Raw genomic sequence first — 112308 nt, 5'->3', positions numbered from 1 at the left:
AATCCGGATGTGGTGTTCCAGTTCCAGCCCGGCGGGCTCGGCATCGCCTTCCTGCGCCAGTACCAGCAGGCCGGCCTTCTCGGCAGCATTCCGATGGTGATCGCCGAACCGTCCATGGATCACGCGATCCTGAAGGCGGTGGGCGATGCCGCCGAGGGGCTCAATGTTTCCGGCGCCTGGAATGTCGATCTCGACAACGACACCAACCGCGCTTTCGTGGCCAGCTTCGAGGAAGCCTATGGACGGGCGCCGACCATGTATGCGGCGCAAGGCTATGACACTGCGCTGGCCATCGCCTCGGCTCTCAAAGAGACCGGCGGCGACGTGGACGACACGGAGGCCTTCCGCGCGGCGATGCTGGCAACAGAATTCCAAAGCACTCGCGGCAGCTTCAGCTTCGGCACGAACCAGCATCCGGTGCAGGACTGGTACGCCATGCAGGTGGTGCGCGACGATGCCGGGAAGCTGGCGCTGAAGACGCGCAAGCAGCTCATGGCCGCCCATGGCGACCCGTTCGCCGCCGATTGCGACCTTTGAGGACCTCGGGGCGATGAAGGTCATCCGGCGGCATATTGCGGACTGCGGCATGGATCTGGACCGTCTGGAGATCGGTAAGGTGCGGGTGACCTGCCTGCCGGATCTGGCGGATGTCGCCTGGCCGGCGGCGGCGATCTTCGGCGGCATGACACAGGCGGATCTGGTGGCGGCCGAAGCGGTGTCTCCGGCGGGCACGGTGGATGCCGCCGCCGGCACCGTCCGGCTCAGCTTCAACTGCTATGTGGTCGAGACCCCGACCTTCACCGCCCTGATCGACGGCGGGATTGGCAATGGCAAGAACCGGCCCGACCGGCCGGCCTGGCATATGCGCGAAACGCCCTTCTTGCAGGCGCTGGCCGCCATCGGTATCGCACCGGAAGACGTCGACATCGTCATCAACACCCACCTTCATGCCGATCATGTCGGCTGGAACACGGTGCGCGATGGCGAGGTCTGGCGTCCCACCTTTCCCAACGCCCGCTATGTGGTCGCGGCGCGTGAACTGGCGCACTGGACAGCCGTTCACGCGCAAACGCCGGACGGCGACACCCTGCACGGGGCGTTTGCCGACAGCGTGCTGCCGATCGTCGAAACCGTCGGGTTCGAGGAGGTCGCGCCGGATGCGGACGTCGCGCCGGGCCTGCGTCTGCGCCCGGCGCCGGGGCATTGCCCGGGCATGGTCGTGGTCGCGCTCGACACCGGCGCGGGCGACATCCTGTTCCTCGCCGACGCGGTACACCACCCGCTGCAACTGGCCGATGAGCGCGTCGTCAGCAACTTTTGCGAGGACCCGGATCTGGCCCGCGAGACCCGGCGTGCCCTGCTCGCCGAGGCCGCCAGCGGCGACACCATTCTCGCGCCTTACCACTTTCCCGCGCCTGTCTTCGGTCGGCTGAAGGCGGATGCGGGCGGTTTCCGGTTCGAGCCACTGGAAATCGCGCAAGAAGCATAGCCGGCACAGCAAAAGACGCCGCGAAACGGCGCCAACCGGATCCTCCGTCCGGCTTCCCCATCGGGAGCTTCCGGCGGACCGGTCTTTCAGAAGGGATGAGCCTGCGGCGACCGACCCACACCCGGTGGCAAGCCGCTGCATTGCATTGGAGGAGAGGACACATGAGTTTCAAAGGGTCTGTGCTGGCACTCGCGGCCACCGCGCTGGTGGCGCTGCCGGCTTCCGCCGAACCTGTGAAGATCGGCATGATCACCACCTTGTCCGGTCCCGCCGGCTATCTCGGCCAGGACATTCGCGATGGCTTCAAGCTGGCGATGGAGATGGAAGGGGGCACCCTTGGTGGGGTGCCGGCCGAACTGATCGTCGAGGATGACGGGCTGAAGCCCGGCAACGGCCGCCAGATCGCCGAACGCCTGATTACCAACGAGGGCGTCAAGCTGTTCACCGGCATCGTCTTTTCCAATGTGGCCGGCGCCACCGTGCCGGACATCGTCGATTCCGGTGGGTTTTATCTGAGCCCGAACGCAGGCCCCTCGAACCTGGCCGGCAAGGGCTGCCACGAGAACTATTTCGTCGTCTCCTGGCAGAACGATTCCCTGCATGAGAGCGCGGGCCAGAACGCCACCAACCTTGGCTACAAATCCGCCTTCGTGCTGGCGCCGAACTATCAGGCGGGCAAGGACGCGATTGCCGGCTTCAAGCGCTATTTCAAGGGCGATATCGTCGGCGAGATCTACACCAGCCTCGACCAGACCGACTTTGCCGCCGAAATGGCGCAGATCCGCGCCGCCAAGCCGGAGGCGGTGTTCCAGTTCCACCCCGGCGGGCTCGGCATCGCCTTCCTGCGCCAGTATCAGCAGGCCGGCCTCTCTGAGACGGTGCCGATGGTGGTGGCCGCGCCGTCGATGGATGGGGTGACGCTGGCCGCCGTCGGCGATGCGGCGCTCGGGCTGAATGTTTCCAGCCACTGGAACTCGGATTTCGACAATCCGGCCAATGCGGCATTCATGAAAGCCTGGACCGCCGCCTATGACCGCCCGGCGACCTACTATGCCAGCCAGGGCTACGACACCGCGCTGGCGATGGCCTCGGCGCTGAAGGCGACCGGTGGCAGCCTCGATGATCCGGCGGCGTTCCGCGAGGCGCTGCGCAAGGCCGATTTCGCGTCCGTGCGCGGCAAGTTCGCCTTCGGCCCGAACCAGCATCCGGTGCAGAACTGGTACGCGCTCAAGGTCGAAAAGGGCGCGGATGGCAAACCGGAGCTCAAGACCGTCGGCCAGGTGTTCGAGGATCGCGGCGACACCTACGCCGCCGAGTGCAAGATGTAAGCCGGCAAAAGGCCCCATCCGACATGCAGGGGGCGGCGCAAGCGCCGTCTCCCTTTCTGACACCGCTTTCGGGACCCATCGGTGATGACGCTTTTTCTCGAACAACTGCTGAATGGAATGCAGCTTGGCGTGACCTTGTTCCTGCTCGCCGCCGGGCTGACGCTGATCTTTGGCATCATGGGCGTCATCAACCTCGCCCATGGGTCGATCTACATGATCGGCGCCTATGCCGGCACCTATGTTGCGGCGACCACCGGCTCGTTCCTGCTCGGCATTCCCGCAGGCCTTGCCGCCGCCGCCCTTACCGGTATTGCGGTGGAGTTTCTGGTGGTGCGCCAACTCTATGACCGCGATCACCTCGATCAGGTGCTGGCGACCTTCGGCCTGATCCTGATCTTCAATCAGGCGATCACCATGATCTTTGGCCGCCAGCCCCTGTTCGTGGGCCTGCCGGACGCGCTCAGCGGCTCGGTCGAGCTGTTGCCGGGCCTGTTCTACCCGCTCTACCGGTTGGCGATCATCGCCGTCGGGCTGCTGGTGGCCGCCGGCCTCTACCTGCTAATCAACCGCACACGGGTGGGCATGCTGGTCAGGGCCGGCTCCACCAACCGAGAGATGGTGCGGGCGCTCGGTGTCGACATCCGCCTGCTCTACACCGCCGTCTTCGCCCTTGGCGCCCTGCTCGCCGGGCTTGCCGGCTACATGGCCGGCCCGATCCTCGCGGTGCAGGTGGGCATGGGCGAGCAGATCCTGATCACTACCTTCGTGGTGGTCGTCATCGGCGGCGTCGGCTCGGTCAAGGGCGCCTTCTACGCCAGCCTCCTGCTCGGGGTCACCGACACCGCCTTGCGGGCCTATCTGCCCGGCCTTCTGCGCCAGGTGATGGTCGGCCCGGAAGCCGATGCGCTCGGCGCGGGCATCTCCTCCATGGGGATCTACCTGCTGATGGCGATCGTCCTGCTGATCCGGCCCAAGGGGCTCTTTGCGGGAAACACTTAAGGCGCCTCTTCGAAACGGCGAACCGTTCCAACTCGCGGCACTGGTCAAGAACATGAGAACCCCCATCACCACATATCTTTCGCTGGCGGTGCTGCTGGTCCTGCTCGTCGCGCTGCCGACGCTGGCGGATCTGGCGAACTATCCGGCCTTCACCTCGGTGGCGACGCGCGTGCTGATCTATGGCATTGCCGCCGCCAGCCTCAACTTCGTGCTTGGCTTCGGCGGAATGGTCAGCTTCGGCCACGCGGCCTTCTTCGGCATCGGCGGCTATGTCGTCGGCATTCTGTACCAGCACTATTCGCTGGGCGAGCCGCTGTTCGGGGTCTTTCCCGGCTCCAACCAGTTGCTGGTCACCGTGCCGCTGGCGGTGCTGGTGAGCGGCGCGATGGCAGCTCTGATCGGCGCCTTGTCCCTGCGCACCGGCGGTGTGCAGTTCATCATGATCACCCTGGCCTTCGCGCAGATGCTGTTCTTCCTGTTCGTGTCGTTGAAGACCTATGGCGGCGACGATGGTCTGATCATCCGCAGGGCGAATGAGCTTGGCGGGCTGAACCTGCGCGACCGCCCCACCATGTATTACCTCTGCCTGACGATTGCCGTCTCGTTCCTCTTCCTCCTGTGGCGGATCGTCAATTCCCGCTTCGGCAATGTGCTGATCGGCCTCAGGCAGAGCGAACGGCGCATGGCCGCGCTCGGCCTGTCCGCCTATCGCTACAAGCTGGCGGCCTTCGTCATCTCCGGCATGGGCTGCGGTCTGGCCGGGGCGCTGATGGCCAATTTCATGCGCTATGTCAGCCCGGACATGATGCACTGGACCAAATCCGGCGAGCTGATGGTGATGGTGATCCTCGGCGGTGTCGGCACCCTGTTCGGGCCGTTCATCGGCGCCGGTGCCTTCATCATGCTGGAATCGCTGCTCGCCGCCTGGACCGAAAACTGGCAGCTCGGCCTCGGCTTCATCCTGTTGCTGCTGGTGCTTTACACCAATGGCGGGCTCCAGGCCCTGTTCTCCCGCCTGTTCCGGAGGGACGCATGACCCGGCCGATCCTCAATGTCACCGGCCTTGCCAAGCGCTTTGGCGGGTTGGTGGCCACCGACAATGTCAGCATCGACGTCCGCCCGGGCGAAATTCACGCCCTGATCGGGCCGAATGGCGCCGGCAAGACCACCTTGATCAGCCAGTTGCTTGGCGAGTTGCCCCATGATGCGGGCAGCATCGAACTGGAGGGCCGCGAGATCGGCAACCTGTCGACCGCCCGGCGGGTGCATCTTGGCCTCGCCCGGACCTTTCAGGTGACCTGTCTGCTGCCGGACTACACGGTGCTCGACAACGTGGCCATCGCCATCCAGCTGCGTCAGGGCCACAGCTTCCGCTTCTGGGGGAATGTGCGCAAGGACAACGCCTTGCGGAAGAAGGCGCGCGGCTTCCTGCGCGATGCCGGGCTCGACGACCGGGCGGAGGTGGTCACCGCCAACCTCTCCCATGGCGAGCAGAAGCAGCTTGAGTTGGCCGTGGCGCTGGCGACGGAGCCCCGGGTCTTGTTGCTGGATGAGCCGATGGCCGGGCTCGGCCATGTGGAGAGCGAACAGATGATCGCCATGCTGCGCGGCTGCAAGGAGCGCGTCAGCATGATCCTGGTCGAGCATGACATGGACGCGGTGTTCGCGCTGGCCGACCGGGTGTCGGTGCTGGTCTACGGGCGGATCATCGCCACCGGCACCGTGGAGGAAATCCGCGAGAACGCCGAGGTGCGCACGGCCTATCTGGGCGAGGGAGAGGACCTATGCTGAGCGTTTCCCGTCTGCAATCCGCCTATGGCCGGAGCCAGGTCCTGTTCGATGTCGAGCTTGAGGTCGGCGATGGCGAGGTGGTCACCCTGCTCGGCCGCAACGGCATGGGCAAGACCACGACCGTCCGCTCGATCATGGGCCTGTTGAAGCCGATGGACGGTGACATCCGCTTTGGCGGGCGCGAGGTGGCGGGCGCCACCCCGGAATCCATTGCCCGGCTTGGCGTCGGTCTGGTGCCGGAGGGCCGGCAGACCTTTGCCACCTTGACCGTGCGCGAGAACCTGGTGGCCACCGCGGCCAATCGGCTCGGCCGGCCGCGCCCCTGGACGCTCGACCGGGTCTATGACCTCTTCCCCCGCTTGCGCGAGCGGGCCAGGCAGACCGCCGGCACCCTGTCCGGCGGCGAGCAGCAGATGCTGGTCGTCGGCCGGGCGCTGATGACCAACCCGAAACTCCTGATCCTCGATGAGGCGACCGAGGGGCTGGCGCCGGTGATCCGCGCGGAAATCTGGGCCTGCATCGAAGCGCTCAAGGCCGAGGGACAGTCGATCCTGCTGATCGACAAGAACCTCGGCGTTCTGAAGCGCATCGCCGACCGGCACTACATCCTGGAAAAAGGGCGGACGGTCTGGTCCGGATCGAGCGACGACCTGACCCGCAACGCCGAACTGGTGCAGGGCTATGTCGGTCTCTAGTGCGGTGCTCCCTGTGCGTCGTTTGCGGCTCGGCTTCATTGGCTGGGGGGCGATTGCCGCCCGGGTCGGTGAGTTGCTCGCCGCGAGAGACCTTCCCGGTGTCGAGATTGTCGCCGTGGCGGTGCGCGATCCCGATGCCGCTCGCGCCGGACTTCCGGCGGGCGCCCGGCTGCTGCACGGGCCGGAGGATCTGGCCGGGCTCGACCTCGATCTGGTGATCGAGGCGGCGGGCCGGCCGGCGGTGGCGATCTGGGGTGAGGCGGCGCTCTGGCACGCGGGCGCCTTCGCGGTCTCCTCCACCAGCGCCTTTTGCGACGATGCGCTGTTTTCCCGGCTTTTGGCGACGGCGCGCGAGACCGGGGGGCAACTGATCGTGCCGCCCGGCGCGCTCGGCGGCATGGATGCGCTTGCCGCCGCCTCCGCTCTTGAGCTTGAGGCCGTGACCCACACCATCACCAAACCGCCGCGCGCCTGGGCCGGGACGCCGGCGGAAGCCTGCTTCGACCCGCACACCCTGGCCGAGCGCTTGGTTTTCTTTTCCGGCACCGCGCGCGAGGCGGCCGACCGCTTTCCGCAAAACGCCAATGTGGCGGTGATCTCGGCGCTGGCCGGCCTTGGCCTCGAACGCACCCGGATCGAGTTGGTCGCCGACCCCGCCGCGACGCTGAACAGCCACGCGGTCGCGGCTCATGGCGCCTTCGGGCGGCTCGACGTGCGGCTGGAAAATGAGCCGCTGCCGGACAACCCGAAATCCTCGCAGATGACGGCGCTCAGCCTGCTGCGGCTGATCGAGAACCGAACCGTGCCGCTGGTCTTCTGACCGGTTTGCTCCTCCCCAAATCTGGCCTGCCTCCGAACCAAGCCTGCCCCCAAACCAAGTCTGAAAGGATGCCGACCCCATGGAAATGGCGAACACCCGGCGCATCGATGCTTCACGTGAAACGGTCTGGGCCGCGATCCAGGATCCGGCGATGCTGGAAAAATGCATCCCCGGATGCAAGGAGGTCGAGAAGCTGTCCGATACGGAGATGACGGCGGTGGTGGTGCTCAAGGTCGGGCCGGTGAAGGCGACCTTCAAGGGCAAGGTGCAGTTCGAGAATGTTGCCGCCCCGGCCAGCCTGACCCTGGTCGGTGAAGGCACCGGCGGCATCGCCGGCCATGCCAAGGGTTCCGCCGATGTGGAGCTTGCGGAAGAGGACGGGGCAACCGTTCTGAGCTACCGGATCAAGGCACAGATCGGCGGCCGCATCGCCCAGCTTGGCGCGCGGCTGATCGATTCCACCACGCAGAAGCTCGCTGCCGAGTTCTTCAACCGGCTTGAGGCGGAATTCGCCGAGGGTGGGGACGCGGATACGGCACTGGAACCGGCGCTGAGCGCGGCCGGCTGACCCGGGTGGGATGAAGGACAGATGACCCGACTGACCCTAGAACTCAATGGCCGGACGGTCTCTGACGATGTCGAGGATCGGACCCTGCTCGTCGATTTCCTGCGCGCCCGGCAAGGGCAGACCGGAACCCATGTGGGCTGCGACACCAGCCAGTGTGGCGCCTGCGTCGTGCATGTGGATGGCATCTCGGTCAAATCCTGCAACATGCTGGCGCTGCAATGCGCCGGCCGCAAGGTGACCACCGTGGAGGGGCTGGCCCAGGACGGGGCCTTGCATCCCATGCAACAGGCCTTTCACGAGAACCACGGCCTGCAATGCGGCTTTTGCACCCCCGGCATGATCATGTCGGCCATCGACATGGTCGAGCGTCATGGCGCCGCGCTCGATGAGGCGACCGTGCGTCATGAGCTGGAGGGAAACATCTGCCGCTGCACGGGCTATGAGAACATCGTCAAGGCGATCCTTGTCGGCGCGAAGGTGATGACCGCATGAACGGCTTTGCGTATCTGACACCGGGTGATCTGGCCGAGGCGCTGGCGCTTCTGCGTCAGGGGGACGAGGCCAGCCCGCTGGCCGGCGGGCAGACCCTGGTGCCGACCATGAAACAGGGGCTGGCCGCCCCGGAGACCCTGATCGATCTGGGCGGTCTTGCCGAACTGGCGGGCCTGAGGGTGACGCCGACCCATGTGGAGGTTGGCGCCATGTGCCCCCATGCGGTGGTTGCCGCCGATCCGGAGGTTCGGGCGGCCTGCCCGGCGCTCGCCGATCTCGCCGGCATGATTGGCGATGCGCAGGTGCGCAATCGCGGCACCATCGGCGGTTCGATTGCCAACAACGATCCGGCGGCGGATTATCCGGCGGCCTGTCTGGGGCTGAATGCGGTGATCCGCACCGACCGCCGGGACATTGACGCCGATGACTTCTTCCTCAGCATGTTCGATACCGCGCTGGAACCGGGGGAGCTGATCGTCAGCGTTGCCTTTCCGCGCTGCCGCGAGGCTGCCTATCTGAAGTTCCGCAATCCGGCATCACGTTTCGCCCTGGCCGGGGTTTTCCTCGCCCGCCATGAAGATGGCGTGCGCATCGCCGTGACCGGCGCCGGAACGGATGGGGTGTTTCGCTGGAGCGAGGCGGAAGCGGCGCTCGGCCGCGAGTTCACCGCAACGGCGCTGGCCGGGCTGGCGGTGCCGGTGGAGGACATGCTGGGAGACCTCCACGCGGCGGCCGATTATCGGGCTCATCTCGTCAAGGTGCTGACAGCGCGCGCACTGGCGGCCATCAGCCAAAGAGCCTAGCGGCGGGCGAGGATGGTCCGGCCATCGCCCGCGATCAGCCGAAGCGCGCCGTCCTTGGTGATATCGAAGCGCTGCACTCCGCTCAGGATCTCCAGGAAGGCCGCCTCCTGGGTCATCAGGGCGGGGGCACAGGCCATGTTGGTGACCCCCGCCGGGCCGACGGTCAGACTTTCGCCAGTCAATTGGTAGCCGGCGTTGTAGCGGTTACAGCCGGACCGGCCGTAGAGGTGGCCGTCGGCGGTAAACTCCAGGGTGGTGTTAGAGAAGTCTATGATCCCGGCGGACCCGATATCTTCCACCGTCCACGCCGCGCCGATGATGAGATCGGCCGGGCGACCACCGCAGCCGTTCAGGGACCGGTCGCCGATCTCAAGGGTCACGCGCATCGGATAGGGCATGCCGCTCATGTCGTCATGGCAAAGCGCGTCGGTGATCGTCACGGCGAGGTCGCGGCCATCTTCGGTTCTAGTGTGATAGGCCTTTGTCTTGTCTTGGGTTTCAGGTTCGCCGATCGGCGCGGATGTGGTGTCGGAACCATAGTCGAGGCTCAGCAGGAATCGGTCTCCTGCCATCTTCAGAGACCACCCCGGCTCGTTGCCGGCCGCGGTGAAGGCCGGCAAGGCGGCCTCATCTTCCACCCGTACCAGCATCAACATGCCCAGGTCGTTTTTGCTTTTGCCCGGATCGATCGAATGGACCTCGTCCGTGGTCCAGAGCAACCGGCCATCCGGTTGGGTGATGTGGCCACGCACCGCGTAGCGCTGTCCGGGCTGAAAAGCGCTGTCGTCGACAATGAACTCGAACGGCAGCGGCACCTGGCGCCCGTCCGCCTGGTACTGGTATTCGGCCAGCACAGGTGCCGCCTGATCGGCGATGGAAATCTCGCGCAGCTCTACCTTGACCATGCTGTCAGGCGGCAGCGCCACCCGCTGGGGATAGGTGAGGGCACCGGTCACGGTCACCTCGGCGGCGGCCGCCGGCAGGGCGCCGAACAGGAGACCGGCAGTGAGGGCCGCTGACAGAAGTCCGGCAATCGAAGGGCGCATGCCTGGGGGTCCCTTGCGGTTATGGGGGTTTCAGGCCATTCATGCCTGATGGATGATCCATGCCGATGAAAAGGGACGAATTCAGGGCCTTTGCCGGCTATTTCCACCGGTGATCTGTCCCTGGCCGTTGTTTCCCGTGAGGAGGTTTTGCCCATGACCGTCAGGAGTGCCTCGGAAATCCTCGACTTCTGGTTCTCCGATGCTGTTGAACAAGCATGGTTTGCCCGTAGCGAGGCGGTCGACCGGGAGATCGCCGAGCGGTTTTCCGCCACCTATGAGGCGGCGCGTGCGGGCGAGCTCGATGGCTGGAAGGGGGCGGCGGACAGCGCCCTGGCCCTGACCATTTCTCTCGATCAGTTCCCGCGCAATCTGTTTCGTGGTTCGGCCCGTGCCTTTGAAAGCGATCCGCTGGCACTGGCCTCGGCCAAGCATGGGCTGGCGCAAGGGTATGATCAGGCGGTCGGCGACAGGCAGCGGCAGTTCTTCTACCTGCCCTTGATGCACAGCGAGGATCTTGACGACCAGACCCGGTGCGTCGCGCTTTATCGCGATCTGGGCGATGAACATGCGCTGGGCTTCGCCATTGAGCATCGGGACATCATTGCCCGGTTCGGCCGGTTCCCGCATCGCAATAAGGCGCTCGGCCGGCGCAACACCGAGGCCGAGGCGGCCTTTCTGGAACATCATTCCGGGTTCTGACGGGACGGCCCCGCTTAAGGGGCCCCGCATTGGCTGGCGTGTGCGGGCAATCCATGGTGTATGACGCGGGCCGGTAGCCGGTTCGGCCGGATGCCGAGTTGCCAATCCCTCCAGAGGTGAAAGCGTGTCGAAAAAGCGGATCATCGTCGCCATCACAGGGGCCTCCGGCCATGTCTATGCCATCCGCCTGCTGGAGATCCTGCGGGCGCTGGAGGTGGAGACCCATCTCGTCATGACCCGGGCGGCGATGGTGACGCTGGCCCATGAATCGGAGCTGAAGGTGCCGGAGGTGCAGGCCAAGGCCGATTTCGTCCATGCCAACGAGGATGTCGGCGCGGCGATTGCCAGCGGGTCGTTCCGAACCCAGGGCATGATCGTTGCCCCCTGTTCGGTCAAGACGCTGGGGGAAATCGCCTCCGGCATTGGCGGAAGCCTGGTGACGCGGGCCGCGGATGTGGCGCTGAAGGAGCGGCGCCGGCTGGTGCTGATGGTGCGCGAAACCCCGCTGCACCTCGGCCATTGCCGCAACATGGTGGCGGTGACCGAAATGGGCGCCGTGGTCATGCCGCCGGTGCCGGCCTTCTACGCGCGGCCGGCGAGCATTGACGATATCGTCGAGCATACGGTCGGGCGGGTGCTCGACCAGTTCGATATCGACAGCGGGACGCTGAAGCGCTGGAAGGACACGCCGTAGCGGGACGGGGTGCTCCCCGGCGTCAGACCTTCCCGGGCCTCATGCAGAGGGCAAGGCTCTCGCTGATCTTGTCGATCAGGGCGCGCACCCGGCGCGGCTGAACCTCCGACTGGGGATAAACGATCTGTAGGGCGGTTTCGCCGGCGGAATACTCGGAAAGCAGTTCCACCAGCGCGCCGGAGGCCAGATCGGCCTCCACGTCCCACACCGATTTGAAGGCGATGCCGTGGCCATCGCGGCACCAGTGCCGTACCAGGCCGCCGTCATTGGCGATCCGCTGGCCGCGCACCAGCACCTTCGTCATCTTGCCATCGATCCGGAACGGCCATTCCCGGTCGATGTGCTGGCCGAACCGCATAAGAATGCACTGATGGTCCGCAAGATCCGTTGGCGTTTGCGGCGTGCCATGGACCGCGAGGTAAGCAGGAGCGGCACAGACGATCCGCCGATTGGTGCCAAGCGAGCGCGCCCGCAAACTGCTGTCGGCCAGCGTTCCGTGCCGGACGGCGAAATCCAGCCCCTGCGCCACCAGGTCCACGTAGCCGTCTGTCAGGTTGAGATCGACGGTCACCTCCTGGTTTTCCGCCAGATAGGCGTCGATCACCGGGACGATGCAGCGGCGGCCAAGATCCTCCGGTGCGCTGAGGCGGACCGGACCGGACAGACGCTCCGTGCCGAGGCGAATGCGTGCATCTAGCTCTTCGGCCTCCGCCAGCAGCCGCCGGGCGCCCTGAACCAGCAGCCGTCCTTCGTCGGTCAGGTTGATCGCCCGGGTCGTGCGGGTGAGCAGCGTCGCGCCGTAGTGCCGCTCCAGCGCCGCAAGCTTTTCCGAGACCGAGGCGGGAGACAGGCCAGTCTCGCGCCCCGCGGCGGCCAGCCCCTGCTTCTCGACAATGCGCAGGAAGAGACGCAGGTGTTCAAGGTTGATCATTCGATCTTTCCGAATTGTGAATTCTGATTCTAACGAATTATCAGGAAATCCGGCAAGGATTACCTTCTTGCAGGAAAATGAAGGGGTATTGCAACACGATGCCAATGCCCTTCGCTGAAGCGGGGAACTGGCCCCAACCGGTTTGCCCGCGCTCCCTGATGCGCTTGATGGAGACTTCGCATGAAGGCAAATCTGTTTACGCCGCTGTCGCTCGGGTCGCTGACCCTGCCGAACCGCATCGTCATGGCGCCAATGACCCGGGCGCGCACGGATCAGCCGGGCAATGTGCCCAATGGGATGATGGCGGAGTATTACGCCCAGCGGGCCAGCGCCGGGTTGATCGTCACCGAGGCAACGCAGATCTCGCCCCAGGGGCAGGGCTATTCCTTCACCCCGGGCATCCACACGCCCGCGCAGGTCGCCGGCTGGAGGCGGGTGACCGATGCGGTTCATGCGGCGAGCGGGCGGATTTTTCTCCAGCTCTGGCATGTGGGCCGGATGAGCCACGGCAGTTTCCACGCCGATGGCCGGCCGGTGGCGCCTTCGGCACTGTCGCCGGAGGCCCAGGTCTGGGTGGTCGATCCGCAGACCGGACAGGGCGGCATGGTCGATTGTCCGGTGCCACGGGCACTCGCGACCGGCGAGATTGCCGGGATCGTGGAGGATTTTCGCAAAGGCGCGGCCAATGCCATGGCCGCCGGTTTCGACGGGGTCGAGATCCATGGCGCCAACGGTTACCTGATCGACCAGTTCCTGCGCCGCTCCTCCAACCATCGCGCGGATCGCTATGGCGGCGATCAGGCAAACCGCATCCGCTTCCTGATCGAGGTGGCCGAGGCGGTGGCGGCGGAAGCGGGGCCGGATCGCACGGGGCTCCGCCTGTCGCCCTTCATCACCCAGCGCAACATGGCCGATGACGAGATCATCCCGACCATGCTGAAGGCGGCGCGAGAGCTGGACCGCCTCGGTCTCGCCTACATCCATCTGTCCGAGGCGGATTGGGAGGATGCGCCGCAAATCCCGCAGGACTTCCGCCATGCGCTGCGCGCGGCCTATTCCGGGCGGATCATCGTCGCCGGAAAATATACCCGCGATCGGGGCGCGCGGATCCTTGGCGAGGGGCTCTCCGATCTCGTCGCCTATGGCCGGCCGTTCATCGCCAATCCGGATCTGGTGCGGCGTTTCCGCGAGGATCTGCCGCTGGCGGACTATGACGGCGCCACCCTGTTTGGCGGCGACGCCACCGGATATTCCACCTATCCGGCGCTTGAGGAGGTGGCGTGAGCGCCCGGCGGCTTGCCGTGGATCCTGTCCCGATGGAGGCCGGTGACCGGATCGGTACCGATCTGGTGCTGGCGGAAAACGGTCTTCAGATCTGGCATATTCGCCTCGCACCGGGGGAGACCTTGCCGGCCCATCGCCACGATCGCCCCTATTTCTGGACGGTGCTGACCGATGGCAAGGCCCGCTCGCGCTATGGCAATGGCGAGGTGCTGGATGTGGTCTACCAGGCCGGCGACACCCGGTATTTCCCGGATTTGTCGTCGAAAGCCGCTTTTGTCCATGATCTCACCAACACCGGCGATGCGGAGCTTGTCTTCGTCACCGCTGTCCTCGGCGGGCAAGCCTAGGCGGAGTTTTCGAGCGGAATGCCTCACCCGGCGCGGCGATCTGTGCCGGGTGAGGGCCTTGCGGGTCGGCTCAGGTGGGGCTGGGCGCGTCCTTGCCCAGCTCCTTGGCGTGCAGCCAATCGGCGTGGTGCGGGGCGCGCTTGGTCTTCGACCATTCCTCCAGCATGTCCCATTTCACCGCATCGAGCTTCTTCAGCATGGCCTCTTCCGCCGGATCGGGGCAGGCCAGTTCCACCCGGTGGCCATTGGGGTCGAAGAAATAGATCGAGTGGAAGATCGAATGGTCGGTGACGCCGAGCACGTCGATGCCGTTCTTCTCCAGCTTCTCCTTGAAGGCCAGCAGCGTGTCCCGGTCCTTCACCTTGAAGGCAATATGCTGCACCCATTCCGGCGTGTTCGGGTCGCGGCCCATCTCCGGCTTGGTCGGCAGCTCGAAAAAGGCAAGCACATTGCCGTTCCCCGCATCGAGGAACACATGCATGTATGGGTCCGGCTCATGGGTCGAGGGCACCTTGTCCTCGGCAATCGCCAGCACGAAATCCATGTTCAGGTTGTCGACATACCAGTTGACCGTCTCCTTCGCGTCCTTGCAGCGATAGGCGACATGGTGGATCTGCTCGATTTTCATCTGTCGTTCCTCCGTCATGTGTTCGGCAGCGCGTTTGCGGTGTTGGTCCGGCGCTTGCGGGAGGGGGCTCCTTCGCCCCTTGAGCAAATGCGCCTGTCAGCCGGGTTTCACCGCGGTCAAGGCGGCCCGCAGCACGTCGCGGTCGCCGATGTGGTTGGCCAACACCAGCACGAGCCGGGCGTTGAGCGCCTCGCTTTCCTCGCGGCTCAGCCCCTCGTGCAAGGCGAGCAGCTCGGCGTAGAACCCGTCCGGGTCCGTAAGGTTCGGTTCAAGAGTGAGCGTTTTGGGCGTTGTTGCTGTCATGATGCGCTCCTCACGCCTGTCCGGTTGCGGTTCGGACCGCCTGCGCCACGGCATCGGCATCGAAGGTGGTCCAGCGCGCGGCCACATGCTGGTCGGGCCGCATCAGGTAGACGGCGCTTTGCGCCCCGCCGAGATAGCGCGCAGCCAGCGCCCCGCTCGGGTCGTCATTGGTGGAAAGGGCAAGCCGGGTGACCGTGATGCCGCCGACATCCAGCTTGTTCGGGGCCTCTGCATCGATGGTCAGGAGCTGGAAATCGCCGCCGAGCCGGTCGAGAAGCCAGCCGTCGCCAACCGGAGCGTCGCTGGCCGGTGCGCCGGGGCGCGTGCGGGCCGGCAATTCGGCGGCGTCAGGGCCGTTCAGCGGCGAACCGTCATAGACAGCCGGCAGCGACAGGCGGCCGGAGTTGACCAGAGGCCGGGCGAAGGCATGCTGTTCGGCCAGATCGAGTACCGCATCGCGGAACACCCGGCTGGCATGGCTCTTCGGGGTGATGAAATCGGTGGAGCGCGAGGAATTGAGGATGTTCTCGTCGGCGGCGAACACCCGCTCCGCGTCATAGCTGTCGAGCAGGCTGTCCGGCGCCAGCCCGTCGAGGACGAGCTTCAGCTTCCAGATGAGATTGTCCGTGTCCTGAAAGCCGGAATTGGCGCCGCGCGCGCCGAACGGCGAGACCTGATGCGCCGCGTCGCCGGCGAAGATCACCCGGCCATGGCGGAACCGCTCCATCCGTCGACACTGGAACGTGTAGATCGACACCCATTCCAGCTCGTAGGCCGTGTCTTCGCCAAGCATCGCCTTCAGCTTCGGGGCGATCCGCGCCGGGTCCTTTTCCGCCTCCCGGTCGATGTCCCAGCCCAGTTGCAGATCGATGCGCCAGACATCGTCCGGCTGCTTGTGCAGAAGTGCCGATTGTCCCTTGTTGAAGGGCGGATCGAACCAGAACCAGCGTTCGGTCGGGAAATCCGCCTTCATCACCACATCGGCGATCAGGAAATTGTCCTCGAACACCCGGCCAAGGAAATCGAGACCGAGCATGGCGCGCGTCGGCGAGCCGGCCCCATCGCAGGCGATCAGCCAGTCCGCATTGAGGCTGTAGGGCCCCTCCGGCGTGTCGACGGTGAGGCGCACGCCTGCCGCCTCATGGTCGATGGCGGTGACCTTGTTGCCGCCGCGCAGCTCGATCGGCTTGCCCTCGGCCTCAAGCTCCCGGACCCGGTCGACCAGATACTCTTCCAGATAATACTGCTGCAGGTTGATGAAGGCCGGGCGCTTGTGCCCTCCCTCCGGCAAGAGGTTGAAGTCGTAGACCTTGCGGTCATCGAAGAACACCTTGCCCACATTCCAGACGACGCCCTTGTCGACCATGGCATCGCCGCAGCCGAGCCGGTCGAGGATTTCCAGCGGTCGCTTGGCGAAACAGATCGCCCGCGAGCCCCAGCTCACCTTGTCGTTCTCATCGAGCACGACCACCGGAACGCCGGCCTGGGCAAGGTCGATGGCGGCGGCAAGCCCGACCGGGCCGGCGCCGAGCACCACCGCCGGATGGCGGGCGGGCGTCGCCGCATCCTGATCGGCCACGCGCCGATAGGGGTAGAGCGGCGTTTCGAAAATCTTGGTCATGTCTCCTCCCGAGAGAACCTGAAGCCGGCAAGGCATCCGGCGACCTCCACCGCCGGATGCCTTCTCCCCGTCAGCCCTGCAGGGCCTCCCACATTTCCTTGTCGCGCTGGGCGGTCCAGATGCGCGGCGTGTCGATGTCGCGCGCCTCGTCATAGGCACGGGCGACATTGAACGGCAGGCAATGCTCGTAGATCGCGTAATCGGAGAATTTCGGGTCGCATTCGGCGCGGGCCGCGTCCCAGGCTTCCTTTAGCGAGCCGCCGCGCATCGCCACCTGGGCCACAGGGCGGTAGGTGGACGTGACGAAATCGCTGGTGGCGTCGAGGGCGGCGTTGACCATCTCCTTGCCGACCAGCGCGTCGCCGCGACCGGGGGCGATGGCATCCACGTCCCAGGCGCGGATTTCTTCCAGCGTGCCCGGCCAGTCGTGGAAATGGCCGTCGCCGCAGTAGCAGGCCGAGTGGTACTCGACGATATCGCCGGTGAACATCACGTTCTCGTCCGGCACGTAGATGACGATGTCGCCGGCGGTATGCGCCCGGCCCAGGAACATCAGGTCGACCCGCCGGTTGCCGAGATAGACCGACATGCGGTCGTTGAAGGTGGTGGTCGGCCAGGTGAGCGGCGGAATCTGCTCCACCGTGTCATAGCCCTGGAACAGGCGCGGGAAGCGCATGAACTCGGATTCGCGATCCTCCGCCCCGCGTTCCACCACCATGGAGCGGGCCTTCTCGCTCATGATGATGTTCGGCGCGTTGTAGGCGGCGGCACCGAGCACCCGCACCGCGTGATAGTGGGTGAGCGCCAGATGGGTGATCGGCTTGTCGGTCACCTCGCGCACCTTCTCGATCACCTTGTTGGCAAGGCGCGGGGTGGCCTGCGCCTCGATGATCATGACGCTGTCGTCACCGATGATGACACCGGTGTTCGGGTCTCCCTCGGCGGTAAAGGCCCAAAGGTCCCTGCCGATCTCGGTGAAGGAGATGTTCTTTTCGCTCATGTCGCCTTGGGAGGCGAATGCCTTGGCCATGCTGGTCTCCTGGTCGTCTCGTCTTTCGCCGGGCCGTCCGACCGCGGGCGGGGTCGTGGATGCTGCGCTATTGCCGGGCGATGGTGTCGAGTTCGGCCTTGAGCGAGCCGAATTCCTCGTTGTCTGCCTCGGTCTGGATGTCATCGATGACGCTGCGCCCGTCCTCGTCGATGATGGTGAAGCGCACCTCGCTCGGCGCCTGCACCTCGGATGCCTCGTTGAAACAGGCGGTGGCGTTGAAGCGGGCGACGATCAGGGTAGGCGCGCCCGATCCGGCGGCCTCGCCGGTCTTGCCGTCCTCGGTCCGGGCGATCGACAGATCGGTCAGCGGACATCCGTCCTGGGCATTGACGATCACGTCGTAATCGAACGGCGACGTGCCGCCCTCCATCGCCGGAAAGGCGGCGGCGGCCCGGTAACGGGCAGAGAAGTCCCGGCTGAACAGGCGGTCGAGCCGTTCCTCGGTGAACAGCTCCTGCGGTTCGGACCCGTCATCGGCCCAGTTGCCGGCGGTGATCCGCATCACCTCCGCCACCGGCGCGAGCGGATCCTCCGCGCGGACGGTTGCCGAAAGCAACGTGCCAGAAAGCAATGTACCCGAGAGCGCCAGCGCTGCGACAAGGAGCCTAGTCATGTTTTTCCACCGTCTGCTCGATGGCGCCGAAGATCGAATGGCCGTCGCGGTCCTGCATCTCGATGCGGACCGTGTCGCCAAAGCGCATGAACGGGGTCTTTGCTGTGCCGGTTTCGATGGTCTCGATCATCCGGATCTCGGCGATGCAGGAATAGCCGACGCCGCCTTCGGCGACCGGCTTGCCCGGACCGCCGTCCAGCTTGTTGGAGACCGTGCCGGAGCCGATGACGGCGCCGGCGCCGAGCGGACGGGTCTTGGCCGCATGGGCGATCAGGGTCGGGAAGTCGAAGGTCATGTCGATGCCGGCCTCGGCCCGGCCGAAGGCTTCGCCGTTGAGGTCGACGGAGAGCGGCAGCGAAAGCTTGGCGCCGTCCCAGGCATCGCCCAGCTCGTCCGGCGTGACGGCCACCGGCGAGAAGGCCGAGGAGGGCTTGGACTGGAAGAAGCCGAAGCCCTTGCCCAGCTCCGCCGGGATCAGCCCGCGCAAGGACACGTCATTGACCAGCATGACGAGACGGATCGCGGCAGCCGCCTCCTCGCGGCTGGCGCCCATCGGCACGTCGCCGGTGATGACGGCGATCTCGCCTTCCATGTCGATGCCCCAGGCTTCGTCGGCCATGCGGATCGGATCGCGCGGGGCGAGGAAGCTGTCGGAGCCGCCCTGATACATCAGCGGGTCGGTCCAGAAGCTCGGCGGCATCTCCGCGCCGCGCGCCTTGCGCACCAGTTCCACGTGATTGACATAGGCCGAGCCGTCCGCCCACTGGTAGGCGCGCGGCAGCGGCGACAGCGCGTCATGCTCGTGAAAGCGCATGGACGGCACCGCGTCATGCTCAAGGCTCTCGGCGAGGGTGGCGAGCTTTGGCGCCACCTCGTCCCAAGTGTCGAGCGCGGCCTGCAGCGTCGGCGCGATATGCGCGGCCTCGGTGCAGCGGGTCAGCGCCTTGTTGACCAGAACCAGCCGGCCATCCCGGCTGCCGTCGCGAAGTGTGGCAAGTTTCATATGATTAATCCCAATTGCCTTCGATGGTGCCGTCGAACCGTTTCTTCAGGTCGGTCCAGCACGTGAGATAATTGTCCTGCAGCGTGTCGAGCTCCGCTGCAAAGCGGGTGAGATGCTGAGGGAAGCGGGTTTCGAACATGAAGGCCATGGTGCCGGTGAGCTTTTCCGGCTTGAGATTGGCCCGGCTGGCCTTGTCGAAGCCGGCCGCGTCCGGCCCGTGCGGCAGCATCATGTTGTGCAGGCTTATGCCGCCCGGCACGAACCCTTCTTCCTTGGCATCGTACCGACCATAGATCAGCCCCATGAACTCCGACATGATGTTTCGGTGGTACCAGGGCGGGCGGAAGGAATGCTCCGCCACCATCCAGCGCTCGGGAAAGATCACGAAGTCGATGTTGGCGGTGCCGGCCTCGCCCGACGGGGCCGTGAGCACGGTGAAGATCGACGGATCCGGATGGTCGAACAGGATCGCCCCGACCGGGGAGAAGGTGGTGAGGTCGTATTTGTAGGGCGCGTAATTGCCATGCCAGGCGACCACGTCCAGCGGTGAATGCCCGAGCTCGGTGACGTGGAAGGTGCCGCACCATTTGACGATCAGCCGGCAGGGCGTTTCCTTGTCCTCGTACCAGGCGACCGGGGTCTTGAAATCGCGCGGATTGGCCAAGCAGTTGGCGCCGATCGGCCCGCGATCCGGCAGGGTGAACTTGGCACCGTAATTCTCGCAGATATAGCCGCGCGCGGGACCGTCCGGCAGCGCCACCTGGAACACCATGCCGCGCGGAATGACGCAGATCTCCTTCGGCGCCACCTCCATCGCCCCCAGCTCGGTGACAACGCGCAAGGCGCCCACCTGCGGCACGAGCAGCAATTCGGCATCGGCGTTGAAGAAGTAATCGTCTGTCATGTCCGCGTTGGCGGCATAGACATGGGTGGCCATGCCGACCTGGGTGTGAACATCGCCGGCGGTGGTGATGGTGTGGATGCCGGCCAGAAAGTCGGTCGGCGCCTCGGGCATCGGCACCGGGTCCCAGCGCAATTGCCCCAGCGCCAGCGAATGGTCGCCGACATTCGGCGCGGTCTTCCAGCCGGGCAGGTCATGGGCCGCGAACCGGCCGGAGTGTTTTACCGAAGGGCGGATGCGATACAGCCAGGAGCGCTCGTTGGTGCCGCGCGGCGCGGTGAAGGGCGAGCCGGACAATTGCTCGGCGTAGAGCCCATAGGGCGCGCGCTGCGGCGAATTCTGGCCCTGCGGCAGGGCGCCGGGCAGCGCTTCGGTCTCGAAATCGTTGCCGAAGCCCGGCATGTACTGGAGCGTCACGTCTGATCCCTCCTGAACTCAGACAGTTAATAGTTGCATTTGTAACCGTTTAGTTTGTAACTATCAACGCGCGTCTTGCGTCATCCGCCGGAGGGAGTGCCATGCCCGATATTCTGCCGCTTGAGGCTTTCCTGCCCTACCGCCTGGTGCGCGCCTCGAACGCGGTCAGCCAGCGCTTCGCCGCGGCCTACAAGATGCGCTTCGGCCTGACCCGGCCGGAATGGCGCAGCATCGCCATCCTTGGGGAAGTGGGGGAGGCGACGGCCACGGAGATTGGCCGCCGCTCGACCATGCACAAGACCAAGGTCAGCCGTGCGGTGGCGGCGCTGGAGGGGCGCGGCTGGCTGACCCGCCGCGCCGACAGCGATGACCGCCGGGTTGAGCATCTTGAGCTGACGGCGAAGGGCCGGCAGGCCTATCGGGAGCTGGTGCAGCTGGCGCGTCGGTTTCAGGAGGATCTGGTGCGGGAGATGGGGGCCGATGCGGCGGCGGCCCTCGATCAGGGGCTCACCGCCGTGGAGCGCATGCCGCCCGCCCAGCGGCGGTAAGGCCGGGCTGGCGGCGGGTTTCCGGCGCTGCCGAGAGCGCGTTAGTGCGCTTCGTCCCAGTTGTCGGCGGCGCGGGCATCCACCTGCAGCGGCACCGACAGCCGCACCGCCGGTTCGGCGGCACTTTCCATGACGTCGCGGACAAGCGAAATGGTCGCGTCGACCTCTGCTTCCGGCACCTCGAAGATCAGCTCGTCATGGACCTGCAGCAGCATCCGCGCATTGAGCTTGGAGGCGGCGAGGCGTTCGTCCATGCGGATCATCGCCCGGCGCAGGATATCCGCCGCCGATCCCTGGATCGGCGCGTTGATCGCCGCCCGCTCGTAGAAGGCGCGCATGTTCGGGTTCTTGGTGTTGACCTCCGGATAGTGCGCTCGCCGGCCGAAGATGGTGGTGACATAACCATGGGCATGCACGAAGGCCTTGGTCTCCTCCATGTAGTCGCGGATGCCCGGGAAGCGTTCGAAATAGGTCTTGATGTAATCCGACGCCTCGCCGCGCGAGATACCGAGCTGGGCCGCCAGGCCAAAGGCGGAAATGCCGTAGATGATGCCGAAGTTGATCGCCTTGGCGCGGCGGCGGACCATCGGGTCCATGCCCTCGATTGGCACGCCGAACATTTCGCTGGCGGTCATGGCGTGAATGTCGAGCCCATCGGCGAAGGCCTGCTTGAGCTGTTCGATATCCGCCATATGCGCCAGGACGCGCAACTCGATCTGGCTGTAGTCGGCGGAGAGAAGCTTGTTGCCCTTCTCGGCGATGAAAGCCTTGCGGATCTTCCGTCCCGCCTCGGTGCGCACCGGAATGTTCTGCAGATTGGGCTCGGAGGAGGACAGCCGCCCAGTGGTGGTCGCCGCCAGCGAATAGGAGGTGTGCACCCGTCCGGTCTCAGGATTGACGAAGCCGGGGAGCGCGTCCGAGTAGGTCGATTTCAGCTTGGAAAGCTGCCGCCATTCGACGATCCGCGCCGGCAGCTCGTGGCCCTCGGCGGCAAGATCGTCGAGCACCGAGGCGGAGGTCGACCAGGCGCCGGTCTTGGTCTTCTTGCCACCCGGCAGGCCCATCTTGCCGAACAGGATGTCGCCGAGCTGTTTCGGGCTGCCGACATTGAACGGCTCGCCGGCCAGCTCGTGGATCTCTGCTTCGAGACGCGCCATGCCTTGCGCGAAATCGCCCGACAGCCGCGACAGCATCTGCCGGTCGATGGCGATGCCACGGGCTTCCATCTTCGCCAGCACCGGCACCATCGGCCGCTCCAGCCGTTCGTAGACCGTGGTCATGCGCTCGGCGGCGAGCCTCGGCTTCAAGACCTGCCACAGCCGCAAGGTGACATCGGCATCCTCGGCCGCATAGGCGGCGGCGGTCTCGATTGGCACCTTGTCGAAGGTGATCATCGACTTGCCGGAGCCGGCGACCTCCTTGAAGGGGATCGGCGTGTGCCCGAGCCAGCGCTCGGACAGGGCGTCCATGCCATTGCCGCCGATGCCGGCGTCGAGCGCGTAGGAGAGCAGCATGGTGTCGTCATGCGGCCCGACCTCGATGCCGTAGCGTTGCAGCACCAGCCAGTCGTATTTGAGGTTCTGGGCAATCTTCAGGATGCCGGGGTCTTCCAGCATCGGCTTGAGCAGCGCCAGCGCCTCGGTCAGCGGGATCTGGCCTGCGATCAGGCCGCCGCCGCCGAGAAGGTCGCCGTCCCCGTCCACATGGCCGAGCGGAATGTAACAGGCGCGGCCCGGCGCGGTGGCCAGCGAGACGCCGACCAGATCGGCCTGCATGGCCTCGAGCGAGGTGGTTTCCGTGTCGACCGCCACATACCCGGTCTCCGCCGCCTCGGCGATCCAGGCGGACAGCCGGTCAGTGTCCGTCACCGTCTCGTAGCCGCTGGCATCGACCGGAGCGGCCTTCGCCGCTTCGGCGGCCGCATCCGCGACCGTCTGCGGCTGCCAGCCACCGGCTCCCCCGTCAGGGTCGGCTGCGGCGGCGGTGCCTGCCGGCGTGCGGCCATTGTCCATCTGGCGGCCCTTGGCATCCGGCTCGTGCCAGCCCTTGATGACAAGCTCCGCCGGCTCGATCGCGGCGATATCGGCGCCGGTGGTTTCGCCGACGCGCCGGGTCAGGGTGCTGAACTCCAGCGCCTTGAGGAAGGCGACGGCGCGGGCACCGTCCAGATCGGTGACCGCCAGTGCGCTGGCCGGCAGCGCGACCGGCACGTCATCCTTGAGGGTGACGAGCTGTTTGGAGATGCGGGCCTGCTCGGCGAATTCGATCAGGTTCTCGCGCCGCTTCTTTTGCTTGATCGTGTCGGCTTTCGCCAACAGCGTGTCCAGATCGCCGAACTCGTTGATCAGGAGGGCGGCGGTCTTCAGGCCGATGCCGGGCACGCCGGGCACATTGTCGACGCTGTCGCCGGCCAGCGCCTGCACCTCGATCACCTTGTCCGGGCCGACGCCGAACTTCTCGAACACCTCCGGCTCGCCGAAAATCTTGTTCTTCATGGTGTCGATCATGCCGACGCGCGGCCCGATCAGCTGCATCAGATCCTTGTCGCCGGACACGATGGTGACGCGCGCGCCATGGGCCGCCGCCGAGCGGGCATAGGTGGCGATCAGGTCGTCGGCCTCGAAGCCTTCCTGCTCGATGCTGTGCACGCAGAACGCTCGCGTCGCCTCGCGGATCAGCCCGAATTGCGGGATCAGATCCTCCGGCGGTTCCGGCCGCTGTGCCTTGTATTCGGGGTAGATCTCGCTGCGGAAGGTCTTCGAGGAATGATCGAAGATCACCGCCATGTGGGTCGGCTCGTCGCCCTCTTCCGGTGTCAGCCCCTCCTGCAACAGCTTCCACAGCATGTTGCAGAAGCCGGCGACGGCGCCGACCGGCAATCCGTCCGACTTGCGCGTCAGCGGCGGCAGCGCGTGATAGGCGCGGAAGATGAAGGTGGAGCCGTCGACCAGAATGAGATGATCGTCGGGCGAAAGGGCGGAGGCGGGATCTTGTGTCGACATGGCGCGGATCATGCCTGCGTTGACGGCCTGAGAAAACCCCGCTTGTTGCTTTCTCCGCTTATTCCGCAGCCTGCGGCTGGGTGCGGCCGGGGCCCGTGCCGGACAGGCGCGCCCAGGCGGGGCGCACGAACAGGAAGGTGCCAAGGCCGGTCCGCTGGATCAGCCACCACAGCACCAGCGGGGCGATCACCCCGGCGGCGGTGACGATCAGGGAAATCCAGCCGACATCCGGGATGATCCCGGTCTTCAGCAGGATGATGCGGGTCGCCGCCATCGGGAAGAAGAAGGCCAGATAGACGACGATGGAGTTCTCGCCGCAATGGCGCAGCGGCGCGGAAACGCCAAGCTGGGTCAGCAGCGCCGAAAAGACGATCACCGCAAGCGCGCCGGCGCCGCCGAGCGCCAGGCTGATGACCGGCCATTCGCTGTATCCGGTGAAGACGAGACCGCCGTTGACCAGCCCCCAGGCAAGCAGCCCGGCGATGGCCAGCGGCAGGTGATGCCGGGCCCAGTGCGCCAGGGCGAAGGCGCGGGCGGCGAAGACATAGCCGCAGTAGAAGAAGACGTAGCGCGAGGCGAATTCGTCGATCAGCACCGAGCCGGTGTGAATGGGGGCGATCTGCAACAGGGCGGCGGCGCCGAGCACCAGATACCAGGGCAGGCCGGCGCGGTGCAGGGCCTTGGTGATGACGAACATCACCGGCAGCATGTAGATGAACCAGAGCGTGCCAAAGGGCTGCACATAGGCCAGAAGGTACTGACCGGCGACGCCCGCCCAGCCGATTTCGCCGGCCATCATCGGCGCCTTGACGGCGAATTGGATGGTGAGCCACAGCACGTAGAAATAGGCGAAATGCACCACCTTGCGGTCAAGGTAGCTGCGCCAGGGGCGGTCGATCACCAGCCCGAGAAACAGGCCGGAAATCATGAAGAAATCCGGCATGCGGAAGGGTTTGGCGAAGGCGACGATGGCGCCCATCCAGCCGGGCTCTCCGGCGGCGATTTCCACGCCGATTGTGGAATGCATCATCACCACGAAGATGATGCAGAAGCCCTTTGCCGTATCGACCCAGTCGATCCGTCCGTTCGCCGCAGACGCCATGGTCGCTCTACCCTCGCTTCGCCCCGCAGCCTGCAAGACCGCGCGCGAAGCGTAGCGAAGGTGGAGTGTAGATCCCGTTAATCGATCAGGAAGGCGTCACTGCCCGCTTCGGTTGTCATCGCCATGCGGGCGTTCATCGGTGATCCAGGGCGAGCCGGACTGGCCATTCGTTGGGCGTTGGCCGTCGTTCGGATCGACCGAGGACCAGTCGTCGGCGTCCAGATCGACGACCCCTTCACCGCGCTGCCGCCGTACATCGGCATGGACCACGGTGACCGGTGCGTTGCGCGCGACAACGCGGGCCAGCGCCGCGCGCAGCGGCGGCACGAACAAAAGCAGGCCGATGGCATCGGTGACGAAGCCGGGGATCAGCAACAGGATGCTGGCAACGACCATCATCGCCCCCTGGACCAGATCCTCGCCGGGCACGCGCCCCGCATCCATTTCGGCGCGCATCCGTGTCAGCAGCGATACCCCTTGCAGCCGCAGCATCACCGAACCGGCGACGGCCGTGGCGATGGTCAGGAGAATGGTCCAGACCGCACCGATTTCCGAACCGACCTCGACGAAGACGGCGATTTCGATCAGCGGCAGACCGATCAGGACAAGGAGCAGGATCAGACCAATGGGCATGGGCACCGTTGCGTTGGTTGGCCGGCCCTCGCGGATGGGGCCTGTGGGCGGAGGCGCGTACAAGGGGTAGACCGCGCGCGTGATTTACGCCCCTTTAGGTAGGAAACAATTGGCCGGATTGCGAGTAAAATGCGCTTGGCCGGGCGTGAAATCGCACGGAGGGCTTGTGCTTGAGGTTGGATGTTGGTTCAAGGAGCCTTACATAAGAAAATTCAGGGAGCGTGGCGTGGACCCGCGACCGGCCCGGGCGTCGCCATGCGGCAAGCGCTCCCCTTGATGTCAACCGACCGGAAATGAAATGAGCGAAATGTTCGACGTCACCACGATCATTTTCCTGGTTCTGGCCGTCGTGATCTTCCTGAGGCTGCGCAGCGTTCTGGGCAAGCGGACAGGTCACGAGCGGCCGCCTTTCGACCCCTATTCGGCTCCGGATCGGGAGAAGGACGCCCCCGCGCGTTCCGCGCCGGTGGAAGACAACGTCATCCCGCTGCCGGGACAGGGTGGCTCGTCGACACCGGTCGCGCAGACGGCGACGCTGGAGACGGTGGCGCCGCAGGGCTCGGCCCTCAACGAGGCGCTGCGCAAGATCCTGTCGGCGGACAGCTCGTTCGAGCCGCAAAGCTTCCTGCAAGGTGCGCGCGCGGCCTATGAGATGATCGTTTCGGCCTTCGCCGCCGGCGACCGCAAGACCCTGAAGAACCTCCTGTCGAAGGATGTCTACGAAGGGTTTGTTGCCGCGATTTCCGATCGGGAGTCCCGCGGTGAGACCATCGAGTCCACCTTCGTCGGCATCGACAAGGCCGATATCGTCGAGGCGGCGATGAAGGGCAGCACCGCGCAGGTGACGGTGAAGTTCCGCAGCGAACTGATCACCGCGACCCGCGACCGGGATGGCGCCATCGTCGATGGCGACCCCAACACGGTAAGCGACGTCACCGACATCTGGACTTTTGCGCGCGATACCGGATCGCGCGATCCCAACTGGAAGCTGGTCGCGACCGAATCGGTCGAGTAAGGGCCGTGGCCCGACCGGGATCCATCGAGGGGCGGTCATCATCCGCCCCTCTTGCCGTTCTGCTGCTGATGGCCGGGATGGTCTTGGCCGGAGCCTCTCCGGCGCGAGCCGCATCCGACAAGCCCGGACAGGCAATGCCCCTTCTGCACCCCACAACATTTACCGAAATGCCCGGCTGGGCGGAGGAGGACCACCGGGCCGCGCTCGCTGGCTTCCTGCGCCATTGCGACAAGGGCTTTGTCGGCAAGACGGGCGCCTTCGGCATCGACCCCGAGGCGCTTGCCGCGCTGTGCCCCAGTGCCCGGAGGGCCTGGGCGGCGGGGGGCGCTTCGGCTGCGCGCCGGTTTTTCGAAGAGGCGTTTCTCCCGCACCGGATCGCGGCCAAAGGCTTTCTGACCGGCTATTTCGAGCCGGAATATCGCGGTGCCCGGACCAGAAGCGCCGCCTACCCCTATCCGCTCCTGCGGCGCCCGCCCGAGCTGGTGGCACTGACCGAGGCGAACCGTCCAGCCTGGGCCGACAAGGACTGGCCGTTCGCCTTGCGTGACCGTGACGGCACCCTCCGTCGCCCGCCGGATCGCGGCGCCATCATGGACGGGGCGCTCTCTGGGCACGGGCTGGAACTGGTCTGGCTCGCCGATCCGGTCGATGCGTTTTACATCCACGTGCAAGGCTCCGCCCGCATCCGGCTGGAAGGGGGCGGTGTCATGCGGGTCGGTTACGCCGGCAAGACCGGGCATCCCTATGCGCCGATCGGCCGGGTGATGATCGAGCGGGGGTTGGCCAAACCCGGCACGGTGACCATGGCGGTGCTGCGTGGCTGGCTGGCGGACAATCCCGAGGAAATCGACGCTGTGTTGCGGCGCAACCGCTCCTACATCTTCTTTCGCGAGGTGACCGAAATCTCGCCTGAGGAAGGGCCGGTCGGGGCTGCGGGCCTGCCGCTGATGGCCGGCCGCAGTCTGGCGGTGGATGCGGGGTTTCACACCTATGGCGCGCCGGTGTTCGTCTCGGCGGAGCTGCCGCTCGGGGCGGGCGGCGGGATGCGTTCGTTCCAACGGTTGATGCTGGCCGAGGACACCGGATCGGCGATCACTGGCGCGGCCCGGGGCGATGTGTTCTTCGGCTCCGGCGCGGCGGCAGGGGAAAAGGCCGGCCCGATCCAGCATGAGGCGGCGATGACGGTGCTGCTGCCGCGAGGCGCCTCGTGAGCCGGGGACGCAAGGGCACACGCCTGCCCTCTCCCGACGAGCGCAAGTTGTGGGCGCAGGTGACCGCCCATGTCACGCCGCTGCCTGGACGCCCGGTGCGGCCGGAACCTGTTGAGCCGGAGGCGCCGGAAGCCGGAGCGGCGCCAGCGGAGAAGTCCGGCCGACCAACCGCGCCCAAGACCCAGACGGCGCTGCGCCCGCCGGCCCGTCCCTCCCAGCCGCCGCTGGCGCCGATCGAGCCGCGCCAGCGCCGCAAGCTGGCCCGAGGCACCCGGTCGATCGATGCCCGCATCGACCTGCATGGCCTGACCCAGGCCGAGGCGCATGTGCGGCTGCGCGGGTTTCTGTCTCAGGCACAGGCGCGCGGTTTCACCCTGGTGCTGGTGATCACCGGCAAGGGGGCAGGCAGCATGGCTGCGGAAGGGCGCGGCATCTTGCGCCGGGTGGTGCCGCAATGGCTCGCCTTTCCCGAAATGAGGTCTCTGGTGGTCGGTTTCGAGGAGGCGCACCCCGCCCATGGCGGTGGCGGCGCCCTATATGTACGCCTGCGCAAGGCGGGCCGAGGGAGGCGCCTGTGACCCCCTTCGGCGCCAAGGTGCGGGAGCTGCGCAAGAAGCGCGGCATCACCCAGGCCGACATGGCGGCGGCGCTGGCGGTCTCCTCCGCCTACCTGTCCGCGCTGGAACATGGCCGGCGCGGCCGGCCGACCTGGTTCATGGTGCAGCGGATCATTGCCTTCTTCAATGTCATCTGGGACGAGGCGGAGGAACTGCAGCGACTTGCCGAAATGTCCGACCCGAAGATCACGATCGACACCGGCGGACTTGATCCGGAGGCGACCGAACTTGCCAATCTGCTGGCACAGAAGATCGACGGCTTGTCGAAAGAGAGCCTGGAACAGCTTCTTTACCAGGTGAAGGCGGCGGCCGCGCGCGATGGCGTGTAAGGCGGGCATGTTGCGCGCCGGACTCGACCGGATGCGGCCATGCGCGTACCCTCGCGCCCCGCTTGCACGAAAACCGGAGAGGCCGGCGCGGCCGGAAACCAGGAAAAACGCGGACCTGAACCCATGAGCAAGACAGCGGATCCGCTTGCCGGACTGATCGATTCGCAGGAGTTGCGCCGCCAGTTGACGGCCCTCACCGTGCCCTATGATGGCGACGGGTCGGATATGCGTGTGCGCGCCGAGGCGCTGTCCCTGCTGAAGGCGGCCATGCGTCAGGCGCGCGAGGTTGCCGAAAAGCGATTGTTCGAGGATGGCGGCGGCACCTTGTGCGCCCGGCGCCTGTCTCATGTGCAGGATGAGGTGATCCGCGTCATCTACGACTATGCGCTGCATCACGTCTACCGGGTGAAGAATCCGTCCGCCGCCGAACGCATGGCGGTGGTGGCTGTTGGCGGCTATGGCCGGGGCACGCTGGCGCCGGGGTCGGATGTCGATCTGTTGTTCCTGCTGCCCTATAAGCAGACCCCCTGGGGCGAGCAGGTGGTCGAATATATTCTCTACATGCTGTGGGACCTGGGGCTGAAGGTCGGTCATGCCACCCGCAACGTGGAGGAATGCCTGCGCCTGTCTCGCTCCGACATGACGATCCGCACGGCGGTGCTGGAGGCGCGCTTCATCTGGGGCGACAAGGCGCTGTTCGCCGATATGGTGCGCCGCTTCGACACGGAGGTGGTCGCCGGCTCCGGGCCGGAGTTCATCGCCGCCAAGCTGGCCGAGCGGGACGAGCGCCACCGGCGCCAGGGCACCTCGCGCTATCTGGTCGAGCCCAATGTCAAGGAAGGCAAGGGGGGCTTGCGCGACCTCAACACCCTGTTCTGGATCTCCAAGTATTTTTATCGGGTCCGGTCCGGCGCCGGCCTGATCAAGGCCGGGGTGTTCTCCCGCGCCGACTATCAGCGGTTCAAGAAGGGCGAGGACTTTCTCTGGGCGGTGCGCTGTCACCTGCATTTTCTTACCGGGCGGGCCGAGGAGCGGCTGTCCTTCGACGTGCAGCGCGAGATTGCCGTGCGGCTGGGCTATACCCAGCACCCGGGCATGAAGGACGTCGAGCGCTTCATGAAGCACTACTTCCTCGTGGCCAAGGATGTGGGCGATCTGACCCGGATCTTCTGCGCCGCGCTGGAGGAGCAGCACGCCAAGGCGCCGCAACCGCTGTCACGGCTGATCGGCCAGCTCACCGGGCGCAACCGCCGTCGCCGCCTGGTCAAGGGATTCCCCGAATTCGTCATCGACAACGGTCGGCTCAACCTGGCCTCGGAAAGCGCCTTCGAGAAGGATCCGGTCAATCTCATTCGTCTGTTTGCGCTCGCCGAGCGGCATTCGGCGATGCTGCATCCGGAGATGCTGAAGCGGGTGCGCCGCTCGCTCAAGCTGATCGGCCCGAAGATGCGCGAGGACCCGGAGGCGAACCGTCTGTTCCTTCAGGTTCTGACCTCGCGCAGCGATCCGGAAACCCTGCTGCGCAAGATGAACGAGACTGGCGTTCTGGGCCGGTTCCTGCCGGATTTCGGCAAGGTCGTGGCGATGATGCAGTTCAGCATGTATCACCACTACACCGTCGATGAGCATCTGATCCGCTCCATCGGCGTTTTGGGTGAGATCGAGCGCGGCGAGGCCGGCGACGATCATCCGCTGGCCACCGATCTGATCCGGACGATCCAGAACCGCAAGGTGCTGTTCGTCGCCATGCTCTTGCATGATATCGCCAAGGGGCGGCCGGAAGACCACTCGATCGCCGGTGCGCGCATTGCCCGGCGCCTGTGTCGGCGCCTCGGCCTCAGCGCCTCGGAGACGGATACGGTCGCCTGGCTGGTCGAGCATCACCTCGATATGAGCACCATCGCCCAGTCCCGCGATCTGTCGGACCGCAAGACCATCGAGGATTTCGCCCGCGTGGTGCAGAGCCTTGAGCGGCTGAAGCTGCTGCTGATCTTCACCGTCGCCGATATCCGCGCCGTCGGGCCGAATGTGTTCAACGGCTGGAAGGGGCAGTTGCTGCGCACGCTCTATTATGAGACGGAGCCGCTGCTGAGCGGCGGCCACAGCCAGGCGCCACACAGCCAGCGGGTAGCGGCGGCCAAGGCCGAACTGGCCGAGGCGCTGGCCTCCTGGGAACCGGAGGCGCGGGAAGCCTATCTGGAGCGCCACTATCCGGCCTACTGGCTGCGGGTGCCGCTGGAACGCAAGCTGGCCGATGCACAGATGATCCGCGAGGCGGATGCGGCGGCGACCGGGTTCGCCTCGCGCGTGGTGGCGCATGCCTTCGAGGAGGTTACCGAGATCACCGTTCTGGCGGCGGATCATCCCAAGCTGCTCTCGACCATCGCCGGCGCCTGTTTCGTTGCCGGCGCCAATATCGTCGATGCGCAGATCGACACCACCACCGACGGCTATGCGCTCGACACCATCTTCATTTCCCGGGAACTGCCGCGAGATGACGATGAGCTGCGCCGCGGCGAGCGGATCTGCACCCTGATCGAAAAGGCCCTGCGCGGCCAGGAGCGTTTGCCGGACAGCGTTGCCCGCAAGGCGGCGGCGCGCGGGCGGATGAAGGCCTTCCGCATCGAGGCGGAGGTGCTCGTGAACAATTCCTGGTCGAACCGGCACACGGTGCTGGAGGTGTCCGGGCTGGATCGCCCGGGGCTCTTGTTCGATCTGACCCGAGCGATCTCGGGGCTCAATCTCAACATCAATTCCGCCCATATCGCCACGTTCGGCGAGCGGGTGGTGGATGTCTTTTATGTGACCGATCTGACCGGTCAGAAAATTGGCAATATCGGCCGGCAGGAAGCCATTCGCACGCGGTTGTGCGAGGCCGTCGACGGCGAAGAGGGCGAGGAGCCCGGGCGCCGGCGGCCGCGCCGCACCAGCGCCGTATAGCGAGGCCACATGAGTCTGCTCCGCAATTTCGCGACCGTGGGCGGCGCGACGATGACAAGTCGCGTGCTCGGCTTCTTCCGCGATGTGATGATCGCCGCTTTCGTTGGTGCCGGACCGGTCGCCGATGCCTTCTTCGTCGCCTTTCGCCTGCCGAACCTGTTCCGCCGCTTGTTTGCCGAAGGGGCGTTCAACTCCGCCTTCGTGCCCCTGTTTGCCCGGTCGGTGGAAGAGCAGGGGGATGCCGGCGCGCGTGGGTTCGCCGCCGAGATCCTCGCCGCGCTGCTATGGACGCTTCTGGCCCTGACCGCGCTTGCCGAGGTGGCGATGCCGGCGCTCGTTTGGGTGCTGGCGCCGGGCTTTGCCTCCGATCCGGAAAAGTTCGATCTGGCGGTGCTGCTCTCGCGGATCACCTTTCCGTATCTGCTGTGCATGTCGCTGGTCGCCTTCCTCTCCGGCATTCTCAACACCTATCGGCGGTTTGCCGCCGCCGCGCTGGCGCCGGTGGTGCTGAACATCGTGATGATCATCGTCCTCAGCGGCATCTGGGCCAGCGGTCTGGAGCCGGGCACGGGCCTTGGTGCCACTCTTGCGGCGGGCGTGACCGTGGCCGGCCTTGCCCAGCTTGCGCTTGTCTATGGTGCTGTCCGGCACATGGGGTTTTCCGTGCCCCTGCGTCGCCCGCGCCTGACCCCGGCGGTCAAGCGGCTGTGGGCGCTGGGCATTCCCGGCGTGGTTGCCGGTGGCATCACCCAGATCAACATTGCCGTCGGCACCATCATCGCCTCGGCCCAGGCCGGCGCGGTTTCCTATCTCTACTATGCGGACCGGATCTACCAATTGCCGCTGGGCGTCGTCGGCATCGCCATCGGCGTGGTGCTGCTGCCGGACCTGTCGCGCACCTTGCGCTCCGGCGAGGATCAGGCGGCGAACCGGACGCTGAACCGGGCGCTGGAATTCGCCCTGGCGCTGACCCTGCCGGCCACCGTGGCGTTGATCGTCGTGCCCGAGGCCATCGTCTCCGTGCTCTATCAGCGCGGCGCCTTCGATGCGGCGGCCACCACCGCCACCACGGCGGCGCTTGTCGCCTATGCCGCCGGGCTGCCCGCCTTCGTGCTCAACAAGGTGTTCTCGCCCGGGTTCTTCGCCCGGGAAGACACGGTGACGCCGATGTGGTTTGCCGGCGTCGGCATGGCGGTCAATGTCATCGGCGCGCTGGCCCTGTCACCGTTTCTCGGCCATGTGGGCATTGCCGTTGCCACCACCCTGGCCGGCTGGGTCAACACCGGTCTGCTCGCCGGCACCTTGTGGCGGCGCGGGTATTTTCGTCTCGACCCGAACGCGCGCCGGCGCCTGCCGCTGTTGGCGCTTGCCAGCGTGCTGATGGGCGTTGGGGTCTACGCCGGCGGGATGCTGCTGGCCGGCGCACTGGCCTCGCCACTGCTGGTGATCCGCTTTGCCGCGCTGGCGGCGCTGGTCGCAAGCGGGATGATCCTGTTCGCGCTGTTCACGCAGCTGACCGGTGTGGTCGACCTGAAGAGCATCCTGTTGCGTGCCCGGCGCCGGTCCGGTGCAAGCTGAAGCGGACACGCTGCGCGGCAAGGCCGGAGCCAAGATGACGGGGCGTTCCGCGCCGTTTCTTGCCGGTCTTTCTCACCTCTGGCCAAGGTGCGATGCGGCATGATCCCAGTGTGCGATGCGGGAAATCTTGCCGCCCAGCGGTGAAAATTTGTCCAAACGATCAAATTTTGTCCATTCGTTCAAAAAACAGCTTGCCGGCCTGCCTGCCTCCATTGTGGGCGCGCCTGTTCTATGGTCAAATCCAGCCGCATCATCCAAGCGCCAGGGGGAAACACATGGCATTTCTTTCCCGTTTTGCCGTCACGCGGCGGGCCGTTCTCGGTCTGGCTGCGGCGGCCGCAGTCGCGGTCGCAGGGGCACCCGCGATCGCCAAGGACAAGCCGTTGAAGGTTGCCGCGATCTACACGGTTCCGGTCGAACAGCAGTGGGTTGGACGGATCCACACGGCGCTGAAGGCCGCCGAGGAGCGCGGCGACGTCACCTACACCTACTCCGAGAATGTCGCCAACACCGATTATGAGCGCGTGATGCGCGAATATGCGGAAGCGGGAATGGATCTGGTCATCGGCGAGGCCTTCGCCGTGGAGCGCGCCGCGCGCAAGGTCGCGGCGGAATACCCGGACACCGCCTTCCTGATGGGCTCGTCCTTCGGTCCGGCCAAGCCGAATTTCGCCGTGTTCGACAACTGGATCCATGAGCCGAGCTATCTCACCGGCATGATCGCCGGCAAGGCCACCAAGTCGAATGTCATCGGCATGATCGGCGGCTATGCCATCCCCGAGGTCAACCGGCTGATGAACGCCTTCATGGACGGGGCGAAGGCGGTCAATCCGGACGTCAAGTTCCTCGTCACCTTCATCAACTCCTGGTACGACCCGCCAAAGGCCAAGGAATCCGCCTTCGCGATGATCGAGAAGGGCGCGGACATCCTCTATGCCGAGCGCTTCGGCGTGTCCGACGCGGCCAAGGAAAAGGGCATTCTGGCCATCGGCAATGTGATCGACACCGCCGCCGATTATCCCGGCACGATCCTGTCCAGCGCCCTGTGGCACATGGAGCCGACCATCGACCGGGTGATCGAGGTGGTTTCCGGCGATGCCTTCGAGCCGATCGACTACGGCCAGTACAGCTACATGGGCCATGGCGGCGGCAGCTTCGTCGTCGATGAAAGCCTTGCCGATGCCGACGCGGTGGCCGCCGCGCGCGCCAAGGAACAGGAAATCCGCGACGGTCTGTTCCGGGTCAACGTCAACGACGGCGAACCCAAGTCGACCATGTAACCGGCGCTGCGGCCCGAGGGCCGCAGCCAGACACGTGCCTCCGCCTGCCGGCGGAGGCTGCCGTCCCGATAACCGTCATCACAAGAAGAAGCGAGGCTGCCACCCGGCGCCGGGGTCCCGGTGCAAGGTGCGGCACACCCTAAGGGAGAGGTCATGACCTCGGGTCCGGGAGAACAACCGGTGGTGCTGGCGCTGTCCGGCATTACCAAGCGCTTTGGCGCGCTGCTGGCCAACGAGGCCGTCGATCTGGAGCTGCGGCGCGGCCAAATCGTCGCGCTGCTGGGCGAGAACGGCGCCGGCAAGACCACCTTGATGAACATCCTGTTCGGCCATTACGTGGCCGATGAAGGCACCGTTTCGGTGGCCGGCGCCGATGGCCGGCTTGAGCCGATGGAGCCCGGGTCGCCGGGGGCGGCGCTGCGCTCCGGCATAGGCATGGTGCATCAGCATTTCACCCTGGCGGAAAACCTCACCGCCTTCGAGAACATCGTGCTCGGCACCGTGCCGCTGATCCGCCCCGGCCTTGCCGGACGCAACGCCCGGGCGCGTCTGGCCGAGCTGATGCGGCGCTCGGGGCTGGAGGTCGACCTGGACGTCCGGGTCTCGCGCCTCTCCGTCGGCGAGCAGCAGCGGGTGGAAATCCTCAAGGCGCTGTATCGCGATGCCCGGGTGCTGGTTCTCGACGAGCCGACCGCCGTGTTGACCCCGCAGGAATCCGACACGCTCTTCGCCACGCTGAAGTCTCTTGCTGCGCAAGGGATCGCCATTGTCTTCATCTCGCACAAGCTGGCCGAGGTGCTGGCTGCCTCCGACCGGGTGGCCGTTCTGCGACTGGGGCGCAAGGTGGCGGATTTGCCGACCGCCGAGTGCGACCGGCAGAAGCTTGCCGAACTGATGGTCGGCCATGCGGTAACGCCGAGCCGGCGCGAGCCGAAGGCGCCCGGCGCAGCTCTGCTCACCCTTGACGGGGTTTCGGCCGGTGAGGGGCGCGACAGCATCCGCGATGTTGGTTTTACCCTGCATGAGGGCGAGATCCTCGGCATCGCCGGGGTGTCGGGCAACGGTCAATCGACCCTTGCCCGGCTTCTGTCCGGCCTGCTTCCGGCCGAACGCGGCAGCCTTTTCCTGCGCGACAAGCCGGTTCATGCCCATGATGCCGGCGACATGATCCGCAGCGGCATCGCCCGCATCCCCGAGGATCGCCATCGCGATGGCGTCGTCGGCGCCATGACGGTTGCGGAAAACCTCGTCATCGAGGAGATCCGCGGGCGGCGCTACCAGCGGTTCGGCTTTCTCGACTTCTCGGCCATCGCAGCCAGAGCCCGGGAGGCGATTGCCGCCTATGACATCCGCTGCCCGGGGGGAGGGGCGGTCGCCCGGCTCCTGTCCGGCGGCAACATCCAGAAGATCGTGCTGGCCCGCACCCTCGATGCGGAGCCGGTGGTGGTGCTTGCGGCCCAGCCCTCGCGCGGGCTCGATATCGGCGCCACCGGAGACGTGCATCGCCGCCTCTTGGAGGCGCGGGCGCGCGGCGCTGGTGTCATCCTGATCTCCGAGGATCTCGATGAGCTCTTCGCCCTTTCCGACCGTATCGCCGTCATCCATCGCGGCCACCTCAGCACGCCGCATCCCAGCGAAGAGCTCGACCGGGCAAGCGTCGGGCTGATGATGGCCGGGCACCACACCGAAAGCGAGGCCGCATGATCCGCTTCGAGCCGCGCGAAAACGTCTCCTCCGCCCGCCGCGTTGGCGCGCCGGTCGCCGCCGCGCTGGTGGCCCTTCTGCTTGCCAGCCTGCCGATTGCCGCCGCCGGCGCGCCGGTGCTTGAGGCCTATCTTCTGATGGCCAGGGGCGCGTTCGGGTCGGTCTTTGCCTTTTCCGAGCTGCTGGCCCGGGCAACGCCGCTGATCCTGACCGGACTGGCCGCCGCCGTGGCGTTCCGCGCCCGGCTTTGGAATATCGGCGGAGAAGGCCAGCTTTATGCCGGGGCGCTGGCGGCGGTTGCCGTCGGCACCGGCGCGATCTCCGCGCCGCCCGCCCTGCTGATCCCGCTGGTGGTGCTCGCCGGGGCCTTTGCTGGCGGCATGATGATGCTGTTGCCGACCCTTTTGAAGGTGCGGCTCGGCGCCGATGAGGTGGTCACCACCCTGCTTCTCAACTTCGTGGTGATCCTCGCCGTGCAGATGATGCTCGAAGGGCCGATGAAGGATCCGATGGGCATGGGCTGGCCGCAGTCGGAGCCGATGCTCGACGAGGCGATGCTGCCCAAGCTGCTGGAGCGAATGCGGGTGCATTCCGGCCTGATCCTGGCGCTGGTGATGGCGGTTGCGGTTCACGTCTTCCTGAAGCGCACGGTCTGGGGCTTCGAGATCCGCGCGGTGGGCGAAAACCCGGAGGCCGCACGGCACGCGGGCATCCCGGTGACCGCCACCTTCGTCCGCGTCGGTCTGCTCAGCGGCGCGCTCGCAGGTCTCGCCGGCGTCAGCGAAGTGGCCGGCCTGAAAGGCTATTTGACGGCGGATCTGTCGCCGGGCTTCGGCTATACGGGCATTGTCGTCGCCATGCTGGCCGGCCTGTCGCCGCTCGGGGTCGTGTTCGCCGCGCTGTTCATCGCCGGCATCTTCGTCGGTGCCGATTCCATGAGCCGGGCCATTGGCGTTTCCAACTATCTCGCGGATCTGGTGGTGGCCACCTCGCTGATCTGCGTGCTGGTCTCCGGGTTGTTCGTCCGCTTCCGGATCCGCCTTGTCACCCCGAAAGCGCGAAAGGCGGATGCATGAGCGACATTCTCGAGATCCTGCTGACGGCGAATTTCTGGGCGGCGGCGCTGCGCATCGCCACGCCGCTGATCTTTGGCGTGCTCGGCGCGCTGTTGTGCGAGCGGGCCGGCGTCCTCAACCTTGGCATCGAGGGCATCTTCACCGCGGGGGCGATGGCTGGCTGGATGGCCGTCTGGCTCGGCGCCGGGCTCTGGGGCGGGGTGCTGGTGGCCGCGCTTGCCGGTGCCGCCTTCGGGCTCGTCCATGCCATCCTCACCGTGCCGCTCGGCCTGTCGCAGCATGTCTCCGGCATTGGCGTCACCCTGTTCGCCACCAGTCTGAGCTATTACACCTACCGCACCGCCTTGCCGGATGTGTCCTCGCCGCCGCGCATCGAGGCGTTCCAGCCGGTCGACATTCCCTATCTGTCGGACCTGCCATTTCTCGGCCCGGCGCTGTTTCAGCAAACACCGCTGACTTTCCTGGCGCTGGCATTCGTCGTCGTGGTCGCCTTCGTGCTCTACCGCACGCCGCTCGGCCTTGCCATTCGTGCCGTCGGCGACAACCCCTCGGCGATCGAGGCGCAGGGCCTGTCGGTGACGCTGCTGCGCATGGGAACCGTGGTCGCCGGCTCGGCGCTGATGGCGCTGGGTGGGGCGTTTCTCACCATGTCCGCCTTCGATGCGTTCTTCTTCGGCATGGTCAACGGCCGTGGCTGGATCTGCATCGCACTCACGGTCTTCGCGTCCTGGCGGCCGGGCAAGGCGCTGATCGGCGCGCTGCTCTTCGGCGCCTTCGATGCCTTCCAGGTGCGGCTGCAGACAGAGGTGGGGAGCGTCATCCCCGGTCAGGTGTTCCTGATGATGCCTTATCTATTGTCGATTGCCGCGCTGGTGGTGGTCGCCCGCAAGGCGGACTATCCAAGGGCAATGCTGAAGCCATATTTCCGCGGCCAGAGGTAAGCGATGCGCGGCGGGGAAACCCGCCGCCACGACCCTAGGTTTCATCCGCCAGCGTGGCGTCGATCTCGGCCAGGATCTCCTCGGTCATGGCGGCGGCGGCTTGAAGCCCTGCGGCTTCATCGGCGAGCGTGGCCCAGTCGAGCGGAGCGTCGCTGAGAGCCTTGACCACTGCTGCTAGCGGCGTCCCCTCGGCGCGTGCGGTCACCGCCGCCCGCTTGACCAGCGCCTGTGCGCCCGCGCGTCCCAGATGCGGCAGCAGGGCGAAGGACAGCCGTTCGGCCAGAAGCTGCCCGCCGCTTGCTTCCAGCGTCGCCGTCATGGCCTCTGGCGCCGGGCGCAGCGCGGCGATGAGCTCACCGGCGCGCAAGAGGGTCGCGCCGCTGGCGGCAAAAAGCTGCGGCAGCACCAGCCACTCTTCCATCCAGCCGGCGCCATCGCGTTCTTCCGCGTGAATGCCGTTTGTGCCGATCAGGCTTGCCAGTCCCGAGGCCGTGCGCGCCAGCGCAATCACCGCTTCCGCCGCCACCGGGTTCTGTTTCTGCGGCATGGTCGAGGAGCCGCCTGCCCCCTCAAGCCGGATCTCGCCAATCTCGGACCGACTGGCGATCAGCACATCCGCGCCGATCTTGCCGAGCGCGGTGCAAAGGGACGAAAGCACATGGGCAATGTCGCCGATGGGATGCCGGTCGGTCATCCAGGGGGCGGACGGGGCAAGACCAAGCTCGGCCGCGAGGGCATCGGCGATCTGGCGCCCGTCGCGGCCAAGGATCGAGCGGTCACCCGAGGCGCCGCCAAGCTGCACCGGCAGGCCGGCGCGCCGCAGATAGCGCAGCCGGGCAAGCGCGATGGCCAGCGGGCGGGCCCAGTTGGCGGCGCGCAGGCCGAAGCTGATCGGCGTTGACGTCTGGGTGCGGGTGCGTCCGGCCATCCCTGTGCCGGCGTGAGCGCGCGCCAGCCCGGTGAGCGCGGCGATCAGCGTTTCCAGCCGGGTTTCGTAAAGGGCAAGCAGCCGGGCACAGCGCAGCATCAGGGCGCTGTCGACAATATCCTGGGAGGTGGCGCCGAAATGCAGGTAATCCGCGCCGGGGGCGCCCAGATGGTCGCGTAGGACGGCGACAAGGGCCGGCACCGCGACCCCGGCGGAGGCCGTGCCGGTGGCAAGGTCCGCCGGGTTGGGAAGATAGGTCTTGAGCTGGCTGTCAATCGCCGCGCCGGCGGCCTCCGGGATCATGCCGCAGCGGGCCTGAGCCCGGGCCAGCGCCCGCTCCACCTCGATCATGGCGGTGAGCTCTGCTGCCGGGTCCAGAAGCGTTGCCGTCTCCGGATCGCCGAACAGGTCGCGGTAGAGCGGCGAGGTGAAGGATGTCATGGCGGCGGCTCCTGCCCGGTTGCGGGCTTCCCGGTCAGATGTCGAAGAAAACGGTTTCGTTCGCGCCCTGAAGATGGATGTCGAACCGGTAGTGTCCCGGCGCTTCCTGGGTGGCGATCAGCGTCTCGCGCGCCTCAGGCTCCAGCCGGCGCAGGTCCGGGTCTGCGACGACGCGCTCCCGGTCCTCGGGGAAGTGGATGCGGGTGTGCAGATGCAGGTTGATGCCGCGCGCGAAGATCAGCAAGGCCACATGGGCGGGCTGTCCCTCCCGGTGCGGGCCGGGCCGCACGGTCTCGAAGCGATAGCGCCCCGTGTCGAAATCGGCCAGGCAGCGGGCGAACAGGCCATTTGCGCCGACCCTTCCCGAGTTGTCCGCCTGCCAGATTTCCAGCATGGCATCGCGCAGCGGCGCGCCGGCGCCATCGAAAACGGTACCCTCGATGACGATCCGCTCGCCTTCGGCCTCGACGCGCGGCCCCGGCTGCCCGGCCAGCGGCGGCCGGCCGATGCTCTGCGGCGCCGTGCCGATATGCACATAGGGGCCGGCGGTCTGGGACGGGGTTTCCTTGAGCCTGTCGATCATCATGCGCCCTCCGGCCGGGTTTCGAAATGGGTCTGGCGCCGGCCGCGCAAGACGATGTCGAAGCGATAGGCGAGGCAGTCGAACGGCTCCTGATTGCGCATGTCGAGTCGCGCCACCAGCCGGTCGATGGCCGCCGGATCGGGGATGGTGTTGACGATCGGGCAGAGCGGGATCAGCGGATCGCCCTCGAAGTAAAGCTGGGTAACCAGCCGCTGGGCGAAGGCCTCGCCGAAGATCGACAGATGGATATGCGCCGGGCGCCAGTCGGAGCCGTTGTTCGGCCAGGGATAGGGGCCGGGCTTGATGGTGCGGAACAGATAGCGGCCCTCGCCATCGCTGACGCAGCGGCCGCAGCCGGAGAAATTCGGATCGAGCGGTGCCAGATAGCCATCCTTCACATGGGCATAGCGCCCGGCGGCATTGGCCTGCCAGATCTCGATCAGTGCGTTCGGCACCGGACGGGCGTTCTCGTCCAGCACCTGGCCGAACACATAGATGCGCTCGCCGAGGGCGTCGCCACCCTGGGCCGCATTGCGGATCAGGTCATGGTCGAGCGGGCCGAGCGCCGTGTTGCCAAGGGCCGGGCCGCTGCGCTCCAGCGCAGACTGTTCCACCGAATGCAGCGGCCGCAGCGGCGCGCGCAGCACCGTGCTCTTGTAGCCGGGCGAGAGCGGCACCGGATGTTGGCTGCGGTCGCGCCGGTAAAAATCAGCCCTTGTCATGGTCCCCACCCTTTTCGCTGTCCGTCTGGTCCGTGTCCGCCGCCATCTCGGCAAAGACCGCCTTGGCGATCTTCAGCGCCCGGTTGGCCGCCGGCACCCCGGCATAGATTGCCACATGCATCAGCGCCTCGCGCACATCCTCCGCGCTGGCGCCGGTGCGTACTGTCGCCCGGCAATGCATGGCCAGCTCCTCGTCATGGCCGAGCGCGGCAAGCAGCGCAATGGTCAGCATCGACCGCTCCCGCCGGCTGATCGCCTCGCTGGTCCAGACGCGGCCCCAGGCCCCTTCGGCGATGAGATCCTGAAACGGGGCGTCGAAGGCCGTCGTGGCCTCTTGTGCCCGCGCCACATGCGCATCGCCCAGGACGGCGCGCCGGGTGGCAAGGCCAATGTCTTTGCGGGTCATGGTCATGCGGACACCTTGCTGTCGATGAAGGCGCGGATCAGCCCGGCCATGGCCTCCGGCGCCTCGATGCAGGGCAGATGGCCGGGGCCGGAAAGCTCCTGATACACCGCGCCGGGGATCAGCCCGGCGAGCGCGCGCATCGCATCTGGCGGCGTGGCCGCGTCATCGCTGGCGCCGATGCACAAGGTGGGAGCTGTGATCCGGCTGGCGTGGGGGCGAAAATCCGCATCGCGGATCGCCGCCGCCAGCGCCGTGTACCCGTCCACCGGGGTGTGTGCCAGCATGGTGCGACACAGGGCGAGATCGTCGGGGCACTCGCGGCGAAACCGGGCGGAGAACCAGCGCTCCATGATCCCATCGGCAATCGCCGCCATACCGCCTTCGGCAATCGCCGCGATGCGCTGGGACCACAGATCGGGGGTGCCGATCCGCGCGGCGGTGTTGCTGAGGACAAGGCCGGCGACCCGCTCGGGCCGGGCGAGCGCCACGCTCTGGGCGATCAGCCCGCCGACCGACAGGCCGACGATCACGGCCCGGTCGATGTCAAAGGCATCCACCAGGGCCACCAGATCCGCGCCATGGTCCTCGATCGACAGGCTGGTACCGCCTGACGACAGGCCATGGCCGGCGGTGTCGTAGCGCAGGAGGTGCCAGTCGGAGGGCAGGGCGGCGATCACCCGATCCCAGATGCGCAGGTCCGTGCCGAGGGAATTGGAAAAGACGACAGTGGGGCAAGGTTCGTCGCCGCTGCCCGGACGCAACATTGCGTGCAGCACCCGGTTGTCGTGCCGTATCGCTCTCACCGTTTTCCCCTTGTCCTTGCCGGCCTCAGGGTCACCATGCTCATTTGAAATGGTAATGTAAAATGAGAAATATCGGCAGTTTCATAACCAAAGGAGCGTCCATGCAGGTCGACGCCGGGATCAAGCTGCGGCACTTGACCGCCTTTCTGGAAATCGCCCGGCGCCTCAGCCTGACCGAGGCGGCCGCCGCGCTGTCCGTGACCCAGCCGGCGATTTCCAGGACGCTGAAGGAGCTGGAGGAGCGCCTCGGCGTGACCTTGATGGAGCGGGGCCGGGCCGGGGTGGCGCTGACGGCGGAAGGGGAGATCTTCCGTCACTACGCCAGCTTGTCGGTGGCGGCACTGCGCCAGGGGATCGACGGGCTGGAGCAGGCAGCGATGGGCGGAGAGACGCTGATCCGCATCGGTGCCTTGCCGAGCGTGGCCGCCAGCGTGATCCCGCGGGCGGTAGCGCTTTATCTGGAGCGCGGCCAGGGAGCGACCCTCGATATCGTCACCGGGCCGAATGGACATTTGCTCGATCAGCTCCGCACCGGCGCGCTGGAGGCGGTGATCGGCCGGCTCGGCAATCCGGAGGCGATGCAGGGGCTGAGTTTCGTCCAGCTCTACTCCGAACAGGTGTCGTTGGTGGTCCGGCCCGGCCATCCGCTGCTGGCCCAGCCCGATCTCGCCCGCCTGCCGGACTACATCGTGCTGTACCCCAGCGCGGCGGCGGCGATCCGACCGCTGGTGGAACGGTTGGTGGTGGCCAATGGTATCGGCCGACTGCCGCGCCGGGTGGAGACGGTCTCCAACGCTTTCGGCCGGGCCTTCGTCCGGTCGTCCGATGCGGTCTGGATCATCTCGCAAGGGGTGGTGGCCAACGACCTGGCCGAGGGCACGCTTGCCGAGCTGCCGGTGGACACCCGTATCACCCTTGGCCCGGTCGGCCTGTCGACCCGGGCCGAAGAAGCGGGATCGCCGGACCTTTTGCGTTTCGTCGGCGCGCTGCGCGCAGCGGTCAGGAGCGCTCGGGGCGATCTGCTTGTGGATCCGGCGACTTGAGGGGGGCTGGCCTGTCTTCTCCTGCGTCCGGCTGCTGCGGCCGGGCGGGATCGCTGTCGTCGCGATAGGCTTCGAGCATGGCCATGCGCCGTTCCGCCCGCTCCGGATCGGCGTTGGTGACGCCGGCCACCAGCGCCTCGGCGATTGTCATCAGCGCGGCGGTGGAATCCCAGGGCGAGGGCACCGAGACCCGCGCCGGCAGCACATGCGTCGCCACGCTGGCGATCGGCGACAGCCAGCTGTCGGTGATCAGGATGATGGTGACGCCGCGCTCCGCCGCCGCCGTAGCGAGCCGGGCAAGGTCCGCCTGATAGCGGCGGATATCGAACACCACCAGAATGTCGCGCCGTCCCATGTCGATGAGAAAATCGCGCCAGTTGCCTTCCTGTCCGGCGATATGCGTGACACCGCGGCGCAGGATACGCAGATGCGCGCCCATGTAACGCGCCAGGGCATCGGTGAACCGCCCGCCGAGCAGAAAAAGCCCGCGCCGTTCGTCGGCCAGGAGCGCCGCCACTGCCTCCATCTCGGAGGCTGGCAGGTGGCGAAAGGTCTCGCGAATGTTGGTAAGACAGGCCTCGGCGATGGTGGAAATTCCGGCGTCGCCCGCTTTCTGGCCGCCCTTGACCCGCGCCAGTGGCGAGTTGATCTGGTCTTCCAGTTCGCTGCGCAGCCGCGCTTGCAAGGCCGGGTAGCTGGAAAAGCCGATGCGCGCGGCAAAACGCAGGATGGTGGGGGAGCTGACCCCCGCCGCCCGGGCAAACTGGGCCACCGTGCCGAGCCCGAGCACAGGATAATTGGCAAGCAACGCCAACGCCGCCCGCCGCTCGGTGGTGGTGAATTCGGACAGTCGGTTGCGGATTTCCTCCGCCAGGGACTGAGGCATCGCCCGGTTCGCTCCTGCTTCCGGAATCCATTTGACATCCCGGCAATCTGTGTATCAGATATTACAGAAGAACGGTGATGGTGCAATTCTGTAACAAAATAAACAGACGCCATCGACCGGACGCTTCGGGGGGAGAGGGATGCAGCAGCAAGCTGAAACGCGGGGGGGCGTGCCTTCGGTCGTCGTCACGGAAAACGCGGAGGGCCTCGGGCCGTTCGTGTTTCTGTGCGACCATGCCTCCAATGTCCTGCCGGCGGAATTCGGCGGGCTTGGCCTCGATGAGGCCGCGCGCCGCGCGCACATCGCCTGGGACCCGGGCGCGCTGGGCGTGTCGCGGCACCTCAGCGCTCTGTTCGATGCGCCGCTGGTCTACCCGGATCTGTCGCGGCTGGTTCTGGACTGCAACCGCGATCCCGCCGCCGCCGACCTGATCCCGGAGGTGAGCGAGACCACCGAGGTGCCCGGCAATCGCGGCCTGTCACCGGCGGATCGGCAGGCGCGCATTGATCTGGTGCACACCCCGTTTCATCGGACCATCACCGAGTTGCTGGACGCCCGCGCCGAGGCTGGACTGCCGACGGCGGTGGTGTCGATCCACAGTTTCACGCCGATCTACAAGGGGGTCTCCCGGCCCTGGCCGATCGGCATCCTGTCCGATACCGACCGGCGTCTTGCCGAGCCGATCCTGACCGCGCTTGCCGCCGATCCGGCGACGATGCCCGGCGACAATGTGCCCTATTCGCCCGCTGACGGGGTCTATTACACGGTTGGCCGCCACGGCGAAGGGCGCGGACTTCCCTGTGTGATGATCGAGATCCGCAACGACGAGGTCGCCAGCCCCGAGGCCGAAGCCCTTTGGGCGGAGCGTCTTGGCGATGCGCTGGCCTTCGCGCTGGAGAACCTGACGGCACCGGGTCAGCCGGAGGGCGGTCATGCTTGAGGTCATGCGGGTTTATGTCCGTTGGGTGGACGCGTTCAACCGCAGGCTTGGCCGGCTGATCATGTACGGCATCTTCGTGATGGCGGGGATCCTGCTCTGGTCCTCGATCTCCAAGACCTTCTTCCTGCCGTCGATCTGGACGCTGGAAGTCGCTCAGTTCGCGATGGTTTCCTATTACATTCTCGGCGGGCCCTACTCGATCCAGCTTGGCTCGAATGTGCGCATGGATCTGTTCTACGCCAGTTGGTCGCTGAAAAAGCGCGCCTGGTTCGATGCCTTCACCGTGCTGCTGCTGATGTTCTTCCTTGGCGTGCTGCTTTACGGCGGCGTCGGGTCGACCGCCTATTCGCTGGGCCATTTCGGCGATGAGCCGTTCACCTTCCTCAAGGATATCGTCGTTGCCTTCCTGACCGGCGGGCCGGACGCCGCCTCGGAGAAGCTTGGCTATATCGAACGCAGCCCGACCGCCTGGCGCCCGTATCTGTGGCCGGTCAAGCTGGTCATGATTTCGGGTTTCCTGCTGATGCTGCTGCAAGCGCTTTCCGAGCTTTTCAAGGACATCGCCCGGATCCGGGGAGAGGAAATTTGATGTCCTATGAAATGATCGCCATCTTCATGTTCGCCTCGATGATGCTGATGCTAATGACGGGGCAGCGGGTGTTCGGCGCGATTGGCGGTGTCGCCGCCATCGCCGCGCTGACCCTCTGGGGCACCGGTGGCTCGGATATTCCCTTCTCGGCGGCGATGAAGCTGATGAAGTGGTACCCGCTGCTGACGCTGCCGATGTTCATCTTCATGGGCTACGTCCTGTCGGAATCGAAGATCGCCGACGACCTCTACAAGATGTTCCACGTGTGGATGGGGCCGGTCAGCGGCGGGCTGGCCATCGGCACCATCGGGCTGATGGTGCTGGTCTCGGCGATGAACGGCCTGTCGGTTGCCGGCATGGCCATCGGCGCCACCATCGCCCTGCCGGAGCTTTTGCGCCGGGGCTATGACAAGCGCATGGTCACCGGGGTGATCCAGGCCGGCTCCTCGCTCGGCATCCTCGTGCCGCCATCGGTGGTGCTGGTGCTCTACGCGATGATCGCCCGCCAGCCGGTGGGGCAGCTCTGGCTCGCCGGCGTGGTGCCCGGCCTGATGGTGGCCGGCATGTTCATCCTGTACATCTACATCCGCTGCCGCCTACAGCCGGACCTGGGGCCGGTTCTGAGCAAGGACGAACGCACGGTGCCGATGACGGAGAAGCTGCGGTTGCTGTCGGCCGGGGTGCTGCCGATCGGCATCTTCGCGGCGATGATGGTGCCTTTCGTCAATGGCTGGACCTCGCTGGTCGAAAGCTCGGCGATCGGCGCCATGACCGCCTTCGCGGCGGCGGTGCTCAAGGGGCGCATGACCCGGGGTGTGTTCGAGACCTGCGTCCGTCAGACGCTGGCGATTTCCTGCATGTTCATGTGGATCATCCTTGCCGCCCTCGGCTTCGGCGCGGTGTTCGACGGGCTTGGCGCGGTTAAGGCGATCGAGAACCTCTTCACCGAGCAGCTCGGCCTCAACCCCTGGGTCATCCTGATCCTGATGCAGTTGTCGTTTCTCGTCATGGGCACCTTCCTCGACGATACGGCGATGCTGGTGATCGTCGCGCCGCTCTATGTGCCGCTGGTGCAGGCGCTGGGCTTCGACCTGGTCTGGTATGGCATCCTCTACACGGTCACCACCCAGATCGCCTACATGACCCCGCCCTTTGGCTACAACCTGTTCCTGATGCGGGCGATGGCGCCTCCGGAAATCACCTTGCGCGACATCTACGGCTCGATCGCGCCCTTCGTCATGGTGATGCTACTGGCTCTGGCGCTGCTCATGGTCTTTCCCGACATCGCCCTTTGGCTGCCGGATTATGTCTATGGAAAATAACCGGCGGGGCCCGCCGTGGACCCTGCCGCCCGTCTGACCACCAAAAAGACACCCCGCCAAGGGGTGCGACCTTCAAACACCTTCCACAGGGGAGTTCCCAAAATGACCAACAGACGCGATTTTCTGAAGAAAGCCGGCCTTGGCACCGTTGCCGCCGCCGGAGCCACGACGCTTGCCGCGCCCGCCGTCCTCGGTCAGGCGCCGATCAAGTGGCGCATGCAGACCTATGCCGGAACGGCGCTGGCCGAGCATGTGATCAAGCCGCATATCGATGCTTTCAACAAGGCGGCCAATGGCGAGATGGAGATCGAGCTTTTCTACGCCGACCAGCTCGTGCCGACCGGCGAGCTGTTCCGGGCCATGCAGAAGGGCACCATCGACGCGGTGCAGTCGGACGATGATTCCATGGCCTCGCCCACGGAAGTCACCGTGTTCGGCGGCTACTTCCCCTTTGCCAGCCGCTATTCGCTGGACGTGCCGGTGCTGTTCAACCAGTACGGGCTGAAGGAGATCTGGGAAGAGGAATACGCCAAGGTCGGGGTCAAGCACATCTCCGCCGGCGCCTGGGATCCGTGCCACTTCGCCACCAAGGATCCGATCCGCAGCCTAGCGGATCTGAAGGGCAAGCGGGTCTTCACCTTCCCGACCGCCGGCCGCTTCCTCAGCCAGTTCGGCGTCGTGCCGGTGACCCTGCCCTGGGAGGACATCGAGGTTGCGGTGCAGACCGGCGAGCTGGACGGCGTTGCCTGGTCGGGCATCACCGAGGACTACACCGTCGGTTGGGCGGATGTGACCAACTACTTCCTGACCAACAACATCTCCGGTGCCTGGGCCGGGTCGTTCTTCGCCAACATGGAACGCTGGAACGAGCTGCCGGATCATCTCAAGGTGATGCTGCAGCTGGCGATGGATTCCTCCCACTACTACCGCCAGTGGTGGTACTGGGGCGGCGAGGCGTCCTTGCGCGTCAACGGCACCAAGATGGAGCTGACCTCGATCCCCGATGCCGAATGGGCGACGGTGGAAGAGGCTGCGGTCAAGTTCTGGGACGAGATCGCCTCGGAATCGGAGGTCAAGGCCAAGGTGGTCGAGATCTTCAAGAAGTACAACTCGGACATGCAGAAGGCCGGCCGGCCCTATCGCTACACCTGAAGGATCTGCCGGGGGGAGCGGCACACGCTTCCCCCGTCCTCTGCGGGTCCGGGCCATTGCGCCCGGGCCTCCCGTCTCCGTTTAGCAGGCAAGTAAATCCCGATGGCTGGAAATCTGACGTTCGATGCCCTGAAGCAAGCGGTCTCCGAAGGCGAGATCGATACCGTGCTGGTCTGTCTGGTCGACATGCAGGGCCGGCTTTTGGGAAAGCGGTTCCATGCGCGGAACTTCATCGACCATTCCCACGAAGAAACCCATTGCTGCAATTATCTGCTGGCCACCGATCTGGAAATGTACACGGTGGAGGGCTATGCCGCGACCAGTTGGTCCGGCGGCTATGGCGATTATGCGATGCGCCCGGATCTGTCGACCTTGCGCCACGTGCCCTGGCTTGAGGGAACGGCAATGGTTCTGTGCGACGTGCTCGACCACCACACCCATGCCCCGGTGGTGCATTCGCCGCGCGCGGTGCTGCAGGCGCAGATCGCCCGGCTCGAGGCCATGGGCTTTTCGGCGATGATGGCGACGGAACTGGAGTTCTTCCTGTTCGAGAAGAGTTTCGATGAAATCCGCCGGTCCGGCTTCCGCGATCTGACACCGATTTCCGGCTACAACGAGGACTATCATATCTTCCAGACCACCAAGGAAGAGGAGGTCATGCGCCCGCTGCGCAACCATCTCTTTGCCGCCGGCGTCCCGATCGAGAATTCCAAGGGCGAGGCGGAAAGCGGTCAGGAAGAGCTGAACATCCGCTATTCGGCCCCGCTCGATTGCGCCGATTTCCACACCATCGCCAAGCACGCGACCAAGGAGATCGCCTGGCAGCACGGCCGGGCCGCCTCCTTCCTGCCGAAATGGCACCATCAGCGCGTCGGCTCCTCCTCCCATGTGCACCAGTCGCTCTGGACGGCGGACGGCACGAGCGCCTTCCGGGATCCGTCCGGCGCCTATGGGATGTCGGAGACCATGCGCCACTACATGGCCGGGCTGATCAAATACGCCCCCGACTACACCTATTTTCTGGCGCCTTACATCAACAGCTACAAGCGCTTCCAGAAGGGCACCTTCGCCCCGACCAAGACGGCGTGGTCGGTCGACAACCGCACCGCCGGGTTCCGGTTGTGCGGCGAGGGGACGAACGCGGTCCGGGTCGAATGCCGCATTGGCGGGTCGGACATGAACCCCTACCTTGCCCTGGCCGCGCAGCTGGCGGCGGGGATCAAGGGGATCGAGGAGAAACTGCCGCTCGATCCGCCGGCGACCGGCGATCTTTATGAGGCGCAACGGGCGCTGGAGATCCCGCAGACCCTGCGCGATGCGACCGAGACCTTGCGCGGATCGCAGATGCTGCGCGAAGCGCTTGGCGAAGAGGTGGTCGCGCATTATGTCCGCGCGGCCGAGTGGGAACAGGAGGAGTTCGACCGGGTGGTCACCGATTACGAGATCGCCCGAGGGTTCGAACGCTGCTGACGTCATGCCGGCCCCTTGAGGGCCGGCCGCACCGGGTTTTACTGCCACCAGCCGCTCTTGAGCAGACGGCTGCTTTCGAGGTTTTGACATGTCGGACACGATCAGACTGATTTCTCCGGTTGACGGGTCGCTCTATGCGGAGCGCCCGGTGGCAACCGGTGCCGAGATCGACGCGGCGGTCGCCGCCGCGCGCGAGGCCCAGGCGGACTGGGCGGCACGGCCGATCGCCGAGCGCAGCGCGGCGGTGATGGCGGCGGTGGCCGCGCTGGAGACGATGAACGACGAGATCGTTCCCGAACTGGCCTGGCAGATGGGCCGGCCGATCCGCTATGGCGGCGAAATGGGCGGCACCCGCGAACGCGCCGGCTACATGGCTGAGATCGCCGAAGAGGCGCTGCAGCCGCGCCATTACACCGACCGGCCCGGCTTCACCCGCTATGTCCGGCCGGTGCCGCTCGGCATCGTCATGGTGATCGCGCCGTGGAACTACCCGTTCATGACGGCGATCAACACTGTCGCCCCGGCGCTGATCGCCGGCAACACGGTGATCCTGAAACACGCCGCGCAGACCCTTCTGGTCGGCGAGCGGCTCGATCAGGCGTTCAAGGCCGCTGGCCTGCCGAAGGGGGTGTTCCAGAACATCGTTCTCGGCCATGCCCAGACCGAGGCGTTGCTCGCCTCCGGCCGCATCGACCACATCAACTTCACCGGATCGGTGGCCGGCGGCCGGGCGATCGAGCGGGCGGCGGCGGGCACCTTCGCCACCCTTGGGCTGGAGCTGGGCGGCAAGGATCCAGCCTATGTGCGGGCCGATGCCGATGTCGATTTCGCGGTGGAGAATCTCGCCGATGGCGCATTCTTCAATGCCGGTCAGTGCTGCTGCGGCATCGAGCGCGTCTATGTGCATGAATCGAAATACGACGCGGTGGTGGAGGGGATCGCCTCGGTGGCCCGCTCCTATGAGCTCGGCAATCCGCTCGACGAGGCGACCACGCTGGGGCCGATGGCGCAGGAACGCTTCGCCGCCTGGGTCCGCGAGCAGACCGCCGAAGCGCTGCGCAAGGGCGCGACGGCGCTGGTCGACAGCAGCGCGTTTGCCGCCGACAAGGCCGGCACCCCCTATATCGCGCCGCAGGTACTGATCGATGTCGATCACCAGATGTCGGTGATGCGCGAGGAAAGCTTCGGCCCGGTGGTTGGCATCATGAAGGTGCGCAACGACGAGGAGGCCGTGGCGCTGATGAACGACAGCCCCTATGGCCTCACCGCCTCTGTCTGGACGGCGGATGAGGAGGCGGCGATTGCCATCGGCGACCAGTTGGAAACCGGCACGGTCTTCATGAACCGCTGCGACTATCTCGATCCGGCGCTGGTCTGGACCGGGGTCAAGGACACGGGCAAGGGCGCGGCCCTGTCCGAACAGGGCTTCCTGTCGCTGACCCGGCCGAAATCCTACCACCTCAGGGTCACCACCTGACAGCTTCCCATCGCGCCGGGGCGGGGCCGTCCCGGCGTGTCGTTTCTCTCCCCCTCTAGATGGTTTTTGCCAATGAGCACGCCTCCTTCCGTCAACTGGTCCTTCCCCACCGCCATCCGCTTCGGCGCCGGCCGCATTCAGGAGTTGGGCGGCTGTGCCGCCGAGCTTGGCATGAAGCGCCCGCTGCTGGTCACCGACCCGGGCCTTGCCAAGCTGCCGATGGTCGCCGAGGCGCTGGACATCCTGCGCGCGGCCGGCCTTGAGCCGGCGGTGTTCAGCGATATCAAGCCGAACCCCACCGGCGGCAATGTGGAGGCCGGCGTTGCCGCCTTCCGCTCCGGCGGCCATGATGGCGTCATCGCCTTCGGTGGCGGCTCCGGCCTCGACGCGGGCAAGGTGATCGCCTTCATGTCCGGCCAGACCCGGCCGATGTGGGATTTCGAGGACATTGGCGACTGGTGGACCCGCGCCGATCCGGCCGGCATCGCGCCGATCATCGCCGTGCCGACCACGGCGGGCACCGGCTCGGAGGTCGGCCGCGCGGGCGTCATCACCAACGAGACCACCCACACCAAGAAGGTGATCTTCCATCCGAAGATGCTGCCGGCGGTGGTGATCTGCGATCCGGTGCTGACCGCCGGAATGCCGCGCTACTTCACGGTCGGCACCGGCATGGATGCGCTCGCCCATTGCCTTGAGGCCTATTCCTCCACCTTCTATCACCCGATGGGCGACGGCATTGCCGTGGAGGGCATGCGGCTCGTCCTGGAGAACCTGAAGCGGGTGACCGAGGTGCCGGACGATATCGTCGCCCGGGGCCACATGATGTCGGCGGCGGCGATGGGCGCGGTCGCCTTCCAGAAGGGGCTCGGCGCGATCCATGCGTTGTCCCATCCGGTGGGCGCGCTCTACGACACCCACCACGGCATGACCAACGCGGTGTTCATGCCCTATGTGATGGTGTTCAACCGTCCGGCAATCGAGACGAAGATCGACCGGCTGGCCGGCTATCTCGGCATCTCCGGCGGGTTCGATGGCGTGCTGAAGACCATCCTCGACCTCAGGGCGGAACTCGATGTTCCGCATACGCTGGCCGGGCTGAATGTCGATGCGGCCCAGCGTGAGCGCATTGCGGAAATGGCGATCGTCGATCCGACCGCCGGCGGCAATCCGCTGGAACTCACCCTCGATGGCGCGCGGGAGATCTTCGATCGGGCGCAGGAGGGGCGCCTCTAGGGCGGTTCCGTTTGCCCCGGCGGGGCGCAATGGCACGGCTTTTTAGGGCCAAATCGCGCTTCCGCCCCGCCGGGTCGATTGACAGAGGGTCGTTTCCCCCCCTACACCCTGACGGCGCGCGCATGGTGCGCCTTCAGGGATATTCAGCGGGACAGGGCCAAATGAGTGACACGCGGATCGACCGCCGCTTCGCGGCATGCAAGGCGGAGAACCGGCCGGCACTGGTGACCTTCGTGACCGCCGGCGATCCGGATCTGGCCACCGCGCAGGCGATCCTTGATGCCCTGCCGGCCGCCGGCGCCGATGTCATCGAGCTGGGCATGCCCTTTTCCGATCCGATGGCCGAGGGCGTGCCGATCCAGCTTGCCAACCAGCGGGCCCTGGCCGGCGGTCAGACCATGGAGCGGACGCTCGACATGGTGCGGGCCTTCCGCAAGCACGACAATGACACGCCGATCGTGCTGATGGGCTATTACAACCCGATCTATGTGCGCGATCCCGAGGTGTTCGTGAAAACGGCGGTCGAGGCGGGCGTCGACGGGTTGATCATCGTCGACATCCCGCCGGAGGCCGATGACGAGCTGTGCCTGCCGGCGCTGGACGCCGGTCTCAACTTCATCCGCCTGACCACGCCGACCACCGATGATGCGCGCCTGCCCACCGTGCTCGCCAATACCTCCGGTTTCGTTTATTACGTATCGGTGACCGGCATCACCGGGGCGACGATTTCCAGCCATGCGCGGGTTACCGAGGCGGTCAAGCGCATCAAGGGTCACACCTCGCTGCCGGTTGCCGTCGGTTTCGGCGTCAAGACCGCCGAGGACGCGGCGGTGATCGGCCGGGATGCGGATGGCGTCGTGGTCGGTTCGGTTCTGGTCGACGCGGTGCGGACCAGCCTTGATGATGCCGGAAAGGCGACCGATAACACGGTCGAGGCTGTGGCCCGGCTGGTGCGTGAGCTGGCATCGGGCGTGGCCCGGGCCCGGAAGGGCTGACGAAACGGATCGGTGACCGGCGCGCCTCCTGCTGCGGGCGCCGGGATACTTGCGGGATTGAAGGGCATGACGCGCCGTGACATAAGGCGCGCTCCCTGGTCAAGAAACGGACGGAAGCTGCCTTGAACTGGATCAACAACCTGGTGCGCCCGAAAATCCGCAACCTCCTGCAAAAGCGGGATGTTCCGGAAAATCTCTGGATCAAGTGCCCGGAAACCGGGGAGATGGTGTTCCACCGCGACCTGGAGGCCAACCAGTGGGTGGTGCCCAAATCCGGGGTGCATATGCGCATTCCCGGGCGCAAGCGGCTGGAACTGTTCTTCGACGATGGCGCGTTCGAGTTGGTGAAGACCCCCGAGGTCACCCAGGATCCGCTGAAGTTCCGCGATGAAAAGCGCTACACCGACCGGTTGCGCGATGCCCGCGCCAAGACCGGCCAGGAAGATGCGGTGCTGGTCGCCACCGGTGCGCTCAAGGGCATGCCGATGACCGCGGCGGTGCAGGATTTCGCCTTCATGGGCGGCTCGCTCGGCATGGCCGCCGGCGAGGCGGTGCTGGCCGGCATGGAAGCGGCGGTCGCGCGCAAGACCCCCTTCGTCATGTTCGCCGCCTCCGGCGGCGCGCGGATGCAGGAAGGCATTCTGTCCTTGATGCAGATGCCGCGCACCACCGTCGGCGTGCAGATGCTGCGCGAGGCGGGGCTGCCCTATATCGTCGTTTTGACCAATCCGACCACCGGCGGCGTCACCGCCTCCTATGCGATGCTGGGCGATGTGCATATGGCCGAGCCGGGCGCGCTGATCGGCTTTGCCGGCCCGCGTGTCATCGAGCAGACGATCCGCGAGAAGCTGCCCGAAGGGTTCCAGCGCTCCGAATATCTGCATGATCACGGCATGGTCGACATGGTGGTTCATCGCCATGACCTGCCGGAAACGGTTGCCCGGGTCTGCGCGCTGCTGATGAAGACCCCGGTCACCGCGCCGGAGCCGGCGGAGCTGGAAGACACGGAGACCGCTGCGCCGGAGACCGATGCCGAGGTGGCAACGCCGTCGTCCGAGGATGCAGCCGAAGGCAGCAAGGCGTCCTCGGCCGCCTGAGACAGGCTGGCCACGGACTGAAAGGCCGGATTTGGCCGACATGGGCTGTCGGGATCGCGACATGGCCGGATCGGCCCTTGCCTGACCCGGCAAGGGTTGGGTATTGAAATCCACCGGAAACCGGGCGGACGGCCTTTTCCCTCATCCTCATCGCGCGGCATCGAGCACTGTCACATGGACCAAGTCACCGCGATCCTCGACCGGCTGCTGGCCTTGCATCCGCGCGAAATCGACCTTTCGCTCGGCCGGCTGGAGCGGCTTCTGCGCGCGCTCGGCAATCCGGAGCAGCGCGTGCCGCCGGTGATCCATATCACCGGAACCAATGGCAAGGGCTCGACCACCGCAATCATGCGGGCGATCCTGGAGGCGGCCGGGCGCAAGGTCCATGTCTACACCTCGCCCCATCTCGTCTCCTTCAACGAACGGATCCGGCTGGCGGGAGAGCTTGTCAGCGACGAACGGCTGATCGATGCGCTGGATCGGTGCGAGCAGGCCAACGCCGGTGCCGAAATCACCTTTTTCGAGGTCACCACCGCGGCGGCGATGCTGCTGTTTTCCGAAGTGCCGGCGGATATCCTGCTTCTGGAGGTCGGGCTTGGCGGACGGCTCGACGCCACCAATGTCATCAAGGCGCCGCTCGCCAGCGTGATCACGCCGCTGTCGATGGACCATGAGCGCTATCTCGGCGCGGCCCTGACCGATATCGCCTTCGAAAAGGCCGGGATCCTGAAACCCGGTGCTCCGGCGGTGATCGCACCGCAGCCGGAGGAAGCCGCCGCTGTCATCGCCGAGGTCGCGGCCGATCGCGGCGCCGACCTGACCCTGTTCGGTCAGGATTTCACCGCCTATGAGGAACATGGCCGCTTCACCTATCAGGATGAGGCCGGCCTTCTCGATCTGCCCCGCCCCCGGCTCGCCGGCCGGCACCAGATCATCAATGCCGGCATGGCGATTGCCGCGTTGCGCCGCGCCGGCTGCCTGCCGGATGTCGCGGCCATCGAACAGGGACTTGCCTCGGTCGACTGGCCGGGGCGCCTGCAGCCGCTGACGCGCGGGCCGGTGGTCGATCTGTGCCCGGATGGGGCGGAAGTCTGGCTCGATGGCGGCCACAATCCGGGCGCCAGCACCGCCATTGCCGCCTTCATCGGCGAGCAGGAAGAGCGCGATGCGCGCCCGCTCTATCTCGTCACCGGCATGTTGAAGACCAAGGATCCGGTGGGTTTCTTTGCCCCTTACGCGGGTCTTGCCCGGCATGTGGCGACCGTGCCGCTGGTCAGCAGCGCCGTTTTCCGCGAGCCGGAGGAGTTGGTGCAGGCGGCGCGCGCGGCTGGGCTCGACGCCACGCCCTTTGCCGGTCTGGAGGCGGCACTGTCCAGCATCGTCATGGCGTCGCACGACGATCCGGAGCCGCCACGGGTGCTGATTTGCGGCTCGCTCTATCTGGTGGGCGAGGTGCTGGCGCTCAACGGCATGCGGCCGGTCTGACGCGGCACGCTGCTGGCGCCGGGCGTCAGAGCTTGCGCAGCCGCACTTCGTTGATCGCGTGGGTTTCGATCTTGCTGAGGATCAGATCGGCACGCGGGCGCGTCGGCAGGATGTTTTCGTTCAGATTGACGAGATTGATATCGGCCCAGAGCGCTTCGGCGATGGCCAGCGCCTCCTCGTCACTGGTCAGCGCGTATTTGTTGAAATAGGAGCCGGGGTCGCGGAATGCGGTCTCGCGCAGGCGCATGAAGCGGGAAATGTACCACTCGTGCAGCACCTCTTCCTCCGCGTCGATGTAGATCGAGAAGTCGAAGAAATCGGAGACAAAGGGCACGGCCTTGCCGTCGCGCGGCAGGTTCGAGGTCTGAAGGACGTTGAGCCCCTCGAGAATGAGGATGTCCGGCCGGTCGACGATCACATGCTGGCCCGGCATCACATCGTAGTAGAAGTGGGAGTAGACCGGCGCCTGGACGTTGCGCTTGCCGGCCTTCAGGTCTGACAGGAATTTCAGCAGCGCCGGTCGGTCGTAGCTTTCGGGAAAGCCCTTGCGGCGCATCAACCCTTCGGCTTCCAGCACCGCATTGGGATAGAGAAACCCGTCGGTGGTAACGAGGTCGACCTTGGGGCTGGCCGGCCAGCGGGCGAGCAGCGCCTGCAAGAGGCGGGCGGTGGTCGACTTGCCCACGGCAACCGAGCCGGCGATGCCGATGATGAACGGGTTCTTGCCGTCGTTGCTGCCAAGGAAGCGGTTGGTCGCCCGGTGCAGTTGCTGGGTCGCCTCCACATAGAAGGCGAGCAGGCGCGACAGCGGCAAAAGGATCGATTCCACCTGGGCGATGGAGACCGGATCGTTGAGGCTCTGGAGCTGGCGCACTTCCTTGCTGGTCAGCGTCATCGGCGTATCGGCGCGGAGCCGGGCCCATTCGCTTTCGCTGAAGACGCGGTAAGGTGACAGCTCTTCCTCGCTCACCTTGATCAGACTGTGTTCCATGTCGAAAGCGGCGCCCCGATGCGCGTTGCGTTTGGCCCGGTGACCCGGGCCGGATTATTCGGGCGGACGGGCGGCCTTTTCCGCCAGTCCGCTCTGGGCGGTGCGCCGGTCGAGCTCCGCCATCACCTCGTCCAGCGACACGCCGCGCGCGCGCATCAGGACCAGCAGATGATACAGCAGGTCCGCCACTTCGCCGGTCAGCCCTTCGCGGTCGTTCTCGACGGCGGCGATCGCGGTCTCCACCGCCTCCTCGCCGACCTTCTGCGCGATCTTGCCCACGCCCTTTTGCATGAGCTTGCGCGTGTAGGAGCCAGCGTCGTCGCTGGCCGCGCGCGCCGCGATAATGCGGTCGAGATCGGAAAGTGTGAAGCCGGTCATTGGTCTGATGGTCCGCCGCTGTCGGTAAGAGCCTGCATGCCCGCTAGGCGTCGAGGCGCATGGGAATGCCCGCGCGCGCCATATGCGCCTTGGTCTCGCCGATGGTATGGGTGCCGAAATGGAAGATCGAGGCGGCCAGGACGGCTGTGGCATGGCCGTCGCGGATGCCTTCGACCATGTGATCGAGGGTGCCGACGCCGCCCGACGCGATCACCGGCACGGACACCGCGTCGGCAATGGCGCGGGTCAGGGCGATGTTGAAGCCCAGCTTGGTGCCGTCCCGATCCATCGAGGTGACCAGCAGCTCGCCGGCCCCGAGTTCGACCGCTTGCCGGGCGAAGGCGATGGCGTCGATGCCCGTGGCCGTGCGACCGCCATGGGTGAATATCTCGAACCGCTCCGGCTCGCCGGGGGCGTTGACCTGCTTGGCGTCGATCGAGACGACGATGCACTGGGAGCCGAATTTTTCCGCCGCCTCGCGGATGAACTGCGGATTCTTCACGGCGGCGGTGTTGATCGACACCTTGTCCGCGCCAGCGATCAAGAGCTTGCGGATGTCCTCCACGCTGCGCACGCCGCCGCCCACGGTCAGCGGCATGAAGCAGGCTTCGGCGGTGCGCCGCACCACGTCGAAGATCGTGTCGCGGCCCTCATGGCTCGCCGTGATGTCGAGGAAGCACAATTCGTCGGCGCCGGCCGCGTCATAGGCCTTGGCCGCCTCCACCGGATCGCCGGCATCGACCAGATTGACGAAGTTCACGCCCTTGACGACGCGGCCGTCCTTGACGTCGAGGCAGGGGATGACACGGGCTTTCAGCATCTCGGCGAGGCCTTCGGTGTTTTTCGCGGGTGCAGCATAACGCCCTGTCGGGCAGGTGCAAAGCCGGGAAAGGATGAAAATGCGTTCGCGCCTTCCCGGCGGGGCGTCGCTGTCAGGCGTTGTCCTGGGGGGCGCCAAGCAGGCGGAGCGCCGCCGCCGGGTCCAGGCGCCCGTCATAGAGCGCCCGTCCGGTGATCGCCCCTTCCAGCACGGCGCAGTCGTCGGTCGCAAGCCGCTCCACATCGGCGATCGAGGCAAGGCCGCCGGAGGCGATCACCGGGATCGCCGTTGCCGCGGCGAGCTCCAGCGTTGCCTGCCAGTTGATGCCCTTGAGAATGCCGTCCCGGTCGATATCGGTGTAGATGATCGCGGCAACGCCGGCGTCCTCGAAGCGTCCGGCGAGATCGATGGCGGTCAGCTCCGCCGTTTCCGCCCAGCCTTCCACCGCGACCTTGCCGCCGCGCGCGTCGATGCCGACGGCGATCTTGCCGGGGAAGCGGGCACAGGCCGTCTTGACCAGCTCCGGATCGCGCACGGCCACCGTGCCGAGGATCACCCGGGCAATGCCCTTGTCCAGCCAGGCGGCGATCTGGTCAAGAGTGCGGATGCCGCCACCGAGCTGCACCGGATTGGTGGTCGCCGACAGGATCGCATCCACCGCCGCGCCATTGCGGCTTTCCCCGGCGAAGGCGCCGTCGAGATCGACCACATGCAGCCAGTCGAAGCCCTGGTCCTGGAAGCTGCGGGCCTGGGCGGCGGGATCGTCGTTGAAGACGGTCGCCTGGTCCATGTCGCCGAGTTTCAGGCGCACGCACTGGCCACCCTTCAGGTCGATGGCGGGAAAGAGGATCGGCATGATGGTGTTCCGGTTGGACGGCGGCGCGCTTTAGGGCGCCCAGTTGAGGAAATTGGCGATGACGGCAAGGCCCAGTGCCTGGCTCTTTTCCGGGTGGAACTGGGTGCCGACCATGGTGTCGCGGGCGACAATGGCGGTCAGCGGTCCGCCGTAATCGCTGGTGGCGATCACCTGGGACGGATCGCTGGCCTTGAGCTGATAGGAGTGGACGAAATAGGCGTGCAGCCCGTCCGGTCCGGTGTCGATGCCTGCAAGCAGCGGATGATCGTTGGTCACGTCGAGCGTGTTCCAGCCCATATGCGGGATCTTCAGGGTCGGGTCGGAGGGCGTGATCGCGGTGACATCGCCCGGGATCCAGCCGAACCCCTCGGTGGTCTCGAATTCAAGGCCTCGGCTGGCCATCAGCTGCATGCCGACGCAGATGCCGAAGAACGGACGCCCCTTCTCGGTGACCGCCTCGACCAGCGCCTCTTCCATGCCATTGACCGCCTTGAGACCGCGCCGGCAATCGGCGAAGGCGCCAACGCCGGGCAGGACGATCCGGTCCGCTGCCGCGACCACCGCCGGATCGGCGGTGACCCGCACCTTCGCCGCGACCCGATGGCCGCGCGCGGCTCGTTCGAACGCCTTTTCGGCGGAGCGCAGGTTGCCCGATCCATAGTCGATGATAGCGATCAGCATGGGTGTTCAATCCGTCTTGCGGGCCCGGTCGGCAAGGGCGTGTCTGGGTGAAAGGGAGTGGTCAGCGTCGATGCGGGCCGAAACTGAGGCCGACGACCTGTTCGCCGCCGATCCGCGGGGCGCTTGCCGGGGCAGGGCGTGCCGGCGAGGGCGGCACGGGCGAGGGCGAAACCGGAGGCCTGGCGGCGCTTCTGCCGGCCAGACCGACGAAGAAGCGCACCTCCGCCGCCTCGCGGCTTGAGCCTTCGACCATGGCGACCGGCCTCCAGCCGCGCCGTTCCAGCGTCCAGCGGCGCAGGCCATTGGCCTCCAGCGCAAACAGGAGAGCGAACAGGAACCCGGTGACGCCCGGCGCGATGCCGCCGACAAGCCGGGAGGTGGCCTCCAGCACCAGGACGATGACGAGGTAGCCGATCAGCACCAGCCACAACCGGTGCCACAGGCTCCAGATCAAGCTGAAGAACAGGGCCGGCCAGCAAAAGCCTTCCTTGACGAAAACCGCCCGTTCGAGGTCCGCTTCAAGCGGCGCCTCTGCGTGGCTGCCCGGTGGCAGCAAGACGGAATAGATCGCCATCGGTTTCCCCTTTGCCTCAGCCGCCAAGCTGCCCCTTGGTGGAGGGAACGCGCCCGCTCTGGCGCGGGTCGGGCTCGACCGCCTTGCGCAGGCAGCGGGCCACCGCCTTGAAGCAGGTCTCGGCGATGTGGTGGCAGTTGCTGCCAGTCAGGTTGGCGATATGCAGGGTGATGCCCGCATTCATCGCAAAGGCCCGGAAGAACTCCTCGAACAGCTCGGTGTCGAAGTCGCCGACCTTGTCGCGCGGGAACTCCACATCCCAGACCAGGAACGGCCGGCCGGAGACGTCGAGGGCGCAGCGGGTCAAGGCCTCGTCCATTGCCAGATGGCAATCGGCATAGCGGGCAATGCCGGTCATGTCGCCGAGCGCGCTGCGCAGGCTCTGACCAAGGGCAATGCCGACATCCTCGGCGGTGTGGTGGAAGTCGATATGGGTATCGCCCTTGGCGCGGATCGTCATGTCGATCAGCGAATGGCGCGACAACTGCTCCAGCATGTGATCGAGAAAGCCGACCCCGGTGGCGATATCGAACCGCCCGGTGCCGTCCAGCTCGACGGTGACGCTGATGTCGGTTTCCTTGGTGGCGCGCGTCGTGGTCGCGGTCCGCATGACGCTGAATTCCTTCTTGTGCTGGCCGTTGCGGCGGAACGGCCCTGCCTTGTATCAGGCTGCCGGGAACAAGGAAATACCCGCCAGCCCCGCCAATCGCATGACGGGCTCTGGTCAGCGGGCGATGGTGGGGGTATGAGGGGGCATTCCCGACCGAGACCCTGCCCCAAGGAGACCGCCCATGCAGCCGCAGGCCACGCCGCCCGCCCGCCGTTTCGCGCCGACCACCGCGCGCTCCCGCCTGATCCTCGGTCTCGACGTGCCCACGGTCGAGGAAGCGCGCGAGATCGTGCGCCAGACCGAAGGCGCGGTCGGCACCTATAAGATCGGCATGCAGTTGCAGTTCGCCGGCGGGCTCGCCTTCGCGCAGGAGCTGGCCGAGGCCGGGCACAGCGTCTTTCTCGACGTAAAGCTGCTCGACATCGACAACACGGTGGCCAAGGCGGTCGCCAATATCGCGAAGATGGGCATGCGCTTCGTCACCATCCACGCCTATCCGAAGGCCATGCGGGCAGCCGTTGGCGCGCTGGAGGAGGCCGGGGCCGATCTGTGCCTGCTCGGGGTGACGGTGCTGACCTCGATGGACCAGCCGGACCTTGCGGCGGCCGGTTACGCCGGCGGCGTTGCCGATCTGGTGCGAACGCGGGCGGCGGATGCGCGCGCGGCCCGGATGGGCGGCATCGTTTGCTCGCCGCAGGAGGTGGGCAGCCTGCGCGACCTTCTGGGGCCGGAGCTGGTGACGGTCACCCCGGGTATTCGCCCGGCCGGCAGTGACGCGGGGGACCAGAAGCGCATCATGACCCCGGCGGATGCGATCCGCGCCGGCGCCGACTATCTTGTCGTGGCCCGGCCGATCCTGACCGCGCCCGACCGGCGGGCCGCCGCCGAGGCGATTGTCGCGGATATCGAAACCGCCATCTGAGGCGATGAAGCGGGAGGGCTGTGCGTCCTCAGCCCACCCGCTCAGACCACGTTGATTTCCTGAACCGGTCGGTTGGCGGCGATCCGTTCAAAGCCCAGCTCGGAGAGGTCGAGGCTGCGATAGGCGCCATGGGCGATGTGCTCGGCGAGACCCCGGCCCACGGCGGGGGCCTGTTGCAGCCCGTGACCAGAAAACCCGGTGCACAGATAAAAGCCGGGCAGGGCATCGACCGGACCGAGAATGGCGTTGTGGTCGAACAGGTTCATGTCGTAATGCCCGGCCCAGGCCGCTCCCGGTTTGATCGCCTCGAAGGCGGGGATGCGGGTGGCGAGCGTCGGCCACAGATGCTCTTCGAAGAAACCGTGATCGACCTCGAAATCGGAGCAATCCGGATCCTCGGCTTCCGGCGGAGCGGAACCGCAGAGAAAGCCGGTGCCCTCGGGCCGCACATAGGTGCCGTTCGGGTCGATCAGCAGCGGACAGCCCGGAACCTGTTCGCGGCAGTCGAAGGTGAAGATCATCCGCTTGCGGCAATGCACCGGAATGTCGATGCCCAGATCAGCGGCAAGCCGCGTCGCGCCGCTGGCGCCGGCTGCGTTGACCAGCGTGCCGCAGGCCACGGTGGAGCCATCCTCCAGCGTCAGCCGGAAGCCTGAACCGTCCCGTTCCGCCCGGGCAACGCCCGAGCCATGATAGGGAACGCCAAGCGCGCGTGCCTTGCCGCGAAACGCCTGCATCAGCCCGTAGCCGTCGAACCAGCCCTCGCCGCTGCGTCCCCAGCAGCCGGCGGCGATGTCCTCCACATTGAGCCAGGGAAACTGCCGGGTCAGCGCATCCGGTTCGAGGAAGGCGATATCGGCGCCGAGCCGGGTCTGAAGCGCGTGGTTGCGCTCCAGGATCTCCCGCTTGTCGGCGGTGGCGAGAAACAGATACCCGCCCTCGTGCAGATCCACCGTCGGCCGGGTGTCCGCCGTGGCAAGGTGAGTGCCGATCTCGCGCAGGAAGGCGACGCCATAGAGCGAGATTTCGATGTTGATGGCGCTGGAAAACTGCTGCCGTACCGAGGCGGCGGAAAGCGCCGAGGCACAAGACTGGTAGGTCGGGTCCTTTTCCAGCACCAGAACGGAGCCGGAAAACGCCGGGTCCATCGCCAGGTGGCAGGCGATCGAGGAGCCCATTGCCGCGCCGCCGACGATGGCGACGTCTACGCTGCGGTCAGCCATGCGGGAAGAACCCCTTGGACGGCGGAAGGGGCCCGGCGGCGCGGCGCACCCGCCGCCGGGAGGGTTTTTCGGATCAGAAGAACGCCTGCAGGCCGGTCTGCGCCCGTCCGAGGATCAGCGCATGAACGTCATGGGTGCCCTCGTAGGTGTTGACCGTCTCCAGGTTCTGCGCGTGGCGCATCACATGGTACTCTTCCTGAATGCCGTTGCCGCCGTGCATGTCGCGGGCCTGACGGGCGATGTCCAGGGCCTTGCCGCAGTTGTTGCGCTTGACGATGGAAATCATCTCCGGCGCCACGCGGCCTTCGTCGAACAGCCGGCCGACCCGCAGGCTGGCCTGCAGGCCAAGGGCGATTTCCGTCTGCATGTCCGCCAGCTTCTTCTGGAAGAGCTGGGTCTGGGCCAGCGGCTTGTTGAACTGCTTGCGCTCCAGCCCGTAGTCGCGGGCCCGGTGCCAGCAATCCTCGGCGGCGCCGAGCGCACCCCAGGAAATGCCGTAGCGGGCGCGGTTGAGGCAGCCGAACGGGCCCTTCAGGCCGGAGACATTCGGCAGCAGCGCGTCTTCACCGACCTCGACGTTGTCCATGACGATCTCGCCGGTGATCGAGGCGCGCAGGCTCAGCTTGCCGCCGATCTTCGGCGCGGAGAGGCCCTTCATGCCCTTTTCCAGAACGAAGCCGCGAATGGCCCCGTCATGGGCGTCGGACTTGGCCCAGACGACGAAGACATCGGCGATCGGGGAGTTGGAGATCCACATCTTGGATCCCTTGAGCCGGTAGCCGCCGTCGATCTTTTCCGCCCGGGTGCGCATGCCGGCCGGGTCGGAACCTGCGTCCGGCTCGGTCAGGCCGAAGCAGCCGACCCATTCGCCGGAGGCGAGCTTCGGCAGGTACTTCTTGCGCTGTGCCTCGTCGCCATAGGCGTAGATCGGGTACATCACCAGCGAAGACTGCACCGAGTTCATCGACCGGTAGCCACTGTCGACCCGCTCGATTTCCCGGGCGACCAGCCCGTAGGCCACATAGGAGGTGCCGGCGCAGCCGTAGTCTTCCGGCAGGGTCACGCCGATCAGGCCGAGCTCGCCCATCTCGTTGAAGATCTCACGATCGGTGCGCTCGTTCGCATAGGCATCGAGGACGCGCGGCATCAGCTTGTCCTGGGCATAGGCGCGGGCGGTCTCCATGATCAGGATTTCGTCCTCGCTGAGCTGATCGCGCAGCAGGAACGGATCGTCCCATGCAAACTGTCCGCCACCTGCGGGGGCCGATTTTCCCTGAGCCGTCTGGGCTGCCGTCATATCGTCGTCTCCTACTGCCGCGCGCCGCCGTCCGCACCGGGCACGCCGAGTGCGCGCGGGGGGCATCGCTGAATGTGATCGGCCGGAGTGTCCGGTCTGTTCATGTCTTCGCAAAGTGATATGTTGTCCCGAGTTCATGAGCAAATGGAATAAGCTTTGAAACGCGGTTTCGTCCCCCACGCCGACAGTCTGATCGCCTTCGAATGCGCCGCGCGGCACGGCAGCTTCACCCGTGCGGCGGAAGAACTGCATCTGACGCAAGGCGCGATCTCCAAGCAGGTGCGTCATCTTGAGACCCGCCTCGGCGTCGATCTGTTCAAGCGGGTGCGCCAGCGCATCGTGTTGACCGATGCGGGGCGGCTCTATCTGCATGACGTGCGCTCGGCTCTGGAGCACCTCACCTCGGCGACCCGCCAGGTGATGTCTTTTGCCGGCAATGCGGATGTTCTCAACCTGGCGACCTTGCCGAGTTTCGGCACCCGCTGGCTGGCGCCCCGGCTGTCGCGCTTTGTTGCGCAGTATCCGACGGCGAGCTTCAATCTGGCGGTGCGGTTGCGCCCGTTCGATTTCGCCAAGGAACCGTTCGATGCGGCAATCCATTACGGCGAGCCGGTCTGGGCCGGCGCGATCGCCGAGCGCCTGTTCCACGAGGACGTGATCGCCGTGGCCTCGCCCGGGTTCCGCGACCGCTACCGGATCGACAAGCCGGCAGACCTGGCGCCGCTGATGCGGCTGCACCAGTCGACCCGGCCGCTCGCCTGGCGGCAGTGGTTCGAGGCCGCCGGGGTGGAAACCGACATGGCGTTTCAGGGGCCGCGTTTCGAACAGTTCGTGATGATGGCCCAGGCCGCCGCCCATGATCTCGGTGCCGCGCTGGTGCCGCGGTTTTTCGTCGGCGAGGAACTGGCGGACGGCCGGTTGGTCCAGCTGTTCGATACGGTCTTGCGCCTGCCCTCGGCCTATCATCTGGTTTATCCGGAGGACCGGACGCTCAGGCCGGTGGTTTCGGCGTTTCGCGACTGGTTGATTGGCGAGGTGTCGCGGGACCCGCCGTATGGTTCGGACGCATTGCGCTAGTTTATTCGTGGTATTTCACGTATCGCGCGTAAATAACATCCACATTGGCAACTTTTTCGGCTTGATGATCTGGCAAAAATGCCAGTTCCCAGGATGCGCGAATCCTGTTGCAATTGCTTTGTCTCTAATTGGGAGATGCGGCGGTCCTGGCCTTGGGGTTCCCCCTCCCTCCCCTCGGTCAGGGCCACTTCTCCGGCCAGGCGGCCAACGCGGGCCATCCGGTTCCGGCAGCGATCCCGATCCAGACCCTAGCGGCATCCTGGCGATTTCGCCCCGGTCTTTTCCGCTGCGGGCGAGGTCGCCGAGGCCAGGGTGACGCGCACTCGGGTCACCCCCCTGGACTTGAACCCCAGCTCCCGCGCGGCGCGGCGCGACACATCGATGACCCGTCCGCGAACAAACGGGCCTCGGTCGACAATGGTCAGGGTAATTTTTCGGCCATTGGCGAGGTTCTCTACGATCACTTTGGTTCCAAAGGGCAAGGTCCGGTGGGCGGCGGTGTAGGCTTCCGGGTCCGCCATGGCGCCGCTGGCGGTTCGTCCACGCAGCTCATACCAGGAGGCCTTGCCGCACTCTTCATGGGCCTGGGCCTGGGCCTGGGCCTGGGCCGGTGCGAATGCGAAAATCCCTGCGAGCAATGCGCCGATACCGGCTTTGCGAATCATTTTGATATGTCCAATATCCATGTATCCGTTTGTTTACCTTGCGGTCGGATGAAGCTCATTTATACGTAGGTCGATCAGCTCGTTTGAGCGATTATCATACTTCGTGGTGTTTGTGTGGCGCGACTCTTTCTTTGTCGTTCGTTTATTTGCAGATTTGGACAATAGGATGTCGGCTTCCCTCCCAGGTTGCGCGGTTGGCGTGTTGCCGTGAAAAGCGCAAGCCCCGCTTGGGTGGGCGTTGATAACAGACGGCTATGACCGATAACGATAACAAGGCAGTAGCCAGCGGTCCCTTGGAGCTCCACAGCGCGGTTTTCGCGGCTGCGGCGGACCCGATTTACGTCTGCACTCCGGATTTCATCGTGGCCGAGGCGAATGAGCCCTATGCGGTGGTCTGCGGGTTGACGCGGGAGGAGACGCTCGGCATTCGGCTGCCCGACCTGATCGGCGCGGCGACGTTTTCGCGGCGCAAACCGTTTCTCGACAGTGCCCTGGCCGGCCATCCGGCAACACTGCAGGACTGGGTAAACCATTCGGTGCTGGGGCGGCGTTTTTTCGACGTGAGATATCAACCGGTGCGCGATGGTTCGGGCGCGGTGGTTGGTGTCGTCGCCTTCGGGCGCGATATCACCGACCTGCAGCAGGCGGGGGATGCCTTGCGCATGCACCGGAGCGTCGTGTCGCAAATGTCGGACAGGATATCCATCATCGGCCGGGATTTCCGTTACCGGATGACGAATGAGAGCAACGCCCTGCATCATCGCACCAGCACCGGCTGTTTCGTCGGTCGGCATCTGGCCGATGTGATCGGCGAGCTGCGTTTTCACGCCGAGGTCAAGCAACGCTTCGAACGGTGTTTTCTAGGCGAGCGCATCGAATACGACAAGCAGGAGCGACGCCCGGACGGGACCATGGCCATTGTCAGCACCCGGCTGGAGCCGTTTCGCAATCAGCAAGGAGATATCGACGGCGCGGTGGTGATTTTGCGCGATGTGACCGAAACCCGCCGCATGGAAAACCGGCTGGAGCGTCTGGCGCTGGAAGACGAGCTGACGGGCACGGCGAACCGCCGGGCCTTCGAGACCTGGGTGGCGGCCCGGCTGGATGCGCTGGCCGGGCGCAGGCAGGACCTTGCCCTGGCGGCGAAACAGGGCTTCTCCATCGTGTTCATCGATCTCGATGACTTCAAGATCATCAACGATACGGTGGGGCACGGCGCTGGCGACCGGTTCCTGTGCGAGATCGCCAGTCGGCTGCGGGGACTTGAAGACGACCGGGTGCATGCCGCCCGGATTGGCGGGGACGAGTTTGGCCTCGTTATCGATGGCGCCGACCGGATCGCGGCGCGTTCGATCTGCGACAAGGTGGTGCGGGCGTTCGACGGCTTTCATTTCACATGGGAGGGCATGCGGTTCCGGGCGGGGGCCAGCGTCGGGCTGGCAAGTGTCGATCCGGACCTGGCGCGAGAGGCCGTGCCCGATGTTCGCCATGTGCTGCAATGGGCCGACCATGCCTGCATGAAGGCCAAGGCCGCCGGCGGCCGGCAAGTTTCGGAACATCGGGCCTTCGACCGGGTCGCCGCGCGGCGGCGCGACGAGATCCGCCATCTGGCGGAAATCGAACAGGCATTGGCCGAGAACGCCCTGTGCCTGCACCGGATGATTATCCGCGACGTGCACACATCCGCGCGTGAAATGCAGGAGGTTCTGATTCGGTTGCGGTCGCCGAGCGGCAGCCTGCGAGGGTCTTCGATGCTGCTGGCGACCGCCGAACGGCACGGGCTGATGCGCCGGATCGACGGCTGGACGGTCGAGCGGGTTCTGACCCGGCTGGAGGAAGATCCTGGCGAATTGCCGGTGGCGCTCAATCTGTCGGCGGAGTCCCTCGGCCATCCCGAATTCGCCCACGATCTGCTTGATCGTCTCGATGGGGCGCGGCATCTGGCCTGTCGTCTGATCGTCGAGGTTTCCGAAACCGCCGTTGCGCGGCTGACGGAGCGCGCCTGGCGCACGCTGGCGGGCTTGCGACAACTTGGATGCAGGGTGGCGCTTGATGAGTTCGGCAAGGGGTTCTCCTCCTTCAGTCTCTTGCGGGAGAACACCTTCGACATCATCAAGATCGATCGCGGCCTGACCGCCGATGTCGCCACCGATCCGGTCAAGCGGGCAGCCATTTCCGGCATCGTCGGCCTCGCCGAAGCCTTGCACCTGCCGACCATCGCCGAATATGTGGCCGATGAGGCGAGTTTCACCCCGCTTGGCGCGCTTGGCGTGCGCCTCGCCCAAGGGGATTACATCGGCAAGCCGGAGCCCTGGCCGGACGCCTGACGGTGCCGGGCAGAGCGGTTTCCGCAGGAAGATTGGCCTCAATCCGCCGTGCCGTCGGGAAAGCGCTGCATCAGCATCCGCTGTAGGCACTCCGCGCCGGCCCCGTCGCCCGCGCGCTGCCGCCCGTCGATCCGCGTCTGCCAGACGGCCTTGCGCCAACGCTTGGGAAGACCGGACAGCACCGGGTCGACATCGATGAGCGCCTGAGCCTCGGCCAGTCGGGCTTCGGCCTCCTCCCAGCGTCCGGCGGCGATCAGTGCGGTGGCGAGACACAGGGCATAGCCGGGGTTGTGGCGGGCATAAGGGTCCCTCAGGGCCTCGCCGAGCGCGTCCGGGTTGCCGAGGACGAGTCCGCTCGCAACCTCGGCGAAGCGCGCGACATCGGCGGGCGCGTCTTCCGCGATCAGTCCGCGTTCGGCGCACATGGCCTCAAGATCCCGGTCATAGCGGGTGATCAGCTTGCGAATGATGTTGAGGCTGTAAAGGTGGTCATGGGCCGCGTGCGAGGAGCGCAGCCGCAGCACGTGCAGCATCGGGTTGGCGTCCTGCCGTCCCGCCAGGGCCGTGGCGCCGGCGGCGTCGATCGGATCGAGCAGGCCGAACACCACCTGCACCGGGTGGGGCGTCGGCGCGGCGGTCAGAAGGGCGGCGAGGTCCGGGCCGGGGTCAGCGCCTTGCGGCCGGTAAAGCGCGCTTTGTGAGCCGGGGACGCCGAGACGCAGCTCGGGGCAGAAGGCATGGATCGCCCCGTCCCTACGCCGAAGGCCGGTCAGGAGCGCGCCATGGGCGCCCTTGGAGGCCCCGTGATAGACGACCCGCCGGGCTTGCGAGGCGGCGATGGCCGCTTCGATCGCGGCGTCGATTTGGTCGTCGCACTCCAGGAACCAGAGCGCGTCCGGGCAATTGAGAAACAGGCAGTCGTGCCGGGTGCGGGCGAACAGCCGCTCCAGCCCGAAGCGCCCCTCCGGCACCCGGGCCTGAGAGAAGACCACGGCGAGCACGCCGGACCCCCGTCCCGGTCGGAACCGCCAGGTCAGACCGGTCGCCGGGGCCCGGTGGACCGGTGCCCGCTCCGGTTCCGCGCCGGTCATGCCGGCTCCGAACGGTCAGATCTGCGGGCCGATCCAGAAATTCGGTTCGGTCGCCCGGCGCGGGCTGCGCGCTTCGGCGATATGCGCGGTGGTCGGGTCAAGGGCGGCGAAGGCTTCATACTGGGTCAGAAACACCCGGCCGCTCAGGTGGTCAAGGAAATCGGTGCGCTCCAGCCGGTCCATCACCGGTCCCTTGACCTCCGAGAGGTGGAAGGAGACCCCGGAATCGCTCAGCCGGCGGTTGATTTCCTCAAGGCTTTCCAGCGCCGAAGCGTCGATCTCGTTGACCGCCGTGCACATCAGCACCACATGGGCGAGCCGTGGCCGCTCGGCGACCAGCTCCAGCAGCCGGTCTTCCAGATAGCGGCTGTTGGCGAAGAACAGGCTTTCATCGACCCGCACCGACAGAACGGTCTCGCCGGTGATCACCTTGTGCCGCTTGATGTTGCGGAAATGCTCGGTGCCCGGGACGATACCGACGATGGCCATGTGCGGGCGCGAGTTGCGGTAGAGATAGAGCGCCAGCGACACGGCGACACCGGTCATGACGCCGATTTCCACGCCGAAGCCAAGGGTGACGAGGATCGTCCCGGCCATGGCGGTGAAGTCGCTGCGCGAATAGGCGAAGACCCGCTTCAGGGCGCCAAGATCGACCAGCGACAGCACCGCGACGATGATGGTCGCCGCCAGCGTCGCCTGCGGCAGGCTGGCCAGCAGCGGGGTCAGGAACAAGGTGGCGAGCGCGATGCCGACCGCGGTGTAGGCGCCGGCGGCGGGGGTTTCCGCGCCGGCATCGAAATTCACCACGGAGCGGGCGAAGCCGCCGGTCACCGGATAGCCGCCGGACACAGCGGAGGCGATGTTGGCGGCGCCGAGGCCGATCAGTTCCTGGTCCGGCGCGATACGCTGGCGCTTCTTGGCCGCCAGCGTCTGGGCCACCGACACGGATTCGACGAAGCCGATCACAGAGATCAACAGGGCCGGAACCGCGAGCTGGGCCCACAGGTCGAGGCTGAAGGGCGGCAGCGTTGGCATCGGCAGGCCGGTGGGAATATCGCCGACGAGCCGAACGCCCTTCGCGCCGAGATCGAACGCAATCGCGGCGATGGTGGTCACGGCAACCGCTGCCACCGGTCCGGCCTTGGCGAAGACATCGGCCATGCGCGGCCCCATTCCGCGCCGGATCAGCGCCGGCTTCAGGCCACTGCGCACCCAGAACAGGAAGGCGGTGGCGGGAATACCGATGGCCAGGGTGTAGGGATTGATGGCGGAGAGGTTGGCAACGAGTGCCCCGCCGATTTCCAGCAAGGTGTGCCCGCTGGCGGAAATGCCGAGCAGATGCTTCAACTGGCTGGCGGCGATCAACAGGCCGCTGGCGGTGATGAAGCCGGAAATCACCGGATGGCTGAGCAGACTGGCGAGAAAGCCGAGACGAAAAAAGCCCATGGCCAGCAGCATCAGCCCGGACAGGAAGGCGAGCGCAATGGCCGCGCCGAGATATTCCGCCGTGCCCTGGGCCGCCAGTTCGCCGACCGCCGAGGCGGTCATCAGCGAGACCACCGCCACCGGCCCGACCGCCAGCGCCCGGCTGGTGCCGAACACCGCATAGGCGACCAGCGGCAGGATCGAGGCGTAGAGCCCGATTTCCGGCGGCAGGCCGGCCAACAGGGCATAGGCCAGCGATTGCGGGATCAGCATGATCGTGACGATGATGGCCGCGATCAGGTCGTTGGTGGCGGCATCGCGGGTGTACTGCCGACCCCAGTCAAGGATCGGCAGATAGGCTTTGAGCTGCTTCATGGGAATAGGATCGCTCGTCTGGCGCTACTGGCCGGCGCCCTCGGTCAGGCGCTCCAGCACGGGCCGCATCGGCGACAGGTCATAGCCGGCGCCGGAGGCCAATTGGAGAATGGTGTCCGGGTCCCGCTCGCCAGCCTGGGTCAGGGCCCACAGGTTGATCGAGCGGGTGCCGGTGCGGCAGAAGGCGAACACCGGACCGGACGCCTCGCCAAGGACCCGGGCAAAGCCGGCGATCTGATCCGGACCGATGCCGTCGCGCCCCACCGGGATCTCCGCATAGGCGAGCCCTTCCTCGGCGGCGGCCCGGGCGATCTCGGCGCCGGCGGGCTGGTCGGCAGCCTCGCCATCCGGCCGGTTGTTGATGATCGCCACGAAGCCGGCCTCGCGGATGCGGCGGACGTCGTCCGGCTGGATCTGGTGCGACACGGTGATGGTGTCGTCGACCTTGGCACTTTGCATGTATGTCGTTCCTCAGAGTTCGTTGATCGGGACCTTCAGGAAGGTCTTGCCACTCTCGTCCTTGGGCGGGAGCTGGCCGGCGCGCATGTTGACCTGTATCGACGGGATGATCAATTTCGGCATGTCGAGCGTGGCGTCGCGCCCGGTGCGCATGGCCACGAACTCGGCCTCGGTGACGCCGTCGCGCACATGGATGTTGTGTTCGCGCTCGTCGCCGACCGTGGTCTCCCAGCGGATGTCGCGGCCGTTCGGGCCGTAGTCGTGGCACATGAACAGGCGCATGTCGCGCGGCAGGGCCAGCACCTTCTGGATCGAGCGGTAGAGTTCCGCCGCATCGCCGCCGGGGAAGTCGGCGCGCGCCGTGCCGCCGTCGGGCATGAACAGCGTGTCGCCGACAAAGGCCGCATCGCCCATCACATGGGTCATGCAGGCCGGCGTGTGACCCGGGGTGTGGATGGCAAAGCAGGTCATGCCGCCGACGGTGTAGGTGTCGCCATCGGTGAACAGCTTGTCGAACTGCGAACCGTCGCGCTGGAATTCGGTGCCTTCATTGAAGACCTTGCCGAAGGTGTCCTGAACGATGGTGATGTTCTCGCCGATGCCCAGCTTGCCGCCGAGCTTCTCCTGAAGATACGGGGCGGCGGACAGGTGGTCGGCGTGCACATGGGTCTCGATCAGCCACTCGGTGGTGAGCCCCTCCCGGGTCACATGCTCGATGATCCGGTCGGCGGAGGCATGCGACAGGCGCCCGGAGGCGTAGTCGATGTCCATCACGCTGTCGACGATGGCGCAGGCGTTGGAGCCCGGATCCTTGACCACATAGGAGATGGTGTTGGTCTGCGGATCGAAGAAGGCCGTCACCTCCGGCTTGACCGAGGTATCGACGGGAAGATTCGAGGCGGTCATGACACGCTCCTCTTGGCAGGAAATGGACGTTTTTGACTGAAGGTCAGGTTGCGTTGGCCGTGCGGCTGCGCATGGTCTCGAGCAGCTTGACGGCCAGCATGCCGGCCAGCATGGCAACGAAGAAGATGACCGGTTCGCTGCGGCCGAGCCCGAGGGCGGGAATGCCGCCGCCGGGGCAGAAGCCGGCAATGCCCCAGCCGATGCCGAACACCGCCGCGCCGCCGAGCAGACGGGCGTCGAGATCGCGCCGCGTCGGCAGGTTGAAGCCTTCGGCGAGCAGCGGATGCTTGCGGGCGAGCACCAGGCGATAGCCGATTGCGGTGACCACCAGCGCGCCGCCCATGACGAAGGCAAGGCTCGGGTCCCAGGTGCCGGCGATATCGAAGAAGTTGAGGATCTTGGCCGGGTTCGCCATGCCGGAAATCACGATGCCGGTGCCGAACAGGAGGCCGATGAGGAAGGACGTGAGAATCTTGGTCATGGGGATCAGCCTCCGATCACATGGCGCAGAAGGTAGACGGTGGCCCCGGTGGTGGCCATGAAGGTCAGCGTCGCGGCGATGGACCGGCCTGACAGGCGCGCCATGCCGCACACCCCATGTCCGGAGGTGCAGCCATTGCCAAAGGATACGCCGATGCCGACGAGCACGCCGCCAATCACGAGCATGGCCGTCGTCGGCGGCACGTCAATCGTCGGCATGGCGCCGGTGATCAGGAAAAGAACCGTCGGTGCGACGATCATGCCGACGAGAAAGGCGGCACGCCAGCTCTTCTCCGAGGCGGGGGCGGAGGAAAACAGCGTTCCGACAATGCCGCTGATACCGGCGATACGCCCCAGAAAGCCCATCAGCAGCACCACGGCCAGGCCGATCAGCATTCCGCCGAACGCAGAGGTTAGGGGAGTGAATTCGGTCATGGGTCCTCACATCTGAATGCCGATACCCGCACGCAAGCCCTTGCCTGATGGCGGCGCGGGCGCGGCCGGGATGAATTTTCTGGTTCCCAATATATGAGAATATGCTAATTTAGCAAGTATGAATATACAAGAGATGGAACATAATTCGGATCGCGCGGCCGCGCTCCTCTCCTCGATGGCCAATGCCCGGCGATTGATGATGCTGTGCCATTTGGTCGAGGGCGAGCAATCCGTCGGGGCGCTGGCCGAGCGCGTGGGGCTCAGCCAGTCGGCCCTGTCGCAGCATCTGGCGAAGATGCGCGCGCTCGGTCTCGTCACGCCCCGGCGCGAGGGGCAGACCATGTATTATCGGCTGGCCAGCCGCGAGGTGATGGCGGTGCTGGAGACCTTGCACGGGCTGTACTGTGCGCCGGAGGACAAGACGTCGGCCGCCTCCGGGCGCGATGAGCCGGCCCCGGCGTAAACTCGACCTGGCGGATATCTCAAGGCCAGCGGTTCCGGCTAATCCGGCAGCTTCCCGCCCAGCACCACCGGCGAGCCATCCTCCCGTTCGCGGATGATGACATCTGGCAGCGACAGCAACGGGTTGTCGCCGGGGTCGGGCAGGGTCTGGTCGGTGCGCGGGGTCGACAGCTCGTTCAGTGGCCGCAGGATCCGCTCGTGAATGAGCGATCCGAGGAACACCGGTTCCTCATGCCCTTCCTCCTCGATGCGATAGGCGCTGGGCCACAGACGCAGCACCCAGCGGCCCGCCCGCGCGCTTTCGATCTCGCCGACATCCTGCTTGATCAGCACCAGTTCGGCACCGTGACCGTTCTGGATGCGCGGCAGGGCGGGCAGGTCCTCCGGCGCGGTCTGGCCGGTGAGGAAGCCGGTGAAGGTGGTCAGCGACCAGCCCGGCGCGCGCACATAGCCCGCCGGTTCAAGGGCGCGGGCGAGGGCCTGCGGATCGCCGGCCCATTGCACGATCAGCGGCTCGCCGCGTTCGCCGTTCAGCTCGATCCGCTGCGCCGGCAGTTCCTGCCAGCCCGTCTTGACCCAGTCGCCCGCCGCCAGAGTGATCACCGGTGCCTGCGGTTGGTACATCATGCGGGCCCGGTCGAAATTGCGCATCACATGGGTGCCGCCGGCGGCGGTGACGGTGAGGGCCACCAGCCCGGCCAGCGCCCAGCGGCCGATCTTCTCGTTGTGGATCGAGCCGAAGACGAAGGCGAAGGCCGCGACCATCGCCGTGCCGAAGGTCAGGCCGCCGATCACATCCGACGTCCAGTGTGCGCCCAGATAGACGCGGGAGAAGGCGATGGCGCCGACCAGAACCACCGTGACGGAGAAGACGCCGGCCTTGACCAGCGGCGAGCGGTCATGGGCCACGAGAACGGCGATCAGCCCGTAGAGCACGGTATTGAGCGTGGCGTGACCGCTGGGGAAGGAGAAGGCATCGGCGCCGGTGTAGATGTCGATCGGCCGGCTGCGGTGCACGAGCAGCTTGAACAGCGGCACGAAGATGGCGGTGCCGGCAATGGCGATCAAAAATCCGGTGCCGCGCCGCCAGGCGCGCCGGGCGAACAGGTAGATCACCACGACCAGCGCGGTGATGCTGGTCACGAAGCCGTCGCCGAGCATGGTCAGGAAGGTCATGATGTCGTCGCCGACCGGCGTGCGCAGCCCGAGGAACAGGTTGCGGATTGCCGTGTCCGCCCGCTGCAACCCGTTGTCGGGCGAGATCGCCGCGGCCAGGGCCACGAACACCGGAACGCTGATCAGCAGCAACAGCGATGAGGCCAGCATGCCGGCCGAGCGCGGGTGTTTCGGGTCGAACATCCGCGCCAGCCAGAGCGAGACCCGGTCCGGCCGACGTGCGAACCAGCCCACGATCCGCTCGCGGCTGCCGGCGTAGAGCGGCAGGATGATCAGGATCACCCAGCGGGCGATCATCACCGCGACGAACAGCAGCACGAGGAAGACGCCGAGCATGGTGGCGAGCCGGCCGCTGATCTCGCCAAGGGCGCTGAAGGCGGTGCCGGCGATGAAGCCGGGGCCGAGATGGCTGATCGCCCAGGCAATGGCGGAAGTCACGTTGATGATCGTGAACCTTGTGGCGTTCATGCCGACCATGCCGGCGATGCCCGGTACGATCGCCTTCACGCCGGGCACGAAACGGCCGATGAAGACGCTCTTGCCGCCATGGCGCCGGAAGTAGTCCTCGCCCCGTTCCACCAGGGATCGGTAGCGGCTGAAAGGCCAGACCAGCTTGATTTGGTCCTTGTAGACATGGCCGATCCAGTAGGACACCGCGTCGCCGACGATGGCGCCGAAGGTGGTCCACAGGAAGATCGGCCAGGGATCCAGCTTGCCGAGCCCGACCAGGGTGCCCGCTCCCACCAGCACCACGGTGGAGGGCACGAACAGGCCGATGATGAACAGGGCCTCGCCCATGGCGATCAGGAACACCACCGCATTGGCCAGCAACGGGTTTTCGCCAATGAAGGAGACAAGCTGGTTGAGGAGATCGGTCACGGGGTGTCGCTCGAATCAGGTCGCGCGGGGACGGGTGCAACGTCCGGGCGGGGAAAGGAACAGGGTCAGATGTACGCGCTCAGCGGCAATCCGCCAATCCTTGTAACATCCGATTGCAGATGGTTTTTCCATGTCTTTTTACCTCCGATGGTCAAAGCCCGTTCGATCCACCGTCGCTTCGCGTTAGCATGATGGCGAATCTGCAGGGGAGATCGGGTGTGTTTCAAGCCGTTGCAACGCCAGAAAGCCTGTCGAAGGACGAATACAAGGCGCTGGAGCCTGCCTTGCGGACCGATCTGCTCGGGGCGCAGATCCAGTTGATCGAGGAAAAGCCGTTCTCGGTGATCATCGTCATTGCCGGTGTCGATGGTGCGGGCAAGAATGAGGCGATTGCACGGTTGCAGGAGTGGATGGATGTGCGCCATGTCATCTGCAACGCCTATGACGCGCCGAGCGAGGATGAGCGCCGCCGCCCGCCGTTGTGGCGCTACTGGCGCGATCTGCCGGCCAACGGGCAGACCTCCATTGTCGTGTCTTCCTGGTACAACGAGCCCTTGCGCGACCGGGTGCTGGAAGAGATCGACGAAGAGGAGCTGAACCGGCGGCTGACAGCCATCAACCGGTTCGAGCAATTGCTGGCCGATGAGGGGGTGCTGCTCCTCAAGTTCTGGTTCTCGCTGCCGCCGGATGTTCAGAAGGAGCGGCTGAAGCCCTTGAAGAAGAAGGCGCGCGGCCGCCGCATTCTGGCGGAATGGACCGATATTCGCCGGTCTGCCAAGGCGCAGCGGATTTTCGAACACGCGGCGCTGACGACCTCGACCGCCGCCGCACCGTGGATGGTCATCCCCTCGCAGGATCCGCAGGCCCGGGATCTGGCGCTGGGCCGCTGTGTCGAAATGGCCCTGACCAGACGGCTGACGAAGAGCTCGCCGGTCGAGGCGGGGGACGCGGCGCCCGAGGCGTCCGCCGATACGGCACCCGCGTCTTCGGAGGCGTCCTGCGGCCTGTCCGGTGCGCTTGCCTCGGTGGATCTGACCCGCAGTCTGGACAAGGATCTCTACCAGGAGGAGCTGGCGCATTGGCAGGCCGAGCTGGCGCAGCTCACCGACAAGAAGGCGTTTCGCGACATGTCGCTGGTCCTTGCCTTCGAGGGCAATGACGCGGCCGGCAAGGGTGGCGCCATTCGCCGGGTCACCCGGCCGCTCGATCCGCGCCGGTATCGGGTGCACCGCATCGCCGCGCCGGCGGAAGAAGAGCTGGCCCGCCCCTATCTGTGGCGTTTCTGGCGGCGGGTGCCGCGCCTGGGGCATACGGCGATCTTTGACCGGTCCTGGTACGGGCGCGTTCTGGTGGAACGGGTGGAAGGGTACTGCAGCGAGGCCGACTGGCGCCGGGCCTATGGTGAGATCAACGAGTTCGAGGCGGAGCTCGGCGCGGCGGATACCCTGGTGGTGAAATTCTGGCTGGCGATCAGCAAGGAAGAGCAGCTGGCCCGCTTCGAGGCGCGCAAGGAAATTCCGTACAAGCAGTTCAAGATCACCGAGGACGATTGGCGCAACCGTCTGAAATGGGACGCCTATGCGGAAGCGGCCGAGGAGATGATCGCCCGCACCTCGACGCCCCGGGCGCCGTGGAATGTCGTCGCCGCCGAGGACAAACGCCACGCCCGCGTCACCGTGCTGCGGACCTTGTGTGACGCCCTGAAGCGCGCCATGTAAGGGGCGGCGGCGATCAGACGCCGCTGTCGGTGAACCGCTTGCGAAACTGCCGTGGAGGATGGCCCACCTCCGCCGCGAACACCCGCGAGAAATAGGCCGGGTCGGCAAAGCCGAGCCGGTAGGCGACCTCGCTGACACTCATCTGCGTATAGGCAAGCAGGCGCCGGGCTTCCAGCATCTGCCGGGCACGAATGAGGCTTGACGCCGGACGCCCGCTTTCCGCCCGGCAGACCCGGGACAGATGCGGCGCGGAAACCGCCAGCCGCTCCGCATAGGCGCTGACCGGGTGCAACCTGTCGAAATGGCGCTCCAATAAGACCTGGAACCGGGCGAAAAGCTGCGCGGCTGCGGTCTCCGTGGCCGCCGTTTTGGAGCAACCTGCGCTGAGGCGCTCGAGGCTCCAGATCAGAAGGAGCGTTGCCAGTGCCGTCAGTTCGGCGGATCGGTTCGCCCGGCGTTGGCCATGCGCCTCGCTGAGCGGGAGAAGCATGTAGGGCGGCAGCGGGCCGGCGGCGCAGACCGCCGGGTGCCCAAGCAGCCGCGCGGCGTCGATCTCGGTGCGGATCGGATCGGCGAAACTCGACGGCAGGGTCACCACCGTTCCTTCCGTCTCGGCGCGGAACCGGAACCCGTGCACCGTGCCGGCCGGCACATTGATCAGGCTGTGATCGTCCAGCCGGTGCTCCGTGCCGTCGAGCCGCGCCGTTCCGCCACCCTGGCCGATCCAGAAGATCTGATGCAGCGAGGGATGCCGATGGGCGGCGATTTGCCAGTGGCGCGGGCCGCTGCGCACGGCAAGCCGTTCCACATGCAGCACATCGGGAAAGTCCGGCTGCTCCGGTTCGCCGTAAAGGCCATACTCCGGGGCCGAAGGAAATGTTCGATTCATCCAGGTCTTGGAACGAAAGCTCCATTCCTTTCTTGCCGCAAACCCCGCAAGATTGTGCCGAACAGATGCCAGGTGGACGGGGAGGGTCTCATGGGCGCGTGGTTTGTTTCGTCGGGATTGAGGCCATCTGCCATGGAGGGTAGCGCGTGATGGCCGAGCCCGCCAGCACCTCGGTTCTCATCATCGGCGGCGGCCCATCCGGGTTGCTGCTGTCGCAGCTGTTGCATCGCCAGGGGATCGACAGCGTGGTGCTGGAGCGGCGCAGCCGAGACCATGTGCTTTCGCGCATCCGGGCCGGGGTTCTGGAGCAGGGCGCGGCGGATCTGTTGCGCACGGCCGGTGTCGGCGCGCGCATGGACCGGGAAGGGCTGGTGCATGAGGGCATCGAGATCGCCGTCGGTGGCCGGCTGCATCGTCTCGATCTTGCGGCGCTGACCGGCGGCAAGACGGTGATGGTCTATGGTCAGACCGAGGTGACCGCCGATCTTTATGCCGCCCGAGACGCCATGGACGGGGTCGTCATCGACGCGGCCGAGGATGTCGCCCTGCACGGGCTGGAAACCGATGCGCCCTCCGCCTCGTTCCTGAAGGATGGGGCCCGTCAGACGATCCGCGCCGATTTCATCATCGGTTGCGATGGGTTTCACGGGGTCTCTCGCCGTTCCATTCCCGCCGACCGGCTGTCGCTGTTCGAGCTGGTCTATCCCTTCGGCTGGCTTGGGCTTCTCGCCGATGTCCCGCCGGCGGCGGATGAGCTGGTCTACGCCAGCCATCCCGATGGCTTTTCCTTATGTTCGATGCGCTCGCCCACCCGCAGCCGCTACTATCTGCAATGCCCCCTCGATGAAAAGGTTGCCGATTGGGACGACGACCGCTTCTGGGAGACGCTTTGCGCCCGGTTGCCCGAGGAGCTGGCGGCCCGGGTGACGCGGGGGCCCTCGATCGAGAAGAGCATCGCGCCGCTGCGCTCCTTCGTCGCCGAGCCGATGCGCCACGGCCGGTTGTTCCTGGCCGGGGACGCGGCGCATATCGTGCCGCCGACCGGAGCGAAGGGGTTGAATCTGGCCGCCTCGGATATCCACTATCTGTCCACAGCACTGATCGACCACTACCGAAATGGGGACGATGAGGGGCTGGAGCGTTATTCGGAGCGGGCCCTGGCCCGGGTCTGGAAGGCCGAGCGCTTTTCCTGGTGGATGACCTCGGTCCTGCACAGCTTTCCCGAAAAGGGCGCGTTCGCGGTGCGGATGCAACAGGCGGAGCTGGAGTATCTGCTGTCCTCGCCCGCCGCGCAGGCTTCGCTGGCGGAAAACTACGTCGGCCTGCCCTACTGACGCGGCGCGCAGGCGCGCAAGGGGCTTGAGCGGGCGGGCGTTTTTGCCGACACTGTGCGTCCTTGCTTTTCGTGTTCGGCTTATGCGCGCGTCCCCCGCGCGCTTTTTTGTGAAAGCGCTCCATGTCCTTCGATCTTCTCGTCAAAAACGCCGCCCTTCCCGATGGCCGCACCGGTCTGGATATCGCCTGCGCCGATGGCCGGATCGTCGCGGTGGAGGCGGGGATCACGGCCGAGGCGGGAAAAGTGCTCGATGCCGGCGGGCGGCTGGTGTCGCCGCCCTTCGTCGACTGCCACTTTCATATGGATGCAACGCTCTCGCTCGGCCTGCCGCGCATGAACGAAAGCGGCACCCTGCTGGAGGGCATCGCGCTCTGGGGGGAGTTGAAGCCGCTCTTGACCGTCGAGGCGGTGGTGGAACGGGCGCTGCGCTATTGCGATCTTGCCGTGTCGCGCGGTTTGCTGGCGATCCGCAGCCATGTGGACGTGTGCGACGACCGGCTGACCGGCGTCGAGGCGCTGCTTGAGGTCAAGCGCAAGGTCGCGCCCTATCTCGACCTGCAGCTTGTCGCCTTCCCGCAGGACGGGCTCTACCGCTCGCCGAACGCGGAGCGCAACCTCTTGCGGGCGCTCGACATGGGCGTCGACGTGGTTGGCGGCATCCCGCATTTCGAACGCACCATGGACGATGGTGCCCGCTCGGTCCGGGCCTTGTGCGAAATCGCCGCCGAACGGGGCCTGCGGGTCGATCTGCACTGCGACGAATCCGACGATCCCCTGTCGCGGCATATCGAGACGCTGGCCTATGAGGCGCGCCGGCTCGGGCTGGAAGGGCGGGCGACCGGCTCGCACCTGACCTCGATGCATTCCATGGACAACTACTATGTCTCCAAGCTGTTGCCGCTGATCGCCGAGGCTGGCGTCCATGCCATCGCCAATCCCCTGATCAACATCACCCTTCAGGGTCGGCACGACACCTATCCCAAGCGGCGCGGCCAGACCCGGGTGCCGGAGATGCGGGCCATGGGCATCAATGTCGCCTTCGGCCACGACTGCGTGATGGACCCCTGGTACTCGATGGGCTCGGGCGACATGCTGGAGGTCGCCTCCATGGGCCTGCACGTGGCGCAGATGATGAGCCGGGACGACATGCGCTATGCCTTCGATTGCGTCACGCGCAATCCGGCAAAGATCCTCGGGCTGGAAGGCTACGGGCTGGAGGTGGGCTGCAACGCCGATTTCGTGCTGCTGCAGGCGGCCGACACCATCGAGGCGATCCGCTTGCGCGCCACTCGGTTGGCGGTGGTGCGTCGCGGCCGGGTCATCGCCACCAGCGCGCCGGCCGAGACCCGTCTGAAGCTCGACGGTCGGCCGGATCAGGTCGATCCGGCGGACTATGCACCGGGCGCCGCCGGCTGACACGGAACCGGCCCGATTGCCCATGGAGCCGGGCGCGGGTTTTGTGATACCCCACTCGGGCGGAAATGGCGGAGGGGCGCGCGAGCATGGACCGGACGCAAGGGGATGACGGGGCTTTCGTGCCGGCTGGCAGCGATGGCCCGGCTGGCGGGGATGGCTATGTGCCGCCCTATCCCTATCGGCATCCGGAGCAGCCCTCGGTCATCAAGCTGATCGGCCTTGCCCGCAAGAGCTTCCTGTCGGTCTGGCCGGAGATGGCGTTTTCCCGGCCGCTGCTGCGGATTGCCGTGCTGAAGAAGCAGATCTTCATCTGCAACAGCCCGGACACGGTGCAGGAAGCCTTCGTGCGCAAGCACGAGATCTACCAGCGCAAGAGCGCGCAGATGCGCCATGCGCTCGAACCGCTGATCGGCGACGGGCTGTTCATCAGCGACAAGGAAACCTGGCGGGTTCGCCGCCGGATTGTCGCGCCGATCATTCATGCCTCGAAGGTGCCTGACTTTTTCCCGGCGATGGCGGAGGCGGTGCTGGAACGGCGCGAGGCCTGGCGGCGGCTTGGTGCGGACGCGCCCGTCGACGTCTTGCGGGAGATGGCTCATCTGACGGCGGAGATCATCTGCCGCACGATCTTCGGTCGGCAGCTCGGCCGCGACTATGCCGGCGAGGTGGTGGAGAGCTTTACCGCCTATCAGCGCCATATCGACCAGATCGATGTTCAGTCGCTGCTGGGCCTTCCGGACTGGTTTCCCCGGTTTCGCGGGCGGGCGATCCGCCGGTCGGTGCGCCGGATCGATCGGGTGCTCGATGAGATCATCACCAGCTACGAGGCGCGCAAGCGCGATGGCGAAACCTCGGTGATCGGCGGGCTGCTGGAAGCGCGCGACGAGGACGGCACGCCTTTGACCCGCGAGGCGATCCGCAACGAGGCCTCGGTGATTTTCATGGCCGGGCACGAGACCACCGCCAATACCCTGGCCTGGGCCTGGTTCCTGCTGTCACAGGCGCCCAGGGCCCGCGCCCGCCTCCATGCGGAGCTGGATACGGTGCTGGCCGGTCGCCCGCCGGAATTCGGCGATATTGCCCGCCTGCCCTACACCCGGGCGGTGATCGAGGAGACCTTGCGGCTCTATCCGCCGGTGCCGATCCTGGCGCGCGAGGCGCTGGCCGATGACCGGATCGGCGGCTGGGAGGTGCCGAAGGGATCGCTGGTGCTGGTCGCCCCGTGGCTCCTGCACCGCAATCCGACCCTGTGGGAGCGAGCGGACCACTTCGAGCCGGAGCGGTTTCTGGGCGGCGCACGCGGCGGGCAATCGAAATTCGGCTACGTGCCCTTCGCCATCGGGCCGCGCATCTGTGCCGGGTTGTCCTTCGGGATGACCGAATCCATCTTGTCGCTCGCCATTCTGGCGCAGGCCTTCGATCCGCAGTTGCAGGAGGGCGCCGATATCCAGCCGGTCTGCCGGCTGACCCTGCGCCCCGGTGATGCCCTGCCGATGCGCTTGCGGGCGCGCTAAAGGACGGTCATGCGCCTGGAGGATGTGCCGTTTTCCGAGACGATGGCGCCGGAGCCGGAAGCCCCGCCGCTGCGCCACCTGCTGTGGCGCGGGGACGCCGGACGGCAGGCGCGGCGCTACCACGTCTTCGACCGCATTGCCGGCGCCCGTCTTGTCGCGCTGGATGCCCTGTTTCGCCGCTTGCCGGTGGATGTGGCGCCCGCGTTCGCCGAAAGGGTTGCGAGTGCCGTGCGTCCGCTGCAGCGACGGCGGGTCTACGCGCGGCGGATTGCGCACAACCTGTCGGTGCTTGCCCCGGAGGGGCCGCGCGAAGGGCGCGCCTTGCAAACGGCGGTCGCCAACTGGTGGCAGAATGCCGGCCGGACCGTGGCGGAGTATGCTTGCGTCGAGCGCTATCGCAAGGCCGGTCGCGTGACCGTCGAGGGCCTTGATGCCTTGCGGGACATGGGGCTTGCCGACGGGCAATTCATCTACGTCAGCGTCCACCTGGGCTCGTTCGAATTGCTGGGCGAGGTCGTCAGTCGGGGCTTCCAGCGCCCTTGCGTGGGCATCTGGGAGCCGGAGACGAACCGCTTCAAGAACCGGCTGCTGTCACGCCTGCGAAAACGCTACGGTTTTCATGTTTTCCCGCCGGGACGGCGGTCCGCGCGGCACATTCACCGCTGCGTGGTGCAGGGGGGCTGCGACATTCTCTGCTATGTCGACGAGGTGCGGGACCGGCAGATCCACCTGCCGCTGTTCGGCCGCCCGTTGCCCGACCGGGGCAATGCGGTGAACGCGGTCAAGCTGGCGCTGCGCTCCGGCGCGCCGCTGATCCCGATCTACATGCTGCGGGACGGCAAGGGCGGTTTTCGGGTCCGTTTGCATCCGCCATTGCCGCTTGACCGGGAAGCCCCGACCGGAGAGGCGATCGACAAGGCGCTGGGCGAGATCGATCGGTTTTTCGATCCCATCGTGCGCGCCCATCTGGACCAGTGGTGGATGCTATCGGAGGTCCGGCTGCCGGATTTTGTTGCCAAACCGGCATGGACGGGACAACGCCGGCTCAATAGAGCAGCCGCACCAGGAACAGCGTCAGGCCGGGGAACAGCACCAGGATCGCCACGCGGATGATGTCGCTGGCGATGAATGGCACCACGCCGCGATAGGTGCGCCCGAGCGGCACGTCGGGTGCCATGGAGTTGATGACGAAGAGGTTCATCCCCACTGGCGGGGTGATCAGCCCGACCTCGACGACGATCAGCACCAGAATGCCGAACCACAGGGCGAACTCCTCCGGCGGCAGGCCGAAATCCAGCGCCGAGACGATCGGGAAGAAGATCGGGATCGTCAGCAGGATCATGGACAGGGAATCCATGATGCAGCCGAACACCAGATAGCAGATCAGGATCAGCACCAGCACGGCCCAGGGATTGAGCCCGAGCTCGACCACGAAACCCGCCGCCTGTTGCGGCAGTTGCGAGAAGGCGAGGAAGCTGTTGAACACGGTGGCGCCGAGGACGATGAAGAAGATCATGCCGGTCGAGGCGGCGGTTGACAGGATCGCCTGCTTCAGGCCGTTCCAGCCAAGATCCCGGTTGGCCCAGGCCACCAGCCCGGTGCCGGCGGCGCCGACCGCAGCGCCCTCGGTCGGGGTGAAGAGACCGGCGTAGATGCCGCCGATGACGACGATGAAGATGGTCAGTACCGGCCAGACGGCGATCAGCGCCTGAAGCCGCTCCTTGCCGCTGGCGCGCGGTTGGCTGCCGGCGCTGTCCGGGCGAAAGCGCACATAGAGCGAGACCGTCAGCATGTAGCCGGCGGCGGCGAGCAGCCCCGGCACGAAGGCGGCCATGAACAGCTTGGCGATGTTCTGTTCGGTGAGGATGGCATAGATCACCAGCACCACCGAGGGCGGGATCAGGATGCCAAGGGTGCCGCCGGCGGCCAGGCACGCGGTCGACAGCGCGCCGGAATAGCCGCAGCGCCGCATTTCCGGCAGGGCCACCTGTCCCATGGTCGCGGCGGTCGCCAGCGACGAACCGCAGATCGCGCCGAAGCCGCCGCAGGCCGCCACCGCCGCCATGGCGACGCCGCCGCGCCGATGGCCGACCAGGGTTTCCGCTGCGCGAAACAGCGCCCGCGACATGCCGCCTCGGGTGGCGAACTGGCCCATCAGCAGGAACAGCGGCACGATCGACAGCGAGTAGTTGGAAAAGGTGCTGTAGACCAGAGACTTGAGCTGGGCGAGCGCCGGCACCGTGGTGCCGGTCACCAGGCTGGTGCCGACAAGGCCGACGCCAAACATCGCCAGCCCGATGGGGATGCGCAGGAAGATCAGGACAAGCAGCAGCGGGATCGACCAGAGACCGTATTCGAGGGAACTCACGCAGCTACTCCTCGCGCACGGCGCTGTGCGGCGGCCCGGCGAGGAATTCGTCGAGGCTGCGCCAGATGGAGAAAAGACAGATGATGACGAACAGCACCGCGCCGATCATCGACGCCGCATAGGCCCACCACAGCGGAAACTGCAGAACGAAGCTGGTCTCGTGATAGGCCTGTTTGTCGAGCATCCCCAGCCACAGCCGCCAGGCGATCAGGCCGGCGGCGAGGGACATCAGCAGATTGGCGATGACGTCGATGCCGGCATTCACCCGCGGTCCGAACTGGCTCATGAACAGATCGACCGTCACATGGCCGCGCTTCAGATGGCACCAGGGCAGGAAGGTGAAGATGGCAAAGGCGGTGCCCGCTTCCACCAGCTCGTAGTCGCCGGGGATCGGTCCCACCCCCAGCGCCCGGCCGGTGATGCTGATCACCGTGGTCGCCGTCAGGACCAGCATGACGAGGCCGCCGGCGATGGCGAGCGTCTGCGCCGCTCTTTCCAGCAAAGGTTCGATCTTGTGGCGCACCGTCACGGCCCTTGTTGAACGCCTTGAAGCGGCGCTTCCGTTTGTTCTTGTCGGGCGCGGGCCGGCGGCCCTGCGCACCTTTCTGGAGGTGTGGCGGCGGGAGCAATGCCCGGACCGCGCTGGACAGGCAGGGTGTCCGAATTGGAAGGTAATGTAAAATAAGAAAATCGCCTGTTTGCATAACCTTGCCGCATTGGATGCGGCGGCAAGCGGCGTGGGGTGAGGCTTGCAAGCGCGGCTCGGCTGGCGTCACATGGGCGCCAGATCCTTGCCTGTCCTCCATTGGGGAGCCTGTCCGTGACACGCCCTGCGCGCAACATCCTTTTCATCATGTTCGACCAGTTGCGGTTCGACTATCTGTCCTGCGCCGGGCATCCCGCGCTGGAAACCCCGCATATGGATGCGCTGGCTGCCCGGGGCGTGCGCTTCACCCGGGCCTATGTGCAGTCGCCGATCTGCGGCCCCTCGCGCATGAGCTTTTACACCGGCCGCTATGTGCACTCCCATGGCGCGGCCTGGAACAATTTTCCGCTCAAGGTCGGCGAAGTGACCCTCGGCGACCATTTGCGGGCGCGCGGTATGGACGCGGTGCTGATCGGCAAGACGCACATGAAGGCCGACGATGCCGGGCTGGAGCGGCTCGGCATTGCCCGGGACGGGATCATCGGCACCCGGGTCAGCGAATGCGGCTTCGATGCCTATGTGCGCGACGATGGTCTGTGGGCGGAGGGGCCGGACGGGCCCTATGACGCCAAGCCCTCGCCCTACAACGCCTTCCTGCGCGAGCGCGGCTACTCAGGGCGCAACCCCTGGCACGATCACGCCAATTCGGCCCTTTCGGAAGGGGGCGAGATCGCCAGCGGCTGGCTGATGCACCATGCTGGCGAGCCGGCCAATGTCAGGGAGACGGATTCGGAAACCCCCTGGCTGACGGATCGGGCCATCGACTTTCTGGAGGAACGGCGGGCGACGCGCCGCAAGATCCCCTGGCTGTGCCATCTGTCCTACATCAAGCCGCATTGGCCCTACATCGTTCCCGCGCCCTATCATGCGCTCTATGGGCCGGGGGATGTGCAACCGGCGATCCGCGACCCGCGTGAGCGCGAGGATCCACACCCGGTCTTTGCTGCCTTCCAGCGGACGCTGGTGGCTCGCAATTTCTCCCGCGACGAGGTGCGGGAGAAGGTAATCCCGGCCTATATGGGGCTGGTCAAGCAATGCGATGACCAGATCGGCCGGTTGATGGCCTATCTGCGCGACAGCGGTCAGCTCGATGATACGCTGATCGTGCTCACCTCCGACCATGGCGATTATCTCGGCGATCACTGGCTGGGCGAGAAGGACCTGTTCCATGAGCCCTCCGTCAAGGTGCCGCTGATCGTCTGCGATCCCTCGCGGCAAGCGGATGCGACCCGTGGCACCACCTGCGATGCACTGGTCGAGGCGATCGATCTGGCCGCCACCTTTGTCGACATGGCCGGCGGGGCGTTCCCCGGCCATATCCTGGAAGGGCGCTCCTTGCGCCCGTTCCTGCATGGAGCGCCGCCCGCCGATTGGCGCGCGTTTGCGGTCAGCGAATACGATTATTCCTGCACGCCCATGGCCGGGGAGCTTGGCGTCGCGCCGAAGGATGCGCGCCTGTTCATGGTCACCGACCGGCGCTGGAAGCTGATCGAGGCGGAAGGCGGGTTCCGTCCGATGCTGTTCGATCTGCAAGCCGATCCGCAGGAGTTCACCGATCTCGGCGCGAGCCCGGATCATGCGCAGATCGTCGCGACGATGCGCGATCATCTCGCGCGTTGGGCGCGGCGTGAAAGCCAGCGCACCACCCTCTCCGACGCGGCGATCCTGGCGCGGCGGTCAGGCGGCGGCAACACCGGGGTGTTGATCGGCGCCTATGACGAGGCCGACGTCAGCCCGGCGGACATGACCGCCTATCGCGGCACCGCCGTACCGATATCGGAGCCAGACCCGGCGGAGGAGGCGGGCGGCAGCTAGTCTGTATCCTGGCCCTGGAGCTGGCGCATGGCCTTTGAGAGATTTCCTTCCGTCGCCTCCAGCAGGGCGCTTGCCTGCTTCGGGGAGGCGCCATGGCTGACGAGGATTGCGTCCTTCAGCCGGAAATCGGTCGCTTCCAGTGCCGCGCGGGCTGCGTCCTCGGAATGGCCGGCGATGTCGGTGACGATGGCAATGGCCCGTTTGACGAGCTTGGCATTGGTGGCCCGCATATCGACCATCTGGCCGCGATAGACCTTGCCGAGCGCGACCATCACCGCCGTGGAAAACAGGTTGAGGGCCATCTTCTGGCTGGTTCCGGCGCCAAGCCGCGTCGAGCCGGCGAGCACTTCCGGCCCGGTGTCGAGCAGCACCGGATGCTCCGCCGCCTGCAGCAGCGGCGTGTCGGGATTGTTGGCAAGGGCGATGGTCAGCGCGCCGCAGGACCGGGCGAGGGTGATGGCGGCCAGCGTGTAGGGGGTGGTACCGCTTGCGGCGATGCCGATGACAATGTCGCCGGGCCGGGGTGTCAAGGCGGAGAGTTCCGCCCGGGCGGCCTCCGCATCGTCCTCCGCGCCCTCGCGCGCCTCTTCGAAACTCTCCAGCCCGCCGGCGAGCAGCACCTTGATGCGCGACTGCGGCCAGCTGAAGGTCGGATTGAGCTCGACCGCATCCATCATGGCGATCCGTCCGGAGGTGCCCGCGCCGCAATAGATCAGCCGGGCCTCGGGCGCGCGCAGCAGCGGCACACTGGCGCCAATCGCCGCATCGAGCGCTGGCAGCGCCCGGCGCACGGCCTCGGTGGCGGCGGTCTGCCCCTCAAGCAAGGCGTCCAGGACACGGGCCGTGCCCATCTCCTCCAGGGCGCGATAGCGGGCACTGACGGTTTCTGTCCGGGCGGCGTTGAGCATGGCTGTCCTGTCGCACTGCTTTCAATAAGACCAAAGTACTACCAAATCAGGTTATAGCAGCCTGGCGGCCGGAAACCCAGCCCTCTTTGTCGGGAAATTTACCCGGTGCCGCGCGGGGGAAAGAGGGTGCGTCCGGCCTTGTCGACGCAGGCCAACTGACGGATACTCGGTGCGTCCGGCGGCGGTCCGCCGGCTGGCGGCGGCGTGGGTGCATGGACAGACTGCAAATCGAAGGTGGTCACAGGTTGGACGGCTCGGTACAGGTGGCCGGCGCGAAGAACGCCGCCCTGCCGATCCTTGCCGCCAGCCTGCTGAGCGATCGGGATCTGGTGCTGGGCAATCTGCCGGCGGTGACCGATGTCACGGCCATGCTGGAGCTGCTGCGCGAATTCGGCGTCCGGATTGATGGTCCCCGGCAGGGGCGGCTGGCGCTCCACGCCACCGGGGTCGTCAACACCGAGGCGACCTGGGACATCGTCCGGCGGATGCGGGCCTCCTTCCTGGTGCTGGCGCCGCTGGTGGCCCGGTTCGGCCATGCGCGGATTTCCCGGCCGGGCGGTTGCAGCATCGGCACGCGCCCGGTCGATCTGCATCTGGAGGCGCTGGCGGCGCTCGGCGCCTCGGTGGAAACCGCCGGCGGGGTGATTGATGTTACCGCGCCGAAGACCGGCGGCCTGCAAGGCGGGCGGATCAACCTTGCCTTCCCCTCCGTTGGGGCGACCCACACGGCAATGATGGCGGCGACGGCGGCGCGCGGCGAGACCGAGATCGTCAATTGCGCGCGCGAGCCGGAAATCGTCGATGTCGCGGCCTGTCTGGCGCGCATGGGCGCGCGCATCGAAGGGGCCGGCACGCACCGGATCCGGGTCGAGGGGCCGACCCTCTGGCGGCCCGCCGAACATGCAATCCTGCCGGACCGGATCGAGGCCGGCACCTATCTGATCGCGGCGGCGCTCACCAGTGGTCAGGTCGAGGTGACCGGCGGGCGGCTGGAGCATCTTGGCGGTGTCTGCGAGGTGTTGGACGCGGCCGGTGTGACCGTCTTTCCCAGCGATCGCGGGCTGATCGCCGAGCGGCACGGCCCCTTGCGGTCCGTCGATATGACCACCGGGCCGTTTCCCGCCTTTCCCACCGACCTTCAGGCCCAGTTCATGACGTTGATGACCCAGGCGGAGGGCGTGTCGACCATCCGCGAGACGGTGTTCGAGAACCGGTTCATGCATGTTCCGGAGTTGCAACGGCTCGGGGCGACCATCGAGCATCGTGGTTCGGTGGCGCGGGTGCGCGGCCCGTCACCGCTCGAGGGCGCCAGCGTGATGGCGACCGATCTGCGCGCCTCTATGTGCCTCGTGCTTGCCGGGCTGGTGGCCCGTGGCTGGACGACCGTCAACCGGGTCTACCACATCGACCGGGGCTATGAGGATGTGGAGGGCAAGCTGCGCCGCTGCGGTGCCCGGATCGAGCGTCGGACGGGCGCATGACCGCACCAGCATCAGACAGGGGCGCGGCCGCGCTGTTTCTCGGCATCGATGGCGGCGGCACCGGGTGCCGGGCGCGGTTGCAGGCCGCCGATGGCCGCGTGCTTGGCCAGGGGCTGGCCGGACCGGCGGCGACCCGGCTCGGCATCGACACGACCTGGGCGGCGATCGAGACCGCCTGGACCGGGGCGCTGGCCGAGGCCGGGCTCACACCCGCCGATGCCGGGCAGATCCGCGCGGCCGCCGGGGTAGCCGGCTATTCTCGGGCCGGAATGCCCGAGGCGCTGGCCGCCCGCGCCCATCCCTTTGCCGCGCTGACCTTCGAAAGCGACGGCATCATCGCCTGTCTTGGGGCACATAATGGCGGTGATGGTGGCATCGTCATCGTCGGCACGGGCAGTTGCGGTTTCGTGCGGATCGGCGGCGTTGCCAGCAAGGTCGGCGGCTACGGGTTTCCGGTGTCCGACGAGGGGAGCGGCGCCAGTCTCGGTCTGCGTGCCATCCAACTGGCTCTGCGCGCCCATGATGGCCGCGTGCCGTCCAGTGCGCTGCTGGAGGAGGTGCTCCGGCGCTTTGGCCATGATCCGCTGCAGGTGGTCGCCTGGATGGATGGCGCCACCGCGACGGATTACGCGGCGCTGGCCCCGCTGGTGGTGCGGCACGCGGAAGAGGGCGATGCCCAGGCTCGGGCGATCATGCAAGACGCGGCGACGGCGATTGAAGGCATCTGCCGCGCGCTGCTGGAGCGCGGTGCCCCGCGCCTGTCGCTGATCGGCGGGCTCGGCAGCGTGATGGAGGCCTGGCTGGCGCCGGACCTGCGCCGGCGCATTCATGCCCCGCTGGGCGATGCGCTGGACGGCGCGGCGTTGCTCGCCGGCCGGCCGCCCCGCACCGACCTTTGAACCAGCATCAGGCCGGGCCGTGCTCTGCCGCCGTGCCCTGCGTAGTGCACGGATTCCCATCGGCATCACGGCCGGGTATCTTCCGAGCGGCGCCATTGCCGAGTGCAACTAGCCGCTGTTGCTGGCGATGTCCTGCCGCGGTCCGCCGGTCCAGACTGTCTGGACCGTAAGCTCGGGCGATAGCGCGACCACATCCGCGTCATGCCCGGCGGCAAGCCGTCCCTTGCGGGCACCGACACCCACCGCCTCGGCCGGGTATAGGCTCGCCATCCGCAGGGCTTCGTCAAGCGGGATGCCGACCTCCCGGTGCAACAGGCGGACAGAGGAAATCATGTCGATATCCGCCCCGGCCAGGGTGCCGTCTTCAAGGGTCAGGCGGCCGCCGGAGCGGTAGATGATCCGCCCGTTCAGAGTGAACTGGGTCATGTCGGTGCCAAGCGGCGCCATCGCATCGGTGACGAGGAAGATCCGCCCCGGCCCGGCCTTGGCACGAAGGGCGATGGCCATCGCCGCCGGGTCGACATGGAAGCCATCGGCGATCATCCCGGCCGACAGGCTGCCGGTGTCGAGCGCGGCGCCGACAAGACCCGGCTCCCGGTGGGCGAGCGGGCTCATGGCATTGAACAGGTGCGTGACCAGCCGGGCGCCGGCCGCCGCATAGGTCCGGGCGGTGGCGCAGTCGGTGTTGCTGTGCCCCAGGCTCACCACCGCGCCTGCCTCGGCAAGCGCCGAGACCTGGGCCGGGCTGGCGCTCTCCGGGGCAAGGGTGACAATCAAAACCGGCAGGGCGCGGGCGGCGGCGGTCAGCCGATCAAGATCCGCGTCCTCCATCGGCCGGATCAGTGCCGCGTCATGAGCGCCTTTGCGCGCCGGCGCAAGATGCGGGCCTTCCAGATGCAGGCCGAGAAACCCGGGAACGCCTTGGCCGGCGGCCTCTTCGGCGGCCTCGATCGCCGCTTGGGTGATCTCGGCGGTGTCGGTGATCAGCGTCGGCATCAGCGCGGTGGTGCCGAACGGGCGATGGGCGGCGCAGATGGTGGCGATGGTCTCGGCGGTCGGGGCGTCGTTGAGAAGAAGGCCGCCGCCGCCATTGACCTGAAGGTCGACGAAGCCGGGCACCAGCCACTGACCCTCGGCCCGCTCGATCCGGCACCCTTCGGGCAAATCCCCGGGCGCTGCGAGACCGGCGATCCGGTCGCCGTCGATCACAAGGGCGGTGTTGTCATGCCAGCGCGCGCCGTCAAACAGGCGGGCACAGGTGATGGCGGTAACGGTACTCATCGGGTCTCGGTCACCTTTCTCAGGCTCTGGGGAGCATCCGGATTGCGCCCGCGCTGGCGGGCGAAGGCTTCAACGAAGGCATAGAAGGGAACGATGGCAGCGGCGGCATCAAGGAGCGGGTGGCCGGTCTCGATGCGCGGCAGCCGGGTTGCCACGCCGGTGGAGGGGCCGGCGGTGGGACTGGAAGAGCGGGCGGTGAGGAAGGTGCCGGTGCCTTTTTGCGTCAGACCGTCAACGGTGGCGGCGATGCCGCTTTCGGCCGCGTCCGCCACGGCAAAGGCAAGCACCGGAACGCCCGGGCCGACGATTTCGACCGGGCCGTGCAGAACCTCGGCGGTCGAATAGGCTTCGGCGTGAAGACCACAGGTTTCCTTGAACTTCAGCGCCGCCTCATGGGCAATCGCGGCGGTCGGCCCCCGGCCGAGCACATAGAGCGAGCGCGCCGGCTCCAGTGCCTCGGCAAGACCGGGCCAATCGAGCCGGGTTGCCGCCGCAAGATGCTCCGGCAACCGATGCAGCGCCGCGCGCAGCTCCGCGTCCTCGCCCCATTCGGCCAAAAGCGCCAGACTTGCGACCAGTGAACAGACGAAGCTCTTGGTCGCGGCGACGCTTTGCTCAGGTCCAGCGCAGATATCGATGGCGTGGTCGCTGGTGTGCGACAGCGGCGAGGGCAGGGTGTTGGCAAGACAGAGCGTCAGCGCGCCGCCGTCGCGCGCCGCCTGCATCATGGCAACGATATCCGGGCTGCGGCCCGATTGGGAAATGGTGAGGGCCGCGCCCGCGGCAAGGCGCGGCGTTACCCCATAGACCGAGGCGAGCGAGGGGCCGAGCGAGGCGACCGGGATGCCGAGGGTCAACTCCACCGCGTATTTCAGAAAATGCGCGGCATGGTCGGAGGAGCCACGGGCAATGGTCGCCAGCACCGTCGGCGCGCGCGCCCGCAAGGCCGCGCCTGCTTCGGCGAGGGCATCTCCCGACCCGGACAGCAGGCGGGAGACCGCTTCGGGGATTTCGTCGATCTCACGGCGCATATGGGTCGGCATCGCTGGCAGCTCCTAGGGGCGTGGGGGGGCGGCGGCGGGGTGAAAGTGGCGCCGCGCCATGGCAACGGCGCCGGTGAGCGCATCGGCGCGCGGCTCCGACAGCCGGTCGCGATGGCGCGCGGCGAGCCGTGGGCGATAGAGCGGCGCCAGCCCGCCCATCAGGCACAGGCGCGGGCAGTCCCCCCAGCCGAAGTGGTCGAGCGCCCGGTCGATGAACCCGCAGGCCTCGGTGAGAATCGCCAGCGCCAGCCCATCGCCCTCGTCGGCGGCTTTGAACAGGCGCGGGGCGAGGCGGGCGAAATCGACCGGCGCGGCAGCGGTTGCAAAGGCGACCAGCCGGCCCGGGTCATCGCCGTATTCGCCAAGCAGGGCGCGGGACAACCCCGATTGGGCGCGCAGGCCGTCATGGGCTAGAAGGGTCTGTTCGATCAACGCCTGTCCGAGGCGGGCGCCGCTTGCCTGATCGCCGCTGACAAAGCCCCAGCCGCCGGCCTTGGTCACCTTGCCGCCGCGCCGGGACATGAACACCGATCCGGTGCCGAAAATGGCGATCAGCCCGTCGCCCTCGCCGATGGCGCCCTCAAACGCGATCTCCACATCGTCGACGAACACGGTCCGGGCGAACGGCAGGGGCGGCTCGGCCAGCGTGTCCGGGGTGCTGGTATTGACGCCGGCAAGGCCAAGCAGAGCCGGCAGCTGGGACAGGGAACAGTCCGCCAGGCCGGCTTCCGCAAGCACGGCCTGCGTCGCCGCGACGATGTTGGCGCGGGCCTCCTGCGGGGCGGAGACGATGTTCGCCGGACCGGTCGTCGCCCGTCCGAGAATGCGGCCGGACCGGTCCGCGATCGCCGCGCGGCACGTACTCCCTCCACCATCGATGGCCACCATCAGATCCTGCATCATGCGCTCCTTGCGGCTATGGTACCAAAAAAATACCATTCAGTTCCAGTGATTGTTTGTCGCGGACAGCCTTCGGGCCGGATTTTGCGCTCTCGGCCAGGCTGGCAGGCCCGTGCGATACGGTCGGCTGTCGCTGCGGGAGTTTGGCGAAGAAGCGGGAACCCCTTCGGAAGCTTGATGCTTTCCCGGGCGGTTGTCGTGCGGTTTTCGCCGCGCGTTGTGCCTTTTCTGCTGGTTTTCGCGGATGAACGCTGCAGGGGCGCGGCGGGCGCTGGCGGATTTTTCCGGCAAAGTGGCTTGGCAATTGGTCGGAAAGGTATTGAACTTGTGTGCCAATGGCGCCACTGTGCGATGACCGTTCGGAAGGACGGTTTGCCACCTTGTGGCCAATCGTGCCGAAAAGGCGCTTGTGGGAGGAGATCAGACATGAAGACCGCATTGAGGGGCGCACTGCTGGCCGCCACCGTGCTGGCCGCCTGTGGTCCGGCCGTCGCCGAGGATGTGACGCTGACCATCGAGAGCTGGCGCAACGACGATCTGTCGATCTGGCAGGAGACGATCATCCCGGCATTCGAAGCGAAGCACCCAGGTATCAAACTGGTCTTCGCCCCGGTGGCGCCGACCCAGTACAACGCCGCGCTCAACGCCAAGCTGGAAGGCGGAACCGCTGGCGACCTGATCACCTGTCGTCCGTTCGACGGATCGCTGGATCTGTATGCCAAGGGGTATCTGGCCAAGCTCAACGATCTCCCCGCGTTGGAAAACTTCTCCGAGGTCGCCCGGAGCGCCTGGACCACGGATGATGGCAGCGCCACCTTCTGCGTGCCGATGGCGGCGGTGATCCATGGCTTCATCTACAACAAGGACGCCTTCGCGGAGGTTGGCGTTGAGGTGCCGTCCACCCAGGCGGAGTTCATGGATGTGCTGGCCAGGCTGAAGGACGAAGGCTCCTATGTGCCGATGGCCATGGGCACCCTCGACCAGTGGGAAGCGGCGACGATGGCCTACCAGAACATCGGTCCGATGTACTGGAAGGGCGAGGAGGGGCGCAAGGCGCTCATCGCCGGCACGGCCAAGATGACCGACCCGGAATGGGTCAAGCCGCTTGAGGTGATCGCCGGCTGGAAGCCCTATCTCGGCGATGGCTTCGAGGCACAGGCCTATGCGGACAGCCAGAACCTGTTCACCCTTGGCCGCGCGGCGATCTTCCCGGCGGGGTCCTGGGAAATCTCCGGGTTCAAGCGCGATGCGGACTTCGAGCTCGGCGCCTTCCCGCCACCGCTGCCGGCGGCCGGGGACAAGTGCTACATCTCCGATCACAACGATATCGCCATCGGCCTGAACGCCGCCTCGCCGAATGCGGACGCCGCCCGGACCTTCCTGGAATGGATGGGCACCAAGGAGTTCGCGGAGCTTTATTCCAACAGTCTGCCGGGGTTCTTCTCGCTCTCCAGCCATGAGATCACCCTCGACGATCCGCTGGCGAACGAGTTCGTGTCCTGGCGCAAGAGCTGCGATTCCACCATTCGTTCGGCGGCGCAGATCCTGTCGCGCGGCACGCCGAACCTGTGGAGCCAGATGTGGGGCGTTGCCGCCAATGTGGTGAACGGCACCCAGTCGCCGGCCGATGCCGCCGCCGAGATGCAGGCCGGCCTTGCCGCCTGGTACGAGCCGCAGAAGAACTGAGCACCCCGTGACAACGCCTCCGTGCCCGTCCCCGGGCGCGGAGGAACGGGTCGGACAGTGGGCAAGGATAGTGGCGGCAATGGGCGGAAAACCGCAGAAGAAGCCTTTTCCCTGGCATATCCCGGTGTTTCTGGCGCCTGCGGTGCTGATCTACACGCTGGTGATGATCCTGCCGCTGGCCGAGACGCTGCGCCTGTCGTTCTTTCAGCGCGATGCGGTGTCCCAGGCGACCTCCTACGTGGGCTTTGCCAACTACGCCCGGCTGTTTTTCGATCCGTTCTGGGGCGGCCCGTTCTTCAACGCGCTGGGCAACAATCTCTATTTCTTCGTCATTCACATGCTGGTGCAGAACCCGATCGGCATCCTGATCGCCGCGCTTTTGTCAATGACCCATCTGCCGGGCAAGAAATTCTACCGCACGGCGATCTTTCTGCCGACGCTCCTCTCCTTCGTCGTGGTGGGCTTTGTCTGGAAGCTGATGCTGTCGCCGCTGTGGGGGGTGAGCAAGGACATGATGTCCTCGGTCGGTCTTGGCCATCTGTTCATGCCGTTCCTCGGCAAGGAGGAAACGGCGCTGACCACCTTGTCGCTGATTTCCGTCTGGCAGTTCGTCGGCATTCCGATGATGCTGATCTACGCGGCATTGCTGTCGATCCCCGATGAGGTGATCGAGGCGGCCGAATGCGATGGGGTCACCGGCCTGTCGCAGTTCTTCAAGATCAAGCTGCCCCTGATCCTGCCGACCGTAGGCATCATCTCGATCCTGACCTTTGTCGGCAATTTCAATGCTTTCGACCTGATCTACACCACCCAAGGACCGCTGGCCGGGCCGAATTTCTCCACCGATCTGCTCGGCACGATCCTCTACCGGACCTTCTATGGCCAGCAGACCCAGCCCGGGGATCCCAACATGGGCGCGGCAATCGCCACGGTGATGTTCTTCATCATCCTTGCTGGCGTTGCGGTCTATCTGTTTGTCATCCAGCGCAAACTCACGCGCTACGAGATGTGAGGCGAGGATGGCTTTCTCCCGTGCCCGGCGCAATCTGATCGCGGAACTCGGCGCCCATGCGATCCTCTTGACCTTCACCGTGATCGCCCTGTTTCCGGTGCTGCTGGTTCTGATCAACTCCCTGAAGACCAAGAAGGCGATCTTCCGCGCGCCGCTGGCCCCGCCCGATGCGGAGACCTTCGACCTGATCGGCTATGCGACGGTGCTCGCGCAAGGCAACTTCCCGTTCTATTTCTGGAACTCCCTGTTCGTCACCCTCGGCAGCCTGTTCCTCGTCCTGCTTCTCGGGGCGATGGCGGCCTTCGCCTTGAGCGAATACCGCTTTCCCTTCAACCGCTTCGTCGCGCTCTACATGGCGCTGGGGATCATGGTGCCGATCCGCCTTGGCACCGTCGGCATTCTCAATCTGATGGTGGCGACCGGCCTAGTGAACACCCATTGGGCGCTGATCCTCGTCTACACCGCGCAAGGGCTGCCCTTGTCGATCTTCATCCTGTCGGAGTTCATGGCGGTGGTGTCGAAGGATCTAAAGGCGGCCGGGCGGATCGACGGCCTGTCCGAATATGCGATCTTCTTCCGGCTGGTGCTGCCCCTGGTGCGTCCGGCCATGGCGACGGTGGCGGTCTTCACCATGATCCCGATCTGGAACGACCTGTGGTTCCCGCTGATCCTCGCCCCGGCAGAGGAAACCAAGACCCTCACTCTCGGCGCCCAGGTGTTTGTTGGCCAGTTCGTCAGCAACTGGAACGCCATTCTCGCGGCGATGGCGCTGGCAATCATCCCGGTGCTGATCCTCTATCTCATCTTCTCGCGGCAGTTGATCCGCGGCATCACCGCAGGAGCGGTCAAATGAACGCGCGCACCCAGCCCGTCAGCGTCCTTGTCGCCGGTCTTGGCAACATGGGGCTCAGCCATGCGCTGGCCTATGAGCGAAACCCCGGCTTTGCCATCGCCGGGCTGGTCAACCGTTCCAGGGTGACCCTGCCGGAGGAACTGGCGGCGCATCCGCAGCATCGCTCCTTCGAGGAAAGCCTGGAGGAGCTGAAGCCGGAGCTCTGCGCCATCGCCACCTATTCCGACAGCCATGCGGACTACGCGATCAAGGCGCTGGAGGCAGGGGCGCATGTGTTCGTGGAAAAGCCGCTGGCAACAACCGTTGCCGATGCGCGCCGGGTGGTCGATTGCGCCAGGGCCAACAATCGCAAGCTGGTGGTCGGCTATATCCTGCGCCACCATCCTTCCTGGCAGACGCTGATCGCCGAGGCGCGGGAGCTGGGCGGGCCTTACGTGTTTCGCATGAACCTCAATCAGCAGTCGAGCGGGCCGACCTGGGAAACCCATCGCCGGCTGATGTCGACGACACCGCCGATTGTCGATTGCGGCGTGCATTACGTGGATGTGATGTGCCAGATCACCGACGCAGCGCCGGTGGAGGTGCGGGGCATGGGGCTGCGGCTGGCCGACGATATCGCCGCTGACATGTACAACTATGGCCATTTCCAGGTGCTGTTCGATGACGGCTCGGTCGGCTGGTACGAGGCCGGCTGGGGGCCGATGATGTCGGAAACCGCCTATTTCGTGAAGGACGTGATTTCGCCGAAGGGTGCCGTGTCCATCGTCATGGATGAGGGCGGGGACGAAGGGGAGGGCGGGGGCGCGCGCTCCGATGATATCGACGGGCACACCCGCACCGCGCGGATCCGGGTACACCGGGCCGAACGCGGCGCGGACGGCCGCTTCACCCGGCCGGATCGCGACCTCGACATGACCGACGAGCCGGGACATCTGGAGCTTTGCGCGCGTGAGCAGGCCTTCATGCTGGCGGCAATCCGTGAAGACATTGATCTGGAGCGGCACATGCTGGATGCGGTGCGGTCGCTTCACATCTGCCTGGCCGCCGACGAAAGCGTGCGCAGCGGCCGTCCCGTTTCCTTGCGCGGCTAGCCGCTTCCCCGCCATGCCATTTCCCTCCAACCAGATGGAAACAGATCCTTGGGCTCCCTGAAACTGACCGGCATTCGCAAGTCCTTCGGCGCCGTCGATGTGCTGAAGGGGATCGATCTGGAGGTCGCCGACGGCGAATTCGTGATCTTCGTCGGCCCGTCCGGCTGCGGCAAGTCGACCCTGCTGCGCATCATCGCCGGGCTGGAAGATGCAAGCGACGGGCGGGTGGAGATCGACGGGCGCGACGTCAGCGCCGTGCCGCCGGCCAAGCGCGGCATCGCCATGGTGTTCCAGACCTATGCGCTCTACCCGCATCTCACCGTGCGCGACAACATGGCGCTCGGGCTGAAACAGGCCGGCGCGGCGAAGGATACGATTGCCAGCCAGATCGAGATGGCCTCGGCCATGCTGTCGCTGGAAGAGTATCTGCAGCGCCGTCCCGCCGAGCTGTCCGGCGGGCAGCGCCAGCGGGTGGCGATCGGCCGGGCGATCGTGCGCGATCCGGAGCTGTTCCTGTTCGATGAACCCTTGTCCAATCTCGATGCGGCGCTGCGCGTCAACACCCGTCTGGAGATCGCCCGGCTGCACCGGGAAATCCGCTCCACCATGGTCTATGTCACCCATGACCAGGTCGAGGCGATGACCCTGGCCGACCGGATTGTCGTGCTGAATGGCGGGATTATCGAGCAGGTCGGCTCGCCGATGGAGCTCTACAACAAGCCGGCGAACCGCTTTGTCGCCGGCTTCATCGGCTCGCCACAGATGAATTTTCTGGAAGCGGAGCGGGCGGGAGAGCCGGGCTGTGCATCGGTCGGCGTGCGGCCGGAGCATTTTTCCGTTTCACGGGACGGCGGGCGCTGGAGCGGCGAGGCGGTGCATGTGGAGCATCTGGGCGCCGACACCATTCTTTATCTCGACAGCAAGGAGGTGGGCACGCTGACCGCCAGGCTGTTTGGCGAACACGCCTTCACCGCCGGCGACACGCTCCATGTCACGCCGCTGGAGGGGCAGCTCTACCGCTTCGATGCGGACGGCCGCACGCTTTTCTGAGGTTGGCCTGAGCCTGAGCCTGAGCCTGGGCAGGTCGCGGGCGGGGCCACCGGCCCCGCCACCGGGCGTCAGCCGGAAACCGTCTGTCCGGCGAGCTTGCGGGCCTGATCGAGCCATCCGTCCCGCTCGATCCGGCCCCGGAAGTCGAGCCGGGTGTCGAGCGCTTCGATCTGCGCGTCGGTCAGGGCGGCAATCTGCCAGTAGTGGAAGATCCCGGCGCCGTTGAGTGCCGTTTCCAGCTTGGGGCCGACCCCGGAAATCGCCTTCAGATCGTCGGCGACACCCTTGGGTTCGGCCAGAAGGATCGCCGCGAGCGGGTCCGCCGAGGTCGTCACCGGTGTGGGGCTGGCGGTTTTCGGCGCGTCTGTGCTTGCCGGCGCCTTGGTGACGGCGGGGCGGTCCCGGCGCTGGGAGTGGGTGCGGATGAAGTCGAGAATGCGCGGGGCGATCTCGGCCCGGAAGCGCGATCCGTTGAACACGCCATAGTGGCCGACATTCGGCTGCATGTAGTGGGCGCGCTTGTCGTCGGTCAGCCCGGTGCACAGATCATGGGCGGCCTTGGTCTGGCCGCGCCCGGTGATGTCGTCCTTCTCGCCCTCGACCGTCAACAGGGCGGTGTTGCGAATGGCGCCGCAGTCCACCAGCTCGCCGCGATGGCGGAATTCGCCCTTCGGCAGGGCGTGCTTGATGAACACGGTGTCGACGGTTTGCAGATAGAACTCGGCGGTCAGGTCCATCACCGCCAGATATTCGTCGTAGAACTCCCGGTGCTTTTCCGCGCTGTCGCCATCGCCTTGGACCAGATGCTGGAAAAAGTCACGATGGGCGGTCACATGCCGGTCGAGGTTCATCCCCATGAAGCCGGAAAGCTGCAGGAAGCCGGGGTAGACCGCGCGCAGGAAGCCGGGTTGCGGGAAGGGGACGGTCATGATCACATGGCGCTCGAACCAGCCGATTCCCTTGCTTTCGGCCAGATCGTTGACCGCGGTCGGGTTGATGCGCGTGTCGATCGGTCCGCCCATCAAGGTGGCCGTCGTCGGCGCCAGCGGATCGCCGCGCTGTTCCATCACCGCCACGGCCGCAAGAGCGGGCACGGAGGGCTGACAGACCGCCATCACATGGGTATCCGGCCCCAGGAAGTGCAGCATCTCGATGATGTAGTCGATGTAGTCGTCGAGATCGAAACGGCCCTCGGCCAGCGGCACCATGCGGGCGTCGAGCCAGTCGGTGATGTAGATCTCCGCGTTCGGCAGCAGGGTTTCCACCGTGCCGCGCAGCAAGGTCGCATAGTGGCCCGACATGGGCGCGATCAAGAGGATCTTCGGGTCGCTGTGCTTGCGCGGTCCCGTCTTGCGGTCGAAATGCAGAAGATTGCAGAACGGCTTCTGCCAGACGATTTCCTCGCGAACGGGCACCTTCACCCCGCCGACCGTCGTCTCGGTCAGGCCGAATTCCGGCTTGCCGTAGCGCCGCGTCAGCCGCTCCACCAGCTCGCATCCGGCGGCGACGGACCGGCCGAAGGGCGTGTGCGACAGGGGGTTCATCGCGTTCTTGAAATAAAGGCGTGTCAGATCCGCGGTGGCCCGGATCGGGCTCATCGCCGCATGATTGAGCTCATAAAGGTGGTAAAACGACACGTGATCGGTCCTCGCAAGTTCGCGGCGACGGGAGAATGATCACCGGCATCTTCTTTCGCATTGCAAAATAATATGATGAAGACCGACGCGGTATCAACTACAACTCTTGTCGAAACAGCCAATGGACTGGCCTGTCAGTCGGAAGCTGTGCATTCCGATAGGGAATCCGCCGCTGGTGGGCCGTGGCCGCAGAGCTGATTCGGCTGCGAAACGAGAGAGTTCCGCCGCCTGGTTGTGCGTTGCAATATGAGGTGCGGAGCCTGTGGAGAGTTTCGCCCCGCTTCGGCGGATTTCTGGCGTTTCGGGTGCGTTTTTTCAGGCGGCGAGGTCGGCGACAACCGCATCGAGCAGGAGAAAACCGGTCGGCGTGACCCGCACCCAGTCCGGGCCGAGCCGCTCGATCATGCCGTGTTCGATCAGTTGGGCGATGCGGCGCGGATCGATCTCGCGGCCGGCGATGGACCGGTAGCGCGCCAGATCGACGCCCTCCACCAGCCGCAGACCCATCAGCAGGAATTCATCGCCCTGCTGTTCCTCGGTCAGGCCCAGATCCTCGACAAGTCCGTGTCCCTGACGCTCGACCGCCTCCAGCCAGGTTTCCGGATGTCGTTCCACCGCCGTTGCGCTCTTGCCGGTCGCGCTGGTCAGCCGGCCATGGGCGCCGGGGCCGGTGCCCACATAGTCGCCATAGCGCCAGTAGACGAGGTTATGCTGGCACTGGGCGTCGGGCGCGGCGTGGTTGGAGACCTCATAGGCCGGCAACCCGCGCAAGGCGCAGAGCTCTTGCGTGATCTCGTAAAGGCCGGCCGCAAGATCCCCGTCCGGGGTGACGAGCTTGCCCGCGCGGTGGAGATCGAAGAACGGCGTGCCTTGCTCGATGGTCAGTTGGTAGAGCGACAGGTGATCGGCGGCCAGGTCGATGGCCGCCGCCAGTTCCGCGCGCCAGCCGTCCGCATCCTGTCCGGGGCGGGCGTAGATCAGGTCGAAGGAAATGCGCTCGAAGGTGCTCCGGGCAATGTCGATCGCCGTTTTCGCCTGGGCTGTGTTATGCAGCCGGCCGAGCCGTTTCAGATCGGTATCGTTGAGCGCCTGGACGCCGAGCGACAGGCGGTTGACCCCGGCGGTGCGGTAGCCGCGAAACCGTCCGGCCTCGACGCTGGACGGGTTGGCCTCCATGGACACTTCCACCGCCGGATCCACCGACCACAGGCCGGAGATTGCATCGAGGATGCGCCCGACCGTGGCCGGTTCCATCAGCGAGGGCGTGCCGCCGCCGAGGAAGATCGAGTTGACGGTCCGCCCCGGGGTGCGTTCGGCGAAATAGGCAAGTTCCCGCTCGAAGGCGGCGGCAAAGCGCGCCTGATCGACCGCCGTGTGACGCACATGGCTGTTGAAGTCGCAATAGGGGCATTTGGCCTGACAGAAGGGCCAATGCACATAGATGCCGAAACCGCCGGACGCAGGCAGGGTCATTTTCCCTCCAGACAGGCCCTGGAAAAGGCGGCGAAGGCTCTGGCGCGGTGCGACAGCGCCTCGCCCTCTTCCGGGCGGCCGTGTTTTTGCTCCGATGTCATCTCGCCGAAGGTAAGGCTTTCGCCGTCCGGCTGGAACATCGGATCGTAGCCGAACCCTTCTGTGCCGCGCGGCGGCCAGACGATCTGGCCTTCGATCTCCCCCCGAAACAGGGTGCTGCGCCCGTCCGGCCAGGCGAGGCACAGGACGGCGACGAAGGAGCCACGCCGGTCTTCCGGGCTGATCGCGCCGGCCTGATGCAGCTTCTCCTCCACCGTGCGCATGGCCATGGCGAAGTCCTTCTCCGGTCCGGCCCAGCGGGCGGAGTAGATCCCCGGATCGCCATTCAGGGCAAAGACGCAAAAGCCGCTGTCATCGGCCAGCGCCGGCAGGCCGGAGGCGGTCGCGGCGGCTTTCGCCTTCAGCTCCGCGTTGGCCTCGAAGGTCAGCCCGGTTTCCTCCGGCTCCGGCAGGTCGAGTTCGCCCGCCGACACCACGTCGAACCCGTAAGGGGCCATCAGCTCCCGGAACTCGCGGATCTTGCCCGCGTTGTGGCTGGCGACCACCACCCGGCCGGGTTCAAGCTTGTACTGGCTCATGCGAGGGACCTTTTCGTCTTCCGGAGCATTCCCTAGAGGATCGCCATCTTCTGCAGCTCGACCAGCCGGCTGATGCCGCCCTTGGCCAGGGACAGGAGCTGGGCGAATTCCTCTTCGCTGAACGGCGCGCCTTCCGCGGTGCCCTGGATCTCGACGATGCCGCCGGAGCCGGTGAGGACGAAATTGGCGTCGGTTTCGGCGGTCGAATCCTCATCGTAATCGAGGTCGAGCACGGGCGTGCCATTGTAGATGCCGCAGGAGACAGCGGCGATATGGTCCTTCAGCACCGGCCGGGTCAGCATGTCGCGGGTCTTCATCCAGGTGATGCAGTCGCTGAGGGCGACCCAGGCGCCGGTGATTGCCGCGGTGCGGGTGCCGCCATCGGCCTGAAGCACGTCGCAATCCACCGAGATCTGCCGCTCGCCGAGCGCCTGCAGATCGACCACCGCCCGCAGCGAGCGGCCGATCAGGCGCTGGATCTCAAGGGTGCGGCCCGACTGCTTGCCGGCCGAGGCCTCGCGGCGCATGCGGTCGCCGGTCGCGCGCGGCAGCATGCCGTATTCGGCGGTGACCCAGCCCCGGTTCTGCCCGCGCAGCCAGGGCGGAATGCGCTCTTCCAGGCTGGCGGTGCACAGGACGTGGGTGTCGCCGAACTTCACGAGGCAGGAGCCTTCCGCGTGCTTCGAGACATTCCGTTCCAGCGTGACGGCGCGCATTTCATCCGCCGCGCGTTTGGATGGCCGCATGTAAGGTTCCCTTCCTGGCAAGCTGTCTGGCAACCGGCGTCTGTCGCCGGGCGGTTTCTGGCGCCCTTCTAGAGCAAGATGGGCCGGGAGGAAACGTTTGCGTGCCTCTCTCCGGTCCTGCCATTCGCCTTGCCGCAGCGGGCGCGTGCCGGCGATCATGATTCGACTTGACAGTTGGGGCGGGATTTTCGCTCAAATACATCCTATATCAAGGACCGGACCATCAACGGCACGCGATGCCGCGTCCCCCGTGCCAAGGCATGAGGGCGGCGGAGGCGGGCCATTGCAGGGGGTTGGTGAAGTGACATTGGGCGTTCCGTCCGTCAGCCTGAGCGATCTCGATCAGCGCTCGCGCGAGATTTTCCGGGCGATCGTGGAAAGCTATCTCGACACGGGCGAGCCGGTGGGCTCGCGCAATCTGTCGCGGTTGCCGTCGATCCAGCTCTCGCCGGCCTCGATCCGCAACATCATGGCGGATCTGGAACATGCCGGGTTGCTCTACTCGCCGCACACCTCCGCCGGCCGGATGCCGACGGAAGGGGGCTTGCGCTTTTTCGTCGATGCGCTGCTGGAAGTCGGTGATCTGACCAGCGACGAGCGGGCGCAGATCGAGGTGCAGGTGAAGGCGGCGCGCAGCGAGCGCACCAGCGAGCAGCTTCTGACCGAGGCCAGCCAGATGCTCTCCGGCCTGTCGCGCGGGGCTGGCGTGGTGTTCACCCACAAGGCGGATGTGCGTCTGCGCCATGTGGAATTCGTGCGTATCGAGCCGCAAAAGGCGCTGGTGGTGCTGGTCGGCGATGACGGGTCTGTGGAAAACCGCATCATCTCGCTGCCGGCCGGCCTGCCGCCCTCGGCCCTGGTGGAAGCCTCGAACTTTCTGACCAGTCTGATCCGGGGCCGGACGCTGGCCGAGGCGCGGCGCGACCTTGAGCGCCAGCGCGACAGCCGCCAGGCGGAACTGGACCGGCTGACGGCGAAGGTGGTGGAGGCGGGCATCGCCACCCGCACCGGCGCCAGCGACGATGTGGGATCGCTGATCGTGCGCGGCCGCTCCAATCTCCTGTCGGATATGGACGCGGCCGGCGACCTGGAACGCATCCGCCTGTTGTTCGACGATCTGGAGAACAAGAGCGACCTGATCCAGCTTCTGGCGCTGGCCGAGCGCGGCGACGGGGTGCGGATCTTCATCGGCTCGGAGAACAAGCTGTTTTCCCTGTCCGGCTCGTCGATTGTCGTTTCGCCCTTCCGCGATCAGGATGAGCGGATCATCGGCGTGCTCGGGGTGATCGGCCCGACCCGCCTCAACTATGCCCGCATCATCCCGATGGTCGATTACACCGCGCGGCTGGTCGGCCGGCTGCTCGGCTAGTTTGTGAACCCCGCGCCGCCGCGCGCTACCGCGCCGCCTTTCCCCGAACCGGATACCCAAGTAGACCCCATGAGCCTCAGCGCCGCCGAACTGGAACGTTACGCCCGTCATATCGTCCTGCAGGATGTCGGAGGTCCCGGACAGCAGAAGCTGAAGGCCGCCCGCGTGCTGGTCATTGGTGCCGGGGGGCTCGGGGCGCCGGTGCTGCTTTATCTGGCCGCCGCCGGTGTCGGCACTCTCGGCATCGTCGATGACGACACCGTGTCGCTGTCCAACCTGCAGCGGCAGGTGATCCATGACACGGACCAGATCGGCGAGCCGAAAGTGGCGAGCGCGGCCGAAGCCATCGCCCGGCTCAATCCGCATGTGAAGGTGGAGCCGCATCCGGTGCGCCTTCGTCCGGAAAACGCGCTGGCGCTGATTTCGCGGTACGATCTGGTGATCGACGGCTCGGACAATTTCTCCACCAAGTATCTGGTCTCCGATGCCTGTTTCTTTGCCAAGCGGCCGCTTTTGGCCGGAGCGGTCGGGCGGATGGACGGCTCGTTGACCCTGCTGAAACCCTATGAGAGCGACGCGGACGGGCAGCCCAACCCGACCTATCGCTGTCTTTTCCCCGAGCGCCTGCCCGATGGCGCCCTGCCCACCTGTGCCGAAGCCGGGGTGCTTGGCGCCCTCACCGGTGTCATCGGGGCCCTGCAGGCGATGGAAGCGATCAAGGAAATCACCAGTTTTGGCGAGGGACTGGTCGGCCGCCTGCTGCTCTACGATGCCCGGGCCATGCGGTTTGAGACGATCCGCTACCGCTGGTCGCGCAAGAACCCGCTGACCGGTGACAAGACGCTGACCTATCCGGAACTGGCGGGCGCGTGAGGCGGCTGCTGGCCCGTTTGGCGCCCGAGCCCCTGCCGGACCAGCTGTGGCTGACCGTTAATGGTGAGCGGCAGGCGGTCCGGCTGAAGCGCAACGACCGGGCCAAGCGCTATATCCTGCGCCTGCCCGCTGGCGGTGATCCGGTGCTCACGGTGCCGGCTCGCGGCACGCTGGAGACCGCCCGGCGCTTCGCCGAGGAACACAGGGGCTGGCTGGCGGACAGGCTGACACGCCGTCCCGAAAGCATTCCCTTCACCGATGGGGCGGTCATTCCCTTGCGCGGCGCGCCGCATCGCGTCGTCGCAGGGGCCCGTCTGCGCGGCCTCGTGACCCTGCGCCCGGGCGAGCCGCTGCCGGAGATCGAGGTGCCGGGCGATCCGCGTCACCTTGCCCGCAAGCTCACCGACTGGCTGAAGCGCGAAGCGCGCCGCGATCTGGAACAGGCGGTGGCCGTTCATACCGCGCGTCTCGGGCGGTCCCATGCGGGCCTGTCGCTCAAGGATACCCGCAGCCGCTGGGGCTCCTGCACCGCCACCGGCCGGCTATCGTTTTCCTGGCGGCTCGTTCTGGCGCCACCCGAAATTCTCGACTACGTCGCCGCCCATGAGGTCGCTCATCTGGCGGAGATGAACCACGGCCCCCGCTTCTGGGAGCTGTGTCGCTTTCTGGCGCCGCAGACCGATGACGCCCGGCTCTGGCTGCGGCGCGAGGGGGCGGGGCTGCACCTTTACGGATAAGGTCAGGCGAACCCTGCCCCGTCCGCGGTGCGAAAACGATTTCCCTTTGCCGCGCACTGATCTATGGTGCGCATTCCCTATTAGTTGCGGTTGAAACGATATTTTAAAGCCAAACACTTGGTCCCTGACACTCCTTCTGGCGGCGCTGACCGCCCTTGGTCCCCTGTCAACGGACATGTACCTCCCGGCTCTGCCGGACATCGTGCGCGACATGGCCACCTCGAAGGAGGCGGTCCAGCTCACCTTGTCGCTGTTCCTGGCGGGTTTTGCCTCCGGGCAGGTCTTCTATGGTCCGCTCGCCGACCGGCTTGGGCGGAAGCCCGTTCTGCTTGCCGGTCTTGGCATCTATGTGGTCGCGAGCTTTGCCTGCACCTTCGCCCCCTCCATCGAGGTGTTGGTGGGGGCGCGGTTCCTGCAGGCCTTCGGGGCCGCCGGTCCGGTGGTGCTGGCACGGGCGATGGTGCGTGATCTTTATGACGGTCCGCGCGCCGGGCAGGAACTGGCGCGCATGGGGTCAATCATGGGACTGGCGCCGTCGGTCGCGCCGTTCTTCGGCGGGCTGATTGCCGCTGGGGGCGGGTGGCGGATGGTATTTCTCGTCTCGCTCGCCTTCGCCGGGGTTCTGCTGGTGTCCGTGTTGCGGCGGCTGCCGGAAACCCTGCCGGCGCGCGAGGCATCCCGGTTTTCCCTTGCCGGGATGCTGCGCGGCTTTGCCGGCCTGCTGCGGCATCGCGGCTTTCGCGCCTATCTGGCGATCGTCACCCTGACCTTTGCCGGCCTGTTCGCCTTCATCTCCGGCTCGTCCTTCGTTCTCCAGGATATCTACGGCCTGTCGCCTGTCGCCTATGGCATCGCCTTTGGCGTCTGTGCCGGCGCCTATGTCGTCGGCACGCTGATCGGGCAACGGGTGGCGCCGCGTCTCGGCGGCGAGATGGCCATCGCTCTGGGGACCGGCATGTTGGCGCTGGGCGGTTTGGCGATGGTGCTGGCGCTCCTCGCCCAGCCGCATGTGCTGACGGTGGTGCTGCCGATGATGCTCTACATGGCCGGCGTCGGGCTGGCGATGCCCCTGTCGCAGGCGGCGGCGCTGCTGCCTTTCCCCGACCGGGCGGGCACCGCCTCCTCTTTGCTCGGCATCGGTCAGATGGGGACTGCGGCGCTCGTCGGCATCGGTGTCAGCGCCACGCTCGGCGGCACCGGACTGGCTCTGGCGCTGATTATTGCCGGGCATGGGCTGGCGGCGTTTGTCGTTTTTCTGGTCACGCGCCGCGCGCGCGCGGTGGTCTGACCGAGCCTACGCGCGGACGGCGGCTCAGCCGCCGAAGATCCGATCCAGCAGGCTGCGCGAGCCGCCTTCCATTGGCGCCAGACGGCGGCGTTCCGGATCCCCTTCCGCCTGATCACGGCTGGCTGGAACCGGTACTGCGGTGGTCGGTTTGGCGACTTGCAGCGGATGGGTGCGCACGCCGGGAAGTCCGGCCACGGGCAGGCCCTGATGAGCTGCCGACATCACCTCTTTCCAGATCTTCGCCGGCAGCGATCCGCCGGTCGCCCGCTTGGTTGGTGAATTGTCGTCATTGCCGAGCCAGACGGCGGTTGTAAGCGAGCCGGTGTAGCCGATGAACCAGCCGTCGCGGAAATCCTGGCTGGTGCCGGTCTTGCCGCCGGCGGGCCGGTCGGTGAGCTGCGCCTTGCGTCCGGTGCCGATTGTCAGGGTATCGGCCATCATGGCGTTCATGCTGGCCAAAAGGCCGGGCTCGATCACCCGGCCGGGACCACCGCCGGTGCGGCTGTAGAGCAGCGTCCCATCGCTGCCGCGAATGCTGCGGATCACATGTGGCACGACGCCATAGCCGCCGTTGGAAAACGGCACGTAGGCGGCGGCGATTTCCAGCGGCGTCACCTCCGAGGTGCCCAGCGACAGCGACAGGTTGGCGGCAAGCGGCGAGGTAATGCCCAGCCGGCGGGCGGTGCGGATCACATGCCGGGGGCCGACTTCATGCGCCAGCCGCGCGGCCACGGTGTTGAGGGACAACGCCAGCGCCCGGGCCAGGGTGACCGGACCCTGATAGGACTTGGAGTAGTTGCGCGGCGCCCATTTGCCGAAGCGGATCGGCTCGTCCACCCGAACGGTGTCCGGGGTCAGGCCGCTTTCCAGCGCCGCCAGATAGACGAAGGGCTTGAACGCCGACCCCGGTTGGCGGTGGGCGTTGACTGCGCGGTTGAACTGGCTGGTGGCATAGTCCCGGCCGCCCACCAGCGCCTTGACCGCGCCGGAACCGTCGAGGGTGACCACGGCGCCCTGCTTGACGCCACGCTTGGCGCCGTCCTCGGCCAGCGCTCGGCGCAGGGCGTCCTCGGCGACGATTTGCTGGCCGAGGTCGATGGTCGTGCTGACGGTGATGTCCTGGTCGATGGCGCCCACATAGCCGGGCAGAAGGTCCATCACCCAGTCGGCGACGTAATTCTCGCTGGCCGAGGTGTGGTGGGTGACGACGCGGGTCGGCGCGGCAATGGCATCGCGCGCTTCGGCGGCGGTGATGTAGCCCTCCTCGGCCATGGCCATCAGCACGGTTCCGGCCCGCTCGTCGGCGAGATCCGGATTGCGCGTCGGCGCGTAGCGCGAAGGCGCCTTGAGCAGCCCGGCGATGGTCGCCGCCTCGGCCAGGTTGACCATGCGCGCCGATTTGCCGAAATAGCGCCGCGCGGCCGCATCGACGCCATAGGCGCCGGCGCCGAAATAGACCCGGTTGAGATACATCTCCAGGATCTCGTCCTTGGAGTAGGTGGCCTCCAGCCAGATCGCCAGAATCGCTTCCTGAACCTTGCGCTTCAGCGTCCGGTCGGGCTGAAGGAACAGGTTCTTGGCAAGCTGTTGGGTCAGGGTCGAGCCGCCCTGGACCAGCCGGCCGGAGGTCAGGTTGGTGACCATCGCCCGGGCAAGGCCGATCGGATCGAGACCGGGATGGGAGCGAAACCGCCGGTCCTCGATGGCGATCACCGCCTGTGGCAGATAGGGCGGCAACTGTTCGAGCCGCACCGCTTCGCCGCCGGTGTCGCCCCGGTTGGCCATCAGGGTTCCGTCGGCGGAAACGATCCGCACGTTCGGTGGTCGCTGCGGCACCTGCCATTCGGAGGTGGGCGGCAGATGCGCGGCGTAATAGCCAAGCACGCCGACCACGGCGATCACCGCCCAGATGCCGAGAACGGCGCTCCAGTAGGCGCCGCGCCTGACGAGGCGGCCAAGCCCGATCCGCCGGGTCTTGCGCCCCTTGCGTACCGGCTTGCGGCGCCGGCCCCCGCCGCCGCGCGGTCCCTGCGGCCCCTTGGGGGGCGATGAGCCGGCGGTCCGCTTGGGTGTTGCCGGCTTGCCGCCGCTTGCCGTCCGGGGCCGGGATTTCGTGGTCTTGGCGGCGGGCCGCTTCACGGCGCCGCCGGTCGGGCGGTCGGCGGGCGTCAGGCGCATGTCGAGAACGCCGCTGCCTGCGCCCAGGCGCGGTTGCTTGCGTCCGCCGCGTGACGATCCTTGTGCCATGATGCCCGGTTCGGTTGAGGGGAGCTGGCCCCTTGCGAAATACAGCCTCGTTGCGCCCTGCGATGGCGGGTCGCCACCGGCAAGGCGCTTTGGCTGTGCAGTTTAATTGCGGCGATTTAAGGGGGTCTTAAATCCGCCGGCGCGTGGCGGGGGCCGTTCCCGTGTGCACCGCCTTTACAGCCGTGCCCGTCTCGCCTACGGCTGGGGGAGACGCGGCCTCCCGCACCGATGCGGCGGTCCAAAGTTTCAAGAAAGAGGGGAGGGCCGAGCATGGCAAAGGGATACTGGATCGGCCGGGTCGATGTGACGGATCCGGAGGCCTACAACGCCTATGTCGCGGCGAATGCGGAGGCGTTTCGCGCCTATGGCGCCCGGTTTCTGGTGCGCGGCGCGCCGCCGGAATGCGTCGAAGGGGCCGCGCGCCAGCGCAATGTGGTGATCGAGTTCGACAGCTACGAGCAGGCGCTCGCCTGCTACCGCAGCGACGCCTACACCCAGGCCCGGGCCTTGCGCGCCCATGCCGGGGTTTCGGATCTGGTGATCATCGAAGGCTTTGATGGCGCCCAGCCCTGAGCCGGGCGCCCTGTCGACGCGGCGGTCCGCCTAGCTGCCGTATCGGCCCGCGTCGGCGCCGTAGTGGTTCACATAGCGGCTGTTGAGCGCCGAAACCGGCATGACGATCAGCACATCGGTGGTGCCGAACTGGTGGTCGACCACCGCGCCGTCGCCGATATAGGCGCCGAGGCGCAGATAGCCCTTGATCAGCGGCGGCAGCTCGCGCAGCGCCTGCCGTTCGTTGATCTCGGCCTTCTCCATCCGGTTCATCTCGACATAGCGGCTGTCGACCGCCCGCACGCGCCATTCCTCCGGGGCGCGGGCATGATGGTGCAGGAAGGACAGCTGCGAGCCGAGCCGGTCCGGATCGGTGCCGGCGATGGAGGCGCAGCCGACCATCACGTCGATCCGGTGCATCAGCACATAGGACCAGATCCCGTGCCAGAGCAGCTCCACCGTGCGTTTGGTGCGGTAGGGCTTGAGCACGCAGGACCGCCCGAGTTCCAGGAAACGCTGGCCCGGATGCGCCTCGACCAGCGGCTGAATGTCGTATTCGCCGGCGGTGTAGAAGCCGCCGCTGCGCTCGGCAACCTCCT

At 66.4% G+C, this 112308-nt stretch carries 107 protein-coding genes (2 of these 107 cut by a window edge); 59 read left to right on the top strand and 48 right to left on the bottom strand.

Annotation, left to right across the window (positions count from 1 at the left end):
* The 11 genes from IEV83_RS17270 to IEV83_RS17220 all read left to right on the top strand — a co-directional run.
* Window positions 1-537, top strand: the 3' end of a protein-coding gene (locus IEV83_RS17270; protein ID WP_181760130.1) for an ABC transporter substrate-binding protein. The gene continues 630 nt to the left of window position 1, outside the view; 537 of the gene's 1167 nt are visible here — the last part of the coding sequence; its start codon lies beyond the left edge, outside the window; it ends in the stop codon at window positions 535-537.
* 49 nt (window positions 538-586) lie between these two features.
* The gene (locus tag IEV83_RS17265) at window positions 587-1489 is read left to right on the top strand and encodes an MBL fold metallo-hydrolase (RefSeq protein ID WP_181760129.1); all 903 of its coding nucleotides are present in this window, start codon (window positions 587-589) and stop codon (window positions 1487-1489) included.
* Window positions 1490-1650: 161 nt separating this feature from the next.
* Window positions 1651-2817, top strand: a complete 1167-nt coding sequence (locus tag IEV83_RS17260; RefSeq protein ID WP_181760128.1) for an ABC transporter substrate-binding protein — start codon at window positions 1651-1653, stop codon at window positions 2815-2817.
* 84 nt (window positions 2818-2901) lie between these two features.
* Window positions 2902-3816, top strand: a complete 915-nt coding sequence (locus tag IEV83_RS17255; protein ID WP_181760127.1) for a branched-chain amino acid ABC transporter permease — start codon at window positions 2902-2904, stop codon at window positions 3814-3816.
* A 52-nt stretch (window positions 3817-3868) separates the two neighbouring features.
* Window positions 3869-4852, top strand: a complete 984-nt coding sequence (locus IEV83_RS17250) for a branched-chain amino acid ABC transporter permease (RefSeq protein WP_181760126.1) — start codon at window positions 3869-3871, stop codon at window positions 4850-4852.
* 50 nt (window positions 4853-4902) lie between these two features.
* Window positions 4903-5607 (top strand): ABC transporter ATP-binding protein, encoded by a 705-nt coding sequence (locus IEV83_RS17245; protein ID WP_371873484.1) that lies wholly within the window; start codon window positions 4903-4905, stop codon window positions 5605-5607.
* Window positions 5601-6302 carry an ABC transporter ATP-binding protein gene (locus IEV83_RS17240; protein WP_181760124.1) on the top strand — a complete coding sequence of 234 codons (702 nt, stop codon included), beginning with the start codon at window positions 5601-5603 and terminating at the stop codon, window positions 6300-6302. Before IEV83_RS17245 ends, IEV83_RS17240 begins: the two co-directional genes overlap by 7 nt.
* Window positions 6289-7122, top strand: a complete 834-nt coding sequence (locus IEV83_RS17235) for an aspartate dehydrogenase (RefSeq protein WP_181760123.1) — start codon at window positions 6289-6291, stop codon at window positions 7120-7122. Before IEV83_RS17240 ends, IEV83_RS17235 begins: the two co-directional genes overlap by 14 nt.
* A 79-nt stretch (window positions 7123-7201) precedes the next feature.
* Entirely contained in the window at window positions 7202-7690 is a 489-nt protein-coding gene (locus IEV83_RS17230; protein ID WP_181760122.1) for an SRPBCC family protein, read from the top strand.
* A 21-nt stretch (window positions 7691-7711) separates the two neighbouring features.
* Entirely contained in the window at window positions 7712-8182 is a 471-nt protein-coding gene (locus IEV83_RS17225) for a (2Fe-2S)-binding protein (protein ID WP_181760121.1), read from the top strand.
* Complete coding sequence (locus tag IEV83_RS17220; protein ID WP_181760120.1) at window positions 8179-8985, top strand: FAD binding domain-containing protein; 807 nt, start codon at window positions 8179-8181, stop codon at window positions 8983-8985. The genes IEV83_RS17225 and IEV83_RS17220 overlap by 4 nt, the downstream gene beginning before the upstream one ends.
* On the opposite strand, the gene IEV83_RS17215 is transcribed toward IEV83_RS17220, so the two are convergent.
* Window positions 8982-10031, bottom strand: a complete 1050-nt coding sequence (locus IEV83_RS17215; RefSeq protein WP_188478619.1) for an META domain-containing protein — start codon at window positions 10029-10031, stop codon at window positions 8982-8984. The two genes, IEV83_RS17220 and IEV83_RS17215, sit on opposite strands and share 4 nt — an antisense overlap.
* A gap of 153 nt (window positions 10032-10184) precedes the next feature.
* Between IEV83_RS17215 and IEV83_RS17210 the strand changes: the two genes are divergently transcribed.
* Window positions 10185-10730 (top strand): DUF924 family protein, encoded by a 546-nt coding sequence (locus IEV83_RS17210; protein ID WP_181760118.1) that lies wholly within the window; start codon window positions 10185-10187, stop codon window positions 10728-10730.
* Window positions 10731-10854: 124 nt separating this feature from the next.
* Window positions 10855-11424: a UbiX family flavin prenyltransferase gene (locus tag IEV83_RS17205; RefSeq protein ID WP_181760117.1), complete on the top strand. Its 570-nt coding sequence runs from the start codon at window positions 10855-10857 to the stop codon at window positions 11422-11424.
* Between the two features lie 22 nt (window positions 11425-11446).
* Here the strand turns inward: IEV83_RS17205 and IEV83_RS17200 are convergent, their stop codons facing one another.
* Window positions 11447-12355, bottom strand: a complete 909-nt coding sequence (locus IEV83_RS17200) for a LysR family transcriptional regulator (protein ID WP_209003222.1) — start codon at window positions 12353-12355, stop codon at window positions 11447-11449.
* 180 nt (window positions 12356-12535) lie between these two features.
* Here IEV83_RS17200 and IEV83_RS17195 point away from each other — a divergent pair, with 180 nt between their 5' ends.
* Together IEV83_RS17195 and IEV83_RS17190 are read left to right on the top strand one after the other, a co-directional pair.
* Window positions 12536-13639, top strand: coding sequence for an alkene reductase (locus IEV83_RS17195; protein WP_181760116.1), 1104 nt, complete (start codon window positions 12536-12538; stop codon window positions 13637-13639).
* On the top strand, window positions 13636-13986 hold the full coding sequence (locus IEV83_RS17190; RefSeq protein WP_209003221.1) for a cupin domain-containing protein: 351 nt from the start codon (window positions 13636-13638) through the stop codon (window positions 13984-13986). The genes IEV83_RS17195 and IEV83_RS17190 overlap by 4 nt, the downstream gene beginning before the upstream one ends.
* A 70-nt stretch (window positions 13987-14056) precedes the next feature.
* On the opposite strand, the gene IEV83_RS17185 is transcribed toward IEV83_RS17190, so the two are convergent.
* From IEV83_RS17185 to hmgA, 7 genes are all read right to left on the bottom strand, one after another.
* On the bottom strand, window positions 14057-14614 hold the full coding sequence (locus tag IEV83_RS17185) for a VOC family protein (protein ID WP_181760115.1): 558 nt from the start codon (window positions 14612-14614) through the stop codon (window positions 14057-14059).
* Between the two features lie 96 nt (window positions 14615-14710).
* Window positions 14711-14917 carry a DUF2783 domain-containing protein gene (locus tag IEV83_RS17180; protein ID WP_181760114.1) on the bottom strand — a complete coding sequence of 69 codons (207 nt, stop codon included), beginning with the start codon at window positions 14915-14917 and terminating at the stop codon, window positions 14711-14713.
* Window positions 14918-14927: 10 nt separating this feature from the next.
* Window positions 14928-16538, bottom strand: a complete 1611-nt coding sequence (locus IEV83_RS17175) for an FAD-dependent oxidoreductase (protein ID WP_181760113.1) — start codon at window positions 16536-16538, stop codon at window positions 14928-14930.
* Between the two features lie 70 nt (window positions 16539-16608).
* The gene (locus IEV83_RS17170; RefSeq protein WP_181760112.1) at window positions 16609-17568 is read right to left on the bottom strand and encodes an MBL fold metallo-hydrolase; all 960 of its coding nucleotides are present in this window, start codon (window positions 17566-17568) and stop codon (window positions 16609-16611) included.
* 67 nt (window positions 17569-17635) lie between these two features.
* Window positions 17636-18202, bottom strand: coding sequence for a hypothetical protein (locus IEV83_RS17165; RefSeq protein ID WP_181760111.1), 567 nt, complete (start codon window positions 18200-18202; stop codon window positions 17636-17638).
* Window positions 18195-19205 (bottom strand): fumarylacetoacetate hydrolase family protein, encoded by a 1011-nt coding sequence (locus IEV83_RS17160; protein WP_181760110.1) that lies wholly within the window; start codon window positions 19203-19205, stop codon window positions 18195-18197. The genes IEV83_RS17165 and IEV83_RS17160 overlap by 8 nt, the downstream gene beginning before the upstream one ends.
* 4 nt (window positions 19206-19209) lie before the next feature.
* Complete coding sequence (hmgA, locus tag IEV83_RS17155) at window positions 19210-20523, bottom strand: homogentisate 1,2-dioxygenase (RefSeq protein WP_181760109.1); 1314 nt, start codon at window positions 20521-20523, stop codon at window positions 19210-19212.
* Window positions 20524-20624: 101 nt separating this feature from the next.
* Between hmgA and IEV83_RS17150 the strand changes: the two genes are divergently transcribed.
* The gene (locus tag IEV83_RS17150; RefSeq protein ID WP_181760108.1) at window positions 20625-21071 is read left to right on the top strand and encodes a MarR family winged helix-turn-helix transcriptional regulator; all 447 of its coding nucleotides are present in this window, start codon (window positions 20625-20627) and stop codon (window positions 21069-21071) included.
* 41 nt (window positions 21072-21112) lie between these two features.
* Here the strand turns inward: IEV83_RS17150 and polA are convergent, their stop codons facing one another.
* The 3 genes from polA to IEV83_RS17135 all read right to left on the bottom strand — a co-directional run bounded on the left by polA (window position 21113) and on the right by IEV83_RS17135 (window position 25808).
* A complete protein-coding gene (polA, locus tag IEV83_RS17145) occupies window positions 21113-24085 on the bottom strand; it encodes a DNA polymerase I (protein WP_181760107.1) in 2973 nt (990 codons plus the stop codon).
* Between the two features lie 46 nt (window positions 24086-24131).
* Window positions 24132-25175 carry an acyltransferase family protein gene (locus IEV83_RS17140; protein WP_181760106.1) on the bottom strand — a complete coding sequence of 348 codons (1044 nt, stop codon included), beginning with the start codon at window positions 25173-25175 and terminating at the stop codon, window positions 24132-24134.
* Between the two features lie 96 nt (window positions 25176-25271).
* Complete coding sequence (locus IEV83_RS17135) at window positions 25272-25808, bottom strand: FxsA family protein (protein WP_181760105.1); 537 nt, start codon at window positions 25806-25808, stop codon at window positions 25272-25274.
* Between the two features lie 298 nt (window positions 25809-26106).
* Here IEV83_RS17135 and IEV83_RS17130 point away from each other — a divergent pair, with 298 nt between their 5' ends.
* From IEV83_RS17130 to IEV83_RS17085, 10 genes are all read left to right on the top strand, one after another.
* Window positions 26107-26823 (top strand): Tim44/TimA family putative adaptor protein, encoded by a 717-nt coding sequence (locus IEV83_RS17130; RefSeq protein ID WP_181760104.1) that lies wholly within the window; start codon window positions 26107-26109, stop codon window positions 26821-26823.
* 134 nt (window positions 26824-26957) lie between these two features.
* Window positions 26958-28034 (top strand): murein transglycosylase A, encoded by a 1077-nt coding sequence (mltA, locus tag IEV83_RS17125; protein ID WP_181760103.1) that lies wholly within the window; start codon window positions 26958-26960, stop codon window positions 28032-28034.
* Window positions 28031-28612: a Smr/MutS family protein gene (locus IEV83_RS17120; protein ID WP_181760102.1), complete on the top strand. Its 582-nt coding sequence runs from the start codon at window positions 28031-28033 to the stop codon at window positions 28610-28612. Before mltA ends, IEV83_RS17120 begins: the two co-directional genes overlap by 4 nt.
* Complete coding sequence (locus IEV83_RS17115; RefSeq protein ID WP_181760101.1) at window positions 28609-28980, top strand: helix-turn-helix domain-containing protein; 372 nt, start codon at window positions 28609-28611, stop codon at window positions 28978-28980. Before IEV83_RS17120 ends, IEV83_RS17115 begins: the two co-directional genes overlap by 4 nt.
* A gap of 123 nt (window positions 28981-29103) precedes the next feature.
* Window positions 29104-31920 (top strand): [protein-PII] uridylyltransferase, encoded by a 2817-nt coding sequence (locus tag IEV83_RS17110; RefSeq protein ID WP_181760100.1) that lies wholly within the window; start codon window positions 29104-29106, stop codon window positions 31918-31920.
* Between the two features lie 9 nt (window positions 31921-31929).
* Window positions 31930-33498, top strand: coding sequence for a murein biosynthesis integral membrane protein MurJ (gene murJ, locus IEV83_RS17105; RefSeq protein ID WP_181760099.1), 1569 nt, complete (start codon window positions 31930-31932; stop codon window positions 33496-33498).
* 275 nt (window positions 33499-33773) lie between these two features.
* Window positions 33774-34778, top strand: coding sequence for a BMP family protein (locus IEV83_RS17100; RefSeq protein ID WP_181760098.1), 1005 nt, complete (start codon window positions 33774-33776; stop codon window positions 34776-34778).
* Window positions 34779-34931: 153 nt separating this feature from the next.
* A complete protein-coding gene (locus tag IEV83_RS17095; RefSeq protein ID WP_181760097.1) occupies window positions 34932-36482 on the top strand; it encodes an ABC transporter ATP-binding protein in 1551 nt (516 codons plus the stop codon).
* Window positions 36479-37558: an ABC transporter permease gene (locus tag IEV83_RS17090; protein WP_181760096.1), complete on the top strand. Its 1080-nt coding sequence runs from the start codon at window positions 36479-36481 to the stop codon at window positions 37556-37558. The genes IEV83_RS17095 and IEV83_RS17090 overlap by 4 nt, the downstream gene beginning before the upstream one ends.
* The gene (locus IEV83_RS17085) at window positions 37555-38499 is read left to right on the top strand and encodes an ABC transporter permease (protein ID WP_181760095.1); all 945 of its coding nucleotides are present in this window, start codon (window positions 37555-37557) and stop codon (window positions 38497-38499) included. The genes IEV83_RS17090 and IEV83_RS17085 overlap by 4 nt, the downstream gene beginning before the upstream one ends.
* Before the next feature lie 34 nt (window positions 38500-38533).
* On the opposite strand, the gene IEV83_RS17080 is transcribed toward IEV83_RS17085, so the two are convergent.
* From IEV83_RS17080 to pcaD, 5 genes are read right to left on the bottom strand one after another with little or no spacing between them, the layout of a single operon-like run.
* Complete coding sequence (locus tag IEV83_RS17080; RefSeq protein WP_181760094.1) at window positions 38534-39868, bottom strand: lyase family protein; 1335 nt, start codon at window positions 39866-39868, stop codon at window positions 38534-38536.
* A 34-nt stretch (window positions 39869-39902) separates the two neighbouring features.
* The gene (gene pcaG, locus IEV83_RS17075) at window positions 39903-40454 is read right to left on the bottom strand and encodes a protocatechuate 3,4-dioxygenase subunit alpha (protein ID WP_181760093.1); all 552 of its coding nucleotides are present in this window, start codon (window positions 40452-40454) and stop codon (window positions 39903-39905) included.
* Entirely contained in the window at window positions 40451-41173 is a 723-nt protein-coding gene (pcaH, locus tag IEV83_RS17070) for a protocatechuate 3,4-dioxygenase subunit beta (protein ID WP_181760092.1), read from the bottom strand. The genes pcaG and pcaH overlap by 4 nt, the downstream gene beginning before the upstream one ends.
* Window positions 41160-41579: a 4-carboxymuconolactone decarboxylase gene (gene pcaC, locus IEV83_RS17065; RefSeq protein WP_244628228.1), complete on the bottom strand. Its 420-nt coding sequence runs from the start codon at window positions 41577-41579 to the stop codon at window positions 41160-41162. Before pcaC ends, pcaH begins: the two co-directional genes overlap by 14 nt.
* A 2-nt stretch (window positions 41580-41581) precedes the next feature.
* Window positions 41582-42382: a 3-oxoadipate enol-lactonase gene (gene pcaD, locus IEV83_RS17060; protein WP_244628227.1), complete on the bottom strand. Its 801-nt coding sequence runs from the start codon at window positions 42380-42382 to the stop codon at window positions 41582-41584.
* A gap of 101 nt (window positions 42383-42483) precedes the next feature.
* Here pcaD and pcaQ point away from each other — a divergent pair, with 101 nt between their 5' ends.
* The gene (gene pcaQ, locus IEV83_RS17055; RefSeq protein ID WP_181760090.1) at window positions 42484-43425 is read left to right on the top strand and encodes a pca operon transcription factor PcaQ; all 942 of its coding nucleotides are present in this window, start codon (window positions 42484-42486) and stop codon (window positions 43423-43425) included.
* Here the strand turns inward: pcaQ and IEV83_RS17050 are convergent.
* Window positions 43382-44311 carry a MurR/RpiR family transcriptional regulator gene (locus IEV83_RS17050; RefSeq protein ID WP_181760089.1) on the bottom strand — a complete coding sequence of 310 codons (930 nt, stop codon included), beginning with the start codon at window positions 44309-44311 and terminating at the stop codon, window positions 43382-43384. The genes pcaQ and IEV83_RS17050 overlap by 44 nt on opposite strands.
* Before the next feature lie 139 nt (window positions 44312-44450).
* Between IEV83_RS17050 and IEV83_RS17045 the strand changes: the two genes are divergently transcribed.
* The 10 genes from IEV83_RS17045 (at window position 44451) to IEV83_RS17000 (ending at window position 56074) form a co-directional block, all read left to right on the top strand.
* Window positions 44451-45251, top strand: a complete 801-nt coding sequence (locus tag IEV83_RS17045) for an N-formylglutamate amidohydrolase (protein WP_181760088.1) — start codon at window positions 44451-44453, stop codon at window positions 45249-45251.
* On the top strand, window positions 45244-45840 hold the full coding sequence (locus IEV83_RS17040; RefSeq protein WP_181760087.1) for a TRAP transporter small permease subunit: 597 nt from the start codon (window positions 45244-45246) through the stop codon (window positions 45838-45840). Before IEV83_RS17045 ends, IEV83_RS17040 begins: the two co-directional genes overlap by 8 nt.
* Window positions 45840-47162: a TRAP transporter large permease gene (locus IEV83_RS17035; protein WP_181760086.1), complete on the top strand. Its 1323-nt coding sequence runs from the start codon at window positions 45840-45842 to the stop codon at window positions 47160-47162. Before IEV83_RS17040 ends, IEV83_RS17035 begins: the two co-directional genes overlap by 1 nt.
* Before the next feature lie 102 nt (window positions 47163-47264).
* Window positions 47265-48314 carry a TRAP transporter substrate-binding protein gene (locus tag IEV83_RS17030; RefSeq protein ID WP_181760085.1) on the top strand — a complete coding sequence of 350 codons (1050 nt, stop codon included), beginning with the start codon at window positions 47265-47267 and terminating at the stop codon, window positions 48312-48314.
* A 102-nt stretch (window positions 48315-48416) separates the two neighbouring features.
* Window positions 48417-49784, top strand: a complete 1368-nt coding sequence (locus tag IEV83_RS17025; RefSeq protein ID WP_181760084.1) for a glutamine synthetase family protein — start codon at window positions 48417-48419, stop codon at window positions 49782-49784.
* Between the two features lie 88 nt (window positions 49785-49872).
* Complete coding sequence (locus tag IEV83_RS17020) at window positions 49873-51261, top strand: aldehyde dehydrogenase family protein (protein WP_181760083.1); 1389 nt, start codon at window positions 49873-49875, stop codon at window positions 51259-51261.
* Window positions 51262-51333: 72 nt separating this feature from the next.
* Window positions 51334-52497, top strand: coding sequence for an iron-containing alcohol dehydrogenase (locus IEV83_RS17015; protein WP_181760082.1), 1164 nt, complete (start codon window positions 51334-51336; stop codon window positions 52495-52497).
* Window positions 52498-52658: 161 nt separating this feature from the next.
* Entirely contained in the window at window positions 52659-53492 is an 834-nt protein-coding gene (gene trpA / locus IEV83_RS17010) for a tryptophan synthase subunit alpha (RefSeq protein WP_181760081.1), read from the top strand.
* A gap of 122 nt (window positions 53493-53614) precedes the next feature.
* Entirely contained in the window at window positions 53615-54589 is a 975-nt protein-coding gene (gene accD, locus IEV83_RS17005; RefSeq protein WP_181760080.1) for an acetyl-CoA carboxylase, carboxyltransferase subunit beta, read from the top strand.
* A 174-nt stretch (window positions 54590-54763) separates the two neighbouring features.
* Window positions 54764-56074 (top strand): bifunctional folylpolyglutamate synthase/dihydrofolate synthase, encoded by a 1311-nt coding sequence (locus tag IEV83_RS17000; protein ID WP_181760079.1) that lies wholly within the window; start codon window positions 54764-54766, stop codon window positions 56072-56074.
* 25 nt (window positions 56075-56099) lie between these two features.
* Here IEV83_RS17000 and coaA read toward each other — a convergent pair whose 3' ends face one another.
* The 7 genes from coaA to hisB all read right to left on the bottom strand — a co-directional run bounded on the left by coaA (window position 56100) and on the right by hisB (window position 60984).
* Complete coding sequence (gene coaA / locus IEV83_RS16995; protein ID WP_181760078.1) at window positions 56100-57065, bottom strand: type I pantothenate kinase; 966 nt, start codon at window positions 57063-57065, stop codon at window positions 56100-56102.
* Window positions 57066-57119: 54 nt separating this feature from the next.
* On the bottom strand, window positions 57120-57443 hold the full coding sequence (locus IEV83_RS16990) for a phosphoribosyl-ATP diphosphatase (RefSeq protein ID WP_181760077.1): 324 nt from the start codon (window positions 57441-57443) through the stop codon (window positions 57120-57122).
* Between the two features lie 43 nt (window positions 57444-57486).
* Window positions 57487-58263 carry an imidazole glycerol phosphate synthase subunit HisF gene (hisF, locus tag IEV83_RS16985; protein WP_181760076.1) on the bottom strand — a complete coding sequence of 259 codons (777 nt, stop codon included), beginning with the start codon at window positions 58261-58263 and terminating at the stop codon, window positions 57487-57489.
* A gap of 112 nt (window positions 58264-58375) precedes the next feature.
* Window positions 58376-59119 carry a 1-(5-phosphoribosyl)-5-[(5-phosphoribosylamino)methylideneamino]imidazole-4-carboxamide isomerase gene (gene hisA, locus IEV83_RS16980; RefSeq protein ID WP_181760075.1) on the bottom strand — a complete coding sequence of 248 codons (744 nt, stop codon included), beginning with the start codon at window positions 59117-59119 and terminating at the stop codon, window positions 58376-58378.
* 30 nt (window positions 59120-59149) lie between these two features.
* On the bottom strand, window positions 59150-59800 hold the full coding sequence (hisH, locus tag IEV83_RS16975; RefSeq protein ID WP_181760074.1) for an imidazole glycerol phosphate synthase subunit HisH: 651 nt from the start codon (window positions 59798-59800) through the stop codon (window positions 59150-59152).
* Between the two features lie 61 nt (window positions 59801-59861).
* Complete coding sequence (locus IEV83_RS16970; RefSeq protein WP_181760073.1) at window positions 59862-60374, bottom strand: DUF2628 domain-containing protein; 513 nt, start codon at window positions 60372-60374, stop codon at window positions 59862-59864.
* A gap of 16 nt (window positions 60375-60390) precedes the next feature.
* A complete protein-coding gene (gene hisB / locus IEV83_RS16965) occupies window positions 60391-60984 on the bottom strand; it encodes an imidazoleglycerol-phosphate dehydratase HisB (protein ID WP_181760072.1) in 594 nt (197 codons plus the stop codon).
* Between the two features lie 181 nt (window positions 60985-61165).
* Between hisB and pyrF the strand changes: the two genes are divergently transcribed.
* The gene (gene pyrF / locus IEV83_RS16960) at window positions 61166-61906 is read left to right on the top strand and encodes an orotidine-5'-phosphate decarboxylase (RefSeq protein ID WP_181760071.1); all 741 of its coding nucleotides are present in this window, start codon (window positions 61166-61168) and stop codon (window positions 61904-61906) included.
* A 41-nt stretch (window positions 61907-61947) separates the two neighbouring features.
* Here the strand turns inward: pyrF and IEV83_RS16955 are convergent, their stop codons facing one another.
* Window positions 61948-63129, bottom strand: coding sequence for an NAD(P)/FAD-dependent oxidoreductase (locus IEV83_RS16955; RefSeq protein ID WP_181760070.1), 1182 nt, complete (start codon window positions 63127-63129; stop codon window positions 61948-61950).
* Between the two features lie 73 nt (window positions 63130-63202).
* The gene (locus tag IEV83_RS16950; RefSeq protein ID WP_181760069.1) at window positions 63203-64426 is read right to left on the bottom strand and encodes an acyl-CoA dehydrogenase; all 1224 of its coding nucleotides are present in this window, start codon (window positions 64424-64426) and stop codon (window positions 63203-63205) included.
* Window positions 64427-64582: 156 nt separating this feature from the next.
* Between IEV83_RS16950 and IEV83_RS16945 the strand changes: the two genes are divergently transcribed.
* A complete protein-coding gene (locus tag IEV83_RS16945; protein WP_181760068.1) occupies window positions 64583-65503 on the top strand; it encodes a LysR substrate-binding domain-containing protein in 921 nt (306 codons plus the stop codon).
* 248 nt (window positions 65504-65751) lie between these two features.
* On the opposite strand, the gene IEV83_RS16940 is transcribed toward IEV83_RS16945, so the two are convergent.
* Window positions 65752-66168, bottom strand: a complete 417-nt coding sequence (locus tag IEV83_RS16940) for a septal ring lytic transglycosylase RlpA family protein (protein WP_181760067.1) — start codon at window positions 66166-66168, stop codon at window positions 65752-65754.
* Between the two features lie 254 nt (window positions 66169-66422).
* Here IEV83_RS16940 and IEV83_RS16935 point away from each other — a divergent pair, with 254 nt between their 5' ends.
* Entirely contained in the window at window positions 66423-68495 is a 2073-nt protein-coding gene (locus tag IEV83_RS16935; RefSeq protein WP_181760066.1) for a putative bifunctional diguanylate cyclase/phosphodiesterase, read from the top strand.
* 38 nt (window positions 68496-68533) lie between these two features.
* On the opposite strand, the gene IEV83_RS16930 is transcribed toward IEV83_RS16935, so the two are convergent.
* Genes IEV83_RS16930 through IEV83_RS16905 form a run of 6 tightly spaced genes read right to left on the bottom strand, consistent with a single transcriptional unit; the run spans window position 68534 to window position 73666 of the window.
* A complete protein-coding gene (locus tag IEV83_RS16930) occupies window positions 68534-69586 on the bottom strand; it encodes a hypothetical protein (protein WP_181760065.1) in 1053 nt (350 codons plus the stop codon).
* Window positions 69587-69601: 15 nt separating this feature from the next.
* Window positions 69602-71386, bottom strand: a complete 1785-nt coding sequence (locus IEV83_RS16925; protein ID WP_181760064.1) for a SulP family inorganic anion transporter — start codon at window positions 71384-71386, stop codon at window positions 69602-69604.
* A 24-nt stretch (window positions 71387-71410) separates the two neighbouring features.
* The gene (locus IEV83_RS16920; protein WP_181760063.1) at window positions 71411-71845 is read right to left on the bottom strand and encodes a protein tyrosine phosphatase family protein; all 435 of its coding nucleotides are present in this window, start codon (window positions 71843-71845) and stop codon (window positions 71411-71413) included.
* 12 nt (window positions 71846-71857) lie between these two features.
* Window positions 71858-72751 carry an MBL fold metallo-hydrolase gene (locus IEV83_RS16915; RefSeq protein ID WP_181760062.1) on the bottom strand — a complete coding sequence of 298 codons (894 nt, stop codon included), beginning with the start codon at window positions 72749-72751 and terminating at the stop codon, window positions 71858-71860.
* Between the two features lie 43 nt (window positions 72752-72794).
* Window positions 72795-73232, bottom strand: a complete 438-nt coding sequence (locus IEV83_RS16910) for a DUF6691 family protein (RefSeq protein WP_181760061.1) — start codon at window positions 73230-73232, stop codon at window positions 72795-72797.
* 5 nt (window positions 73233-73237) lie between these two features.
* Window positions 73238-73666 carry a YeeE/YedE family protein gene (locus IEV83_RS16905; RefSeq protein ID WP_181760060.1) on the bottom strand — a complete coding sequence of 143 codons (429 nt, stop codon included), beginning with the start codon at window positions 73664-73666 and terminating at the stop codon, window positions 73238-73240.
* 133 nt (window positions 73667-73799) lie between these two features.
* Here IEV83_RS16905 and IEV83_RS16900 point away from each other — a divergent pair, with 133 nt between their 5' ends.
* Entirely contained in the window at window positions 73800-74129 is a 330-nt protein-coding gene (locus IEV83_RS16900) for an ArsR/SmtB family transcription factor (RefSeq protein ID WP_308683742.1), read from the top strand.
* Window positions 74130-74167: 38 nt separating this feature from the next.
* On the opposite strand, the gene IEV83_RS16895 is transcribed toward IEV83_RS16900, so the two are convergent.
* Window positions 74168-76183 carry a bifunctional DedA family/phosphatase PAP2 family protein gene (locus tag IEV83_RS16895; RefSeq protein WP_181760058.1) on the bottom strand — a complete coding sequence of 672 codons (2016 nt, stop codon included), beginning with the start codon at window positions 76181-76183 and terminating at the stop codon, window positions 74168-74170.
* 218 nt (window positions 76184-76401) lie between these two features.
* Here IEV83_RS16895 and pap point away from each other — a divergent pair, with 218 nt between their 5' ends.
* The gene (gene pap, locus IEV83_RS16890; RefSeq protein WP_244628226.1) at window positions 76402-77901 is read left to right on the top strand and encodes a polyphosphate:AMP phosphotransferase; all 1500 of its coding nucleotides are present in this window, start codon (window positions 76402-76404) and stop codon (window positions 77899-77901) included.
* 13 nt (window positions 77902-77914) lie between these two features.
* On the opposite strand, the gene IEV83_RS16885 is transcribed toward pap, so the two are convergent.
* Window positions 77915-78790 carry a helix-turn-helix domain-containing protein gene (locus IEV83_RS16885; RefSeq protein ID WP_181760056.1) on the bottom strand — a complete coding sequence of 292 codons (876 nt, stop codon included), beginning with the start codon at window positions 78788-78790 and terminating at the stop codon, window positions 77915-77917.
* A 149-nt stretch (window positions 78791-78939) separates the two neighbouring features.
* Here IEV83_RS16885 and pobA point away from each other — a divergent pair, with 149 nt between their 5' ends.
* The 4 genes from pobA (at window position 78940) to IEV83_RS16865 (ending at window position 84169) form a co-directional block, all read left to right on the top strand.
* Window positions 78940-80124: a 4-hydroxybenzoate 3-monooxygenase gene (gene pobA / locus IEV83_RS16880; RefSeq protein WP_181760055.1), complete on the top strand. Its 1185-nt coding sequence runs from the start codon at window positions 78940-78942 to the stop codon at window positions 80122-80124.
* 122 nt (window positions 80125-80246) lie between these two features.
* Window positions 80247-81542 (top strand): amidohydrolase family protein, encoded by a 1296-nt coding sequence (locus IEV83_RS16875; protein ID WP_181760054.1) that lies wholly within the window; start codon window positions 80247-80249, stop codon window positions 81540-81542.
* 86 nt (window positions 81543-81628) lie between these two features.
* Window positions 81629-83056 (top strand): cytochrome P450, encoded by a 1428-nt coding sequence (locus tag IEV83_RS16870; protein ID WP_181760053.1) that lies wholly within the window; start codon window positions 81629-81631, stop codon window positions 83054-83056.
* A gap of 9 nt (window positions 83057-83065) precedes the next feature.
* On the top strand, window positions 83066-84169 hold the full coding sequence (locus IEV83_RS16865; RefSeq protein WP_181760052.1) for a lysophospholipid acyltransferase family protein: 1104 nt from the start codon (window positions 83066-83068) through the stop codon (window positions 84167-84169).
* Here IEV83_RS16865 and IEV83_RS16860 read toward each other — a convergent pair.
* Window positions 84102-85424 carry a TRAP transporter large permease gene (locus IEV83_RS16860; RefSeq protein WP_181760051.1) on the bottom strand — a complete coding sequence of 441 codons (1323 nt, stop codon included), beginning with the start codon at window positions 85422-85424 and terminating at the stop codon, window positions 84102-84104. The genes IEV83_RS16865 and IEV83_RS16860 overlap by 68 nt on opposite strands.
* A gap of 4 nt (window positions 85425-85428) precedes the next feature.
* On the bottom strand, window positions 85429-85953 hold the full coding sequence (locus tag IEV83_RS16855) for a TRAP transporter small permease (protein ID WP_244628225.1): 525 nt from the start codon (window positions 85951-85953) through the stop codon (window positions 85429-85431).
* Window positions 85954-86244: 291 nt separating this feature from the next.
* Here IEV83_RS16855 and IEV83_RS16850 point away from each other — a divergent pair, with 291 nt between their 5' ends.
* Window positions 86245-87945 carry a sulfatase-like hydrolase/transferase gene (locus IEV83_RS16850; RefSeq protein WP_280514007.1) on the top strand — a complete coding sequence of 567 codons (1701 nt, stop codon included), beginning with the start codon at window positions 86245-86247 and terminating at the stop codon, window positions 87943-87945.
* Here IEV83_RS16850 and IEV83_RS16845 read toward each other — a convergent pair.
* Window positions 87942-88853, bottom strand: a complete 912-nt coding sequence (locus IEV83_RS16845; RefSeq protein WP_181760050.1) for an N-acetylmuramic acid 6-phosphate etherase — start codon at window positions 88851-88853, stop codon at window positions 87942-87944. The genes IEV83_RS16850 and IEV83_RS16845 overlap by 4 nt on opposite strands.
* 212 nt (window positions 88854-89065) lie before the next feature.
* Here IEV83_RS16845 and murA point away from each other — a divergent pair, with 212 nt between their 5' ends.
* Together murA and IEV83_RS16835 are read left to right on the top strand one after the other, a co-directional pair.
* Window positions 89066-90334: a UDP-N-acetylglucosamine 1-carboxyvinyltransferase gene (gene murA, locus IEV83_RS16840; protein WP_181760049.1), complete on the top strand. Its 1269-nt coding sequence runs from the start codon at window positions 89066-89068 to the stop codon at window positions 90332-90334.
* Window positions 90331-91233 carry a glucosamine kinase nucleotide-binding domain-containing protein gene (locus IEV83_RS16835; RefSeq protein ID WP_181760048.1) on the top strand — a complete coding sequence of 301 codons (903 nt, stop codon included), beginning with the start codon at window positions 90331-90333 and terminating at the stop codon, window positions 91231-91233. The genes murA and IEV83_RS16835 overlap by 4 nt, the downstream gene beginning before the upstream one ends.
* Before the next feature lie 108 nt (window positions 91234-91341).
* On the opposite strand, the gene nagA is transcribed toward IEV83_RS16835, so the two are convergent.
* From nagA to IEV83_RS16820, 3 genes are read right to left on the bottom strand one after another with little or no spacing between them, the layout of a single operon-like run.
* Entirely contained in the window at window positions 91342-92514 is a 1173-nt protein-coding gene (nagA, locus tag IEV83_RS16830) for an N-acetylglucosamine-6-phosphate deacetylase (protein WP_181760047.1), read from the bottom strand.
* Window positions 92511-93557, bottom strand: coding sequence for an SIS domain-containing protein (locus IEV83_RS16825; protein WP_244628224.1), 1047 nt, complete (start codon window positions 93555-93557; stop codon window positions 92511-92513). Before IEV83_RS16825 ends, nagA begins: the two co-directional genes overlap by 4 nt.
* 12 nt (window positions 93558-93569) lie before the next feature.
* Window positions 93570-94460: a glucosamine kinase nucleotide-binding domain-containing protein gene (locus IEV83_RS16820; RefSeq protein ID WP_244628223.1), complete on the bottom strand. Its 891-nt coding sequence runs from the start codon at window positions 94458-94460 to the stop codon at window positions 93570-93572.
* Window positions 94461-94883: 423 nt separating this feature from the next.
* On the opposite strand from IEV83_RS16820, the gene IEV83_RS16815 reads away from it, so the two are divergent.
* The 5 genes from IEV83_RS16815 to IEV83_RS16795 all read left to right on the top strand — a co-directional run bounded on the left by IEV83_RS16815 (window position 94884) and on the right by IEV83_RS16795 (window position 100149).
* Window positions 94884-96143, top strand: a complete 1260-nt coding sequence (locus IEV83_RS16815; RefSeq protein ID WP_181760045.1) for an ABC transporter substrate-binding protein — start codon at window positions 94884-94886, stop codon at window positions 96141-96143.
* Between the two features lie 79 nt (window positions 96144-96222).
* Window positions 96223-97155, top strand: a complete 933-nt coding sequence (locus IEV83_RS16810; protein WP_181760044.1) for a carbohydrate ABC transporter permease — start codon at window positions 96223-96225, stop codon at window positions 97153-97155.
* A 7-nt stretch (window positions 97156-97162) separates the two neighbouring features.
* Window positions 97163-98008, top strand: a complete 846-nt coding sequence (locus IEV83_RS16805; protein ID WP_181760043.1) for a carbohydrate ABC transporter permease — start codon at window positions 97163-97165, stop codon at window positions 98006-98008.
* On the top strand, window positions 98005-99099 hold the full coding sequence (locus tag IEV83_RS16800; protein WP_181760042.1) for a Gfo/Idh/MocA family protein: 1095 nt from the start codon (window positions 98005-98007) through the stop codon (window positions 99097-99099). Before IEV83_RS16805 ends, IEV83_RS16800 begins: the two co-directional genes overlap by 4 nt.
* A gap of 48 nt (window positions 99100-99147) precedes the next feature.
* Window positions 99148-100149 carry an ABC transporter ATP-binding protein gene (locus IEV83_RS16795; RefSeq protein ID WP_181760041.1) on the top strand — a complete coding sequence of 334 codons (1002 nt, stop codon included), beginning with the start codon at window positions 99148-99150 and terminating at the stop codon, window positions 100147-100149.
* A gap of 68 nt (window positions 100150-100217) precedes the next feature.
* On the opposite strand, the gene phaZ is transcribed toward IEV83_RS16795, so the two are convergent.
* The 4 genes from phaZ to rph all read right to left on the bottom strand — a co-directional run bounded on the left by phaZ (window position 100218) and on the right by rph (window position 104643).
* Window positions 100218-101747, bottom strand: coding sequence for a polyhydroxyalkanoate depolymerase (gene phaZ, locus IEV83_RS16790; RefSeq protein WP_209003226.1), 1530 nt, complete (start codon window positions 101745-101747; stop codon window positions 100218-100220).
* Window positions 101748-102101: 354 nt separating this feature from the next.
* On the bottom strand, window positions 102102-103259 hold the full coding sequence (gene hemW, locus IEV83_RS16785; protein WP_181760039.1) for a radical SAM family heme chaperone HemW: 1158 nt from the start codon (window positions 103257-103259) through the stop codon (window positions 102102-102104).
* Complete coding sequence (gene rdgB / locus IEV83_RS16780) at window positions 103256-103897, bottom strand: RdgB/HAM1 family non-canonical purine NTP pyrophosphatase (protein WP_181760038.1); 642 nt, start codon at window positions 103895-103897, stop codon at window positions 103256-103258. The genes hemW and rdgB overlap by 4 nt, the downstream gene beginning before the upstream one ends.
* Window positions 103898-103929: 32 nt before the next feature.
* Window positions 103930-104643 carry a ribonuclease PH gene (gene rph / locus IEV83_RS16775; protein ID WP_181760037.1) on the bottom strand — a complete coding sequence of 238 codons (714 nt, stop codon included), beginning with the start codon at window positions 104641-104643 and terminating at the stop codon, window positions 103930-103932.
* 283 nt (window positions 104644-104926) lie between these two features.
* Between rph and hrcA the strand changes: the two genes are divergently transcribed.
* From hrcA to IEV83_RS16755, 4 genes are all read left to right on the top strand, one after another.
* Complete coding sequence (gene hrcA, locus IEV83_RS16770) at window positions 104927-106012, top strand: heat-inducible transcriptional repressor HrcA (RefSeq protein WP_244628222.1); 1086 nt, start codon at window positions 104927-104929, stop codon at window positions 106010-106012.
* A 69-nt stretch (window positions 106013-106081) separates the two neighbouring features.
* On the top strand, window positions 106082-106885 hold the full coding sequence (locus tag IEV83_RS16765) for a molybdopterin-synthase adenylyltransferase MoeB (protein WP_181760035.1): 804 nt from the start codon (window positions 106082-106084) through the stop codon (window positions 106883-106885).
* Entirely contained in the window at window positions 106882-107622 is a 741-nt protein-coding gene (locus IEV83_RS16760; protein ID WP_209003219.1) for a M48 family metallopeptidase, read from the top strand. Before IEV83_RS16765 ends, IEV83_RS16760 begins: the two co-directional genes overlap by 4 nt.
* Before the next feature lie 100 nt (window positions 107623-107722).
* Complete coding sequence (locus tag IEV83_RS16755; protein WP_181760155.1) at window positions 107723-108910, top strand: multidrug effflux MFS transporter; 1188 nt, start codon at window positions 107723-107725, stop codon at window positions 108908-108910.
* A 24-nt stretch (window positions 108911-108934) separates the two neighbouring features.
* Here IEV83_RS16755 and IEV83_RS16750 read toward each other — a convergent pair whose 3' ends face one another.
* Complete coding sequence (locus tag IEV83_RS16750; protein WP_181760034.1) at window positions 108935-111157, bottom strand: transglycosylase domain-containing protein; 2223 nt, start codon at window positions 111155-111157, stop codon at window positions 108935-108937.
* Between the two features lie 270 nt (window positions 111158-111427).
* Here IEV83_RS16750 and IEV83_RS16745 point away from each other — a divergent pair, with 270 nt between their 5' ends.
* Window positions 111428-111730 carry a DUF1330 domain-containing protein gene (locus IEV83_RS16745; protein ID WP_181760033.1) on the top strand — a complete coding sequence of 101 codons (303 nt, stop codon included), beginning with the start codon at window positions 111428-111430 and terminating at the stop codon, window positions 111728-111730.
* Between the two features lie 30 nt (window positions 111731-111760).
* Here the strand turns inward: IEV83_RS16745 and olsB are convergent, their stop codons facing one another.
* A protein-coding gene (olsB, locus tag IEV83_RS16740; protein ID WP_181760154.1) for a l-ornithine N(alpha)-acyltransferase crosses the window boundary here: on the bottom strand, window positions 111761-112308 show its 3' portion. The gene runs 394 nt beyond the window's last position; only the last 548 of its 942 coding nucleotides appear in the window; its start codon lies off the right edge, out of view; its stop codon occupies window positions 111761-111763.

The sequence above is a fragment of the Stappia taiwanensis genome, from assembly GCF_014635285.1.
Lineage (GTDB): Bacteria > Pseudomonadota > Alphaproteobacteria > Rhizobiales > Stappiaceae > Stappia > Stappia taiwanensis.
The sequence above is the reverse complement of the archived record's forward strand: the minus strand, read 5'-3'. Positions and strand labels throughout refer to the sequence as shown.

Coding starts and splice junctions, on each gene's coding strand:
- IEV83_RS16805 (WP_181760043.1), top strand. CDS start 97,163: ATGGCTTTCTCCCGTGCCCGGCGCAATCTGATCGCGGAACTCGGCGCC.
- IEV83_RS16910 (WP_181760061.1), bottom strand. CDS start 73,232: ATGACCAAGATTCTCACGTCCTTCCTCATCGGCCTCCTGTTCGGCACC.
- nagA (WP_181760047.1), bottom strand. CDS start 92,514: ATGAGTACCGTTACCGCCATCACCTGTGCCCGCCTGTTTGACGGCGCG.
- IEV83_RS17215 (WP_188478619.1), bottom strand. CDS start 10,031: ATGCGCCCTTCGATTGCCGGACTTCTGTCAGCGGCCCTCACTGCCGGT.
- coaA (WP_181760078.1), bottom strand. CDS start 57,065: ATGGAACACAGTCTGATCAAGGTGAGCGAGGAAGAGCTGTCACCTTAC.
- IEV83_RS16750 (WP_181760034.1), bottom strand. CDS start 111,157: ATGGCACAAGGATCGTCACGCGGCGGACGCAAGCAACCGCGCCTGGGC.
- IEV83_RS17110 (WP_181760100.1), top strand. CDS start 29,104: ATGAGCAAGACAGCGGATCCGCTTGCCGGACTGATCGATTCGCAGGAG.
- IEV83_RS16990 (WP_181760077.1), bottom strand. CDS start 57,443: ATGACCGGCTTCACACTTTCCGATCTCGACCGCATTATCGCGGCGCGC.
- IEV83_RS16800 (WP_181760042.1), top strand. CDS start 98,005: ATGAACGCGCGCACCCAGCCCGTCAGCGTCCTTGTCGCCGGTCTTGGC.
- IEV83_RS17080 (WP_181760094.1), bottom strand. CDS start 39,868: ATGACATCCTTCACCTCGCCGCTCTACCGCGACCTGTTCGGCGATCCG.
- IEV83_RS17240 (WP_181760124.1), top strand. CDS start 5,601: ATGCTGAGCGTTTCCCGTCTGCAATCCGCCTATGGCCGGAGCCAGGTC.
- IEV83_RS17135 (WP_181760105.1), bottom strand. CDS start 25,808: ATGCCCATTGGTCTGATCCTGCTCCTTGTCCTGATCGGTCTGCCGCTG.
- IEV83_RS16885 (WP_181760056.1), bottom strand. CDS start 78,790: ATGAATCGAACATTTCCTTCGGCCCCGGAGTATGGCCTTTACGGCGAA.
- IEV83_RS16915 (WP_181760062.1), bottom strand. CDS start 72,751: ATGACCGCCTCGAATCTTCCCGTCGATACCTCGGTCAAGCCGGAGGTG.
- IEV83_RS17170 (WP_181760112.1), bottom strand. CDS start 17,568: ATGGCCAAGGCATTCGCCTCCCAAGGCGACATGAGCGAAAAGAACATC.
- hisF (WP_181760076.1), bottom strand. CDS start 58,263: ATGCTGAAAGCCCGTGTCATCCCCTGCCTCGACGTCAAGGACGGCCGC.
- IEV83_RS17015 (WP_181760082.1), top strand. CDS start 51,334: ATGAGCACGCCTCCTTCCGTCAACTGGTCCTTCCCCACCGCCATCCGC.
- pcaG (WP_181760093.1), bottom strand. CDS start 40,454: ATGATGATCGACAGGCTCAAGGAAACCCCGTCCCAGACCGCCGGCCCC.
- IEV83_RS16810 (WP_181760044.1), top strand. CDS start 96,223: ATGGGCGGAAAACCGCAGAAGAAGCCTTTTCCCTGGCATATCCCGGTG.
- IEV83_RS16835 (WP_181760048.1), top strand. CDS start 90,331: ATGACCGCACCAGCATCAGACAGGGGCGCGGCCGCGCTGTTTCTCGGC.
- IEV83_RS17225 (WP_181760121.1), top strand. CDS start 7,712: ATGACCCGACTGACCCTAGAACTCAATGGCCGGACGGTCTCTGACGAT.
- trpA (WP_181760081.1), top strand. CDS start 52,659: ATGAGTGACACGCGGATCGACCGCCGCTTCGCGGCATGCAAGGCGGAG.
- hisA (WP_181760075.1), bottom strand. CDS start 59,119: ATGCCGATCCTCTTTCCCGCCATCGACCTGAAGGGTGGCCAGTGCGTG.
- IEV83_RS17185 (WP_181760115.1), bottom strand. CDS start 14,614: ATGAAAATCGAGCAGATCCACCATGTCGCCTATCGCTGCAAGGACGCG.
- IEV83_RS17000 (WP_181760079.1), top strand. CDS start 54,764: ATGGACCAAGTCACCGCGATCCTCGACCGGCTGCTGGCCTTGCATCCG.
- IEV83_RS17025 (WP_181760084.1), top strand. CDS start 48,417: ATGGCTGGAAATCTGACGTTCGATGCCCTGAAGCAAGCGGTCTCCGAA.
- polA (WP_181760107.1), bottom strand. CDS start 24,085: ATGATCCGCGCCATGTCGACACAAGATCCCGCCTCCGCCCTTTCGCCC.
- IEV83_RS16935 (WP_181760066.1), top strand. CDS start 66,423: ATGACCGATAACGATAACAAGGCAGTAGCCAGCGGTCCCTTGGAGCTC.
- IEV83_RS17035 (WP_181760086.1), top strand. CDS start 45,840: ATGTCCTATGAAATGATCGCCATCTTCATGTTCGCCTCGATGATGCTG.
- mltA (WP_181760103.1), top strand. CDS start 26,958: ATGCCCCTTCTGCACCCCACAACATTTACCGAAATGCCCGGCTGGGCG.
- IEV83_RS17150 (WP_181760108.1), top strand. CDS start 20,625: ATGCCCGATATTCTGCCGCTTGAGGCTTTCCTGCCCTACCGCCTGGTG.
- IEV83_RS16865 (WP_181760052.1), top strand. CDS start 83,066: ATGCGCCTGGAGGATGTGCCGTTTTCCGAGACGATGGCGCCGGAGCCG.
- IEV83_RS16825 (WP_244628224.1), bottom strand. CDS start 93,557: ATGCCGACCCATATGCGCCGTGAGATCGACGAAATCCCCGAAGCGGTC.
- IEV83_RS17180 (WP_181760114.1), bottom strand. CDS start 14,917: ATGACAGCAACAACGCCCAAAACGCTCACTCTTGAACCGAACCTTACG.
- pcaH (WP_181760092.1), bottom strand. CDS start 41,173: ATGACAAGGGCTGATTTTTACCGGCGCGACCGCAGCCAACATCCGGTG.
- IEV83_RS16820 (WP_244628223.1), bottom strand. CDS start 94,460: ATGATGCAGGATCTGATGGTGGCCATCGATGGTGGAGGGAGTACGTGC.
- IEV83_RS16955 (WP_181760070.1), bottom strand. CDS start 63,129: ATGGCTGACCGCAGCGTAGACGTCGCCATCGTCGGCGGCGCGGCAATG.
- IEV83_RS17165 (WP_181760111.1), bottom strand. CDS start 18,202: ATGACTAGGCTCCTTGTCGCAGCGCTGGCGCTCTCGGGTACATTGCTT.
- IEV83_RS17195 (WP_181760116.1), top strand. CDS start 12,536: ATGAAGGCAAATCTGTTTACGCCGCTGTCGCTCGGGTCGCTGACCCTG.
- IEV83_RS17050 (WP_181760089.1), bottom strand. CDS start 44,311: ATGCCTCAGTCCCTGGCGGAGGAAATCCGCAACCGACTGTCCGAATTC.
- IEV83_RS16930 (WP_181760065.1), bottom strand. CDS start 69,586: ATGACCGGCGCGGAACCGGAGCGGGCACCGGTCCACCGGGCCCCGGCG.
- IEV83_RS17200 (WP_209003222.1), bottom strand. CDS start 12,355: ATGATCAACCTTGAACACCTGCGTCTCTTCCTGCGCATTGTCGAGAAG.
- IEV83_RS17230 (WP_181760122.1), top strand. CDS start 7,202: ATGGAAATGGCGAACACCCGGCGCATCGATGCTTCACGTGAAACGGTC.
- hisH (WP_181760074.1), bottom strand. CDS start 59,800: ATGCTGATCGCTATCATCGACTATGGATCGGGCAACCTGCGCTCCGCC.
- pyrF (WP_181760071.1), top strand. CDS start 61,166: ATGCAGCCGCAGGCCACGCCGCCCGCCCGCCGTTTCGCGCCGACCACC.
- IEV83_RS17040 (WP_181760087.1), top strand. CDS start 45,244: ATGCTTGAGGTCATGCGGGTTTATGTCCGTTGGGTGGACGCGTTCAAC.
- IEV83_RS16970 (WP_181760073.1), bottom strand. CDS start 60,374: ATGGCGATCTATTCCGTCTTGCTGCCACCGGGCAGCCACGCAGAGGCG.
- IEV83_RS17265 (WP_181760129.1), top strand. CDS start 587: ATGGATCTGGACCGTCTGGAGATCGGTAAGGTGCGGGTGACCTGCCTG.
- IEV83_RS17235 (WP_181760123.1), top strand. CDS start 6,289: ATGTCGGTCTCTAGTGCGGTGCTCCCTGTGCGTCGTTTGCGGCTCGGC.
- IEV83_RS17100 (WP_181760098.1), top strand. CDS start 33,774: ATGGCATTTCTTTCCCGTTTTGCCGTCACGCGGCGGGCCGTTCTCGGT.
- pobA (WP_181760055.1), top strand. CDS start 78,940: ATGGCCGAGCCCGCCAGCACCTCGGTTCTCATCATCGGCGGCGGCCCA.
- IEV83_RS17020 (WP_181760083.1), top strand. CDS start 49,873: ATGTCGGACACGATCAGACTGATTTCTCCGGTTGACGGGTCGCTCTAT.
- IEV83_RS17175 (WP_181760113.1), bottom strand. CDS start 16,538: ATGACCAAGATTTTCGAAACGCCGCTCTACCCCTATCGGCGCGTGGCC.
- IEV83_RS16745 (WP_181760033.1), top strand. CDS start 111,428: ATGGCAAAGGGATACTGGATCGGCCGGGTCGATGTGACGGATCCGGAG.
- IEV83_RS17130 (WP_181760104.1), top strand. CDS start 26,107: ATGAGCGAAATGTTCGACGTCACCACGATCATTTTCCTGGTTCTGGCC.
- IEV83_RS17210 (WP_181760118.1), top strand. CDS start 10,185: ATGACCGTCAGGAGTGCCTCGGAAATCCTCGACTTCTGGTTCTCCGAT.
- IEV83_RS16925 (WP_181760064.1), bottom strand. CDS start 71,386: ATGAAGCAGCTCAAAGCCTATCTGCCGATCCTTGACTGGGGTCGGCAG.
- phaZ (WP_209003226.1), bottom strand. CDS start 101,747: ATGAGCCCGATCCGGGCCACCGCGGATCTGACACGCCTTTATTTCAAG.
- IEV83_RS17220 (WP_181760120.1), top strand. CDS start 8,179: ATGAACGGCTTTGCGTATCTGACACCGGGTGATCTGGCCGAGGCGCTG.
- murJ (WP_181760099.1), top strand. CDS start 31,930: ATGAGTCTGCTCCGCAATTTCGCGACCGTGGGCGGCGCGACGATGACA.
- IEV83_RS16905 (WP_181760060.1), bottom strand. CDS start 73,666: ATGACCGAATTCACTCCCCTAACCTCTGCGTTCGGCGGAATGCTGATC.
- IEV83_RS16875 (WP_181760054.1), top strand. CDS start 80,247: ATGTCCTTCGATCTTCTCGTCAAAAACGCCGCCCTTCCCGATGGCCGC.
- rph (WP_181760037.1), bottom strand. CDS start 104,643: ATGCGGCCATCCAAACGCGCGGCGGATGAAATGCGCGCCGTCACGCTG.
- IEV83_RS16870 (WP_181760053.1), top strand. CDS start 81,629: ATGGACCGGACGCAAGGGGATGACGGGGCTTTCGTGCCGGCTGGCAGC.
- IEV83_RS17095 (WP_181760097.1), top strand. CDS start 34,932: ATGACCTCGGGTCCGGGAGAACAACCGGTGGTGCTGGCGCTGTCCGGC.
- IEV83_RS16765 (WP_181760035.1), top strand. CDS start 106,082: ATGAGCCTCAGCGCCGCCGAACTGGAACGTTACGCCCGTCATATCGTC.
- murA (WP_181760049.1), top strand. CDS start 89,066: ATGGACAGACTGCAAATCGAAGGTGGTCACAGGTTGGACGGCTCGGTA.
- IEV83_RS16920 (WP_181760063.1), bottom strand. CDS start 71,845: ATGCAAAGTGCCAAGGTCGACGACACCATCACCGTGTCGCACCAGATC.
- IEV83_RS17260 (WP_181760128.1), top strand. CDS start 1,651: ATGAGTTTCAAAGGGTCTGTGCTGGCACTCGCGGCCACCGCGCTGGTG.
- hemW (WP_181760039.1), bottom strand. CDS start 103,259: ATGACCCTGCCTGCGTCCGGCGGTTTCGGCATCTATGTGCATTGGCCC.
- IEV83_RS17250 (WP_181760126.1), top strand. CDS start 3,869: ATGAGAACCCCCATCACCACATATCTTTCGCTGGCGGTGCTGCTGGTC.
- rdgB (WP_181760038.1), bottom strand. CDS start 103,897: ATGAGCCAGTACAAGCTTGAACCCGGCCGGGTGGTGGTCGCCAGCCAC.
- IEV83_RS17045 (WP_181760088.1), top strand. CDS start 44,451: ATGCAGCAGCAAGCTGAAACGCGGGGGGGCGTGCCTTCGGTCGTCGTC.
- IEV83_RS17160 (WP_181760110.1), bottom strand. CDS start 19,205: ATGAAACTTGCCACACTTCGCGACGGCAGCCGGGATGGCCGGCTGGTT.
- IEV83_RS17030 (WP_181760085.1), top strand. CDS start 47,265: ATGACCAACAGACGCGATTTTCTGAAGAAAGCCGGCCTTGGCACCGTT.
- IEV83_RS16815 (WP_181760045.1), top strand. CDS start 94,884: ATGAAGACCGCATTGAGGGGCGCACTGCTGGCCGCCACCGTGCTGGCC.
- IEV83_RS17255 (WP_181760127.1), top strand. CDS start 2,902: ATGACGCTTTTTCTCGAACAACTGCTGAATGGAATGCAGCTTGGCGTG.
- IEV83_RS16845 (WP_181760050.1), bottom strand. CDS start 88,853: ATGCTCAACGCCGCCCGGACAGAAACCGTCAGTGCCCGCTATCGCGCC.
- IEV83_RS17085 (WP_181760095.1), top strand. CDS start 37,555: ATGAGCGACATTCTCGAGATCCTGCTGACGGCGAATTTCTGGGCGGCG.
- IEV83_RS17140 (WP_181760106.1), bottom strand. CDS start 25,175: ATGGCGTCTGCGGCGAACGGACGGATCGACTGGGTCGATACGGCAAAG.
- IEV83_RS16900 (WP_308683742.1), top strand. CDS start 73,800: ATGGAACATAATTCGGATCGCGCGGCCGCGCTCCTCTCCTCGATGGCC.
- IEV83_RS17090 (WP_181760096.1), top strand. CDS start 36,479: ATGATCCGCTTCGAGCCGCGCGAAAACGTCTCCTCCGCCCGCCGCGTT.
- IEV83_RS16950 (WP_181760069.1), bottom strand. CDS start 64,426: ATGACGGCAGCCCAGACGGCTCAGGGAAAATCGGCCCCCGCAGGTGGC.
- pcaC (WP_244628228.1), bottom strand. CDS start 41,579: ATGACCCGCAAAGACATTGGCCTTGCCACCCGGCGCGCCGTCCTGGGC.
- hisB (WP_181760072.1), bottom strand. CDS start 60,984: ATGCGGACCGCGACCACGACGCGCGCCACCAAGGAAACCGACATCAGC.
- pcaQ (WP_181760090.1), top strand. CDS start 42,484: ATGCAGGTCGACGCCGGGATCAAGCTGCGGCACTTGACCGCCTTTCTG.
- IEV83_RS16940 (WP_181760067.1), bottom strand. CDS start 66,168: ATGATTCGCAAAGCCGGTATCGGCGCATTGCTCGCAGGGATTTTCGCA.